Source organism: Jeotgalibacillus sp. S-D1, from assembly GCF_004358665.1.
In the GTDB taxonomy this organism is placed as follows: Bacteria; Bacillota; Bacilli; order Bacillales; family Jeotgalibacillaceae; genus Jeotgalibacillus.
Map to the genome: position 1 here is coordinate 115343 of NZ_SMZR01000004.1, position 115343 is coordinate 230685.

Annotated in this window: 116 protein-coding genes, 1 pseudogene and 1 riboswitch (2 of these 118 running past the window's edge); of the genes and pseudogenes, 87 read left to right on the forward strand and 30 right to left on the reverse strand. The window is 41.8% G+C overall.

What is annotated here, in order from left to right:
* Together E2R51_RS13355 and E2R51_RS13360 are read left to right on the forward strand one after the other, a co-directional pair.
* Positions 1 to 504 carry the 3' portion of a DMT family transporter gene (locus tag E2R51_RS13355; protein WP_133377584.1) on the forward strand. It extends 471 nt beyond the left edge of the window, so 504 of the gene's 975 nt are visible here — the last part of the coding sequence; the start codon falls outside the window, past its left edge; its stop codon occupies positions 502 to 504.
* Positions 505 to 871: 367 nt separating this feature from the next.
* Positions 872 to 1660: an alpha/beta hydrolase gene (locus E2R51_RS13360; protein WP_133377585.1), complete on the forward strand. Its 789-nt coding sequence runs from the start codon at positions 872 to 874 to the stop codon at positions 1658 to 1660.
* A 122-nt stretch (positions 1661 to 1782) separates the two neighbouring features.
* On the opposite strand, the gene E2R51_RS13365 is transcribed toward E2R51_RS13360, so the two are convergent.
* Together E2R51_RS13365 and E2R51_RS13370 are read right to left on the reverse strand one after the other, a co-directional pair.
* Positions 1783 to 2256 (reverse strand): hypothetical protein, encoded by a 474-nt coding sequence (locus E2R51_RS13365; protein ID WP_133377586.1) that lies wholly within the window; start codon positions 2254 to 2256, stop codon positions 1783 to 1785.
* Positions 2246 to 2461, reverse strand: a complete 216-nt coding sequence (locus tag E2R51_RS13370; protein ID WP_133377587.1) for a helix-turn-helix transcriptional regulator — start codon at positions 2459 to 2461, stop codon at positions 2246 to 2248. Before E2R51_RS13370 ends, E2R51_RS13365 begins: the two co-directional genes overlap by 11 nt.
* Positions 2462 to 2625: 164 nt before the next feature.
* Between E2R51_RS13370 and E2R51_RS13375 the strand changes: the two genes are divergently transcribed.
* From E2R51_RS13375 to E2R51_RS13410, 9 genes are all read left to right on the forward strand, one after another.
* Positions 2626 to 3369 (forward strand): MerR family transcriptional regulator, encoded by a 744-nt coding sequence (locus E2R51_RS13375; protein WP_133377778.1) that lies wholly within the window; start codon positions 2626 to 2628, stop codon positions 3367 to 3369.
* 150 nt (positions 3370 to 3519) lie between these two features.
* Complete coding sequence (locus E2R51_RS13380) at positions 3520 to 4005, forward strand: SRPBCC family protein (RefSeq protein ID WP_133377588.1); 486 nt, start codon at positions 3520 to 3522, stop codon at positions 4003 to 4005.
* A gap of 171 nt (positions 4006 to 4176) precedes the next feature.
* Complete coding sequence (locus E2R51_RS13385; RefSeq protein ID WP_133377589.1) at positions 4177 to 6027, forward strand: LTA synthase family protein; 1851 nt, start codon at positions 4177 to 4179, stop codon at positions 6025 to 6027.
* 26 nt (positions 6028 to 6053) lie between these two features.
* On the forward strand, positions 6054 to 6902 hold the full coding sequence (locus E2R51_RS13390; protein WP_133377590.1) for a DUF1206 domain-containing protein: 849 nt from the start codon (positions 6054 to 6056) through the stop codon (positions 6900 to 6902).
* 423 nt (positions 6903 to 7325) lie between these two features.
* A complete protein-coding gene (locus E2R51_RS19855) occupies positions 7326 to 7502 on the forward strand; it encodes a hypothetical protein (RefSeq protein WP_165967227.1) in 177 nt (58 codons plus the stop codon).
* Positions 7503 to 7628: 126 nt separating this feature from the next.
* The gene (locus E2R51_RS13395) at positions 7629 to 8312 is read left to right on the forward strand and encodes a Na-translocating system protein MpsC family protein (protein WP_133377591.1); all 684 of its coding nucleotides are present in this window, start codon (positions 7629 to 7631) and stop codon (positions 8310 to 8312) included.
* 113 nt (positions 8313 to 8425) lie between these two features.
* Positions 8426 to 9217, forward strand: a complete 792-nt coding sequence (locus E2R51_RS13400; RefSeq protein ID WP_133377592.1) for a phosphotransferase family protein — start codon at positions 8426 to 8428, stop codon at positions 9215 to 9217.
* Between the two features lie 134 nt (positions 9218 to 9351).
* A complete protein-coding gene (locus tag E2R51_RS13405) occupies positions 9352 to 10191 on the forward strand; it encodes a nucleotidyltransferase domain-containing protein (protein ID WP_133377593.1) in 840 nt (279 codons plus the stop codon).
* 137 nt (positions 10192 to 10328) lie between these two features.
* Positions 10329 to 11708 carry a Glu/Leu/Phe/Val family dehydrogenase gene (locus tag E2R51_RS13410; RefSeq protein WP_133377594.1) on the forward strand — a complete coding sequence of 460 codons (1380 nt, stop codon included), beginning with the start codon at positions 10329 to 10331 and terminating at the stop codon, positions 11706 to 11708.
* 125 nt (positions 11709 to 11833) lie between these two features.
* Here E2R51_RS13410 and E2R51_RS13415 read toward each other — a convergent pair whose 3' ends face one another.
* Entirely contained in the window at positions 11834 to 13099 is a 1266-nt protein-coding gene (locus E2R51_RS13415; RefSeq protein WP_240733081.1) for a S8 family peptidase, read from the reverse strand.
* Positions 13100 to 13642: 543 nt separating this feature from the next.
* On the opposite strand from E2R51_RS13415, the gene E2R51_RS13420 reads away from it, so the two are divergent.
* Positions 13643 to 14656, forward strand: coding sequence for a S66 family peptidase (locus E2R51_RS13420; protein ID WP_133377595.1), 1014 nt, complete (start codon positions 13643 to 13645; stop codon positions 14654 to 14656).
* A gap of 241 nt (positions 14657 to 14897) precedes the next feature.
* Here the strand turns inward: E2R51_RS13420 and E2R51_RS13425 are convergent, their stop codons facing one another.
* Positions 14898 to 15527, reverse strand: coding sequence for an NUDIX hydrolase (locus tag E2R51_RS13425; RefSeq protein WP_133377596.1), 630 nt, complete (start codon positions 15525 to 15527; stop codon positions 14898 to 14900).
* 235 nt (positions 15528 to 15762) lie between these two features.
* Here E2R51_RS13425 and E2R51_RS13430 point away from each other — a divergent pair, with 235 nt between their 5' ends.
* Positions 15763 to 16032 (forward strand): hypothetical protein, encoded by a 270-nt coding sequence (locus E2R51_RS13430; protein WP_133377597.1) that lies wholly within the window; start codon positions 15763 to 15765, stop codon positions 16030 to 16032.
* 33 nt (positions 16033 to 16065) lie between these two features.
* On the opposite strand, the gene E2R51_RS13435 is transcribed toward E2R51_RS13430, so the two are convergent.
* The gene (locus E2R51_RS13435) at positions 16066 to 16500 is read right to left on the reverse strand and encodes a peptidylprolyl isomerase (protein WP_133377598.1); all 435 of its coding nucleotides are present in this window, start codon (positions 16498 to 16500) and stop codon (positions 16066 to 16068) included.
* Positions 16501 to 16771: 271 nt separating this feature from the next.
* Between E2R51_RS13435 and E2R51_RS13440 the strand changes: the two genes are divergently transcribed.
* The 16 genes from E2R51_RS13440 (at position 16772) to E2R51_RS13515 (ending at position 34526) form a co-directional block, all read left to right on the forward strand.
* Positions 16772 to 17692, forward strand: a complete 921-nt coding sequence (locus E2R51_RS13440) for a proline dehydrogenase family protein (RefSeq protein WP_133377599.1) — start codon at positions 16772 to 16774, stop codon at positions 17690 to 17692.
* 44 nt (positions 17693 to 17736) lie between these two features.
* On the forward strand, positions 17737 to 18018 hold the full coding sequence (locus tag E2R51_RS13445) for a hypothetical protein (RefSeq protein WP_133377600.1): 282 nt from the start codon (positions 17737 to 17739) through the stop codon (positions 18016 to 18018).
* A gap of 27 nt (positions 18019 to 18045) precedes the next feature.
* Positions 18046 to 18612: a superoxide dismutase family protein gene (locus tag E2R51_RS13450; RefSeq protein WP_133377601.1), complete on the forward strand. Its 567-nt coding sequence runs from the start codon at positions 18046 to 18048 to the stop codon at positions 18610 to 18612.
* Positions 18613 to 19058: 446 nt separating this feature from the next.
* Positions 19059 to 19352: a WXG100 family type VII secretion target gene (locus tag E2R51_RS13455; RefSeq protein WP_133377602.1), complete on the forward strand. Its 294-nt coding sequence runs from the start codon at positions 19059 to 19061 to the stop codon at positions 19350 to 19352.
* A gap of 136 nt (positions 19353 to 19488) precedes the next feature.
* Entirely contained in the window at positions 19489 to 19728 is a 240-nt protein-coding gene (gene yukD, locus E2R51_RS13460; protein ID WP_133377603.1) for an ESX secretion system protein YukD, read from the forward strand.
* A 15-nt stretch (positions 19729 to 19743) separates the two neighbouring features.
* Positions 19744 to 21078 (forward strand): type VII secretion protein EssB, encoded by a 1335-nt coding sequence (gene essB / locus E2R51_RS13465; protein ID WP_133377604.1) that lies wholly within the window; start codon positions 19744 to 19746, stop codon positions 21076 to 21078.
* Positions 21078 to 25535: a type VII secretion protein EssC gene (gene essC / locus E2R51_RS13470; RefSeq protein WP_133377605.1), complete on the forward strand. Its 4458-nt coding sequence runs from the start codon at positions 21078 to 21080 to the stop codon at positions 25533 to 25535. The genes essB and essC overlap by 1 nt, the downstream gene beginning before the upstream one ends.
* A complete protein-coding gene (gene esaA, locus E2R51_RS13475; protein ID WP_133377606.1) occupies positions 25532 to 28300 on the forward strand; it encodes a type VII secretion protein EsaA in 2769 nt (922 codons plus the stop codon). The genes essC and esaA overlap by 4 nt, the downstream gene beginning before the upstream one ends.
* Positions 28287 to 28775 carry a type VII secretion protein EssA gene (essA, locus tag E2R51_RS13480; protein ID WP_133377607.1) on the forward strand — a complete coding sequence of 163 codons (489 nt, stop codon included), beginning with the start codon at positions 28287 to 28289 and terminating at the stop codon, positions 28773 to 28775. Before esaA ends, essA begins: the two co-directional genes overlap by 14 nt.
* 150 nt (positions 28776 to 28925) lie before the next feature.
* Complete coding sequence (locus tag E2R51_RS13485) at positions 28926 to 29729, forward strand: ABC transporter permease (RefSeq protein WP_133377608.1); 804 nt, start codon at positions 28926 to 28928, stop codon at positions 29727 to 29729.
* A 4-nt stretch (positions 29730 to 29733) separates the two neighbouring features.
* Complete coding sequence (locus E2R51_RS13490) at positions 29734 to 30513, forward strand: ABC transporter ATP-binding protein (protein WP_133377609.1); 780 nt, start codon at positions 29734 to 29736, stop codon at positions 30511 to 30513.
* Between the two features lie 14 nt (positions 30514 to 30527).
* Positions 30528 to 31595: an ABC transporter substrate-binding protein gene (locus tag E2R51_RS13495; RefSeq protein ID WP_133377610.1), complete on the forward strand. Its 1068-nt coding sequence runs from the start codon at positions 30528 to 30530 to the stop codon at positions 31593 to 31595.
* A 102-nt stretch (positions 31596 to 31697) separates the two neighbouring features.
* Positions 31698 to 32144, forward strand: coding sequence for a DUF4385 domain-containing protein (locus tag E2R51_RS13500; protein WP_133377611.1), 447 nt, complete (start codon positions 31698 to 31700; stop codon positions 32142 to 32144).
* A 128-nt stretch (positions 32145 to 32272) separates the two neighbouring features.
* Positions 32273 to 32425, forward strand: a complete 153-nt coding sequence (locus E2R51_RS13505) for a YpzG family protein (RefSeq protein WP_133377612.1) — start codon at positions 32273 to 32275, stop codon at positions 32423 to 32425.
* A gap of 144 nt (positions 32426 to 32569) precedes the next feature.
* Entirely contained in the window at positions 32570 to 33157 is a 588-nt protein-coding gene (locus E2R51_RS13510) for a YdhK family protein (protein WP_133377613.1), read from the forward strand.
* 415 nt (positions 33158 to 33572) lie between these two features.
* A complete protein-coding gene (locus E2R51_RS13515) occupies positions 33573 to 34526 on the forward strand; it encodes an acetamidase/formamidase family protein (RefSeq protein WP_133377614.1) in 954 nt (317 codons plus the stop codon).
* Positions 34527 to 34727: 201 nt separating this feature from the next.
* Here E2R51_RS13515 and E2R51_RS13520 read toward each other — a convergent pair whose 3' ends face one another.
* Positions 34728 to 35168: a DUF6376 family protein gene (locus E2R51_RS13520; protein ID WP_133377615.1), complete on the reverse strand. Its 441-nt coding sequence runs from the start codon at positions 35166 to 35168 to the stop codon at positions 34728 to 34730.
* Between the two features lie 75 nt (positions 35169 to 35243).
* On the opposite strand from E2R51_RS13520, the gene E2R51_RS13525 reads away from it, so the two are divergent.
* The 4 genes from E2R51_RS13525 (at position 35244) to E2R51_RS13540 (ending at position 38223) form a co-directional block, all read left to right on the forward strand.
* Entirely contained in the window at positions 35244 to 35972 is a 729-nt protein-coding gene (locus E2R51_RS13525) for an MOSC domain-containing protein (protein ID WP_133377616.1), read from the forward strand.
* Positions 35973 to 35997: 25 nt separating this feature from the next.
* Complete coding sequence (locus E2R51_RS13530) at positions 35998 to 36636, forward strand: pyridoxamine 5'-phosphate oxidase family protein (protein WP_133377617.1); 639 nt, start codon at positions 35998 to 36000, stop codon at positions 36634 to 36636.
* A gap of 21 nt (positions 36637 to 36657) precedes the next feature.
* Positions 36658 to 37170 carry a GNAT family N-acetyltransferase gene (locus E2R51_RS13535; RefSeq protein WP_133377618.1) on the forward strand — a complete coding sequence of 171 codons (513 nt, stop codon included), beginning with the start codon at positions 36658 to 36660 and terminating at the stop codon, positions 37168 to 37170.
* A 63-nt stretch (positions 37171 to 37233) separates the two neighbouring features.
* A complete protein-coding gene (locus E2R51_RS13540; protein ID WP_133377619.1) occupies positions 37234 to 38223 on the forward strand; it encodes a Gfo/Idh/MocA family protein in 990 nt (329 codons plus the stop codon).
* A 47-nt stretch (positions 38224 to 38270) separates the two neighbouring features.
* Here E2R51_RS13540 and E2R51_RS13545 read toward each other — a convergent pair whose 3' ends face one another.
* Both E2R51_RS13545 and E2R51_RS13550 read right to left on the reverse strand, forming a co-directional pair.
* A complete protein-coding gene (locus E2R51_RS13545; protein ID WP_133377620.1) occupies positions 38271 to 39155 on the reverse strand; it encodes an EamA family transporter in 885 nt (294 codons plus the stop codon).
* A 207-nt stretch (positions 39156 to 39362) separates the two neighbouring features.
* A complete protein-coding gene (locus E2R51_RS13550; protein WP_133377621.1) occupies positions 39363 to 39989 on the reverse strand; it encodes a hypothetical protein in 627 nt (208 codons plus the stop codon).
* Positions 39990 to 40121: 132 nt separating this feature from the next.
* On the opposite strand from E2R51_RS13550, the gene E2R51_RS13555 reads away from it, so the two are divergent.
* Positions 40122 to 41111, forward strand: coding sequence for a nucleotidyltransferase domain-containing protein (locus E2R51_RS13555; protein WP_133377622.1), 990 nt, complete (start codon positions 40122 to 40124; stop codon positions 41109 to 41111).
* Positions 41112 to 41504: 393 nt separating this feature from the next.
* Here the strand turns inward: E2R51_RS13555 and E2R51_RS13560 are convergent, their stop codons facing one another.
* Together E2R51_RS13560 and E2R51_RS13565 are read right to left on the reverse strand one after the other, a co-directional pair.
* The gene (locus tag E2R51_RS13560) at positions 41505 to 42464 is read right to left on the reverse strand and encodes a D-2-hydroxyacid dehydrogenase (protein ID WP_133377623.1); all 960 of its coding nucleotides are present in this window, start codon (positions 42462 to 42464) and stop codon (positions 41505 to 41507) included.
* Between the two features lie 157 nt (positions 42465 to 42621).
* Positions 42622 to 43122, reverse strand: coding sequence for a metallophosphoesterase family protein (locus E2R51_RS13565; RefSeq protein WP_133377624.1), 501 nt, complete (start codon positions 43120 to 43122; stop codon positions 42622 to 42624).
* A gap of 79 nt (positions 43123 to 43201) precedes the next feature.
* On the opposite strand from E2R51_RS13565, the gene E2R51_RS13570 reads away from it, so the two are divergent.
* Together E2R51_RS13570 and E2R51_RS13575 are read left to right on the forward strand one after the other, a co-directional pair.
* Positions 43202 to 43918, forward strand: a complete 717-nt coding sequence (locus E2R51_RS13570) for a GNAT family N-acetyltransferase (RefSeq protein ID WP_133377625.1) — start codon at positions 43202 to 43204, stop codon at positions 43916 to 43918.
* A 75-nt stretch (positions 43919 to 43993) separates the two neighbouring features.
* Positions 43994 to 44575, forward strand: a complete 582-nt coding sequence (locus E2R51_RS13575; protein WP_133377626.1) for a YtxH domain-containing protein — start codon at positions 43994 to 43996, stop codon at positions 44573 to 44575.
* 100 nt (positions 44576 to 44675) lie between these two features.
* Here the strand turns inward: E2R51_RS13575 and E2R51_RS13580 are convergent, their stop codons facing one another.
* From E2R51_RS13580 to E2R51_RS13590, 3 genes are all read right to left on the reverse strand, one after another.
* Positions 44676 to 45860 (reverse strand): chromate transporter, encoded by a 1185-nt coding sequence (locus E2R51_RS13580; protein ID WP_133377627.1) that lies wholly within the window; start codon positions 45858 to 45860, stop codon positions 44676 to 44678.
* A gap of 19 nt (positions 45861 to 45879) precedes the next feature.
* Positions 45880 to 46191 (reverse strand): PadR family transcriptional regulator, encoded by a 312-nt coding sequence (locus E2R51_RS13585; protein WP_133377628.1) that lies wholly within the window; start codon positions 46189 to 46191, stop codon positions 45880 to 45882.
* A 179-nt stretch (positions 46192 to 46370) separates the two neighbouring features.
* Positions 46371 to 46682 (reverse strand): DUF3243 domain-containing protein, encoded by a 312-nt coding sequence (locus tag E2R51_RS13590; RefSeq protein WP_133377629.1) that lies wholly within the window; start codon positions 46680 to 46682, stop codon positions 46371 to 46373.
* A gap of 201 nt (positions 46683 to 46883) precedes the next feature.
* Between E2R51_RS13590 and E2R51_RS13595 the strand changes: the two genes are divergently transcribed.
* The 4 genes from E2R51_RS13595 (at position 46884) to modB (ending at position 49963) form a co-directional block, all read left to right on the forward strand.
* The gene (locus E2R51_RS13595; protein ID WP_133377630.1) at positions 46884 to 47384 is read left to right on the forward strand and encodes a GNAT family N-acetyltransferase; all 501 of its coding nucleotides are present in this window, start codon (positions 46884 to 46886) and stop codon (positions 47382 to 47384) included.
* 87 nt (positions 47385 to 47471) lie between these two features.
* The gene (locus E2R51_RS13600) at positions 47472 to 48494 is read left to right on the forward strand and encodes a ThiF family adenylyltransferase (RefSeq protein ID WP_133377631.1); all 1023 of its coding nucleotides are present in this window, start codon (positions 47472 to 47474) and stop codon (positions 48492 to 48494) included.
* Positions 48495 to 49280, forward strand: a complete 786-nt coding sequence (gene modA / locus E2R51_RS13605) for a molybdate ABC transporter substrate-binding protein (protein ID WP_133377632.1) — start codon at positions 48495 to 48497, stop codon at positions 49278 to 49280.
* A 17-nt stretch (positions 49281 to 49297) separates the two neighbouring features.
* On the forward strand, positions 49298 to 49963 hold the full coding sequence (gene modB, locus E2R51_RS13610; protein WP_133377633.1) for a molybdate ABC transporter permease subunit: 666 nt from the start codon (positions 49298 to 49300) through the stop codon (positions 49961 to 49963).
* 7 nt (positions 49964 to 49970) lie between these two features.
* On the opposite strand, the gene moaC is transcribed toward modB, so the two are convergent.
* Entirely contained in the window at positions 49971 to 50477 is a 507-nt protein-coding gene (moaC, locus tag E2R51_RS13615; RefSeq protein ID WP_133377634.1) for a cyclic pyranopterin monophosphate synthase MoaC, read from the reverse strand.
* Positions 50478 to 50580: 103 nt separating this feature from the next.
* Between moaC and E2R51_RS13620 the strand changes: the two genes are divergently transcribed.
* The 11 genes and pseudogenes from E2R51_RS13620 (at position 50581) to fdhD (ending at position 61415) form a co-directional block, all read left to right on the forward strand.
* Positions 50581 to 51846 carry a molybdopterin molybdotransferase MoeA gene (locus E2R51_RS13620; protein WP_133377635.1) on the forward strand — a complete coding sequence of 422 codons (1266 nt, stop codon included), beginning with the start codon at positions 50581 to 50583 and terminating at the stop codon, positions 51844 to 51846.
* Positions 51840 to 52361 (forward strand): molybdopterin-guanine dinucleotide biosynthesis protein B, encoded by a 522-nt coding sequence (gene mobB, locus E2R51_RS13625; RefSeq protein ID WP_165967228.1) that lies wholly within the window; start codon positions 51840 to 51842, stop codon positions 52359 to 52361. The genes E2R51_RS13620 and mobB overlap by 7 nt, the downstream gene beginning before the upstream one ends.
* Positions 52358 to 52819: a molybdenum cofactor biosynthesis protein MoaE gene (locus tag E2R51_RS13630; protein ID WP_133377637.1), complete on the forward strand. Its 462-nt coding sequence runs from the start codon at positions 52358 to 52360 to the stop codon at positions 52817 to 52819. The genes mobB and E2R51_RS13630 overlap by 4 nt, the downstream gene beginning before the upstream one ends.
* The gene (gene moaD, locus E2R51_RS13635) at positions 52816 to 53046 is read left to right on the forward strand and encodes a molybdopterin converting factor subunit 1 (RefSeq protein WP_133377638.1); all 231 of its coding nucleotides are present in this window, start codon (positions 52816 to 52818) and stop codon (positions 53044 to 53046) included. The genes E2R51_RS13630 and moaD overlap by 4 nt, the downstream gene beginning before the upstream one ends.
* A 5-nt stretch (positions 53047 to 53051) precedes the next feature.
* Positions 53052 to 53633, forward strand: a complete 582-nt coding sequence (gene mobA, locus E2R51_RS13640; RefSeq protein ID WP_133377639.1) for a molybdenum cofactor guanylyltransferase — start codon at positions 53052 to 53054, stop codon at positions 53631 to 53633.
* Positions 53634 to 53703: 70 nt separating this feature from the next.
* Positions 53704 to 54714, forward strand: coding sequence for a GTP 3',8-cyclase MoaA (gene moaA / locus E2R51_RS13645; protein ID WP_240733082.1), 1011 nt, complete (start codon positions 53704 to 53706; stop codon positions 54712 to 54714).
* 179 nt (positions 54715 to 54893) lie between these two features.
* Entirely contained in the window at positions 54894 to 55397 is a 504-nt protein-coding gene (locus tag E2R51_RS13650) for a MogA/MoaB family molybdenum cofactor biosynthesis protein (protein ID WP_133377641.1), read from the forward strand.
* 132 nt (positions 55398 to 55529) lie between these two features.
* Entirely contained in the window at positions 55530 to 58499 is a 2970-nt protein-coding gene (fdhF, locus tag E2R51_RS13655; RefSeq protein ID WP_483299938.1) for a formate dehydrogenase subunit alpha, read from the forward strand.
* Positions 58492 to 59046 (forward strand): annotated as a pseudogene (locus E2R51_RS13660) (helical membrane plugin domain-containing protein); the annotation flags it as partial. The gene fdhF and the pseudogene E2R51_RS13660, both read left to right, overlap by 8 nt.
* A 228-nt stretch (positions 59047 to 59274) precedes the next feature.
* Entirely contained in the window at positions 59275 to 60543 is a 1269-nt protein-coding gene (locus tag E2R51_RS13665; RefSeq protein ID WP_133377644.1) for an L-lactate MFS transporter, read from the forward strand.
* A gap of 59 nt (positions 60544 to 60602) precedes the next feature.
* Positions 60603 to 61415: a formate dehydrogenase accessory sulfurtransferase FdhD gene (fdhD, locus tag E2R51_RS13670; protein ID WP_483299939.1), complete on the forward strand. Its 813-nt coding sequence runs from the start codon at positions 60603 to 60605 to the stop codon at positions 61413 to 61415.
* A 58-nt stretch (positions 61416 to 61473) separates the two neighbouring features.
* Here fdhD and E2R51_RS13675 read toward each other — a convergent pair whose 3' ends face one another.
* Together E2R51_RS13675 and E2R51_RS13680 are read right to left on the reverse strand one after the other, a co-directional pair.
* Positions 61474 to 61854, reverse strand: a complete 381-nt coding sequence (locus tag E2R51_RS13675; protein WP_165967229.1) for a sporulation protein — start codon at positions 61852 to 61854, stop codon at positions 61474 to 61476.
* Between the two features lie 109 nt (positions 61855 to 61963).
* Positions 61964 to 63184 carry an MFS transporter gene (locus E2R51_RS13680; RefSeq protein WP_133377646.1) on the reverse strand — a complete coding sequence of 407 codons (1221 nt, stop codon included), beginning with the start codon at positions 63182 to 63184 and terminating at the stop codon, positions 61964 to 61966.
* 244 nt (positions 63185 to 63428) lie between these two features.
* On the opposite strand from E2R51_RS13680, the gene E2R51_RS13685 reads away from it, so the two are divergent.
* The 17 genes from E2R51_RS13685 (at position 63429) to asnB (ending at position 82439) form a co-directional block, all read left to right on the forward strand.
* Complete coding sequence (locus tag E2R51_RS13685) at positions 63429 to 64280, forward strand: STAS domain-containing protein (RefSeq protein WP_133377647.1); 852 nt, start codon at positions 63429 to 63431, stop codon at positions 64278 to 64280.
* Positions 64281 to 64307: 27 nt separating this feature from the next.
* A complete protein-coding gene (locus E2R51_RS13690; RefSeq protein ID WP_133377648.1) occupies positions 64308 to 65144 on the forward strand; it encodes an STAS domain-containing protein in 837 nt (278 codons plus the stop codon).
* A 186-nt stretch (positions 65145 to 65330) separates the two neighbouring features.
* Positions 65331 to 66350, forward strand: a complete 1020-nt coding sequence (locus tag E2R51_RS13695) for a GTPase (protein WP_306462122.1) — start codon at positions 65331 to 65333, stop codon at positions 66348 to 66350.
* 324 nt (positions 66351 to 66674) lie between these two features.
* On the forward strand, positions 66675 to 67238 hold the full coding sequence (locus E2R51_RS13700) for a GNAT family N-acetyltransferase (RefSeq protein ID WP_240733083.1): 564 nt from the start codon (positions 66675 to 66677) through the stop codon (positions 67236 to 67238).
* Positions 67239 to 67343: 105 nt separating this feature from the next.
* A complete protein-coding gene (locus E2R51_RS13705; protein ID WP_133377649.1) occupies positions 67344 to 67769 on the forward strand; it encodes a MarR family transcriptional regulator in 426 nt (141 codons plus the stop codon).
* 87 nt (positions 67770 to 67856) lie between these two features.
* Complete coding sequence (locus E2R51_RS13710) at positions 67857 to 69452, forward strand: MDR family MFS transporter (RefSeq protein ID WP_483299940.1); 1596 nt, start codon at positions 67857 to 67859, stop codon at positions 69450 to 69452.
* Positions 69453 to 69614: 162 nt separating this feature from the next.
* Positions 69615 to 70064 (forward strand): Lrp/AsnC family transcriptional regulator, encoded by a 450-nt coding sequence (locus tag E2R51_RS13715; RefSeq protein ID WP_133377651.1) that lies wholly within the window; start codon positions 69615 to 69617, stop codon positions 70062 to 70064.
* 292 nt (positions 70065 to 70356) lie between these two features.
* The gene (gene nikB / locus E2R51_RS13720; protein ID WP_133377652.1) at positions 70357 to 71298 is read left to right on the forward strand and encodes a nickel ABC transporter permease; all 942 of its coding nucleotides are present in this window, start codon (positions 70357 to 70359) and stop codon (positions 71296 to 71298) included.
* 15 nt (positions 71299 to 71313) lie between these two features.
* On the forward strand, positions 71314 to 72195 hold the full coding sequence (locus E2R51_RS13725) for an ABC transporter permease (protein WP_133377653.1): 882 nt from the start codon (positions 71314 to 71316) through the stop codon (positions 72193 to 72195).
* 19 nt (positions 72196 to 72214) lie between these two features.
* Complete coding sequence (locus tag E2R51_RS13730) at positions 72215 to 73768, forward strand: glutathione ABC transporter substrate-binding protein (RefSeq protein WP_133377654.1); 1554 nt, start codon at positions 72215 to 72217, stop codon at positions 73766 to 73768.
* A 7-nt stretch (positions 73769 to 73775) separates the two neighbouring features.
* Positions 73776 to 74789 carry an ABC transporter ATP-binding protein gene (locus E2R51_RS13735; RefSeq protein ID WP_133377655.1) on the forward strand — a complete coding sequence of 338 codons (1014 nt, stop codon included), beginning with the start codon at positions 73776 to 73778 and terminating at the stop codon, positions 74787 to 74789.
* Positions 74755 to 75750 (forward strand): ABC transporter ATP-binding protein, encoded by a 996-nt coding sequence (locus E2R51_RS13740; RefSeq protein WP_133377656.1) that lies wholly within the window; start codon positions 74755 to 74757, stop codon positions 75748 to 75750. The genes E2R51_RS13735 and E2R51_RS13740 overlap by 35 nt, the downstream gene beginning before the upstream one ends.
* 66 nt (positions 75751 to 75816) lie before the next feature.
* Positions 75817 to 77421: a gamma-glutamyltransferase family protein gene (locus E2R51_RS13745; protein ID WP_133377657.1), complete on the forward strand. Its 1605-nt coding sequence runs from the start codon at positions 75817 to 75819 to the stop codon at positions 77419 to 77421.
* A complete protein-coding gene (locus E2R51_RS13750) occupies positions 77415 to 78008 on the forward strand; it encodes a chromate transporter (protein ID WP_240733084.1) in 594 nt (197 codons plus the stop codon). The genes E2R51_RS13745 and E2R51_RS13750 overlap by 7 nt, the downstream gene beginning before the upstream one ends.
* Positions 78005 to 78538 (forward strand): chromate transporter, encoded by a 534-nt coding sequence (locus E2R51_RS13755; protein ID WP_133377658.1) that lies wholly within the window; start codon positions 78005 to 78007, stop codon positions 78536 to 78538. Before E2R51_RS13750 ends, E2R51_RS13755 begins: the two co-directional genes overlap by 4 nt.
* 346 nt (positions 78539 to 78884) lie before the next feature.
* Positions 78885 to 80444, forward strand: coding sequence for a Vga family ABC-F type ribosomal protection protein (locus E2R51_RS13760; RefSeq protein WP_133377659.1), 1560 nt, complete (start codon positions 78885 to 78887; stop codon positions 80442 to 80444).
* 150 nt (positions 80445 to 80594) lie between these two features.
* Positions 80595 to 82439, forward strand: a complete 1845-nt coding sequence (gene asnB / locus E2R51_RS13765; protein WP_133377660.1) for an asparagine synthase (glutamine-hydrolyzing) — start codon at positions 80595 to 80597, stop codon at positions 82437 to 82439.
* 45 nt (positions 82440 to 82484) lie between these two features.
* Here asnB and E2R51_RS13770 read toward each other — a convergent pair whose 3' ends face one another.
* On the reverse strand, positions 82485 to 82979 hold the full coding sequence (locus tag E2R51_RS13770; RefSeq protein WP_133377661.1) for a GNAT family N-acetyltransferase: 495 nt from the start codon (positions 82977 to 82979) through the stop codon (positions 82485 to 82487).
* Positions 82980 to 83272: 293 nt separating this feature from the next.
* Between E2R51_RS13770 and E2R51_RS13775 the strand changes: the two genes are divergently transcribed.
* The gene (locus E2R51_RS13775) at positions 83273 to 84796 is read left to right on the forward strand and encodes a UDP-N-acetylmuramoyl-L-alanyl-D-glutamate--2,6-diaminopimelate ligase (RefSeq protein ID WP_133377662.1); all 1524 of its coding nucleotides are present in this window, start codon (positions 83273 to 83275) and stop codon (positions 84794 to 84796) included.
* Positions 84797 to 84839: 43 nt separating this feature from the next.
* On the opposite strand, the gene E2R51_RS13780 is transcribed toward E2R51_RS13775, so the two are convergent.
* The gene (locus E2R51_RS13780; RefSeq protein WP_133377663.1) at positions 84840 to 85847 is read right to left on the reverse strand and encodes an LLM class flavin-dependent oxidoreductase; all 1008 of its coding nucleotides are present in this window, start codon (positions 85845 to 85847) and stop codon (positions 84840 to 84842) included.
* 216 nt (positions 85848 to 86063) lie between these two features.
* On the opposite strand from E2R51_RS13780, the gene E2R51_RS13785 reads away from it, so the two are divergent.
* On the forward strand, positions 86064 to 86696 hold the full coding sequence (locus tag E2R51_RS13785) for an HAD family hydrolase (protein ID WP_133377664.1): 633 nt from the start codon (positions 86064 to 86066) through the stop codon (positions 86694 to 86696).
* 12 nt (positions 86697 to 86708) lie between these two features.
* Complete coding sequence (locus E2R51_RS13790; RefSeq protein WP_240733085.1) at positions 86709 to 87371, forward strand: Dph6-related ATP pyrophosphatase; 663 nt, start codon at positions 86709 to 86711, stop codon at positions 87369 to 87371.
* Positions 87372 to 87450: 79 nt separating this feature from the next.
* Here the strand turns inward: E2R51_RS13790 and E2R51_RS13795 are convergent, their stop codons facing one another.
* Together E2R51_RS13795 and E2R51_RS13800 are read right to left on the reverse strand one after the other, a co-directional pair.
* Positions 87451 to 87990: a M15 family metallopeptidase gene (locus E2R51_RS13795; protein WP_133377665.1), complete on the reverse strand. Its 540-nt coding sequence runs from the start codon at positions 87988 to 87990 to the stop codon at positions 87451 to 87453.
* Between the two features lie 113 nt (positions 87991 to 88103).
* Complete coding sequence (locus E2R51_RS13800; RefSeq protein WP_133377666.1) at positions 88104 to 88583, reverse strand: hypothetical protein; 480 nt, start codon at positions 88581 to 88583, stop codon at positions 88104 to 88106.
* A 220-nt stretch (positions 88584 to 88803) separates the two neighbouring features.
* Here E2R51_RS13800 and E2R51_RS13805 point away from each other — a divergent pair, with 220 nt between their 5' ends.
* Entirely contained in the window at positions 88804 to 89730 is a 927-nt protein-coding gene (locus tag E2R51_RS13805) for an AEC family transporter (protein WP_133377667.1), read from the forward strand.
* A 73-nt stretch (positions 89731 to 89803) separates the two neighbouring features.
* Complete coding sequence (locus E2R51_RS13810; RefSeq protein WP_133377668.1) at positions 89804 to 90844, forward strand: lactonase family protein; 1041 nt, start codon at positions 89804 to 89806, stop codon at positions 90842 to 90844.
* 85 nt (positions 90845 to 90929) lie between these two features.
* On the opposite strand, the gene E2R51_RS13815 is transcribed toward E2R51_RS13810, so the two are convergent.
* Positions 90930 to 92132 carry an MFS transporter gene (locus tag E2R51_RS13815; RefSeq protein WP_133377669.1) on the reverse strand — a complete coding sequence of 401 codons (1203 nt, stop codon included), beginning with the start codon at positions 92130 to 92132 and terminating at the stop codon, positions 90930 to 90932.
* Positions 92133 to 93003: 871 nt separating this feature from the next.
* Here E2R51_RS13815 and E2R51_RS13820 point away from each other — a divergent pair.
* Positions 93004 to 93384 carry a hypothetical protein gene (locus E2R51_RS13820; RefSeq protein ID WP_133377670.1) on the forward strand — a complete coding sequence of 127 codons (381 nt, stop codon included), beginning with the start codon at positions 93004 to 93006 and terminating at the stop codon, positions 93382 to 93384.
* Positions 93385 to 93440: 56 nt separating this feature from the next.
* On the opposite strand, the gene E2R51_RS13825 is transcribed toward E2R51_RS13820, so the two are convergent.
* Complete coding sequence (locus E2R51_RS13825; RefSeq protein ID WP_133377671.1) at positions 93441 to 94829, reverse strand: L-cystine transporter; 1389 nt, start codon at positions 94827 to 94829, stop codon at positions 93441 to 93443.
* A 369-nt stretch (positions 94830 to 95198) separates the two neighbouring features.
* Here E2R51_RS13825 and E2R51_RS13830 point away from each other — a divergent pair, with 369 nt between their 5' ends.
* The 3 genes from E2R51_RS13830 to E2R51_RS13840 all read left to right on the forward strand — a co-directional run bounded on the left by E2R51_RS13830 (position 95199) and on the right by E2R51_RS13840 (position 97397).
* On the forward strand, positions 95199 to 96131 hold the full coding sequence (locus tag E2R51_RS13830; protein ID WP_133377672.1) for a manganese-dependent inorganic pyrophosphatase: 933 nt from the start codon (positions 95199 to 95201) through the stop codon (positions 96129 to 96131).
* Between the two features lie 130 nt (positions 96132 to 96261).
* Positions 96262 to 96921, forward strand: a complete 660-nt coding sequence (locus tag E2R51_RS13835) for a uracil-DNA glycosylase (RefSeq protein WP_133377673.1) — start codon at positions 96262 to 96264, stop codon at positions 96919 to 96921.
* A gap of 23 nt (positions 96922 to 96944) precedes the next feature.
* The gene (locus E2R51_RS13840; RefSeq protein ID WP_133377674.1) at positions 96945 to 97397 is read left to right on the forward strand and encodes a hypothetical protein; all 453 of its coding nucleotides are present in this window, start codon (positions 96945 to 96947) and stop codon (positions 97395 to 97397) included.
* 93 nt (positions 97398 to 97490) lie between these two features.
* On the opposite strand, the gene E2R51_RS13845 is transcribed toward E2R51_RS13840, so the two are convergent.
* The 5 genes from E2R51_RS13845 to E2R51_RS13865 form a co-directional block, all read right to left on the reverse strand.
* Positions 97491 to 98282: a class I SAM-dependent methyltransferase gene (locus tag E2R51_RS13845; RefSeq protein ID WP_133377675.1), complete on the reverse strand. Its 792-nt coding sequence runs from the start codon at positions 98280 to 98282 to the stop codon at positions 97491 to 97493.
* Between the two features lie 116 nt (positions 98283 to 98398).
* Positions 98399 to 99586, reverse strand: coding sequence for a CapA family protein (locus E2R51_RS13850; RefSeq protein ID WP_133377676.1), 1188 nt, complete (start codon positions 99584 to 99586; stop codon positions 98399 to 98401).
* 369 nt (positions 99587 to 99955) lie between these two features.
* Complete coding sequence (locus E2R51_RS13855) at positions 99956 to 101029, reverse strand: hypothetical protein (protein ID WP_133377677.1); 1074 nt, start codon at positions 101027 to 101029, stop codon at positions 99956 to 99958.
* The gene (locus tag E2R51_RS13860; protein ID WP_133377678.1) at positions 101026 to 101475 is read right to left on the reverse strand and encodes a hypothetical protein; all 450 of its coding nucleotides are present in this window, start codon (positions 101473 to 101475) and stop codon (positions 101026 to 101028) included. Before E2R51_RS13860 ends, E2R51_RS13855 begins: the two co-directional genes overlap by 4 nt.
* On the reverse strand, positions 101472 to 102017 hold the full coding sequence (locus E2R51_RS13865; RefSeq protein WP_133377679.1) for a sigma-70 family RNA polymerase sigma factor: 546 nt from the start codon (positions 102015 to 102017) through the stop codon (positions 101472 to 101474). The genes E2R51_RS13860 and E2R51_RS13865 overlap by 4 nt, the downstream gene beginning before the upstream one ends.
* Positions 102018 to 102494: 477 nt before the next feature.
* On the opposite strand from E2R51_RS13865, the gene E2R51_RS13870 reads away from it, so the two are divergent.
* From E2R51_RS13870 to E2R51_RS13880, 3 genes are all read left to right on the forward strand, one after another.
* Entirely contained in the window at positions 102495 to 103490 is a 996-nt protein-coding gene (locus E2R51_RS13870) for a sodium:calcium antiporter (protein WP_133377680.1), read from the forward strand.
* Between the two features lie 180 nt (positions 103491 to 103670).
* On the forward strand, positions 103671 to 104336 hold the full coding sequence (ytaF, locus tag E2R51_RS13875) for a sporulation membrane protein YtaF (RefSeq protein WP_165967230.1): 666 nt from the start codon (positions 103671 to 103673) through the stop codon (positions 104334 to 104336).
* 125 nt (positions 104337 to 104461) lie between these two features.
* On the forward strand, positions 104462 to 105460 hold the full coding sequence (locus E2R51_RS13880) for a sodium:calcium antiporter (RefSeq protein WP_133377682.1): 999 nt from the start codon (positions 104462 to 104464) through the stop codon (positions 105458 to 105460).
* A 38-nt stretch (positions 105461 to 105498) separates the two neighbouring features.
* Here the strand turns inward: E2R51_RS13880 and E2R51_RS13885 are convergent, their stop codons facing one another.
* The 3 genes from E2R51_RS13885 to E2R51_RS13895 form a co-directional block, all read right to left on the reverse strand.
* A complete protein-coding gene (locus E2R51_RS13885) occupies positions 105499 to 106176 on the reverse strand; it encodes an amino acid ABC transporter permease (RefSeq protein ID WP_133377683.1) in 678 nt (225 codons plus the stop codon).
* 33 nt (positions 106177 to 106209) lie between these two features.
* Positions 106210 to 107064, reverse strand: a complete 855-nt coding sequence (locus E2R51_RS13890) for a transporter substrate-binding domain-containing protein (RefSeq protein WP_483299943.1) — start codon at positions 107062 to 107064, stop codon at positions 106210 to 106212.
* Between the two features lie 465 nt (positions 107065 to 107529).
* Positions 107530 to 108516 carry a Gfo/Idh/MocA family protein gene (locus E2R51_RS13895; RefSeq protein WP_133377684.1) on the reverse strand — a complete coding sequence of 329 codons (987 nt, stop codon included), beginning with the start codon at positions 108514 to 108516 and terminating at the stop codon, positions 107530 to 107532.
* 174 nt (positions 108517 to 108690) lie between these two features.
* On the opposite strand from E2R51_RS13895, the gene E2R51_RS13900 reads away from it, so the two are divergent.
* The 7 genes from E2R51_RS13900 to metC all read left to right on the forward strand — a co-directional run.
* Positions 108691 to 109617, forward strand: coding sequence for a bile acid:sodium symporter family protein (locus E2R51_RS13900; protein WP_133377685.1), 927 nt, complete (start codon positions 108691 to 108693; stop codon positions 109615 to 109617).
* Between the two features lie 163 nt (positions 109618 to 109780).
* Positions 109781 to 110203: a GNAT family N-acetyltransferase gene (locus E2R51_RS13905; RefSeq protein WP_306462123.1), complete on the forward strand. Its 423-nt coding sequence runs from the start codon at positions 109781 to 109783 to the stop codon at positions 110201 to 110203.
* A 22-nt stretch (positions 110204 to 110225) separates the two neighbouring features.
* Complete coding sequence (locus E2R51_RS13910; protein ID WP_133377687.1) at positions 110226 to 110864, forward strand: FusB/FusC family EF-G-binding protein; 639 nt, start codon at positions 110226 to 110228, stop codon at positions 110862 to 110864.
* 68 nt (positions 110865 to 110932) lie between these two features.
* On the forward strand, positions 110933 to 111910 hold the full coding sequence (locus E2R51_RS13915) for a DUF4003 family protein (protein WP_133377688.1): 978 nt from the start codon (positions 110933 to 110935) through the stop codon (positions 111908 to 111910).
* 32 nt (positions 111911 to 111942) lie between these two features.
* Positions 111943 to 112497 (forward strand): GNAT family N-acetyltransferase, encoded by a 555-nt coding sequence (locus E2R51_RS13920; RefSeq protein WP_133377689.1) that lies wholly within the window; start codon positions 111943 to 111945, stop codon positions 112495 to 112497.
* A gap of 417 nt (positions 112498 to 112914) precedes the next feature.
* Positions 112915 to 113023: riboswitch (SAM riboswitch) on the forward strand.
* A gap of 102 nt (positions 113024 to 113125) precedes the next feature.
* The gene (locus E2R51_RS13925) at positions 113126 to 114244 is read left to right on the forward strand and encodes a methionine biosynthesis PLP-dependent protein (protein ID WP_133377690.1); all 1119 of its coding nucleotides are present in this window, start codon (positions 113126 to 113128) and stop codon (positions 114242 to 114244) included.
* Positions 114241 to 115343: the 5' portion of a cystathionine beta-lyase gene (gene metC, locus E2R51_RS13930; RefSeq protein WP_133377691.1), read on the forward strand. The gene runs 76 nt beyond the window's last position; the window shows 1103 of its 1179 coding nt (coding positions 1–1103); it begins with the start codon at positions 114241 to 114243; the stop codon falls past the right edge of the window. Before E2R51_RS13925 ends, metC begins: the two co-directional genes overlap by 4 nt.

Consider the following 115343-nt stretch of genomic DNA (forward strand, 5'->3'; position numbering starts at 1 on the left):
GCAGGTCTGACCCAGGCTATTAGCTTTGTATTGATAAAAAAAACGTCTGCACCTATGGATGTTTTACTTTTGACAGGCTGGATGATGATTGTCGGCAGTCTTATACTCATGATGATCAGCCTGGCAACCGAACCTTCGGGATTTACCACACTGCTGAACGGAGAAGGTTATCAGTACGCTCTCTTTTTCGCCTCTGCTTTATTAGCCACATGCCTGGGACATATGATTTACAATAGTGCCATTCGTTTAATTGGTCCCAGTGAATCGGCAGTATTTACGAATCTAAACCTGCTGTTCTCAATAACGGGGGCAGCTATCCTGTTAAATGAAGATCTTTACGTTGAGCAGCTTCTTGGTTTTATTTTTATCGTGTTCGGCGTTATATCAGGCAGCGGAGCGGTAGATCACTGGATCCAGAAGAGAAAAACCGGCAGAACAGCTTTATTGGAACAAGCATACCAAGCAGAAAAAGTACCGCAACAAAAAAGGAAGACAAACTCGTAGTTATTTGACAGGTTTGAAAAAGTAATGGAATAGATGCTCATTTTAAAAACTTTTTCATTGGTTTCGGCTATTTTGCTTTCTTTTTTGTTGAACTTTTTTAAAATATAAATTCGACTGTTACATTTGTACACCGTTGATTGGAGCTGATAGTGCGAGACTCCTGCGGGATGTAGCGGGAGAGGTGAGACCTCTGAAACTCAGGAGCGCTTGAAGATGGCTCACCCCCGCCCCGCGGAAAGCGAGTGCATTCAGCGGAAATCAACAACTCCGTTTAAAAAACCCTTATATAAATATTAACCGAATTCCTCTCACAGTAAGAACTTATTCATGTAAAATAAAGGTGTTGAATAAGAAGGGAGTTATAATCATGGCTTTGATTAAATGTAATTTCTTTTCTGAAATACTTGGAATTAATACCAGCATGACAGTCATCTTGCCTGAGCAAACCACAAATCAAATCGGGATGCAGTCTGTGAAAGGGAGAGATTTGCATCCTGTCCTTTTTCTGCTGCATGGTTTATCGGACGATGATTCAATCTGGCTTCGCCGGACTTCAATCGAGCGATATGTATCTGAACTCGGGCTTGCTGTTGTTATGCCGGATGTCCACAGAAGCTTTTATACCGATATGGAGCATGGGCAGCGCTATTGGACGTTTATAAGTGAAGAACTGCCAGCTGCAGCCCGGTCATTTTTCCCGTTATCTGATAAAAGAGAGGATAACTTTGTGGCGGGACTTTCAATGGGCGGTTACGGGGCTTTTAAGCTGGCTTTGCGGAAACCTGAAAGCTTCTCTGCTGCTGCAAGCCTATCAGGCGTAATGAAAGTTAAGAATTTTTCCGAACGTTCAAGTGAACCATATCGCGATTACAGCCTGATATTTGGAAATCGGCAGGTGGAAGGAACAGAAGATGATGTAATCTGGCTGGCTGATAAAATCGATAAAAGCCATGTGCCGAAACCGATGCTGTTTCAATGCTGTGGAACAGAGGATCATTTAATAAAAGAAAATAAAGAGTTTAATGAACTATGTAAAAAAACATCATTTGACCATACATACATAGAAGATCCGGGGCGGACACACTCCTGGGATTACTGGGATGAAAAAATCCAGGAAGTGCTGGAATGGCTGCCGTTGGAACGAGGGAATAATTGAAGAAACAAGAATATTTGGTCATTATTGATGACCAAATGTAACAAAAAGGCATCTTCTCTGACAGAAGATGCCTTTCGTTTATTATTTTCCGGGAAATAATTGACGGATTTTGAAAGCCAAAGCTAATTTTGAAGTTTTCGAATGGTGATATAATAGCTGATCCATTGAATAAAGGGTATTAATAGAACGATCCATAGAAAAAAGTATGGAGTGACAGGATTCACCAATGGCTGGAGCGTCATTAAAACAATTACTACCGGCAGAGTGTAGGTCAGTGAAATATAAGCGTTTCGGCATGCGTTTGCTGTGATGGAGCGTTCTCTTTCATCTTGTTCGGAAAATTCTGGTGGAAGCATAATCTTTTTAAACGTTAAGGAGTCTTTTGAAGAACGTTTTACAAGATAAAAGCTTATAGCGGCCAAAAGAAACATGATAAAAAATGGAGCTAACGGAATGGTAATGTCGAACCCTTCAGTCTTGCGGTAAACCATGTTTGCAAAGGCTTGATTCGCATCAAGAAAAATAGCAGCAGCCCATCCAATACAGATCAGAGACAATACATTGACAGCGATAAACCATGTTGTTCTACTTCCCATCTTTTTCTCCTCCCAGCCAAAATAATTCTTCCATCTTCACATTAAATACCTGACAAATTGTTAAGCCTAATAACAACGATGGAACGTAATCCTGCTTTTCGATGGCTGCAATGGTCTGGCGTGTAACGGTTACTTTTGTCGCCAGCTCCTCCTGAGTCATCTGGTGCACAGCCCGCAGCTCCCGCACCCGGTTTCGTATAACCATAGCTAACAGCTCCATTTGTTAAGTTTATTTAACATATTATTCTGTTTAATTGTAAAGGTGACTTAACAAAAAGTAAAGTGTATTTAACATTTAATTTTTAAAATTCCTATTGACCCTCACGTAACGTGATGCCTTATAGTCAGTATTGAAAGGAGGATTTAATGATGCCGTTTAAAGTAAAAGAGGTAGCAGAAATAGTTGGGATCAGTGTGCGTACACTGCATCATTACGACGATATTGGATTATTGATGCCTGATGAGATCAGTGAATCAGGCTACCGTCTTTATTCAGACGAAAATCTTGAGACGCTGCAACAGATCCTTTTTTTCAGAGAGCTTGACTTTCCTTTAAAAAGGATTAAGGAAATTCTTACAAGCCCTTCTTTTGATCGTGAAGAAGCGTTGCAATTGCATCGTCAAATGCTGCTAAATAAGAGAAATAAATTAGATCAATTGCTCGTTTCAATCGACAAAACGATTCAGCACATGAAAGGAGAAATTATGATGAGCAATGAAGAGAAGTTTGATGGATTTGATTTTAGTCATAACCCTTACGAACAAGAAGCGAGAGATCGCTGGGGGGATCAGGCAGTGGATCAGTCCAAAGAGAAGATTGGCAATCTGTCGAAGGTTCAACAGCAAAATATGAAAGATGAGATGGAGGATTTATATAATCGAATGGCAGCGATTCGGCATTTACCACCAAATTCTAAAGAAGCACAGAGCTTAACACATGAATGGTTCACTTGGCTAAACACAATTGGAAGCTATTCGTTAGAAGCATTTAAAGGTCTTGGTGAAATGTATGTAAACGACGAGCGTTTTACCAGTAACATTGATAAATTTGGTGATGGATTGGCGGCGTTTTTAAATGAGTCAATGACAGTCTACGCTAATAAAAGAAAATAATTAGAATAAGTATGCCTTATCATGTAAACCCTCAATGGTAATAGGGAACTTCCCTCACCATGAGGGTTATTAAAATTCCACTATACAATAAAGGGAAGCAGCCGTATCATCACGAATATCTATTATTACTCCAGTGAAAGAGGTGAAGATATGAGGAAATGGATAAAAGGGATAGAGATTAATGCTCCTATTGAGCAGGTATGGAAATTACTTGATGGGTCGCTTGAAGATATGCAGAAAATCATGCCCGAGGTGATGGAAAATGAGCCTGTAAAAGTAACGGAAGAGGTAATTGGCAGCGTTCATCGTCAAAAATATAAAGAAGGAAAACGCATTATGGAGTACGATGTAGAAGTGCTGGAATATGAAAATGGTATTGAAAAGAAAAAATTGAAGATTGAATTTGTATTAGCGGATATGTTTAGAATTACTGCATTATATGAAGTACTTAAGCTTGAGGAAAACAAGACGTTTCTGCGCTATACTGTCACCAACACACCGTTGAAATGGTATGTTCAATTATTTTTGTTATTTTCTACTGAAAAAACTGTGAATAAATTTTTAGAGCGAGTAAAAGATGTGGCGGAAGCAGAAAGTAATAAAGAAGAAAAAAACCCATTGAGTCCCCTTGAATAATTGGGGTTTCAATGGTTTTTATTTTTATCCCAGTAATTTCCTTCAAACGCATCGGTTTTTAGCGGTATTGGGAAGTGATTCAATAGATTTTGATTGGTGTGCAGGCAGTTGTTTCTCCTCATTTACTAATGGGTAAAGTAGAAAGCATGCCATATAAAGGAGAGAAAATGAATGAAGCGATTTGCTGGAAAATATGGAGATTATATTCTTTATGTGGCCCTTTTGCTGGCAAAGCTATATGCGTTCAGCATTGCCACCCGAACGAATTTTGATTTTATATTGCTAATCGTCAGTCTGGGGAGTATTTTTTTGCTGTCCTTTTGGATACTTTCGATTGCCCCCCGTAAAAGAAGGTGGATGCTGGTAGGATTTAGCATTCTAATCACATTCCTGTTTGTTTCAAATATCTGGTATTATCGATATTTTACTGATTTTTTATCTGTTTCCCTTATTGTTCAACTACCTCAAATGGGCGATGTGGGTGGCGGTATGCAGGATTTGGTATACTGGTCTGATTTTTTATTTTTTCTCGACACGATCATTTTAATGGTTTTCTTGTGGTTTGACCGGAAACGAACCTTTGGTCAGTATCCCGCTGCAAGCCGGATAAAAGCTGTTGCAGCAGCAGGAACCGCAGGTGTTCTTCTTTTTATAACTCCTCTTGTACTAAATGCTTCTGATCGTAATGAATGGCTGGGCCAGGATTCTTTATCCAATATTCGAAGCTATTATAAGATGGGTTTGATTGGGTACCATGGACTTGATTTGGTGAAAGAGATCGATGAAAGATGGATAGAGCCCGCAAGCTTGTCGAATGCAGAACGAAAGAGAGTTACAGAATATTTTCAAGGGAAAGAATCCCCGACCGTCAAAGCTTTGGAAGAAAAACCGAATATTATTGTGATTCAACTGGAGTCTTTTCAGTCTTCTCTTATTGGCAAAGAGATCGATGGCCAGGAACTAACCCCTAATTTAAATAAATTCAAGGATCAAACGATGTACTTCCCGAACTTTTATCATCAGGCACATCAAGGGCGTACCTCAGATGCGGAATTTATTGTCAACACCTCTTTCTACCCTTTAAAATCGGGATCTGTCTATACAAGATATCCAGATCATTCATTTGACTCGCTGCCAGAGCAGGTGAAAAAAGCGGGTTATGAAACAGCTGCTTTTCATGCTTTTCGACCGGATTTTTGGAATCGGGACCAGATGTACGAAAACTTTGGGTTCGATCATTTTTATAGTATTGAAGATTTTCCGCCTGGAGAGGAAATAGGAATGACACTTAATGACCGGGATTTCTTCTTAAGTGGAGCCGATAAGTTAAGTGAGATGGACAAACCATTTTATGGGTTTATGGTCGCACTGACCAGCCACACTCCCTATGAGTATCCAGAGGACAAGCAGGAACTGGATTTAAGCAGCTTTGATGAAGGAATAATTAGAAGCTATTATCATACTATTCATTATGTCGATAGCGCATTTGGTGACATGGTAACAAAACTTAAAGAAGAAGATCTTTGGGATAATTCACTTATTGTTGTATATGGCGATCATGATAGCGGATTGTATCAGCCTGGACGTGACATGGCAATCGATGAAAATGCTGAAACGTCTGTTGATTATTTAAATCTCGGAAAAAAAGTGCCCTTGTTTATAAAAAAACCTAATCAGCAGGAAGGAGAAACAGTTGAAAAAAGTGGAGGCCAGATTGATATCGCTCCGACTGTGCTGTCATTGCTTGGAATCGAACCAGAATATATGATGGGGAATTCGTTAGTAAATGATAAGGAGAGTACTACTGTTTTTCGCGATGGATCATTCGTGACTGATGATGTCTATTATCAGGAGGATCTATCAGGAGTAAGGGGCGCTGGTCAATGTTATTCCCTCGAGACAGAAGAAAAAATCTCTTCTGCTGAATGCGAGCCTTGGATGGAAAAGACGGCACTGGAATTAAGACTGTCAGATCTTGTGATAAGAAAAAACGCCATTTATCAGTTGAAAAACAAACAATGAAATTTAAAAAAGAGGGATGATGGCATATGAGTCGAAAGACTGTTAATGGGAGTCGATCAGGAGGCACCGGGGAAGAAGTCAAACCCTGGATTCGCAGGCTGGGCCGTTTTGGTTATATGGCTAAAGGATCTGTCTATGGGCTGGTGGGTATTCTTGCGCTAATGTCAGCTGCGGGAGCAGGCGGTGAAGCAACTGGCACAAGCGGGGCTTTAACATCACTGGCAAGTAAACCCTATGGAGAAGGCCTGCTTTGGTTAATTGGATTAGGTCTTATTGGGTATGTCATATGGGAAACAATTCGTGCAGTCTTTGATCCGGAACATAAAGGAAAAACGGCTAAAGCAATTGCTATTCGCATTGGTTACTTTATAAGTGCTGTAATCTATGGCGGACTTGCGATTAGCGCTATCCGGCTTGCTATGCATACTGGCGGCGGAGGTGGAAATTCAGAACAGACAATTTCTGCAAAGCTTCTTGCGCAGCCATTTGGCCAGTGGATTATTGGCATAATAGGGCTTGTTATTATCGGGTACGGGGGTTATGAATTATACAATGGTTATAAAGAGAAATTCATGACTAAATTTATTCTCAATGATATGAATCGTCATGAAAAAAAAGTTGCCCGCAAGTCAGGGAAAATTGGATTGATTGCTCGTGGAATTGTTTTAGGCATGATTGGTTTCTTCTTCATCCAAACAGCTTATACAGCAAATCCTGCGGAGTCAAAAGGACTTGATGGAGCTTTATCAGAGTTAGCCGGGCAGCCTTACGGACAAATTCTTTTAGGAATTGTTGCAATTGGACTGATATTATATGGTGTTTTTGAAATTATTCGCGGCAGATACGCACGAATGAACTTTGGAAAAGATGAATAAATGGAAAAATAGTGGTACTTTCGTCAGATTTAATGTTAATAATTATAAAAAAATCGCATTTTATAACATTTCAGCCGATCTGCTTCTTTACTCATTCTTCCGTATTTAGTAGAATAAGATTAATAGGAAAACAATAGTGTTTCCGGTTCATTTAGTAATTCATGTTTATACTTGGCTGTTAAAACATTAAGATTATAATTATTTAACTTAATACGATTGTAGGTAAAATGAGTCGGACAATAGAGTCGAACATAAGCCGAAAAGGATCTGTTACAGGTCCTTTTCGGCTTTTTTAAATTTTGATCAGTCTTTTGCGTTCTTTATGGGAAAACGAGATAGCTGCAGTTTATGGCCTCCAATGTATCTGCATAAAAAAGCGTATGTGTAATGTGGTTACAAATTGAAAAAAAGGAGAGCTGAGAAATGAACTATTTGATTGATCATGAAACAGAATCGATTCACCGAACTACATTTGCGGGAGATCAGTGCGGGTTTCATAACAGTTCAATGGATAAGAGAGAATTTACCCAAAGTTTGTCTTATGTTGAAAAATTACTGACGGAGCATCACTATAAAAAGTGTGTTTTTTGTGGATCGTAATTCAGTAAGAGGGAATAATGATCGTGTGAGATCTTTTTTGGGATTTATATACATATCTTTTTCGTCTGATTTTTCGTAAGATAAGGTAAGAGAGAAGAGCACGTCACTGCTCGAAAGGAGACTTTAGTGAGAATAGAAACAGAAACCTATTCCGAGATGGTCAGCTACGTTGGTAAGCTGCTGAGAGATCATTTTGGAAAGGGACCAACCTCCATTTATATTACCCTGAAAAAACCGTTTATCACAATTTATCTGCGTGAATTTGTAGCCCCCATGGAACGGGTCCTGATAGAAAGAAATGAAATAAAACGTGTAGAAGAAACCAGAGATTTAATGATGGAGGAATTGCTGCCTAACATGAGGAGCAGCTTATGCAAAATAGCACAGGTGAAAATCGATAAACTGTATTACAATTGGTCTCTCGAAAATCAGTCAGGCATCATCTTTGGCATTATGAATGAGGAAGATCAGACTGAGCCGCCATGGCCCGATCATATTGATAAAGAAGCGTTCAGAAAAGAAGTTGATCTGCTGACCAAAAAGGGTCAGAAAACGCCCGAAGGAACTACACTTTATTGGTTAAGCGAGCGGACGATTTTAGCTAAAAGAAAAGGGATTTTTGTCCGGATCGAAAAAGAGCTGATCAAAAGTGGATATACAGAGGAACTCAAATTAACAAAACGCCCGATGGAGAAGCAGTTAGTTCGTGAAGCCAATTTGGAGCCGATTATTGGCAAGCATATTCAAGATGTTTTTGTAGATTGGGACTTTGATGAAGACATCGGCTACATTGTATTTGTTACGGAATAATAGTTGGCAAACTTATGCTGTCCGCTTTTATCTTGAAAACTCCTAGCACAGAAAAGACCTGTTAGGAGTTTTTCTATTTAGAGCTGGAGATTGATCCGGAAAGGCGGTTGTTAATGATACCTTTACAATTATTAGATGTTCCAGCAAAAATCATTAGTCAGATGGGTGAGATCATGAACATTTCTTATCCCAAGCAGGGCTATACTTCCCATGTAACTTTTGTAGAAAGTACAAAGGGAAGGTATGTGATTAAGCATTCAAAAGGAAAGCAGTTTCGCGAGTGGCTGACTAAAGAAACATTCGTGTTAAAATGCCTGGAGAATGTTGATCTGCCGGTTCCCCAAGTGTATGATTTTGTTCTGGAGAATGAGACAGATCAGGCATGGCTGCTTATGGAATACATAGAAGGCCAGACATTAAGAAGTTTTTTACTTAGAGAAACGTGCGAAGTAAAGCGCCATAAAGCGATTTATCACTTTGGCCAGATGATGAGAAAAATTCATCTCGCTAAGTGTCCTGAAGAGTTGAAAGGCGATCATACCTGGATCGATTCTATGCTGATGCAGGCGGAGTATAATTTGCACAGATATAAAGTGGATGGCACAAAAGAATTACTGGATGACTTAGAACGAAATCGTCCCGATCACGTTGATCAAACGTTAATTCATGGCGATTTAACAGTGGATAACGTATTAGTTAAGGACGGTAAAATCAATGCCATTATTGATTGGAGCGGAGGAGCATTTGGTGATCCGCGCTATGATGCGGCGCTGGCAATACGTCCAAAACCGAACGCATTTCAGGCCCGGGAAGAAGTAGACATTTTTTTCAAAGGGTATGGAAAACAAGCTGTAAACCGCAAAGAGTTTCTCTATTTTGAAGAAGGGCTGTACGAATTTTTCTAAAGGTCCTTTTTCGCATAGAAATGTCTGAATAATCAATTTATGGTATGATTAAAGCCTGATGTTTATAACATGATAGTAGCGGCGTCTATAACCTTTGGCGGACAAGTGTGTGAGAGGGAGGCGATTATATATCTGTGGAATTTGACTCTAATCATCTGTACCGGGATCAGCAGCTGCCGTTTCATCGGGAGAAATTATTGGCGAATGCTTTAGCTGATTTGAAAAATGATCAACATGTACTGGGTATCTATTTAAGTGGTTCTCTTGCAAAGGGAAATGTTGATCCTTATTCAGACATTGATCTTCATACTATAGTCACACCGCAAAGCTTCAATCAATTCAAGCAGTTAAAAAAAGATCGGGCGTCAGGATGGGGAGATGTTCTGTACCATGAAGGCGGCTCAAAAGCATCCCCTCTAGTGGTAACGCATTATGAGGAGTTTGTAAAAATTGATAGCTGGTATCACTATCCTGAAGAACTTGAGCCTTCCATTTGGCTGCGGGACATTGAGCCCCAATATGACCCTCAAGGAATAATTGCAAAAATAAAAGAAGCTTCATCCCAATTTACTTACGGGGTAACAGCAGAAGAAGTCGAAAGCTGGCGGGGCAAAATTTTCGCGTTTGCCCATGAAACTTACAGGGCTGTTATGAGAAATGAAAACTATTACGCTTTAGCAAATGTGGATAAAGTGCGGTGGTATATGGCTATGGGCTGGTACATGGAAATGGATCTGCGTCTGGATGCAAGCTGCGGTGTCTGGTCAAAGCTTGAGGGAAGGAGAGGTCATTTAAGTAATTTGCAGCTTGATCTTCTGGAGCACTGGGACTGTAACAGAACCCCTGGTGAGGTAATGAATACAATTAAAAAAATTAAGCACGAATTCTTGAGATTAAATAAAGAGCTGAGTCGAAAAACCGGCCTGCCGGAACGGGAAGCACTTTGTAAAAAGGTTTTTAGAATGATTGTGTAAAAAGGTTAAAGTTTCTTCAGAAGTTCTGCCTGAGACGGCAGGACTTTTTTTGCTGGAAGCTGGTGATTTTTGAAAGCGCTTTATTTATGCTACACTTTAAACAGTTGATTATGAGTGAATTTTTAGGAGGAAGCGATATGCAAGGACAAACAAGAGCAATTGTAGAACAATCATTGCAGGCATTAATGAAAGATCCATTATTTATTCCTGATCTTCAAGACAACATTCGTGAACAGGCATTTACCTCTTTGGCTGCGATTTTATCCACCCCAAATAAAATCCATAAGTCATTTCTCCGAATGCCTTTAGAGAATGGACAGGTTGTGCGAATACCCGCCTATCGGGTACATCATAATGATGCACTTGGACCTTACAAAGGGGGAATACGGTTTCACGAATCCGTAAATGAAGAAGAAGTGATTAATTTAGCTTTTTTAATGACTTTAAAAAATTCTTTGCATGATGTTCCCTTCGGCGGCGGGAAAGGGGGCATCGTCCTTAATCCACGTGAGAGAACCGACAAGGAATTGAATGTAATCTCAAAAAAATACGTTCAATATTTTGCAGATGTACTTGGGCCGGATAAAGATATTCCTGCTCCGGACGTAGGTTCGGGAGAACGGGAAATGGACTGGATGATGGCAGAATATAAAAGCATTAAGCCAGGAAAGCCGTATAGAGGAAGCTTCACTGGGAAAAGTGTCATAAACGGAGGTTCTTTAGGGAGAAGAGAAGCTACAGGGAAAGGCGTTTACTATACTTTTCGTTATATGCTGCATGATTTTTTACTGAAGCAGGAGGACTGGCTTAATAAAACAGACAACCCATTTGCCAAAACAGCTCTTTCACTAGCAAAACGGCCGCTTAGAATATCTGTTCAGGGTTTTGGAAATGTAGGGTCCGTAACGGCTTTGGAAGCGTATCAATGCCAGGAGCTTCATAATAAAGTCGTTGCAGTCAGCGATCGGAATTGTACACTATATAACCCGGATGGACTGGACATTCCCGCATTAATCAGCTATACAGCAGTTCATCAGGGCGATCTTCCGACTACTGCTGAACAGCTGAAAAAAAGCGGCGTTAAGGCAGAAATATTAAACCGGGAAGAAGTGTTGACAATAGAAGCTGATGTCCTGATGCTTGCTGCACTTGAGGATCAGGTTCATAAGGGTAATATGGCTAAAGTTCCCGCAAGGATAATCGTGGAGGGTGCCAATGCACCAGTTACCGCTGAAGCGGATGCTTTTTTTAATAACAAAGGGGTCATTATTATTCCTGATATTCTTGCTAATGCGGGCGGGGTAATCGTTTCTTACCTTGAATGGCTGCAGGGCCGTGAAACACAGTTTTTAAGTGAGGAAGAAGTATTTTCTATGCTCTTTAATAAAATGAAGCAGACACTCGACACCATTCTGCCCAAATTTTTTGGCGATCCTCATCCGCTAAGACAGAATTGTTATATCCATTCGGTCATGAAGCTGTCCACCGTTTTATACAGACAGGGGAAACTTTACTAAACGAAACGGCCAGTTCAGCAAGCAGATGCTTGGTAAACTGGCCGTCTTTTATAGGAGGGGGAAGTCCTAAAAAAAGAATCGTAATGTACCTTGTCCTAATTGCATTCCTAACGGTGAAGACTGTCTTAGTTTACGCGTGCAAAACCAAATCCTGAAGCGTAGTCATCGCCTGCAGCGGCGCCATATCCGCCTTTAATATCAACCGCTTTTGCACGGTTTTGCAAATTCGTGCGAAGCTGAGTATGTGACCAGCCCGGATTTTGCGACCAAATTTTTGCTGCAAGTCCGGCAACATGAGGTGTTGCCATTGATGTACCGCTAAGCGTAGTGTATCCGCCGTTATTTGCAGTAGAATAAACGGATGCACCAGGTGCTGAAATTTCTACATCACCCTGCTGGATGACATAGTCACCATCAGTAGATGCGTATCCTCGGGAAGAAAAGTCGGCTACACGATAACTGCCGTTTTCCTGACGATTCTCAAGAGCTGCTACGGCCACTGCATTTGTCAAAGCACCAGGATAACCAATTGAACCTTGGTTTGGCCCTGAGTTGCCTGAAGCGGCTACAATCAGAACACCTTTACTGTAAGCATAATCAACAGCACTGGAAATCAGTGTATCTTTACCTGCTGAGCCTAAAGACATGTTAATGACTGTCTTAGTGCCAGTACTTGAGGCCTGATCGGCTGCGTGGCGAATTGCCGCAGCGATGTCATCTGAATAGCCTGAACCATTGTTGCCCAGTACCTTATATGCCCAAAGGTCTGCCTGTGGAGCAACGCCGTAAATGCCTCGTTTATCACTTCCGGCATCAGCCAGCACTGTACCTGCTACATGAGTACCATGTCCATTGGCATCCGTACATGTTCCGTTTACTAATGGGGAAGCCTGAGTGAAATCCTTACATTGTTCAACATTGTTGACAAGATCGTAATGAGAAGTGGTAACGCCTGTGTCAAGTACTGCCACATTGATTCCTGCTCCGCCAGTGGTGGATGTCAGATTAGCATTGTTATAGATTGCTTTCATGCCCCACGTAATCTGCTGGTTAGGCAAAGCGGCTGTTTTTACATTTCCGCTTTTAGAAGCTCTGGTCTCCGTATCCAGGGTAACCTCCTGGACTCTTGTCAGCTTAACCTTCTTGCTTTTTTTCAAAACGTCAAACTGTCTTTTAGTCATTTCTGTAGAAAATCCATTTTCAGTTAAATGCCATCTTGCTTCATATTGGCCTTCAACGGATGCTTTTGAGGATTTGTTTGCTGCCTCGACATAAACGCGGAACTTTTCAGCTCCATTACTATTGTCTTGAGCGGCGCCAGCTGACATTGTAGGTATTGCAAGACTAGCAGTTACTAACAGACTCATAAACACTCTCTTCGATCTTCTCAAACTTTCCACTCCTTCTTTTAATGATATTTTGTTCCTGCTTTTATCCTAGCAGAGGAACACTCATTTGTTTATTGGGAAAAATACAGAAAATTCAGTTGTTTAGTAGAATTATGTTTTAAAAAGAAGAATGCTTGTGTGGCTGGGGAATTTCGATATTTACTTAAATCAATAAGATGAATAAAATGAATAGTTTTCTGCTGAATAGGTCTTAAAGACCTATAAAAAGGGAGGCATAGACGGCTACATGCAATCATCCCATACTTGTTGACAGCTGAATACACTGGTGAAAAGAAACTGTATCTTACTATCAAAAGGGAAAAAATGTTAAAATAATATTGGGAAATTTTAAAGAAAAGGTGAAAAAAGTCTTTGTACTAATTCAAATTTCTCTTATAAAACTTCTTATTACTAGCTATTTATGAAGAAATGTTCTCATTTTACCGCCAAATTTTATCAAAAAGCTTCATATAAAATCACCGTTGCGTTACACTGATTAATATTAATTACTTTATATGGAAAAAATGATAAGAGGAGGCTTTTTCTATGATTCACTACCCGCAGTTAAAAAAGGGAGATACGATCGGAGTAACGGCGCCATCATCAGGGGTTGATAAAAATCTTCATCATCTGGTGAATGAATCGATTTTCAGAATGGAGCAAAGGGGTTATCAAACCATTTGCGGTGATACCGTTTGGCAGCAGAAAAAAGCTTCTGCAGCTCCTGCAAGTATAAGAGGTCAGGAGTTTAATAATATGATGAAGGATCCAGCTGTGGATATTATTATTCCTCCTTGGGGAGGAGAGCTGTTGATTGAAATGCTGGAATACGTCGATTTTAAAAAAATGAATCGAAAATGGATACTAGGTTATTCCGATACGAGTCTTTTGCTTTTAGCTATTACTCTTAGAAATGGCCTTGCAACTGCTCATGGGACAAATTTTATTGATCTGCGGGGGGAATCAATGGATCAGACGACAGCAAGGTGGATCGATGTCCTTTCTACCCGCAAAGGGGATTCAGTCATCCAGGCTTCTTCTATTAAATATCAAAAAGAATGGGACTTTGAGAACCCTTCTTCTGAAGTGTTCCATTTAACTGAACCGACGGAATGGAAAACAGTATCCGGTAGGAAAGAACAATTCAAAGGAAGATTTCTTGGAGGTTGTATTGACGTTATCCGCCACTTAGTCGGTACTCCATATGGAGACGTTGTGCAGTTCAGAGAAGCTTATACGACAGGAGAGCCCATCATCTGGTACCTTGAAAACTGTGAAATGAACACTGTCGACTTGAGGAGAACATTGGTTCAGATGAAGCTTGCAGGCTGGTTTGATCATTGTGCGGGTCTCGTATTTGGCAGGAGCAGTGCAAATGCTCCAGTGGAAGATTATGTTATAGAAGATGTTTATGAAGCACTTTCCCGAGAGCTGGAGGTACCGGTTGTCTATGATGTGGACTGCGGACATGTCCCCCCGCAGATCACATTTATTAATGGAGCAGTTGGGGAGGTAACCGTGGAGAATGGCAAGGGGACGATCGAACAGTGGTTTATGTAAGCAGTTATATACTGGCAGGTTATCCACATGTGCATAACTAATTAAAGGAGCTGCTGCGCAGCGGTGCCATTGAAAAAGTCATCTTATAAAGGCGGTTCAGTACCGCTGCAATTAACTTGGGATATCAAGTTATATAAAGTAATAGCAGGAAAGTACTCTGCGCAAATAGTAATGCCTTCACGAACAAATGTCCTGTTCGAGAAGGCATTCTCTTCGTATTTAATGAATTGGGCAAGCGCCATTACTGTGGACAGTTCATATTTATCTTTAATTTACTGATGATTTCTGCAAAATAATGTTTCTCATGCGGCACAAAATCATGCTTATGCACATTTCTATCCACATTATACCGGCGTCCATCTTTATCTTCCTGAAAACCGCTGATCATCGCCTTCCCGATTTTACCGCTGATAAGATCTTCAAATACATCGAGCCGGATACGGAACATTCCTGAAACCTCAGACTGTTGAAGTACAAACCCATTGAAAGAAGGGTCAATCTCGTAATAAAAGGTATGACAGATTTCATTATCGAGGACATTCCCATGAGTAAGACGTTCTTTAATTATTCCAAGCGGGCGAAGGTCTGAATAGCAGACGGATAAACCAATTTCTTCTTCTGCTTCACGTACGCCATCTGCTGCGGTTTCATGTGACAGAATATGGCCTGCCGCTGTAATATCAAGCATAAGCGGGTAATCTTTTTTTAGGGGGCTTCTCAATTGAAAATACAGATGCAAATCACTGCCTTCTTTATGTACGAGCCAGCAATGAAATGTTTCATGCCAATAGCCTTTTCGGTGAACTTCGTTCCGGTCAGCTTCACCAAGTCTCCTATGACTCTCATCAAAAATTGAAAGTATTTCCTTCATGTCAATTCCTCCAGCCGCGCTTTTAGTTTGCAATATAGTGTAGAAAGAGCTTGGTTTCTATTGTTTCTGCAGTCGTTTACACTTGAATATAGAAGAATGTGAAGAGGGGTGACTTTATTGTTGTTCGGAGGGGAGTATGTACCTGACTGGTTTTACATTGTCGCAGGCGTTGCAATCATCAGTTTTATTATTTTGGTATATTTAAAAACCGATACTAAATAGGGGGGATAAAAATATGAATCCGGTTATTTTGATTTGTATATATATTGTTATTTTATCAATCAGCATTGTCTATGTGTTTCAAAAAAGAAAGAAGAGTAAGGGGGAAAGGGATATAAAAAGTTTTATAACGCCTATTTCATTTTTTGTAATCTCCATTCTTGCTTTTTTTAGTGCATTAACTGGAAAAGGAGGCATTGGCATCTGGCTGTCAGTCACAGCACTCCTGCTCATTGGTGCGTTTTTCACCAAATATTTACCCCTTTCGAGTGAGAAAAGCAGTTAAAAAAAAAGAGCATTTCTGCTCTTCTTTTAAAGGTTATTCAGATACGCGGATTGAGTTGATGCCTGCGCCTTGATCCATTTTTAATGCATGCTCCAAGCCTTCAGTCACTTTACCAAAAACAGTGTGAACGCCATTTAGATGCGGCTGAGACTCATGAACGATGAAAAATTGGCTGCCGCCAGTATCTTTGCCCGCATGTGCCATTGAAAGAGATCCTGCTACATGTGTATGAGGATTTCCTTCTGTTTCACATTTGATAGTATAGCCAGGACCACCTGTACCATTTTTATTTGGACATCCTCCTTGGCTTACAAAACCAGGGATAACGCGGTGGAAATTCAGGCCGTCATAAAAGCCTTCGTTAGCCAGTTTTTCAAAGTTTGCAACTGTACCAGGGGCTTCCTCCGGATAAAGTTCAATAGCTAGTTTGCTGCCATCTGTTAATTCAATTGTACCTGTTTTAGTCATGTGTAAGTCACTCCTTTAAATGTATCATTCTCGGTTTCCATCTTACCACGTTTCAGCGCAGATAGAAAAGAAAGAACCCCGGCCGTCTAAATGATTGACAGGGGTTCTTTTCATCTTCAGTTTTATTGCGAATTGCTGCTTGATTAGCAGCATCAATATGTATATTTAACGGATGCGCGTTAACTAAACAACAGATTAGCTAGTTTTTTGTTTAGTCAGGTGGGGAAAAGGTAGTTAACGAGTTCAATATGTACTTTAGAGGAGGATCTTCATGGTAGAAGAAACGATGCGTACGTTTTTCACCTTTCTGGCCAAAAACAAACCGTTGATCAAAGTAGCCAGAAGCACTGGATTAACCCTTGGCGGTTCTCATTTCGTAGGCGGTCAGACAGTCGACGGAGTAGTAGATCAGGTTAAAGCTTTTAATGAAAAAGGAATTGGTGTTACGATCGATTGTCTGGGAGAATTTATTAATAATGAGGAAGACGCTAAAGAAACGGTCGACCTCTGCCGCAATGCGATTGCTGCTATCCAAAGCCACGGTCTTAACGGGCAAATTTCATTAAAGCTTTTTTCAGTCGGACTGGAATTGGGGGAAGAAGTCACTCTTTCCAATATGCGTGAGATATTAGAAGAAGCTAAAAAGCATAATGTTTTTGTCACATTAAACATGGAAGAGTATGTGAACTGCGGGAAAATCATCGAAATATTTACCAAGCTTCGGAAAGAATATGACAATATAGGAATTGCCCTTCAAGCAAATCTTTTCCGCACAGAAACCGATGTGGAGAAACTGGAGGAACTGTCTCCAGCCATACGTTTTGTAAAAGGTGCATATAAAGAATCACGTGATGTAGACATTAATGAAAAAAAATTAGTAGACGAAAATTATAAAATGCTTGTGAAAAATCATATGTTAAAGGGTCATTACGTACAAGTGGCAACTCATGACAATGATATGATTGATTTCGTAAAAGAGCTGGTCTCAGAGCACAACATCCCTTACGACCAATTTGAGTTTCAAATGCTTCAGGGAATGCGGGATGAAAAGCAAAAAGAACTCGCTGAAGAAGGTTATAAAATGGTGGTCTACGTACCGTATGGACCAGACTGGTACACTTACTTTATGAAACGATTAGCCGAAAGACCCGCAAATGTAGGCTTTACGCTTATGTCGGTGTTTAGAAGATAACAATAATTGTTTGGTTAGTGCCATTTTCGCTGTGGAAAGCGGAAGTGGCTTTTTTTGCTAACTTTTTTAAGAATGCTGCTGGAGCTGTGACCGATATCTGCGGCATCTTGATCGATATTTCTGAAAAAATGTTAGATAAAATGCCAAAGTTGATTAATATCTGCCGCATTCTAATGATTTTGATCGAAATATTGATAGGATCGATCGATATAATGGAAAGGGTGATTGATAAACAAAGCAGAATGATCGATAAGTCCACAAACGTGTTCGATAAAAATAGCAGCGCTGCACGGTATTACTTTACCAATTCATGGCTATCCTTCTAATGAATGATTTTTTAGGAGGGTTTAGTAATGAAACTGCGTTTAATAGGAATAATGTTTATGGCAGGTGTAATAATAGGCGGCTGCAATGCGATGAATAATTTATCTTCGGATGAGCAGGTCGTTAAGGTTAGTGAAGAGACGGCACCTTCGATTATGGTTGATATGATTAATACAGAAGGAAAGTCCGTTGGAAAAGCGACATTGAATGAAACTGAAAAAGGCGTAACAATCGGTTTGCAGGCAGAAGGGCTGGAGCCGGGAGTAAAAGCCATCCATATTCATGAGACCGGGTCTTGTAAAATTCCGGATTTCACCTCTGCAGGTGATCATTTCAATCCTGATCACAAAAAGCATGGGATTGATAATCCTGAGGGCTTTCATGCAGGTGACCTGCCTAATTTAACGGTAGATCCAGATGGATCGGTTAACCTGGAGTTGACCGTAGAAGCTGTAACATTAAAACAAGGAGCTAAAAACTCCCTGCTTGATGATGATGGTAGTTCATTGGTTATACACGAAGGAAAAGATGACTATAAAACAGACCCATCCGGTAAGAGCGGTAAACGAATCATTTGCGGAGAAATTTTAAATTAATCAAATAACATAGCCCCTCTCTTATGTCTATCATAGGACTGGGGCTTTTTTATGGTTGCCATTGGATCAGAATGAGTGTACTGAGTCACTTATTTACCCTTTAGATTTGCATTGCTTGTACCTTCAAAGTTTTCCAACCGCATTTTGCTTCAGATTGGTTCTTGAACAAAAATATTATAGTAAAATGGTCTGTTCTCATAGAAAGAAGGATTGTGTGCGAAGGGGGTGATTTGTCACGATATAAAATGAGTTTATACAAATTTATTTGATTATAACGTGATTAAAAAGGAATTATGCACTGTATATTCGACAAAAAATGATAAGATGCGCCTTTTGTGTCAGTCTATTTACATATTTTAATAAAATTTTAGTTTAAAGTTTGATATTCCATCGTTCCTTGCTACAATAGATACAGGTAAAAAAAGTTAATAAAAGGAGAGATTGAGATGTCAGGAAATATTCGCGTTACTCCAGCAGAACTGGAACAGGTTGCAAGTCGTTATCTTCAAGAAAGCAGCATGGCAAATGAACAGGTAACCCGCTTGGACAATATGATCGACCAGCTTGTATCAATGTGGGAAGGACAAGCAAGCCAGGCGTTTGCTGATCAATACGCTGAGTTGCGCCCTTCTTATGTGAGAATGTCTCAATTGCTAGAAGAAGTTTCCCGTCAACTTCAAAGTGCTTCTAATGCGCTGCAAGAAGCCGATTCAAATGTCGCGAACCAAATTCGCGGCTAATTGGAAAATGATAATTTGATAAGAAATAAGAGCGCTGATTCTGCAAAGAGGATAGCGCTTTTTCTTGGTTTGAACGCTGCTGTTAAAAGTGTGCCCCGCTAGCATGGGTTAATAAGATGCGCCAGAGGTGAACGTGATGTACATAGATGTAACAATTGATTTAAAGCATTATACAGGTGAAATATTTGATTTGCGTCTATCAGACTATTATTCTGCGAAAAAATTAGTAGATATTGTATGGCAGGCAAAAGGAATTGCTATTCAACCAAAAGAAGGAAGCTGGCTTCGTGTGGCAAACAAGGATATTCTTCTATACGGCACACACCAACTCTCATCCAAAGGTGTTACTAAAGGGGATCGTATAGAAATTTTATAGAGGAGCTGCCGGCTAATGAAGGAACATAAACTTACATATTTAGAAGAACGGCTGGATGCTAAGGCAGACCATACAAACGGTCATGTTTTTACATTCCAGCAAACAAAAATTAAATTGGTGGATGAAGTGGAAATTCATCTATTAAAAACAGTCCATCCTGAACTGAAAAAAGAAATTCATACCACAGAGGATGAGGTGGTCATCTCAGTCATTCCTCCAGAATCATTTCAGCCATTCACAGCAATGCATAAAAAATCACGATTAGCCCGATGGACATTTGCTTTAAAGCTTGTTCATTTTTCAGAGCGAAAGCTTTCAAAGCGGCTGCATCCCATTTATTCTCCGGACAATATCATCATCGACCGATCCAACTCACCCTATTTGCTGCACTATGGAGTAGAGGAAAGTCTGCCTCCTTATGAGAGAGAGGAAGAATTGTCTTTTAATGAGTTAAAAGCAAGTATTTTATACGCAATAGATTCTTCCAAGCCATTTAAAGATTATCTGCATGTGCATCACACGCTTCAGCTTACCCCTGCAATGCAGGAAATTCGTGAGGCGGCTGATGCTGAGGTATTAAAAAACCTGCTTATCGCACAAATTGACGAAGAAGAAAAGCGTCAAAAAACTTTTACAAATGTGCCGAATAAGGCATGGAAAGTAAGAAAATACATTCTCATTGGTCTGACCGCCTTACTAATCCCGTTACTTATACTCAGTTTTTATTCTTATTTTTTTATTCAGCCAAGGCAGGAAGCCTATATAAACAGCAATGAGCACTTCCTGAAGAACCAGTATAGCAATGTAGTGAATGAATTATCAGATCATAACCCCGACCGTATGCCATATGTCGTGCAATATCAGCTGGCACGGGCCTATATCGTGGTAATGGATGTATTAAAAGATGAACAGCGTGCCGCGGTAGAAGACCGGATTACACTCCAAACCGATCCTCAGTACTTTTTATTCTGGATCAATCTCGGCAGGGGGGAAAACGAGGACGCCATCAATATAGCCAGATCCCTGCAGGAACGCGATCTCATTATGATGGGTTTATTGCAATATTCAGAAGAGATAAAAGCAGATGATGATTTGACCGGGGAAGAAAAACAGCAGGAACTCGATAAAATTAATCAGGAATTAGAAGAGTATGACCGTGAACAAAAAGAACAGCAGGAGCTGGAAGAAGCTGAAGAAGCCGAAGATGGCGAAGGAAATACCCAGGATGCAGAAACAGAGGCTGAATCGAAAGCTAAGCCAAAAGAAGAAACAAAAAAACCGGCGGACAAAAAAGATGAACAGGCTTCGAGTGAAACGAGTGCTGATAAGACGCAAAATGGGGTGGCGTGATGGAGCAATTAACCGTTTTTTATGATGACACCCTTCAACGGCACGAATTTGATCCACTGTCATTTGATACCCTTACAATTGGTCCGTCTATTAAAGATACGATTGCGATTCGTTCGTTGAATGATTCCATTCAGTTTAAAAAAGCGGATGAGCAAATTGATATTATGTTCAAGGATCATCTTGAAGCAAAATTAAATATTGGAACTGCACTGACCCTTCAGATTCAGGGTAAGACATTGACTTTCCACTGGATTGAAATTCCCCAAATGGAGCAGTTGTTTTATATAGGAGGCGAAGAGGAAGTGTTTTTTTCCTCTCTCGAACAGGCGGATGCTCATGTTTACTGTCATGACCCTGCTGTTATGGCCAGCTCTACCTCTGAATGGTCAATAGCACGGCAGTCAGCAGGCTGGACCCTTATTCCATCAGGACGGGATCTCTATGTCAATGGGGAACGTAAAACCACGCGAACATCTATTCAAAATGGAGATTTAATAGAGTGGGCTTCGAGCCGATTGATGATCATGGATGAAGATCTGCTGTCCATCAGGAGTGAAACAGAAACTTTCAGCAATCTTCCAAGAACGATGGAACCAACAACTGAAATGAAGAAAAACTATCCTGTATACAGAAGAACGCCCCGCATGGTGTATGAGCTTCCTGAAGAACGTGTGCAGATGACATTTCCAAGCCAGGAAAGTGAAAACAACAACCGCGGATTGTGGCTGATTATTCTGCCGCCGCTCATGATGCTGATGGTTATGGTAATTATTGCCCTGATTCAGCCAAGAGGACTTTTTATTATTATTTCTGCAGTTATGTTTATGACAACAATCATGACCTCAACCGTTCAGTTTTTCAGAGAACGCAAGAATCATAAAAAGCGCAAGGAAAAAAGATTGAAAGTATATACAGCTTATCTGCAGCAAAAGCGGCAGGAACTCCATGAGCTGGCAGCAAAACAAAAAGAAGTGCTTCAATTTCATTATCCTGATTTTGAAGATATGAAATATCTTACCTCCCATATCAGCGATCGAATTTGGGAGCGGACACTGACGAGCAGCGATTTTCTGCATGTAAGATTAGGGACAGGGGAAGTCCCGTCAAGCTACGATGTGTCGCTCAGCAATGCAGACCTCTCTAACCGGGAAATTGATGATTTGCTTGAGCAGGCTCAGCAGCTTGAAATGCATTATAAACAAGTAAAGCAGGCACCGGTGGTCATGAATATTGCTCAAGGGGCGGTCGGACTTATTGGAAAGCAGTCAATTGTAAAAAACGAACTGCATCAGCTGGTTGGACAGCTGGCTTTTTCTCACAGCTACCACGATCTGCGATTTGTGTTTATCACACACGAAAATGAGTATAAATCATGGGAATGGATGAAATGGCTTCCTCATTTTGGTCTGCCAAACTCCTATGCAAAAGGTTTTATTTACAATGAGCAGTCCAGGGACCAGCTTTTGTCCACCATTTATGAATGGATACGGGAAAGGGAGCTTGAAGAGGAAAAAGACGCTTTATTTGTTCCCCATTTTGTGTTTGTGATAACCAATCAATTACTGATAGCAGATCATGTCATCATGGAATATTTGGAGGGGGAATACGCCCACCTTGGTTTGTCGGTTATATTCGCTGCTGAATCCAAGGAAAGTCTGTCTGATAATATTCATACCCTGGTTCGTTATATTAATGAGCAGGAAGGCGATATTTTAATTCAGGAGAAAAAGGCGGTTCGGATTCCATTCCAGCTGGATGAAATGAAAAAAGAAACAAATGAACATTTTGCCAGACGTCTTCGATCACTTGACCATCAGGTCGGAATGACAAATTCAATCCCCAATTCCGTATCATACATGGATTTATTTAAAGCAGGTGATGTAGCTGATCTTCAGATTGATCAGCGCTGGAGAACGTCAGAATCCGCTAAATCGTTATCTGTACCCATTGGATTAAAGGGAAAAGAAGATTTAGTGGAATTAAACCTTCATGAAAAAGCCCATGGTCCCCACGGATTGTTAGCTGGAACCACAGGCTCCGGTAAAAGTGAATTTTTACAGACCTATATCTTGTCGCTTGCGGTGCATTTCCATCCACATGAGGTCGCATTCTTACTGATTGACTATAAAGGCGGCGGAATGGCTCAGCCGTTCAAGAATATGCCCCATTTATTAGGGACAATCACCAATATCGAGGGCAGCAAGAACTTTAGTGCCCGTGCATTAGCTTCTATTAAAAGTGAGCTGAAGCGCCGCCAGCGATTATTTGATCAATATACGGTTAACCACATCAACGAATATACCAAGCTGTATAAGCAGGGAGAAGCGGAAGTACCTATGCCGCATTTATTTCTGATTTCAGATGAGTTTGCCGAGCTAAAAACAGAAGAACCGGAATTTATCCGGGAACTGGTGAGTGCTGCAAGGATTGGACGAAGCTTGGGGGTTCATTTGATTCTGGCAACCCAAAAACCAGGTGGCATTATAGACGATCAAATCTGGAGCAATGCACGGTTTCGAATTGCCCTGAAGGTTCAGGATGCAAGCGACAGCAGGGAAATTCTGAAAAATGCTGATGCTTCTCATATTACGGTAACCGGAAGAGGATATTTACAGGTTGGAAATAACGAAGTATACGAGCTGTTTCAATCGGCATGGAGCGGGGCGGCGTACCAGCAGGAAACGATGGCGAATGAAGATGAAGTTGCTTTGGTAACGGATTTGGGACTTATTCCTTTATCTTCAATTTCTACGGAAGAAGAAAGAAAATCCTCCGGCATAACAGAGATCGAAGCGATTGTTGATGAAATAGAACGCATTCAGCATGCGCTTAATATAGAACAGCTTCCAAGCCCTTGGCTTCCGCCGCTTCCTTCAAGAATCGTTATGTCCTCTGAGGAGTCTGGTTCCCTCGAGTTTGCCTTAATTGATGAACCTGAAATGCAACTGCAGACACCTTATGCCTACAAGCTCATGGACGATGGCAATATTGGCATCTTTGGTTCCTCGGGTTACGGGAAATCAACCACCATCCTTACCCTTTTAATGGGATTTGCCCGTCAAATGAATCCGGACGAATTGCATTATTATGTATTTGATTTTGGAAACGGAGCGCTGCTGCCGATTAAGCAGCTGGGACATACAGCAGATTATTTTCAGGTCGATGAGCCGAAGAAAATCGATAAATTTATGCGGTTGATGAAGCAGGAGCTGGGCCGGCGCAAACAGCTGTTACAGCAAAAAGAAGTCAGTCACATCAAGCTCTATAATGAATTAAGTGAGGAAAAACTTCCGCTGGTCTTCATTGTCGTTGATAATTTCGATCTGGTTAAAGAAGAGCTGCAGGAAATTGAGATGCAGTTTACTCAAATTGCCCGGGATGGACAATCTTTAGGTGTTTATATGATTTTAACAGCTACACGTGTGAATGCAGTCCGCCAGGCGCTTCTTAATTCTTTAAAAACCAAAGTGATCCATTACCTGATGGATACCAGTGAGGCATACACCCTGGCAGGCAGACTGCCATTTGAAATAGAATCCATTCCTGGCCGTGCTGTTATTAAAAAAGAGCAAGCTGTGTTCACTCAGATATCGCTGCCGGTTGAAGGTGAAACGGATTTGGAGCTGTTTGAAAATATCCGGGAAGAGATTCAGGAGCTTAACAGGAAGTATGAGTTTTCTCAAAAACCAGAAGGCGTGCCGATGCTGCCGTCCGAACTTCCGCTGCCAGTGTTTACGCAGCAGTATGCGGGTGATCGGAAAAATGGGCTGGTTCCGATTGGACTGGATGAAGAAACCGTCCAGCCTGTTCATATAGAACTGGCAAAAGGGAATCACTGGCTTATTGTCGGGTCCTCTCAAAAAGGGAAAACCAATGTTTTGAAAATATTGCTCCGTGATCTGCTTGAAGAGGAACAGCAGTCAATTGGTTTGTTCGACTCTATTGACAGGGGATTATCGAGCTATTCAAATGAAGAAGGCATTGATTATCTGCAGTCAAAGGAACAAATTGAAGAGTGGCTTGCGGGGGTTCAAGTAATCGTTGGCAACCGGTCTGACCAATATACAGCTGCTCTTGAAGGGCATGCCCCGGTACCTGTTTTCAAGCCGATTGTTCTTATAATCGATGGTGTTGGACGTTTCCAGCAAACCATTACACCTGCATTGCAGGATAAAATCGCATCGTTTATGAAGCAGTACAGCTACCTTGGCTTCTCCGTTATTGTTGCAGGAAACAGCAATGAGCTATCAAAAGGGTTTGATTCCTTAACAACAGAATTAAAGCAAATTCGTCAAGCCATTCTATTAATGAAAAAATCCGATCAGAACCTGTTCACTCTGTCATTTACCCGAAATGAAGAAGAGGTCCTTCCTGGCTACGGCTATTTCATTAAAAATGGAAGAGAAAAAAGGATTCAAATTCCATTATATGTAGCAGAAAGGAATGTACCTGAATGACAGAACAACGAAAACATCTACTGAAAATGGTCGGTATCATGATTTATATCATGGTACTCCCGATTTTATTTTTCACCTACATTGGAGATAATCCAAACCGGGTGACAGAGCAAATGACAAGAGAGATTGCCATAGTCAATGAAGACACGGGAGCAGAGCAAGATGGTCTTTCGTTTAAATTTGGGCAGGAGGTATCTGCCCTGATAAACGAAAATTCGAATTATAACTGGACCGTTGTTGGCCGCAGCGCAGCAGAAAGTGGATTGGAAGAGCGTGCTTATGATGCAGTACTCTATGTTCCATCGGATTTTTCAGAGCATGTGTTAAAGTTCAGAGACCGCTCTCCATCAAAAGCATCGATCGAATTTGAATTGCAGCCTCAGCTGAATGCGAAAAATAGCGAACGTGTTCAGCGTGAATTAGAAATGGCTCGCAATGAAATTAATGGAGAAATGTCGACGATTTATTGGAGCTATATCGGCCAGGAAATTGATCATGTGAAAGTGGCTTTCACAGAAATTCTAAACAAGGAAATCGCGTTCCAAAATGCCATGAACTCATTCTACAGCAGCGGCTCCCAAACACTGGCTGAAGATATTGAAGACCAGAGCGGTTTATTAGCCCAGCTGAAATCCTCAATTGAAGAGGGGAGTGATGGTGCAGAAGAGCGGGTTCAAACGGTGGAAGAAGCAGATCAATATCTTGAGGGATTTCTTGAGGATGTTGATGCTTACCGCGAATACCAGCAGGAACAGCAAGCTTTATTAAATGAGACATATGCAGAAAGCAAGCGTTTAATTGAGGATAGCAGTGCAGCCCTTGCTGCAGAGCAAAATCAGGCTATGCTGTCATATGGAGAGCAGCAGGAAGCTGTATTGAATAACGTTAACGGAATACAAGAACAAATTGACGTGACCAGCGAACTGGCGAATCAGCTAAGTGATCAGCGTGAAGGTGCGATGGGTCAGCAGATACAAGAGCTGTATGAGCTGCAGGAAGTTCTGCTGGAAACGTACAAGCAGGACTTGTATGTTACGAGCCTGGATCAAATTCAAAATGTATTAATCCCTCTGCGCAACGGACTGGTGGCAGGTGGAGCGCCTGTTGAAGAAGTTCCGGGCGGAGGAGAAGAAATAGTCGAAGAAGCCATTTTAGACAGCATTGAAGAAGAACGGGCTGGCCTTTTGGAAACTGTAACGAAAGTAGGAGAAGTGCAGGAAACAATTTCAGCGGTGCCCGTTGAACAGCTCCCTGAAGGTGAAGGCATCGTGGCAGCGCTCGGCGAAGTAACGTCATCTCTGCAGGCTATTGACGCCGGTTTGGAAGAGAAACAGCAGTCCGACTTGGAATGGCAGACTCTTTATAATCAATTGGTTGAGCAGCTTCAATCGACTGAACCTGAGATTCCGCAGGAGGATGAGTCCTTCAAGGAAACGCTGCAGGCAATTGAAGCAGAGATCGTTGGATCAGACGTACTGTCGAGCTCCCGCAAGTCAGCACTGGGTGCTGCCTTTAACCAGGAGTTGAATGAAAAAGAAGGCAGTGCACTCATCACCTATGCCCGTGTGCTTGGTGAATACGGGCAGCTTGTGAAGGAACTGGAGAAAACAGATGATCCGGTTGCTGACGAATTGCTGGCAAATGAAGAGCTGTTACTAAACTACCAGCGTATTCTTGCCGTTGATTCACGTGAGCAGCAGGCGTGGGACCAGCTAAGCGGTTCGATGGCTGTGGCAGAGGATGAAGTAAACAATTTCTCTGCTCAGACAGAGGGGTTAATGGATAATTACGACTCCATTATCAATGAGCAGCAAGGAATTATTTTAACTGAACTGGATACGATTATCGCTAGCACAGAAAACCTGGCTTCAACCCTTACTCAGACAAATTCAAATGAAGCAGAGGAAAGCAGTGCACTTGTGAACGGTTCGCAGGCTGCACAACTTCAGCAGCAGGTTGGCGGCGAGCTGACCGCTTTAAACGGACTGATGAAGTCTTTATCAGAACGTCAGGATGGAGTCATTAACTACACTGCTGAACTACAGACGGAAGTGGACCGGGTTCAGCAGGAATCCAATGCACTCAATCAAAATTGGGGAGAAAACATTCTGTTTACCGAAAATGTTGCGGCGGATTTAAACGAAATCTTTGATAATGCCAGAGTGGATGGGCAGGCCAATGGCTATATTTATGATTTTCTGTCGAATCCAGTGAATATTTCAGGAGAGGTACTGGAAGAAGAGACGGTGAATCTGCCACCTGTTGTGATGCTGGTCATCCTATTGGCAAGTGCTTTGCTAATCGGATTTTTTACAAACCACTTTGCTTTATCACCTTGGTTTGTCCAATTATCCCTGTTCGGATTGCTTAACTTGGTAGTAGGGCTGATGATCAGTATATTTGGCCTTACCATTTACCCGCTTGCTAACGACCAGGCAATTATGTGGTCAGTCTATACAGTTTTGCTGTTAATGGCGGCATCTGGACTGGTGTTTGCTGCATTTAGCTTTGGTTCAAGTGTGGGTTGGATTGTCACAGTGATATTAATGCTTTTATTTATCGCACCTTTGCTGGATTTGATCCTTCCAAACTTCAGCTTCGATGATCCGATTACCCGGGTTTACTTGTCCATCCAATACGGAACACAGAGTCTGTTCCCTATGGCGGTCATTACATTAAGTTCAATCATTGTAGTTCTTTCACTTGTGTTACTTGCAAAAAACTGGTTTAAAACGAAAGAGACAGCTGAAGATGAAGCAGCTTAAGCGTGCTGCAGTGGCATGTTTCCTGTTTTCTCTGTCTCTGGGGATTGTTTTACCTGCGCTTGCGGCCTCAGCCTCCGTTGTACAGCCGAATCTATACGAGGAGAAAAAAGTTGATTTAAATACAGACTATTTTCATGAGGATTCGCTGCTCGACCGGAGAGAAGGCCTGTCAGATCAAATCCAGTCGCTCACATTCGATGGAAGCAAGATTACGTCATTTGATCAGCTCAGGGAGGAACTGTTTCTTTCTCCAGTAAAAGAAACAAACACCATCACTTCCCGTGCACAGGAGCTGGGGCTATTTACAGATGAAAATAAAACATCAGTGCCTTACAGCTACTCAGGCCAGGAAACGAAGTCAGAATGGAATGTCATGATTGTGGTTTTTGCGATAATAGTGGCAGCCGCTGCAGGGGCGATGTTGTTTTTACTGGTAAAGTACTCAGCAAACGGGGCTAAAAAGACTTCCGCATAAGACGTATATGTAAAAAGAAAAAGAGCAGGGCCGCCTTTCGAAACGAAGGCGGCCCTGCTCTTTTTTGCATGGTAAGGACTTTTAGGTGATGGTGTCATCTGCACACATTTTCCCTTCATTACATATTATTTTGTTGAAGGGGTGGTGAAGATGCACAACAAAAATCCAATTGAAACAGAACAACAGGAATGGCGCAAATTACAGCTCCAAAAGCGTTTAAAAACATGGCTGACAATTAGTTCACCTGTTTTTCTTCTGCTTATCTGGCAGCTTTCCTCTATGAGCGGCCTGATTGACGCCAGATTTTTCCCGCCACCGACAGCCATATTGTCAACTTTTTATGAATTACTTACTAATGGTGAATTATTCCAACATATAAATATTTCTCTGTTCCGAATTTTTGCCGGTTTTCTGCTAGGCGTGATTCCCGGCATCATTGTCGGATTATGCATGGGCTTGTACGCGCCAATAAGGCATTTTATTTCTCCTGTCATTATGGCTTTAATGCCGATTCCAACACTAGCCTTGCTGCCGATTATTTTAATCATCTTTGGCATTGGGGAAGTATCTAAGATTGTTACGATTGCTGGGAGCGTCTTTTTTCCCGTGGTAATCAACACAGTAGCTGGTGTGATATCTATCGAATCCATTTACTTGGATGTAGCGAAAAACTATGGAGCGAACAAAAAGGATTTCTTTTTAAAAATAGCGCTGCCGGGCTCTCTGCCGGTGATGCTTGAAGGTATACAAATGGGGCAGGCGATTGCTCTTCTAACCATCGTTGCAGCTGAAATGATGGGAGCTCAATCAGGAATTGGCTATTTAATCTGGACGTCCTACAGTGCATTTCTACTAAAGGAAATGTTTGTCGGGCTGATTTTAATTTCATTTTTTGGTTATATCTTTTCGCTGTTATTAAGAGCGCTGCAACGGAAATTACTGCCGTGGAGGTGATGATGTGAGCCAAAATCCTAAAATTTCGATCCAGCAATTAACAAAAGTGTTTTACAAAAGGCAAAACAGTGTGACAGCGATTGAAAATATTTCTTTAGATATTGAAGAGGGAGAATTTGTGTGCATCGTCGGTCCAAGCGGCTGCGGGAAAACAACCCTGCTGCGCATTTTGGCGGGGCTTGAAACGCAAAGCTCTGGTCATTTTTCTATTCAGCAAAGCAAAAAAGACCGTCCAAGCCAATCAATGGTTTTCCAGGAAAAAGGAATCCTTCCATGGTTAACGGTAGAAGAAAACGTAGCCTTTGGCCTGAAAATGCGGCATTTGCCAAAAGCACAGGTGAAAGAGCGGACGGATTATTTTTTAAAGAAAGTTGGACTGGGAAAGTTTTCAAAAATGTATCCGAAAGAGCTTTCCGGCGGAATGAAGCAGCGGGTCAGTATCGCCAGGGCTTTTGCGAATGATCCTGAAATATTGCTGATGGATGAACCGTTTGGCGCTTTAGATGAACAGAATAAATATATTTTGCAGGAAGAACTGCTATCGATCTGGTCTGAAACCAAAAAAACGGTTATTTTCATCACGCACAGCATTGATGAAGCACTGTACTTAAGTGACCGGGTCATACTTATGAGTGCACAGCCCGGCAAAATCACAGCTGAAATGAAAGTTGACCTTCCGCGCCCGAGAAAACAGGAAGACATCCGCTCCAATCCGGAAATGGCGGCTAAATTTTTAGAGATTTGGAAACATCTGCAGGAGGAAGTACAAGGATCAAGAAGGTGAAGGAGTGAGCACGGATGAAAAAATGGCTCGGCATTTTAGGAGTTCTCGTTTTGCTTTGCGGCTGTGCAGATAAAGAGGATGTAAAAGTCAACGATAGTGTCAGCAAGGATAACCCATCAGGGGATTTAGCTCCTCTAAGCAAAAAAACAAAGGTAGTCATCGCTGAGGATGGATCGGCTTCTGGAGCTGGATTTTATATTGCTGATAAAAAAGGATACTTTGAGGACTATAACATTGAAGTGGAATTTGCTACTTTTGCCAATAGTGATGATATGCTGCCCGCACTTGCATCCGGAGAAGTGGATATCGCAGGAGGCATTTCGTCCGCTTCCTTCTTCAATGCCATAGCCCAGGGGATCGATGTGAAAATCATTGCGGATAAAGGTCATAATGTAAAAGGAAAATCCTATTTCTCTTTTGTGATCGCTGCAGATAAACAAAACGAAATTAAAGAATACAGTGATTTAAAAGGCAAGAAGATTGCCGTATCAACCAAGCATGCCCTGGATGATTACATTTACCATCAAATGCTTGAGCACGCAGGACTCAAGGAAGATGAAGCTGAATTTGTTCTCATGTCTGACTTTGGCAATATGCTTGCAGCCATCCAAACAGGCTCGATCGATGCAGCACTGCAAATAGAACCGCTTATTACCCAGGGCATTTCGCAGGGAATTCATGTGCGTCTGGGTGATGCGACTGATTTTGCTCCGGAAGCCCAAATTGCCATGGTTCTTGGTTCGCCAAAATTCATGGAAGAAGAACAGGATGTATCACTGCGCTTTATGACTGCCTACTTAAAGGGTGTTCGGGATTATAACGATGCCTTCAAAAAGGATATAGGCAAAGATGAAATTATTGATATTATGACTCAGTACACCGCATTAAAGGATGCGGCTGTGTGGGATGATGTTTTTGTAACAGGACTTGATCCTGACGGCAAAATGTTTATAGATAATATTCAGGAACAATACGATATGTACAAGAAAAATGGTGCCATTAAAGGCGAAATTAATTTTAAGGACGCAATTAATACGGAAATAACGGAGAAAGCAGTAAAAATCATCGGGGAATATGAATAATCCAGCACTGTCCAAAATTTCTTTTGGACAGTGTTTTTTTGTGAACGACGGGCGTTTGTGAACATTCAAAAGGGTATACAGCAAAAAAAGGAGGGTTTTAGCATGCCATTTGATTATGACCTGGATTTTGATCATATTGATTTTAGAGAAAAACCTGAACTTTACCGTGTCGGACGCGGCGAGCAGGGTGTGTTAATGGTCGAGCCCTATAAAAGTGAAATTCTTCCCCATTGGCGATTTAAAACGCCTGATATCGCAAAAACATCCTCGGAAAAAATTTACAAGATGTTTCTTGAGTACAAGAAAAAAGATGATTTTGTCGGAATGGACATGGCCCGAAAGTTTATCCAAATGGGCTATACCAGAGCAAGACGATACGCTAATTACAAAGGAGGGAAAAAATACGATAAAAGTGGAGAGTTAAATGAGCGGGACATTAATGATGAAAAAGCAGAGTCTGCCGCTATTTTTGAAAAAAAGTGGATTATAGTACGGGAAGATGAAGAATACTTGAAGGCTAAAAAAGAACATCAGAAAAAGTACGGCTAACCAATAAAATTCATCATTTGAGCTTATTTTGCATTTATTGATTATAATTTGTCTCTAATTACACACCCTAAAACAGATATTCCACAGTGAGTGTCATGTTTTATAATCCTGCTGACGAGGTGATTCAAATGAGCTCAAAAGATCAACTGGATCCGCAATCTCAAAAATTTCACCACAATTGGACACGGCCTAAGCATGCATCTTCGCAGGTGAATGGCCACACCGAAATGTCCCAGCATAATATCAAGCTGAGAAGCGTGGCAAAAGCAGGGCGCCGGTAAGGATTAAGAGAAGACTCGTATTGGTCGGGTCTTCTCTTTTATGAATAATAAGGGTATTCATCATTTATTACAAAATGTTGTACATAAGTAGGATACACTACTCTTATAGAGGAATTACATAGATGGGAAAAGGGAGGCAAAAAAATGTATACGAACAAAATCTTATTCAGTTTGGCAGCGGCATCCGTTTTGCTGGTGGCAGCAGGCTGTTCAGACCAATCAGAAGAAGGGTCAAATAATAACGAGCACGATCAGCATGTAGAGATGAGTGAAAATGAGTCTATAGAAATGGATCACAGCATGCATTCCGGTTCAGGAGAACTACCTGAAGGGCTGCAAGAAGCAGCTGACCCAGCCTATGAAGTGGGCAGCAAAGCGTTGATCAATACAGACCATATGCCCGGTATGAACGGTGCTGAGGCTGAAATCAGCGGTGCTTTTGACACCATCGCCTATGCCGTTACCTATACCCCGGCTGACGGAGGAGAGCCTGTTGAAAATCATAAATGGGTGATTCAGGAAGAATTAGAAGGTCTCGGAGATGAACTGCTTGAACCGGGAACCGAGGTAACTCTTGAGGCTGATCATATGGAGGGTATGGATGGCGCTGCCGCTGAAATCGTATCAGCTGAAAAAACTACAGTATACATGGTTGATTTTGTGCCAACTGACAGCGAGGAAAAAGTAGAAAACCATAAATGGGTCACTGAAAACGAATTATCCCTTGAATAGTATAATAATATTTATGATTTCTTTATGTGGATGGGACAAAACTCATTGAATTACAAAAAGAATGTCCAAATTTAAGGACATTCTTTTTGTTGTGCAGAATCCTTTTTGGATTTCCCGTAACATTTTAACGCCTAGGTTCATTGGAGCGGAAGGCGGCGACTCCTGCGTGACACAGCGGGAAGGGTGAGACTGTTTGATGCGGCAGCATCAAGGAGGCTCACCTCCCGCCACGCGGAAAGCGACCGCCTGTAGCGGAAATGAACCGGTCCCTTTTTGGAGAAACAGTCAGTGTCTCTATAATGTCCCAGCCTCATATTTAAATTAAATTGACGAAATAGTATGTAAATTATTTTGGTAAACAACTGTTATAGAGTACAATGGAAGAAAATAGTATTTCGGAGAAAGGATGAGCATAATGTCTGCGACACACAGCTTAAAAGCTCAAAATGATTATTTGCACGGTTCGTTTAGCAGAGAGTATCAGCCCATTATTACCATTAACTCCGGTGACTCAATTAAAATGAACACGATCGGTCTTGAATGGGGCTATTCCCATGCCGACGGAAGGAAGGAAAAGTTTGAATCGCGGGAAGATGAACAGGGTCTGGGCCATCCCCTGATCGGCCCGATTGAAGTTAAAGGAGCCAGGCCGGGAATGACGCTTGAAGTAAAAATAAATGAACTGATTCCAAGCTGGTACGGCTGGAATGTGGCGGGAGGAAGCAACGGCTGGCACAATATAAGTCTCGGGCTTTCTGAAGTGCCTCAAATTAAGTTAGACTGGGAACTCGACCGGGAGGCAATGACAGGATCAACACAAATTGGAGACCGGACCTTTACTGTTCCGCTCACTCCATTTATGGGTGTAATGTCAACCGCGCCTTCTGAAGAAGGATGCCATTCAACTATTCCGCCACGTTATTGCGGGGGCAATATAGACTGTAAAGAACTGGTTAAAGGAAGCGTGCTGTATCTTCCTGTAGCGGTTGAGGGTGCTATGTTTTCAGTAGGGGATGGTCACGCTGCCCAGGGAGACGGGGAGGTCTCCGGGACGGCTATTGAATGTCCAATGGACGAAGTCAATCTCACCTTAACCATCCATGAAGATCTTACGTTGGAAATGCCGCGTGCCAATACCCCGTCAGGATGGATTACATTCGGATTTAACGATGATTTGAATAAAGCGACGGTTATGGCACTTGATGGGATGCTTCATTTTATGCAGGAAACCTTTGGGCTTGATAAAACGGAGGCGATGGCGATCGCCAGTGTTTCAGTTGATTTAAGAATCACCCAGATTGTTAACGGTGTAAAAGGTGTTCATGCTGTCCTGCCTCATGGGGTGATACAACAGATTTCCAACAAGTAGAGTAATAATTAAGCTAAGCGTTTACAGGAAACATAATAGAAAAATAATTGTGTAAAAAACATACTAAGATTAATGGGCACCATCATCGACGGATGATGGTGCCCATTAATCTTAGTATGTTTATGCTGAGTTTTGTCTTGAAAAATAGAGGAAAATCTTTCAATATGTCGAAATGTAGAATAGTGGTTAACCAGGAGCTCTTTATAATTCAAGCTGCTGAATCTGATCTAAAAGCTGGGTCATCTCATTAATCACAGAAAAAATTTCTGTGTTTTGCAGCTTTTCTACGGACAGTTCACCGCTTTCCATGGCTGTATCAATCCCGTTAAGCAGCTGTTCGTTTTTTTCAACGACTGAATTGTGAAGATCTGCTGCAATAGAGGGTTCTTCAAGGTCATTGAACTCATTTATATTAGCTTTAAGTGTGGTTATTTGTGCCTCTAATTCCGCCTTTGCGTCGGGATTCGTTGCGGCATCCTGAAGCAGCGAAGGGGCATTTTCCCCAAAGTCTTGAAGTTCATTTATATATTCTGTAGATTCATTCGCATAATTTAATGAACTGTTTACTTCTTCTAAAATTGAGCAGCCGCCCAAAACAAAAAGTGAAATTGCAAATAGTGTGGTGCAGAGAATTTTTTTCATTTTGCAGTTCTCCTTTACGTAGTATATAGCTATCATAACATTAGAATGTATTAAAACAGAAAAAGGATGATGACAATGTTAATTGGGTATGTACAGGAAATCACCCGTCACCCTGTTAAATCCTTTCAAGGGGAAACTGTTCATCAATCATATGTTATGAACTATGGCTTATACGGAGACAGAAGTCATGCATTTAAAGATGATTCCAGAGTGAATAAATATCTAACCATTACGCAGTGCCCTCAAATGGCTCAGTACGAGGCGCGTTTTCATCAAAGAGATTCTCTTGGTTCCTATCCTGATATACAAATTACAACACCTGACAAACGGCTGTTAAATTGGAAAGATCCTGAACTGAAAAAGGAAATGGAACAACTCTCAAACCGTCCGCTTACTCCTGTCGCATATACTCCTCAGCATGTTCCGATCGGGGCACTTGAAGAAGCGCATCTTTTGCTGATTACCGATGCTTCACTTGATAAACTTTCGCAAATGAGAGGAAGTCAAGTTGATGGAAGAAGGTTCCGTCCGAACATCTTAATAAACTTAATTGATAAAAAGCCCTTTGATGAAGAGAAGTGGATTGGGAAATATTTGTTGATAGGGAAAAAGGTCAAGATAAGCCTGTCCTCCTTATGCAGCAGATGTATGATTATCACAGTGGATCCGAAAGATGGAACAAAGGATCCTGCACTGCTTAAAACGATTGCCAAGGAAAAGAACAATGAATTTGGTGTCTATGCTTCTGTTGTTCATACAGGGGAAATAAGTGTGGGAGACGAAATTTATCTTTTGGATGAATAAGTTTTCCGTGTAAGGAGCAGAAGGAATGTGCGATAAAAAACGATTTCAAAAGGTGATTCATTCACAGATTGAACTCGAGTCCATTGTGGGAAAACCAAGTGAGCTGGTCAAAAGAAAGGTCATTCATTCGATTGATCAGCACTGCAAAGATTTTATTAATAAATCACCATTCGTAATTTTATCTACAGCAGATGACGCGGGGTTTTGTGATGGATCTCCCCGCGGGGATATGCCGGGGTTTGTAAAAATTATCAATGAAAACTGCCTCGTTATTCCAGATAGACCGGGTAATAAACGGATGGATTCAATGAGAAATATTATAGCCAATCCTAAAATCGGCCTTCTTTTTATCATTCCGGGTTTGGGAGAAACGCTTAGGATAAACGGAAGTGCCCAGCTGATTCAGGATGAAGAGATCCTACAAGAGATGGCGGTTAAAGGGAAAATACCTAAGATCGCCATTGCAGTAGAGGTTGAGGAATGTTTTATACATTGTGCAAAAGCATTTAAACGTTCCGGTCTATGGCAGCCGGATACGTGGCTGGATTCTGGTGATGTGCCCTCTGCAGCGAAAATATTGAATGAACATGCGAGGCTTCCGGATTACACGGTCGAAAAAATGGAAGCAAGATTAGAAAAAGGCTATATGGAACGGCTGTATTAAAAAAAGATGGAGGTGACACTCGTGTATCAAGTGAGAAAATTAGAATTGCATGAACATCCGTTTTTACTGGAAATGCTATATGAATCTATTCATATACCTGAAAACAAGCCTGAAATAAATGAATTGCTAAATAGCAACGGACTGAAAAAGTACAGTGAGAACTGGGGCAGACCAGGAGATAATGCTCTGGCTGCTGTCGATGAGGAGGGTCATATGCTTGGAGCTGTCTGGTATCGATTGTTTTCACAAGACGAGCCTGGGTATGGCTTTGTGGATCAGCACACACCTGAGCTGGGAATGGCCATCAGGGAATCTGAACGGGGAAAAGGCGTTGGTTCACTGTTAATGAGTGAGATTATTAGACTTGCTAAAGAGCAGCAATACGATGCCTTATCCCTGAGTGTAGATCCGGAAAACACATATGCGGTCAGATTGTATAAGAAATTCGGCTTTGTGAAAACGGGAGTGTCAGGAACCTCTGACACAATGGTGTGCAATGTTCATGAAGTCTATGAATTAGTGAAGAAGAACTAATTTCTAGAAACGTTTTTTTACATAATCGATTATCTGGAACATAATGAACTGGAGGGATTTATCATGATCAACACAGCGCTTTTAAGCAGATGGCATGTGCATGCAGACGACTATGAAAAAGAAGCGAATGACAACCCGGCTATCTCTATACAGGCGGTATGGGATGATGATACAGAGAGAGGCAAGGGGTGGGCGAAGGAGCTTGGTGTTCCGTTTCATGCGGATCTGGATGCTCTTTTAGCGGATCGATCCATACATGCGGTAATCGTCGATACACCAACTGCTGATCACAAAGAAATCATTTTGAAAGCAGTTGCCCACGGCAAGCATATTTTCAGTGAAAAGGTTTTAGGGCTTACTGTGGAGGAGTGCCAAGAGATTTTTGAAGCGGTCGATCGAAATAATGTGTCACTAATGCTTTCACTTCCAAGGTTATGTGAGGGTTATTATCTTCTTGCTCAGGATATGCTTGATAAGGGATTGCTTGGGAAACTTGCCTCGATTCGATGCCGTGTAGCCCATAATGGAGCAGTTCCATCCCAAAAAAATCCGGCAGGATGGCTGCCTGATCATTTTTTGAAAAAAGCTGGAACAGGCGGCGGGGCATTGATTGATCTCGGTGCTCACCCTATTTATCTGACAAACAGGCTTGCTGGAAAAGCAAGAAGTGTCTCAGCAAGATTGCATCACTTTCTTGGACATGAAGTAGACGACCAGGCTGCAGTGATGGTTGAGTATCAGTCCGGGGCACTCGGAATAATCGAAGCTGGGTTTGTTTCGGAAGGTTCATTTTACCTTGAGCTTCACGGCACAGAGGGCATATATATTACAGATGGCAATCATGTGCGATATAAAAGCATTCACGTCAACAACGGAGATTGGGTTGAGGCACCGGAACTTCCGGATAATCTGCCGAGTGCGATGCAGCAGTGGGTAAACCAAATTGAGCATGGTACGGAAGCTCCGATTACAAGAGAAGACATGCTGAATCTTACATTAATGAATGTTTTAGCTAAAAGCTCAGATCAAGAAGGAAAAAGAATTGAGCTGTAAAAGGATAAAAACACCATTCACGCTTCGGCGGATGGTGTTTTTTGTGGTTATCCTTTATTAATGCTGACTGCTGCCGGCCTCTTAACTGAGGAAAGAACCAAAATGGCACAAAACACAAACCCAATGCCAATCCAGGATAAAAGCGATAGCGATTCTCCGATAAGGAAAACTCCTAAGAGGGCAGCGGTTAAGGGTTCCGCAAGTGCGAGCGTTACGGCGGTAGAAGCCGGAACTCTTTTAAGGCCGGTCGCAAACAATAAATAAGCTGCAGCTGTTGCAATCATGCCAATATACAGACTGATTATTAGACCCCTTAATTCAACTAGCCAGCTCAGATCAAAAAAGATAAGAAGCGGTGCTAAAAAAATACCACTCAGTGTAAACACCACTCCAACCACAGTATCGGGTGGATGCGTCATTAGAAGTTGCTTGCTCATTATGGTATAGCATGCAAAAGATAATCCTGCACCAAGAGCTAATAGAATGCCAGATGGGTTGATAACAACCGTTCCCTGACTGGAAAATAATAAGATGCAGCCGAGGATAGCCAAAGCGGTAGCCGCCCACCAGCTTTGGGAAGGAATTCTTTTATAAAAAGACCATTCCAGAATGCCGGCAATAATTGGTGCGCTCCCAATGGCGACCACAGTGCCAACAGCAATCCCGGTCATGCTAACTGCCGAAAAAAAGAAGGGCTGATAAAAAGCCATGCTAAGTGCGGCAATGAAAACAGACTTCAAGGGCCAATTATGAACGGAAAACTTGCCCTGTAAAGAAATGAGCATCAACAAGCTAAGACCGCCAATTGCCAGTCGCATTGCACCAAAGGCAATTGGGTGAGTGGAATCGGGTGCATATGCCTGCGCAGTGCCTGTCGTCCCCCATAATACCGCTGCAAATAATACATACAAAATAGAAGATCTCCCAGTCATTAGCCCCGCTCCCAACCCATTTAAATATAAATTATTTGCCTGTCTTTAGAATTTCCTATATATAAATGCAGAACGTTACATTTAAGATGCCATGATAGATGAATCTTTTTCCGGCGTTTTGCTTTAATTTGAAGAAAAGTGACCGATAATGCAGAAGGGTCCACACTTTCACACAAAAATCCCCTCTCAAATGAAAGGGGAGGCATTTTATAAATTTGTATAGTCTTCCTTAATTATTTTCATAACTGCCCCCATCGTTTGCCCTTTAAATGAATCGGGGACAGATTTATTAATGGGATTTTTATAGTATAGAATATCTTTTTCTTTAATGTAAGTGTAGCCGAGGGTTCCGAGCGAATGCTGCATGGATTCGGAAATGTTTTTCGATTCGGTGTACTCGTAAAAGTAGGGTGTAGGTAAAATCGTAACATCAACGTCACCCAGCTCGGTCTGGACAATAAACAGATCATTTGGCGATTGGCAAATCCATTGTCCCTTAGAATAAATCGAGATTCCTGAATTTTCAAGCGAAGAAATGCCACCCAGGTTTACTCCAAACACATCATTAATAAGAGTGCGTACCAGCGGACCATTTTTATGTACTTCATTTTCTTCTATTTTTCGATCAAGCAGCTGAATTTTTGGAAGAGAAGGGGTCGGAGATTCATCGGCCAACGGATTATACTCCTCGTAACGATGTGAAATTTCCACTAGATTAATATTAAAGACTTGGTTTACAATCGAATAAATACGAGATGGAGTAACTTTAGTTTCATTTGTGATAAGAGAATCCATTTTTTCTGCTTTTGTTAATGTTTCAAATAATGTATTCATGCTAACCTCCATTAGGCAGTTGATAAAAAGATTGTAGCATGAAAGCAATGAGGAAAAAAATAACTTTACTTAATCAGAAGGGTTCCAAAGATCTGAAATTATACTGAATATAGTGGCATAGGAGTGGTGAGGATGAATAAGCGCAGTAAAATGTTAAGAAATCTGGCTATCCGATTTATCCATTATTTAAGTGATGATCTTGCCTATGCAACAATAGGAGGCTCCGTCGCAAGAGGAACGGCAGACTCATACAGTGATATTGATATTACTCTATATACTTATAATCAATCTTTGACATCTGCCAATATCTTTTTTGAAAATGAATATATTCAGATTGAAGTAAAATCGGTGGAGCAGCTTCCGGACCTGGAGGCCGTTTTGCATGATCCCTGGAAAAACCGTTATATAAAAGAAGCTACTATTATTTTTGATCATGACCAGCGTTTTATAAAAGAAAAACAAAAAATAGATTTGTATTATCATACTAATGATTGTAAAGAAAAAATGATTCACACGGTTTCGGATCTCTGTGCCGATCGAATGAACATTGCCCGTGACTGCATAAGAGATGGCAAAGAATATTCGGCCATGATAGCAGCTAAAGGGGCGTGGGCGGAAGCGGCACTTCTTTATCAGTTTGTGAGCTCAGGGCTGCTTTCCACAGATACTGTTATATCTACTATTGAACGTGACTTCCGCGATACAGACCAGCTGAGAAAAATATTTTCTTATACTCCAATGCTCAACATGAGTGAGCTTTCTGGTGTAATGGGTTTTGTAAGAAAAGAATTAAGAGAGAAAGGAAATGGTTTCTCCTTTGGTCTCTCTCCTGTACAGGATGAGTTGACCACACGAAAGTCAGAACGTTTACTTAAGGCGGGGGATTATTTTAATCTGCTATGGCAAACCTACGGAGAAGCTTTGTGGCTTTATTTTGAAACTGCCGAGGGGCTGTCTTTTGAAAAATATCGAGAAGAACTTTCTGAAGAGGGAAGACTGGCGATGGAGAAACTCGGTTTCTTGAAGGTGAAAAACAATGAGGTAGATGAACTGGAGAGAATGACGAACGAATTGCTGGAGTTTTCCTGCAGGAAGTTTAAAACGAAAAGTGACCTTAAATAAATGCTTAAGGCCACTAAAATGGGACTATGTTCTCATGCAACTATGCACACAATTTATCCAGGAAGCTGTTCCCGGAGTAAGACCTAATAAATAACATCTGCTTCTGCACAATTGAAATTTAGGATCTCTTGGGTCGTAATAAGGGAAAAATTGCGCATAAAGCGGGATAAAAGACTGATACTGCTGAGAGTATGGGTCAAACTGATAATATGGATTTTGCGATGGGTTCCATTGGTTTTGCGGAGGGGAAATGCGTTCTTCATTATAATGACTATACCAGTTTTCAGGGTTATGAAACATAGCCGGACCTCCTGTTCATGATGTATTAGTATATGGCTCAGGCTTCACATGGTTCCTGGCATTAAAAAGAGGCATCCAGACGGATGCCTCTTTTTAATATCCTTTCTCGTAATCAATCAGATTAACAGTTGGTGTTTCTCCGTTTACATAATTCAGGAGATTTGGAATCAGAATATTTTCAACAACCCGCTGATTATAATGCTCTGTTGCCCCTGCCGTATGGGGTGTGATAATTACGTTTTCCATCTCCCATAAAGGGTTATGATTTTCTAGAGGCTCCTGCTCGAAAACATCCAGTCCTGCACCTGCGATCTTCTGATCCTGTAGTGCTTGAATCAAGTCTTTTTCGACAACAATTTCTCCTCTTCCGATATTGATGAGAAAGGCACTTTCTTTCATGTCATTAAATTGCTTTTCACCAAACAGTTTATTGGTTTCTTTTGTATGCGGAAGGGTGATCACCACGTAATCCAACTCAGGGAGAACGTCCGATAAGGAAGATAGAGTGTAGATTTCGTCAAAGTGTTCCTCCTGTTTATTACTTCGACGGACACCGATTACTTTCATGCCAAATGCTTTCGCTATTTTAGCAGTTTCTTTTCCAATTGCTCCAGTACCAATCAAACCCAGGGTTTTGCCATGAATCTCTAATTTTAGTCCGGCATGATGCCATGTTTTATGTTGCTGCTGACGGCTGTACGTATGAACTTTACGTGTAAGGCCAAGCATTAGGGCGAAAATAGTTTCTGAGATTGGGTTCGCATGAACTCCGGTTGCACTGGTGAGATGATAGTGCCGTTCCTTAAATACTTCCAGGGGCAGATTATCAATACCTGCACTCCATGACTGAATCCATTTAACCTTTGATTGTGAATCAAGTAATTCATGCATTTCCTTTTTCCAGCCGGCAATGATTTCAGCTTCTTTTAATTGAGGCTCCCAGACCGATTGATCTCTTCCAACAATGATGTTCCAATCTGGAATGGCTTTTTGTAATTGGTCGATCAATGATTCCTCTAAGTTTTGTGTCACAATAAGTGTTTGTTTCGACATACAATCTCCTCCAGTACCACATATTGATATTATTCTATCAGAAAAGCAACGCAATTCGATTAAAAGTGATTTTCTAAAAGGAGATCATTCGACGAATGGAGAAGTAGAAGGGGAAGTGTGATTCTGTTGAATTTATAATAGCCACAAAATAAAAAAGCTATTTTTTTGAGTCAAAAAAAAGATGACTAATCGTGTAGGATTTATCGTTAATTTCTAGAAGCCCAAAAGAATACTGCTGCTGTCTTCGTTTGTCTGTAGGAGAGCCCGGGTTAAAAAGAATCATTCCGTCCTTATCTTTTTTCAGGGGGATGTGGGAATGCCCGAATATCAGGATATCAATCGCTTCCTGTGAAAACAGATCCATAGCGCGCTGCTCAGTTGTCTTACCCTTTCCATCTCCATGGGTAACCCCAATTCTGACATTGTCAATTTTCAGCAGGATTTTTTTTGTGAACCTGCGATGCAGCCATTCCTCGTCAACATTGCCGGTTACTCCATAGACAGGGGCGTACTGAACTAGTTTTTCGTATACGGACTTATCCTGCCAATCGCCTGCATGGATGATGGCATCTGCATTTGAAAGATGGGGAGTAAGAGCCATGGGCAGCTGTTTGGCCATTCTTGGCATATGGGTATCGGAAACAATTACTATTTTCATTTAGTTCACCCCTAACAAATATTCATGTTAAACTATTGTATCAAATAGATTTGGCACGATCTAAAGGAGATTCGAAAATATGCACATATTTGAAGGAGAAGTTACCTTTCAGCCAACTAAAACAATTCAGTCTTTTACCGTTAGAAAATTAGAAAGCCAGGATGAAAAATCGTATCTTCAATTGCAGGATGAAATAGTGAACGGCCTTGGGGATCCAGAGACGCTGCAGCCGCTGACAACAGAGGAACTGCGTTACATATTTGAAGGCGGCGGGATTATCCTTGGGGTATTTGTTGAAGAAGTGCTTATTGCCGCCCGCGCACTACTTTATCCTGGAGATGATCCTGAAAATGTGGGACATGATCTTGAATTGTCATTTGAAGAGCAAATGAAGGTCGTGCATCAGGAAATTACGCTTGTAAAAGAAGAGTACAGAGGAAACGGCTTGCAGAAAACACTGTCTAAAATAATTATGCAGCAGCTTCGCCACTCGTCTAATTATTTTGTGCATTTGTGCAGTACAGTTTCACCGAAGAATATTCCATCTTTAAAAGACAAGTTCAACCAGGGACTTGTTATAGTAGACGTCAAAGAAAAATATGAAGGTTCTCTTCGCTATATATTTTATCAGCATTTGGTGCAAAATATAAAAATTGAATCCTCTTCATTGGTTTATATTCGCATAGATAAAGTGGACCGGCACAAGGACTTCCTGGATAGCGGCTATGTAGGGGTTGGTATTGATCAAACAAAACTTGGCGTTTGGATTGCCTTTGGCAGAGTAGTAGAAAAATAATGAAAAAGTTTATTTCTTGCAGGAGTGGGAATTACTACATTAACACTTAATAAAATATGTAGGAGGCTTACTCACATGACACAAACAAGAAGCTATAACACCACAAATAGCAATCAAACTGACAAGAAGAATAGTAAATTATTAAAAGGTGTATTGGTAGGAGCGGTAGTCGGGGGAGCGGTTACATTATTTGATTCCGGCACGCGTAAACAATTAACCTCAAGCAGCCGAAACGTAAAAAATTCAACAGCAGGACTGGTTTCGAAAGTAAAAGACAATCCTTCTGAATTGAAGAATGATGTGCAGGACCGGTTAAAATCAGCTGCAGATGTATTGAAAAATGCAATTAAAGATGCACAAAACCTTTATGAAAGAGTAAATGAAGACGTAGTGCCTCAAGTTGAAGAAATTCGTGAAAATGCATCAGATATTTTATCCACTGCCAACGACACAAAGGACAGTATTAAAAATATCGGAAGCCAGGTTGCTGAAGCTGGAAGCGAAGTAACTGGAGACAGCCAGTCTTCATCAAACAGCAATCAACAAAATGAATCAAACCAAAGCGGATCCGCTTCAGGGACGAGCGGTTTAAGCAAAGAAAGTGCACAGACCGTGTCAGCGTCACCTCAAGGAAGCATTCCTGGAAAAAGAGGATAATGATATAAGAACCCATCCTCCGGCAAATGAGCCGGAGGGTTTTTACTATTTAAACAGATAAAACGCACAAGGGCAGCCTTGTGCGTTTTAACTTTAAAATTTAAATATAAGCGATGATGGTTCCTCCAATTGCACCAGTCAGAACGACAAGCCAAGGAGGGAGCTTCCAATAAACCAGCATGCTGAATAAAATGGCTGCAAATGCAAAATCAATTGGTTCGCCAATGGAGCTTGTCCAAATGGGGTAATAAAATGCTGAAATAAGAATGCCGACGACAGCTGCATTCACACCCAGCAGAGCGCTCTTCATAGCAGGATTTTTACGAAGCTGATTCCAAAAAGGCAGCGTACCCAAAATTAACAGGAATGCTGGCAGGAAAATAGCGAATGTTGCCAGCAATCCTCCCTGCCAGCCATTCATTACAGCTCCAATATAAGCGGCAAATGTAAACAGCGGACCCGGTACAGCCTGCGCAGCACCGTAGCCGGCAAGAAACGCCTCCTCGCTGATCCAGCCAGTTGGAACAAACTCTCTTTCAAGAAGCGGTAAAACCACATGTCCGCCTCCGAAAACCAGAGAACCGGAACGGTAAAAGCTGTCAAACATTGCAATCCAGCTGACTGAGGTGATTTCTCTGAGTATTGGGAGCACTGCCAGCAAGCCAAAAAACAAAACGAGGCAGACAGTTCCTAATCGTTTGGAAATCGGGAACGAAAAACTTTTTTCCTCTTCCGCAGGCTGCTTTTTAAATAGAAGAAATCCTGCAATTGCAGCCAATAAAATAACGGCTATTTGTGAAATGGCTGATTGCCATAACAGGGTAATGGTTAAAGCGAAGAGAGCAATTGCCTTCCGCTGCAAATCTGGAGCAAGGTTTTTAGCCATGCCGATGATCGCGTGTGCAACCACCGCTACTGCTACAATCTTCAGACCATTTAGCCAGCCTGCGTTTCCAACATCAAAGCTTTGGACAACCAGAGCAAAAATAATTAATGCCAGTACCGAAGGAAGCGTAAAGCCAAGAAATGAAATAACGCCTCCTAATGTACCAGCACGCAGCACACCAATCCCGATGCCTACCTGACTGCTGGCTGGTCCAGGGAGAAATTGGCAAAGGGCGACAAGGTCTGCATAGCTTTTCTCATCCAGCCATCTTCTTTTGCGTACATACTCATCATGGAAATAACCCAGGTGCGCAACGGGTCCGCCAAAGGAAGTAAAGCCCAATCGGGTTGAAATCATAAAAAGCTGTAAATAAGTCTGAAGGGTAATCCTATCTTTCATAAAATAATAACTCCTTTCATTATTCGTTTATTTCTTTAAAAAGTTCACTTGCTTTTTTTCTTGCTTCAATTAATACGGCAATGCCTTTTTGTGTCACGGTATAGTATTTACGTATTTTGCCATCCACATTTTGATTTTCTTTATGCAATAGGCCGTCTTTTTCCATTGAATGCAGGATTGGATAGAGGGTACCGGCAGAAATGTTATAGCCATGTTCCCTAAGTTCTTCAAGCATCCATGTTCCATAAATAGGTTCTTCGTTCGCATGGTGAAGGATGTGGATATGAATAAATCCTAGAAAAAGCTTCCGTAATACCTTATCTTCTTCCATGTGTGCACCTCCTGATCTTCAATATAGAAAACCGATATCGAAAAGGTATAATGAGAGTATAACGAGTTCGTGAGGGAAAGTGAATAATTTCATGAAAGTCTTTACACAATCTTTACATTGCTGTTTAATATAAAAAAACCGCCCGTTATCTTCCTGAACGGGCGGTTGGATGCATTCAATTAGTCATTTGTTTGTTGTGCGATGCGAACGAGCATATGAGCCAGATGGTGACGCTGATCTTTGTCTCCAACCTTCCATAGTTCCTGAAGAAGTTTTTCCTCTGCATTACGGGGCTGTTCATTTTTGGAAAGGTAGTCGCCTACTTTCTCAGCCCCTTTGGCTAATGACTCCTCACCTAAACCAAGCTTTTCTCCTTTGGAGACCTGGTCACCGAGGTAATCTTTAAACCGGCCAAAACTCTGTAAAATATCGTCCTTTTTTTGCTCATCAGTTTGTTGAATCTCTCGTTCTACTTTATTTTCGACACTCATGATAAAACCTCCTGATAATTTTTTAGGTACAGTAGCTAATTTACCCGGTATTTTCCAGGTGAAACAATCGAATGTGCTGCCGATGTAACTGAAGAATCTATAATTTTCATCTATTAATAAGTATGTTTTCAGGAAGCGTTTTGGTAAAGAGGAGTTAATGTCATTAACTGCCCATCGCACCTTAAAGAGGAGGAACAATCTATGCAGGTTAAGCAGCTAAAATCCATCCATGCAGAAAAGTATAGAACGTTAAGGTTTGAAGCACTTCAGCAAAACCCGGAGGCCTTTGCTTCAAGCTACGAGGAAGAAAGAGAGAGACCAATAAGTAATTTTCAGGAAAGACTTGAAACAGCTGCATCGTTTACCTTCGGGGCATTTAATGAAGGAGAACTTATTGGAGTTGTCACACTCGTTCCTCAAACATTGATAAAAATGAGACATAAGGGATCTATATTTGCCATGTACGTGACTCCTGACAGCAGAGGGTCCGGAGCCGGACGGAAATTAATGGAGGCAGCGATTGAAAAAGCAAAGGAAATCGATGGACTCAGTCATTTGCTTCTTACAGTGGTTCAATCCAACCAGCAAGCCAAAAAACTGTATTCCTCATTAGGATTTGTTTCATTCGGGATAGAGAAAAAGGCATTAAAATTGAATGGCGAGTATATAGATGAAGAATATATGCAATTGGAACTGGATTGAATGCCAAAATCTTGAATGCCGTTCTATTTATTGCTATGTTTATTTTAATTATTTTTTCTGAATTTTAAACTAAAGGTGGGGGCGCAGGTGCATAAGGATCGTTATTCAAGACAGGAATTATTTCGCCCGATTGGTAAAGATGGACAGCAGATGATTCGCAGTAAACATGTCCTGCTGATCGGTGCCGGAGCACTTGGCACAGGAAATGCAGAAGCCCTGGTTCGGGCAGGGATTGGAAAGCTGACGATTGTAGACCGTGACTACGTTGAAGCAAGCAATCTTCAAAGGCAGCAGCTGTACTGCGAATCAGATGCGCGGAAACGGCTTCCAAAGGCGATAGCAGCAAAATATCGCTTAGAGCAGTTAAATAGTTTCGTTGAGATAGATACGAAGATTACGGATATATCATACTCTGAGCTGCTTTCCCTTGCCGAAAAAGCTCATTTAATTATTGATGCAACTGACAATTATGATACACGTCTTATGATTAATGATGCCGCTCAAAAACTTGGCATCCCCTGGATCTACGGTGCTTGTGTCGGCAGCTACGGGATGACGTTTACAGTTGTGCCCGGCCGGACGCCTTGTTTTAACTGTTTATGGGAAAGTGTTCCCATGACAGGGGAAACATGTGATACAGCGGGAATCATCAGTTCCGCAGCAGGGATGGTGGTTGCGTATCAAACAGCTGATGCGCTTAAATTATTGGTCGAGGATTTTGATTCCTTAAGCGGCAGGCTCATCACATTTGATTTGTGGCAGAACACTCATAACAGCATTAAAGTGGACAAGTTGAAAAAGCCTGGCTGTCCTTCCTGCGGGGAGTCTCCAACCTATCCATACCTGTCTTCAAAGAACAGGATGAAAACGGCCGTTTTATGCGGAAGAAACACTGTTCAGATTCGACCGGCTGAAAGGAAACGGGTAAATCTAAACGACTTGCATGCTGTCTTCTCAACCCAGGGGCTCCCCGTTCAATTTAACAATTTCCTGCTTAGTGTGGAACTTGATTCCAAACGCATGGTGATTTTTGAGGATGGTCGGGTTCTTGTTCATGGCACGAGTAATCTGGTGGAAGCCAAAAAAACATACCATCTTGTTTTTAATTAGATGAGTTTCTTTGTCAAACGAAGCAGGGGGCTGTTATTCCTCCTGCTTGTGCTATTGACTGGATGCTCTCCTCCCCAGCAGGATGGAACGGTAATTTCAACCGCAGCCAGCTTAAAGGAAAGCATGGAAGAAATTAAAGTTATATATGAAAATGAGTATCCGAACCAGCGGCTGATATTTAATTATGGCGGGTCAGGGAGCCTGCGAAGGCAAATTGAGCAGGGGGCGCCTGCAGATGTTTTTTTATCTGCATCAAAGGAGCATGCACAATCATTAGCAAAGGAAGATCTTATCGAACTGCATTCTGATAAGGTTTTTCTTCGCAATTCTCTGGTGGTAATTGGCAGTAAAGATCACACCTATAAAAGTCTTGAGCACATGATACGGGAAGGCGGGCGAATTGCCATTGCGATCCCTGAGACAACACCTGCCGGACGCTATGCCAAACAGGCGTTAGAACATGAAGGCATGTGGGATGAAGCTGAAGATCGATTGGTTTATGGCAAAGATGTAAGCCATGTGCTTACGCTCGTTGAACAGCAAAATGTGGCTGCGGGATTTGTTTATCAATCGGATGCAATAAAGTCATCCCGGGTGAAAATTATTGAACAATTGGATGCATCGCTGCATGATCCAATTGAATACTATGCTGGTATTGTAAAAAAAAGCAGTACGTCTCGAGAAGCAGAACAATTTATACAATTTTTATATAGAGATGATATCCAGTCCATAATGGAAGAGCATGGTTTTCTTAAAGGGGAGCGTTATCCAGCTGGTTCTGGTTAAATAAGCGGGTGAGAAAAATGGATCAGGAGTTTTGGTTTCCGGTACAGCTGTCGCTTTGGGTTTCAAGTGTAACGGCTGTTATTGTTTTAATTACAGGAATTATGGCGGGAAGACTTTTTGCTAAGAGGGAATTTAAAGGGAAGATTATTTGGGAAACCATATTTATTTTGCCCCTTGTACTTCCGCCATCCGTGATAGGATTTTTTCTTATTCTTCTTTTTGGTACCAATAGCACAGTTGGCAGAGGGATTGAAACATTAATCGGAAGCTCAGTCATGTTTACTCCATTGGCAGCTGTATTAGCTGCAACTGTTGTAGCCTTCCCGCTTATGTTTCAATCCGCCAAGGCCGGTTTTTCTTCGATTGATGCTGATATTGAAGGCGCAGCAAAAATCGACGGCGCAAATGAAGGAAGCCTTCTGTTTTATATCTCTATTCCTTTGGCCGGCCGGGCTCTCGTTACCGGCGGGATTCTCAGCTTTACGAGAGCGCTGGGGGAATTTGGCGCAACGCTTATGTTTGCAGGGAATATTCCAGGGAAAACTCAAACTATTCCAACTGCTATCTATGTAGCAATTGAATCTGGAGATATGACCCTGGCATATACATACGTTTTGATTAGCGTGGCTGCCGCTTTTATTCTATTGAGTGTGACGAACAGTTTTGCACGGAAGATTAATTGACTCCGGCTCAGTCGATTGTGGTGACGGGCTTATCTGATCGATGAAAATCGCCGTTTTTACCGCCAGTTTTCTGTTTTAAAAAGGTAGCCCCTATTACCATTCCTTTATCTGCCGCTTTGCACATATCGTAAATCGTCAGAGCACATACGGATGCAGCGGTTAATGCTTCCATCTCCACACCGGTGCTGCCTTTGGTTTTAACCACAGCAATAATCATGAGTTCATAGCCAGTTTTGACCTTATCCCATTCAAATTTAATGTCAATTCCGCTTATTGCTATGGGGTGACACATTGGAATGATGCCAGACGTTTGCTTTGCTGCCATGATTCCAGCCACCTGAGCGACAGCAAGCACGTCACCTTTTTTCATTGTCTGGTTTGTAATGCCGGAATATATTTCTTCATTTACAAGAATACTTGATTGAGCAGCAGCAGATCGGCTGGTTTCCTTTTTCAATGTAATATCAACCATCTTCGCTCTTCCCTGTTCATTAAAATGTGTAAATTCAGCCAAGTAATTCACCTCATCTATCTGATTTCTATCATCTTCCCAATTGTACCATGATGCCACAAAACGATTAAAGCAACTAATAGATTAGCAGAAAGGAGCGGTGACAATGGTTGAAAGAAGAAAACCAATTCCTGTAGCCGAAGCGGTTGAACGGGTTATGAAGCTGGCAGCTCAAGGAGAAAAAGAAAAAATACATATTAACGAAGCATTTGGAAGGATATTGGCAGAGGATATTGTGGCCTCTCATCCCGTCCCGCCCTTTGACCGGTCACCTTATGACGGTTTTGCCATAAGGGCTGCAGATTCAAAGAAAGCGGGCAGGGATTGCCCTGTAACTTTTGAGGTGACGGAAACGATAGGCGCAGGGTTTGTAGCCTCAAAGGAAGTAAATGCATTTCAAGCAGCAAGAATTATGACCGGTGCTAAGATTCCGGACGAGTGTGATGCGGTGGTGATGCTTGAGCTGACCGGCCAGCATAGTGAGAACGGAAAAGATTATATGACGATTAAACGGCCATTTAGTGCAGGGGACAATATTTCCTTTACAGGTGAAGATACAGAAGAAGGGGCTGTCCTTGTAAAAAAAGGGGCCAGCATCAATCCCGGTGTAATAGCTGTTTTAGCGACTTTTGGTTATGAATATGTGGATGCTGCCAAACAGCCTGTTATCGGTATATTCGCAACTGGATCGGAACTGCTCGATGTCGATCAGGAGCTTGAACCGGGGAAAATCCGCAACAGCAATGCGCACATGGCAGCAGCTCAAATCATGCGGGCAGGTGCCAAATACAGGATGTTTGGTAAACTGCCTGATGAACTTGACAGCTGTTATGATGCAATTAAGCAGGCTTTGGGTGAGGTGGATATGCTGATTACAACAGGCGGTGTATCGGTTGGGGATTTTGATTACTTACCCGCTGTTTATGAAAAGCTGGGTGCAGACGTATTATTTAATAAAATTGCCATGCGTCCGGGGAGCGTCACAACCGTTGCCCATTTAAACGGAAAATTTCTCTTCGGTTTATCTGGTAATCCTTCAGCCTGCTTTGTCGGGTTTGAGTTGCTTGTGCGCCCGGTTTGCAATGTGAGAATGTTTGTGGAAAAACCGCATCTGTTAAACGTAACAGCAGCTTTGTCAGAAGATTTTACAAAGCCCAACCCTTTTACACGCTTTGTAAGAAGCAGGCTGATTTTTAAGGAGGCCGGACTTTTTGTAGCCCCGAACGGATTTAATAAGTCCAGCGCAGTCACCTCGCTGGCAGGAACTGACTGCCTGATCGTTTTGCCGGGCGGCACAAGGGGATTTAAGCAGGGAGATAAGGTGGATGTACTGCTTTTGGAATCTACTGAAGGAAGTAAATGGCCATGGTAGCAGACACGCCGGTTCTGCAAATAACAGGTTACCAGAATAGCGGAAAAACAACCGTTGCAGAAGAGTTGATCGCCTATGCCGCCTGCCATAATCTGAAGATCGGCTCTATTAAGCATCACGGGCATGGCGGTGTTCCGTATGGTAGTATAGACAGCAAAGACAGCGGCCGGCATCTGAAAGCCGGTGCAGCCATTGCATCTGCAGAGGGTGAAGGACTTTTGCAGCTGATCAATCAGGATAACAGGTGGGACTTGGAGCAGCTGGTTCACTTGTACAGCGGTTTGTCCCTGGATGGTATTCTGGTAGAAGGATATAAAAAAGAAAATTTTCCAAAAATAGTCATGATACGGCAAGAAAGTGATCGTAAACTAGTGAATGAGCTTACTAATATCGCGGCAGTTATTAGTGATCATTCAGGCATCCCTGCAAAAGAGCCTTCGTATCAACTGTTTCGATCAACAGAAAAAGAACGTTACTGTCAATGGTTCATTGATTTCTTAAGGGGGAGAGCATGATGTTTGTAATCACTTCAGAGCCGATTTTGATAGAGGAAGTAACCAATAAAGTCGTTCGTCCAGAAGCAGGCGCAGTCGTAAACTTTATTGGGACGGTCAGGGAGTTTACGAAAGGAAAAAGAACTCTTTCTCTTCAGTACGAAGCTTATCCGGCGATGGCTGAAAAGCAGCTTGAAAAAATAGGTGCTGAAATAAAAGAAAAATGGCCTGAGGCTGTTACAGCTATTACGCATCGGACAGGAAAACTGGCAATTTCAGATATAGCAGTTGTGATTGCTGTATCCACTCCACACAGAAAAGATGCATATCTGGCCAATGAGTATGCAATCGAGCGAATTAAGCAAATTGTTCCAATATGGAAGAAGGAACACTGGGAAGACGGGGAAGAATGGATCGGAGACCAGCTGGAAAAAACGGTGTACCCAACAGGCAAGCCGGAGGAGATGAATTCATTATGATAAACGTTCAGTGCTTTGCCCACATACGTGAACAGATTGGCAAAGACCAGCTCATTCTTGATGAGACAAAGATCACCGTCAAAGATTTAATGGATAAACTATCAGCACTTTACTCTATTCAAACTGAATCGATTATGGTTGCTGTAAATGAAGAGTATGCTGAACCCGGCGATATCGTTAATGAAGGAGATACAGTGGCGTTGATCCCTCCTGTAAGCGGGGGATAACCATCATGACAGACAAAACGAACATTCTCGGAGTGATATTATCCGGAGGGGAATCTCAAAGATTTGGTGAACCAAAAGCATTTGCGCTTTACGATGGAGAACCGTTTTACCAGCATGCTGTAAATGCTTTGACTCCTCATGTTAATGAATTAGTCATCGTAAGTCATGATGCACTGAAAGATAGGTTCAGCAAACAAACCAGTGTTCAATTGATCGGTGATGTGGAGCCGTACATTGGAAAAGGACCTTTATCCGGTCTTTACGCGTCGATGAAACAATTTGAGTACGAATGGTATTTTGTTTTGGCCTGCGATATGCCTTACTTTGATGCAGTGACTGCCGGACGGATTGCTCAAAGGATAAAAGGTGGAGTAATGGGAATTACCCCAAGAGCAGAAGGTCGTATCCATCCGCTTTCTGCAATCTATCATCATACAACCTTTCCCCATTTGGTCCGGCAATTAGAATCAGGTTCCTATCGGATGAGAGAATGGATTGGCCGTTTCCCTGCTCAGACGGTGGAGGGACTGGATGAGAAGTGCTTTAAAAATGTAAATGATCAACAGGAATATCAAAAGCTGCAGTAAGAATCTTATATTAAAATGTACGGGATATGCCGCAATACCGGGTTTAATAAATGATGAAAGGAGTCAGACGATGGATCCGATAAAAGATCAATTCGCTCGTCCTCTACGGGACATAAGAATTTCAGTGACGGATCAATGCAATTTCCGATGCTCCTATTGCATGCCAGCAGAGATATTTGGTCCTGATTTTACTTTTTTGCCACAGGAAGAATATTTAACATTTGAAGAAATCTATCAGCTGATAAAAGCCATGGGAGATTTGGGTGTAGAAAAAGTCCGCCTTACTGGAGGCGAGCCGCTGCTCCGAAAAGACCTGCATTTGCTGATTGAAAAACTGATGTCCATACCAGCAATCAAGGATATTGCACTTACAACAAACGCCATGATGCTTCCAAAATATGCTGAAAAGCTAAAAGAAGCAGGGCTTCAGCGTGTAAATGTCAGCATGGATGCTATAGATGAAGCGGTATTTAAGAAGATGAACGGGAGAAATGTGAGCACTAAACCAGTATTAAAAGGAATTCAAGCAGCTCTCGACGCCGGGCTCGAAGTGAAAATTAATATGGTGGTTCAAAAAGGGGTAAATGATGATCAGATTATTCCTATGGCAGCTTATTTTAAAGAGCGTGGAATTACGCTGCGGTTTATAGAATTTATGGATGTAGGAAGTACAAATGGCTGGAAACTGTCATCTGTTGTAACCAAGGAAGAAATAATTCGCATGCTGAATGAACATTTTACCGTTGAACCGCTTGATGGAGCTTATTATGGTGAAGTGGCGAGCAGATATCTTTATACCGGTACTTCAGCAGAGGTAGGCGTCATTTCTTCTGTATCAGATTCGTTTTGCTCTACTTGCACACGTGCCCGCATTTCAGCAGATGGAAAGTTGTATACCTGTTTATTTGCTGCAGAGGGATTTGACTTAAAATCATTTATGAGGGCCTCATCTTCCATCGATGAAGTGCGGGATAAAATGGCTGTCCTGTGGAATAAAAGGCGTGATCGGTACTCGGACGAAAGAACGGAAGAAACTGCAAAAAACAGGAAAAAGATAGAGATGTCTTATATTGGCGGATAACATTCAATTGTTACGCTTTTCAGGAATCTAAAGATGCAACCCGTCTTGTGCAAAGGAAACGAATTCTCCTGCTGTACAGGGCGGTTTTTCTTTTTAAAAAAGCTTTGTTAGTTGTTCATAGCTAGCCCCGGTTCAACAAAGCCTGCAAGAAACATAATTGGGAAAAGGAGTGCTTTCTAATGCTGGAAGACCATAGAAAAAAATCGGCTCACACAGTCCGCTGCAAGGTGCTTACGGTTAGTGACACAAGGAATGAAGATACAGATAAGAGCGGGAAATTAATAAAGGATTTATTAACAGGAGAAGGTCATGTGGTTGAGCACTATGAGATCGTGCCGGATGAAAATCTTATCATTAAACGTGCGGTTCAATCCGGGCTGCAGGATCCGGATATTGATGCAGTTCTGATAAATGGAGGCACGGGATTTTCAAAAAGAGATGTGACGATTGAAGCCGTGCAGACCTTATTTGAAAAAGAAATTGTTGGATTTGGCGAGCTATTCCGTTATCTGAGTTTTACAGAAGATATCGGTTCAGCAGCCATTCTCTCCAGAGCAGCTGCAGGGACTGCCGGAGAAACGGTCATTTTTGCGATGCCGGGATCAACGGGAGCTGTGAAGCTTGCGATGAGGAAATTAATCCTCCCTGAGATTGGTCATATTGTTTCCGAGATCAATAAATAAATCCGCAAGTGTTGACTTAAAAAATGTCGAATTGTACAAGTAATTGGAAGCGCTGTGTTTTGAAGGAAAAAGAAAAGGGTAGCGTGAAACAATAGAGGTAATTTTCATACTATTGACAAAATACGAGGAGAGATGGCCGTGCAAGATAGAATACGGATAAACATAAATGGCAACGAGTTAAATGTAGACGGGTCTCAAACGGTCTTACAGGCGCTAACTGACCACTCCATTGAAGTGCCTCAGGTTTGTTATCACCCAAGTCTTGGGCCAATTGAGACCTGTGATACATGTATTGTTCAGGTGAATGGAGAATTTGTGCGATCCTGTTCTACCAACCTCAGCCCGGGAGATGTAGTGGATACCCTTCACCAGGATGTGAAAGAAGCCCAGATTATCGGGATGGACAGGCTCTTAAAAAATCATGAATTATATTGTACAGTATGTGATTACAATAACGGCAGCTGTGAAATACATAACACTGTAAAAGAGATGAAAATCAACCATCAAAGCATGCCGTTTGAAGACAAGCCCTATGAGGTCGACGATTCCAATCCCTTCTATCGCTATGATCCCGATCAGTGCATTCTTTGCGGCCGCTGCGTAGAAGCATGTCAGGACGTGCAGGTAACCGAAACACTGACGATCGATTGGAGCCTGCAGAAACCCCGTGTTATTTGGGATAAAAATTCAAAAATCAATGAATCCTCCTGCGTATCCTGCGGTCACTGTTCTACCGTTTGTCCCTGCAATGCCATGATGGAAAAAGGCATGGAAGGGGAAGCGGGCTTTTTAACTGGAATCGCCAAAAAGACCCTCCGTCCAATGATTGAAATAACAAAAAATGTGGAAACGGGCTACGGTTCAATTCTGGCAATCTCTGATATGGAATCTGCTATGAGGGATGAACGGATTAAAAAAACAAAAACCGTTTGTACATATTGCGGTGTTGGATGCAGCTTTGATATCTGGACGAAGGACCGGAAAATCCTCAAGGTTGAACCGCAGGCAGAAGCACCGGCCAACGGCATTTCAACCTGTGTAAAAGGAAAATTCGGATGGGACTTTGTCAACAGTGAGGAGCGTATTACAAAACCGCTTATCCGTGAAGGGGATGCGTTCCGTGAAGCTGAGTGGGAAGAGGCACTTGAGCTTATTACATCAAAATTCTCCCATGCTAAAAAGCAATACGGACCTGATTCGATGGCATTTATCAGCTCTTCCAAGTGTACAAACGAAGAATCCTATGTAATGCAGAAGCTGGCACGTGCCGTAATTGGCACCAACAATGTCGATAATTGCTCCCGTTATTGCCAAACGCCTGCTACAGTAGGTCTTTTTCGAACAGTCGGACATGGCGGAGATTCAGGCTCCATAACGGATATTGAAAAAGCTGAGCTGGTATTGATTGTGGGGTCAAACACCTCAGAGTCACATCCTGTTTTAGCGACCCGTGTGAAACGGAGTCATAAGCTGAAAGGCCAAAAGCTCATTGTTGCCGATTTGCGTAAACATGAAATGGCAGACCGTGCAGACTTGTTTATACAGCCAAAACCAGGAACGGATATTGTCTGGCTGTCCGCAATTACAAAATACATTGTTGACCAGGGATGGGCTGACAAAACATTTCTTGAAAACCGTGTAAATGGTTTTCAGGAATACACAGCAAGCCTTGAAAAATACACGATTGATTACGCGTCTCAGGTGACTGGGATTGAAAAAGATATTTTAGTTTCCATGGCGGAACAAATCGTAAATGTTAATACAGTATCCGTACTATGGGCAATGGGAGTTACACAGCATGTGGGTGGAAGTGATACAAGTACAGCCATATCAAATTTATTGCTGATAACTGGGAACTATGGCAAGCCCGGCGCTGGAAGCTATCCTCTTCGCGGTCATAACAATGTACAGGGAGCGAGTGATTTTGGGAGTATGCCGGATCGATTCCCTGGCTATGAAAAAGTTGATAATGATGCTGTTCGTTCTAAATATGAGAAAAAGTGGGGTGTCGACCTGCCGGCAGAAGCAGGACTGAATAACCACGAAATGATCGCTGCCATCCATGATGGAAATCTTAAAATGATGTATTTAAAAGGGGAAGACATGGGTCTTGTGGATTCAAACCTTAACTATGTACATGAAGCATTTGAGAAGCTTGAGTTTTTCGTTGTACAGGATATTTTCTTATCCAAAACCGCTGAATTTGCAGATGTAGTTCTTCCAGCGAGTCCAAGCTTAGAAAAAGAAGGAACGTTTACGAATACAGAACGCCGCATTCAGCGTCTTTACCAGGCGCTTGAACCGAAGGGTGATTCGAAGCCTGACTGGAAAATCATTCAGGAAATTGCCAACCGTCTAGGTGCAAACTGGAATTATGCTCACCCAAGTGAAATTATGGAAGAGGCGGCATCGCTCTCACCTATTTACTCCGGCGTAACCTACGAGCGGTTAGAAGGTTACAACAGTCTGCAATGGCCTGTGGCGCCGGATGGAAAGGACTCACCGCTGCTGTTTGTCGATGAATTTCCATTCCCTGACGGCAGGGCACGACTTTTCCCTGTTGATTGGACAGAACCGCTTCAATATGAAAAAGAATACGATCTTCATGTAAACAACGGCCGTCTGCTGGAGCATTTTCATGAGGGGAATATGACATACAGGTCAAAGGGCATCACTTCCAAAACACCTAAAAACTTTTTAGAGGTCTCTCCTCAGCTTGCAAAAGAAAGAGGTCTGGAGGATGGCACCCTTGTTCGTTTAACCTCTCCTTATGGCCAGGTGAAGGTGGAGTGTCTGGTGACAGACCGGGTGAAAGGGAAGGAAGTTTACCTTCCGATGAACGACTCGGGAGAAGGCGCGATTAACTATCTCACAAGCAGCTATGCCGATAAGGATACGGATACGCCTGCATATAAAGAAATTAATGCAAAGCTTGAAATCCTGCGCCAAAAAGGCGACAGTCCACTGCCCAGAACCAACCATCGAAACGGCAATCCTCAGCCACAGATTGGTGTTCAGGTTCAGGAAAAGTGGAAGCGTGAAGACTACATCTTCCCCGGTGACCTGGTGAAGATCAAGAAGGAGTCGAGCTATCGTGGCTAAAGCGACTAAAGTAATTCATCGGCTTGAACGAAGTGAAGAAGACATTCGGAGAGAGGAGTTAGAAAGCATTGAAAACATGCTTCTGGCTAACAAAGAGATAGTAAAAGAAGTATTTGAAATTCTTCAGCATATGAAAGACCGCGGAGTCCTGGACATCGTCTCCGCATTATTTGCCCGAGGCGATAAGGTAATGGATATCCTCGTTAAAACGGCTGATACTCCTGAAACAGCGAACACATTAAAAAATCTTCTGCTGATGCTCGGAACACTCGGTACGATTAATGTTCAGCAGCTCGAACCGATCATCCTCAAAATAAATACCGGGATTGCCCGTGTAGCCGAGCTGGAGGAACATGAGGAGAAGGGCGGATACTTTACCCTTCTTCGTTCTCTGAATGATCCGGATGTAAAACGGGCCATGGCAGTGGGAGTTACCTTCTTAAAAGGAATCGGTGAAAAACAGGATGAACTTGAGCGGACAACCAAAACACCGGAAGAACAAAAGCATGAAGAGAACGAACGTAAACGTGAAGGAAAAGTGCGCGAATTTAAAGGTGAAGAATCAACCGGAATTCCTGAAGAAGACAGCAGCAAGAAAAAGAGAAGGCGTAACAAAAAAGCTGAATCTGGCGGCAAAGGCTGGATGCTTGCAGCAGCAGGTGTTTCCCTTCTTTCCATTCCTCTTTCAATGGCAGTTAAAAACAAAGAGATTGTGAAAAAATAAGAAATTTTTAAAAAAGATCCAGCTTCTTAGAAAGGGGAAAGGGGAAAGAGAATGGCTAAAACAAAAAACCGTTGGCTTATTGCTGCAGCTGCAGTAGGAATTCATATTTCCATTGGTTCGGTTTATTCATGGAGTGTTTTTTCTAATCCATTGTCAGAAAAGCATGGTTGGTCATCGAGTGAAGTAGCCCTTACATTTAGTATTGCAATTTTATTCTTAGGGCTGTCTGCTGCATTCATGGGGCATTTCGTCGAAAAGCACGGACCAAAAAAATCAGGGATAGTAGCAAGTATTTGTTTTGGAGCAGGGATGATTGGGGCAGGCTTCGCGGATAGTATAGGAAGCTTGTACTTGCTTTATTTTTTCTATGGGGCCCTGGGTGGAATGGGGCTGGGTATTGGCTACATAACTCCCGTTTCTTCGCTCGTAAAATGGTTTCCCGATCGAAGAGGACTTGCAACCGGACTGGCTATAATGGGGTTTGGTTTTGCATCGTTAATTGCCAGCCCTGTCATAGAATCGTTAATTAACGGCACGGGAATTGCGAACACTTTCTTATTATTGGGAGCTATTTATTTTGTCCTAATGATCAGCTCTTCGTTCTATCTTTCGGCTCCGCCAAAGGATTTTGTTCCTAAAGGAATGACACAGAAGGAATTAGACGAAAAAACAAAGAATAAGAAAACAGGCGATTTGTCTCAGCTTACTGCAAATGAAGCGGTCAAAACGGTACGGTTTTGGGCATTATGGGTTATGCTTTTTATAAATGTTACCTGTGGTATTGCTGTAATTGCCGTAGCCTCCCCGATGGCCCAGGATGTGGCGGGCATGACGGCTGGAGGAGCTGCTTTGATGGTGGGAATCATGGGATTGTTTAATGGTTTTGGCCGGATAGGCTGGGCTTCAATTTCTGATTACATTGGCCGTCCTAATGTGTATACAACATTTTTTGCACTGCAGGCAGCAGCATTTGTTCTGCTGCCAAGCGTTTCCAATGCGATTATATTTCAACTTCTAATTTTTATTATCCTATCTTGTTATGGAGGAGGCTTTGCATCGATTCCTGCTTATATTGGGGATTTGTTTGGAACGAAGCAGCTTGGTGCAATACATGGATATATTTTAACAGCCTGGGCAGCCGCCGGGCTCGTAGGTCCAACAGTTGTGACCAGAATAGAAGAAGCGACAAACAGCTATCAGCTTACAATGTATATTTTTACGGGTGCTTTTGTCGTAGCTTTGGCAGTGTCATTGCTAATTCGTATTAACATCAAAAAAATACGCAACAATAATGCTAGTTCAGCAAAGGCAGCAAGTTAAGGAGCAAAGCTCAAGTGGTTCATTTCACTTGGGCTGTTTGCTTGAAAAGGAGAATGGCCGTGGAGCAGTTAACAACTACAACAAGAAAAGTACTTCGAATTGGAAATGGGGAAGCTGAGTGGTTCGATGATCGGATCGCGACGGAACAAGCCATTACCATAAAATTAAACGGCGAAGAATTTGTTACAATGGTGTGCACGCCAGAGTATATAGAAGATATGGCAATCGGCTATTTGGCCTCAGAAGGAATCATTCGAAGATTTGGGGATATAAATGGCATTCGAGTCGATGGAAAACAAGGCTTTGTACACATTGAAACCTCTCATATCAATCCTCTTTATGAAGGGCTCCAAAATAAACGATATCTCACCTCCTGCTGCGGGGGAAGCAGACAGGGCTTTGTTTTCGCCAGTGATGCAATGTCTGCTAAACAGATGACCGGTAGAAATGTCCGTTTGACTCCAGAAGATTGCACCCGCTTAATGAGCGAAATGCAAAATGGCGCCAGCACCTTTAAAGAGACCGGTGGTGTTCATAATGCAGCATTATGCTCGACAAGAGGGTCTGTACTGAGCAGAATGGATATTGGCAGGCATAATGCCCTGGATAAAATTTATGGGCATTGCTTGAAAAATAACATAACAGTGAAAGACAAAATAATCGTTTTTAGCGGCAGGCTCTCTTCTGAAATCCTTCTTAAAGTTGCAAAAATCGGATGCGAAGTTGTTCTTTCCAAGTCAGCCCCAACTGAACGTGCGCTCGAACTCGCACAAGAACTTGAAATTACCGCAGTCGGATTTATCCGGGATACATCCATGAACGTATATACCTGTCCGGAACGGATCATCATTGAAAACAGGGCACTGAGTTGAGCATACTGCAATATTAAAAAACGGGACAAGCACCAATTGGGCCTTGTCCCGTTTTCATTTATTCTTTTACAATTTCTATTTCATCATGGTCTGTGCATTGCACATTTTTGTCAAAAACCAAACGCGTTCGAAAACGATATTTCGTTTGCGGCAAGCTTTCAGGTAATGAATAGGAAAATGGGATTTTTGTGTAACTCTCATGATCAATTACTTTTGACATATAGATAGTGGCTGCTACCTCAACCATCGTTTCCGACTCATTATCCTCATTAACCTGCATTAAATCACATTCTAATCGTGAGACCTTCTTTTTGCTTTTAGGACCTTTTAATTGAAACTCACCCTTAATTCTTTCGCCGGGCTCCAATTGATTATTATCCAAAATAAGGTCGACTTTCCCTACATCCCGGTAAATCATTCTTTTAATTTTTGCAATCATTACTTTCCAGCTCCTTATGCTGTAAACATTAGCCAGCATTACTGCTCAATGTTTTATCTTATCCATTAATACGTTTTTGAACACTAAAAGTTCCATGAGAATAAATATTTTAGCCGACTTGGCCTCCGGGTGTATTCTCCAGCACATCGCCATTACGCAATTGACGAAACTTAAAGTAAAATACAGCTGTCATGATAAAGGACAAAAATCCAAATACGACCACCATTAGCTGCAGCCCGATCATATCAAGCAAAAATCCAGTTAATAAAAGTACAATCTGAAAGATCAGGCGGTCAAGCATGTTACGGAACGAAAAGAATCGGCCGTGAAACTCTTTTGGCACCCGGGTCTGAAATATTGTTGCCGCTGTTGGGAAAAAACACCCGACCGAAAAACCAAAAACGATAAATGCGACAATCGTCATAAACGGTATATCAGCAAAATAAAGCAGAAACTGTGATATGCCTATAATAAGCGAGAATGTAAATAGAATTGAATAGGGAGAAAATCGATCACCAAGTTTTTTTATATAAAATGCGCCGGCCATAAAGGACAGTCCTTCTGCTGTGTATATCCAGCCTTTAATGGCAGAACTGTCTTGAATTTCACTTATATTAATTACCATCAAATTGAAACCGCCTATAAATAATAGAGGGATAAACGTTAAAACCAGTGTCATCAGAACAATTGGCAGATCTTTAATGATCGGAAAAACATCCTTAAAGCCTTTATTTAATTTTTTTGCAGAATTGGACAGTGGCTCTGCCGTCTGTTCGTCAATTTGCAAAAGCCAGGTTACGCCAAACAGAATGGCATAAGCGATGAGTGACATGACATACATCATAGACAGCGGCATGATCGTCAGCAATATTCCTGCAACGGCAGTTCCGAGAACGCGTGAAAGAGTAGAGACATTCATATGAATTCCATTTAATTGAAGTAGCTCTTTTTCTTTCACCACTAGCGGTATGGCTGCCTGGAGGGCTGGAAAGTAGAAAGCTGCTGACATCTGAATGAATATAAGAAAAATAATCATCCACCATACAGAGCCGGTTTGAATGGCGATTAACATGAAAACAACACTAAAAGCCCGGACAAAACCGGAAGCAAGCATGACTGACTTTTTCTTTAGCTGATCTGTAATACGGCCAGCCAGCGGTCCAATTGCGACGCCTGCAAGAAGCCCGGCTGCCAGTATAACGGCTTTTAAAAAGTCAGAGGGCACTTTTTCCTGCATGAATTCCAGGTTTCCAATTATTCCTAGCCACAAACCAACGCCGGCAACAAATTCGCCAACTAATAATATCCAAACATTTCGATTATGCAACATACTGGAATCCTCTTTCCTGATCGTTTCGTATTACGGAATAGTATGATTCAAATGCCCAAATTTGTCTATGTAAAATTGTAAAACATAGATTAGGAACTTCATTAATTGAGGAAGAAATCATCACAGGTCTATCTTCAAAAATATTATTTATACAGCTAATACTAATTTATTCATTTCGTGATAAAATTTACATTAGAAGTGCAAACAATTATTGCAAATACAGCATTTTTAGGAGGAGACCGAAATGGATAAGGATCAATCACTATACCATTTCCTGCAAGAGAATTCAGAAAAAATAAGTCAAGAGTGGTATGATACGATAGAAGAAACGGATGGAAATTCAGTTTATGCTGCAGTCGATCCTTCTGTGGTGGAGGCCCTGAAAAAACAAAACCTCACATTTAACTATTTATTAAACCGCATTTTTAATCATGAAGAAGATTTCTTTTATAAAGAAGTTAAAGTCTGGGCTATATCAATTGCGGAAGATAAAGAACACCAGCGGACTCCTATTTATAAAATAATCCGGGAGTTTATGAGAGTTCGAAATATTTACCTCTCATATATAAAGAAATATTCGTGTATTTACAAGGAACAAGTCAATGTGGATAAAATGGACCAATGGAGAGACCGGTTAATAAAAGCAATGGACTATTCCGTTAACCTATTTGTTGAAGAATCGTTTCGAACATCCGAACGTCAAATCGATGCTCAAAAAGAGATGATTTATGAATTGAGCTCTCCTGTTATTTTATTGCATAAAGGTGCCGCACTTCTTCCCTTAATTGGAGATATCGACACTGAGAGAGCAAGGATTATTATGGACAGCACCCTCCAGCAGTGCACCGAAAAGCATGTGACCCATTTGTTTTTGGATTTGTCAGGAGTATTGATTATTGATACGATGGTTGCTTTTCAATTATCTCAGCTTATGACCGCGTTAAAGTTAATAGGCGTACAAACAACGATTTCAGGTATAAGGCCTGAGATAGCTCAAACCTCGATTCAGCTGGGTATTTCTTTTGATGAAGGAAATATTACTTCCACCCTGGCACAGGCAGTAGCACGGACGCTTGTATCAATAAAAGAAAACTAGTTTTACTTAGATCGGGAGGAAATTACAGTGGATGTTAAAGAATTAATTGGATCAGCTATAATAGAAAGCAGCTTTTCTCTCGCAGAAAAAATGAATGAAGGAATTGATAAAGGTTTTGTGAAGTCAATTTTTTCAGAAGAGGACGTTATTGAATTAAATCAGTGGCGGGCTGAGTTTATTAATTACTTAGGGGAAGCAATTAAAGCCGGGTCGAATGAAGGTGTATGGGAAAAAGCGGCTCAATGGGCTAAAACATCCGGCGAAACAGCAGTAGCAAGGGACGTTGCCCTAAATGATGCAATAACGACATTAACCTCCTGGAGAGTCGTTACATGGGAAGCAGTAGCAGAAAAAATTGATGAGCTCGAGTTGTCTGCACGTAATATGCTCGATATTTCATTTATTATTGATCCTTTAATTGATCATGCTGCTCAAATATTCTGTGTTGAATACGTCGAAAACTACCGCCAGCATATCAGCAAAGCACAAAATACTGTAATCGAATATTCCGTGCCGGTAGTAGGACTGTCAGATGATGTGGCAATATTACCTTTGATTGGCGAACTTGACGATGAACGTGCAAAAATACTAAAAGAAGTGGCGCTTCATAAATGTCTGGAGCTCAGAATTTCAACGTTAATATTTGATTTATCCGGTGTGCCAATGGTGGACACCATGGTCGCCAATGAATTATCACAAGTTATTGATTCACTGAAGCTAATTGGCGTAAAAACGGTATTAACCGGTCTGCGTCCGGAAATTGCCCAGGCAGTTGTTGAAATTGGCATTAAGTTTGAAGGCATGACCATTAAAAAGAACCTGAAAAGCGCTATTGAAGAATTGCAAAATACATCGAACTTGTAAAATATATACCAAAAGCCTGCTGCCGAAACGGTTCAGCGGGCTTTTTTAATAAGAAAATAATAGAGTTAAACGACCGGGCCAACACTTCCTGCAGAGTAAATGGACATCATTTTACCTTAAGTTAAATAAAGGATATAGTGGGAATAAGTTATTAAATAAATAACAGTAGAAACGGGGCTGATTCTTTTGACAGAAAATAATCATGGAAACTATAAAGAATTTGATCACTGGTATGAAGAGGAAATGAAAAAAGTTAATCAGCAGCTTGATCAGGAAATATTGATTGCGATGATCGGGGATGTCAATGCAGGAAAGTCCTCCACAATCAACAAACTCATTGGAGATACCGTAGCCGAGGTTGGAGCAAAGCCTGGGGAAACAAAAGATGTTAAACGATATCAATATAACGGCAAGATATTTTTTGTGGATACACCGGGACTGGATGATATTATTAAGGAGCATTCTGGGGAGACCTTAAAATTTTATAAACAGGCCGATGTGGTGTTATTTTTCTTAAATGCTGCAGGTACGGTTTTATCAGATGGAGAATTAAAATCACTGAAGGAACTGGAAGGCATCAATAAAAATATCGTCATCGTGTTAAATAAGATTGATGCTGCTGAAGACATTCCGGCGCTGGTAGATTATATAAAGAAACATACAAAAAATAAGCATCAGATTGTTCCCATTTCCTCAAAAACAGGGGAAAACATGGATCAGCTTCGCAACAAATTACTTGACCTGTTAAAAAAGAAAAAAAAAGATATCCTCTTCGCAAAAAATATAAAAGCAAAATCGTCGACAGCAAAAAAATGGATTTTTGCTGCGAGCGGTTCAGCAGCAACGGTGGGCGCGTCTCCGCTGCCTGGTTCTGACATCATTCCAATCACTGCCATTCAGGTGGGATTAATGGTTAAGCTCGCTACATTATATGATAAACCGCTCTCCAAAGAGCGAGCGAAGGAGCTTGCGATTGCTACTGTGGCTGGAAATGTAGGCAAGAGTGTTTTCCGCCAAATTGTCAAAACATTTCCCGGTGTAGGTTCTGTTGCAGGAGCAGGAGTAGCAGGCGCCATGACTTTTTCTTTAGGGCAGGCCATGAAATACGCCTATGAAAATAATATTGATCTGGACGTTGAAGCTCTGCGTTCAATTTATGATCTTTTCATGAAAAGATATCCTTCTCTTGTTGGGAAAAATGATTAACTAACTGATGTTCTCATGACAAACCGTCGTGAGAGCATTCTTTCTATCTATGCAGGATCATTGTTTTTTATCAACAAAGCCTCTAAAAACGAAGGTTCATTGGAGCGGAAGGTGGCGACTCCTGCGGGATGCAGCGGGAAAGGTGAGACGTTGAAGATGCGAAGCATCAAAGTGGCTCACCCCCGCCCCGCGGAAAGCGCCGCCTGAAGCGGAAATGAACCGGTCTTATTTAATGCTTTCGTTATGACCCACCCTCACTTTTTAGGGTACAAGTCATTTTGAGAGAATTGAGCAGAGTAAAAGAGTAGATAGGGGGCACGGAAGATGATGGAAAGCAATAAAGGTCCTATTTGGAAACACGACCAGCTGGCTGTGCGTTATTTAACAAAAAAAGACGTACCGCTTCTTGCAAAATGGCTTTCTGATCCTAAAGTGCTGTCGTATTACGAGGGACGGGACAATCCTTTTGATGAAAAGAGAGTTCTGGAGAAATTCTTCAGAGAACTAAACAATGAAGCAAAATGTATTATTGAATATGATCATGAGCCTATCGGTTATCTTCAATATTATGAAGTGGATAATGGTACGAAATTTATGTACGGTGTAAATGATAAAAAATGTGTATTTGGGATGGATCAATTTGTCGGGGAAACGGCTTACTGGAACAAGGGGATTGGCACACGTCTTATCGGGGAAATGACCGAGTATTTATTTGTGGAATATAAGGCAGACAGTATTGTAATGGATCCGCAGGTCCGAAATAAAAGAGCGCTCCATGTTTATGAAAAATGCGGATTTAAAAAGGTGAAATGTATGCCAAACCATGAGTGGCATGAAGGGAAATATCATGACTGCTGGTTAATACGCAAGGACAGCAGCTGGAAATAATTTAACCGGCCATGGGCCTGAAAGAACGAAAGACAATTGATTGACAAAGCAGGATACGCGGAATATATTTAAACAGGTTAACTAAAATAAGTGTGGTGGTTATTTTTGGATTCAAATGAAATGGACAGCTATTTAGAACGGCTCCAAAATGCGTATGAAACGACTGTGAGGAAATTGGGCAATGATCTTCTAAGCCGCAGTGAATTAGGAGTTACAAGGTCTCAATATTATATTTTATACCTGCTCTCAAAACAGGGGTTTTTTACGGTTTCCGATTTAGCTGAAAAGCTTGAGGTCAAGCCAAGTGCTGTGACGGTAATGATCGACCGCCTGTACAAAATCAATTTGGTGAAAAGGGACAGGGATGAAAGTGATCGCAGAATTGTGAAAATCGGCATAACATCTGAAGGCATCCAGTTTTTAGAACGGGCAAAACTAAAGAGAAATGCTGTGCTGAAAGACCACTTGTCCCGTTTGGATGATGAGGAATTACAGTCTTTTGTTGCTATATTTGAAAAGATCGCAAAATAAAATGGCAGGGAACATTTTTGTAATATACTTAAATACTTTAAATATTAACCAAGTTAAATAGTTAACTTTTAGCATAATAAAGGAGAGATGGTTATGAATCAAGCGCAATCAATTAACACAAAAATGGTGTTAACTGGTTTAATTATCGGGATGTTTTTTAGTTCTCTGGAGCAAACCATTGTTGGTACAGCGATGCCTACCATTATAGGGGATTTAAATGGATTTTCTATTTTTGCATGGGTGACAACGGCATATTTAATTACATCAACAGCGGTTACGCCAATTGTAGGGAAACTGTCTGACCAGTATGGAAGAAGGTTTTTATATTTAACAGGCGTTATCATTTTTATTATAGGCTCAGGGCTGTGTGCAACGGCTGAAACCATGGAGCAGCTGATTTTTTACCGGGCTCTGCAGGGTGTCGGCGGAGGGATGATGATGCCGCTGTCACAAACGATTATAGGGGATATTTTTACTGCTGAGCAGCGTGCAAAATGGCAGGGAGTCTTTGGTGCAATATTTGGGTTGAGCTCCGTTATCGGACCGTTTATCGGTGGATTTATCGTTGATACAATAAGCTGGCATTGGATCTTTTTAATTAATGTTCCATTTGGTCTCTTGTCGGCAGGATTAATATTTGCAGGACTTAAACAGGAAGTAGTCCACCGTAATGAGAAAGTAAATATTGATTATTTAGGCATTTTTACGCTCATACCGGCGCTTGTATTATTATTGCTTGGTTTAACTTTTGCGGGAGACTCCTTCGAATGGCTTTCTGCAGAAAGCTTTGGTTATTTTGGAGGGGCAATCATCTTAGGAGTTTTGTTTATCTTTATTGAACGAAAAGCAAAAGAGCCAATTTTGGATCCTTCCTTGTTTAAAAATCGTGTATTTGCCGCTACAAATGGCCTGGGGTTTTTACTTGGACTTGGAATGTTTGGCGCGATCATGTTTGTACCAATGTTTATGCAGGGAATTTTGGGTGTCAGCCCCACTCAGGCTGGCTCAACAATGACACCAATGATGATTTCACTGATTGCAGCCAGCATCATCGGAGGAAGATTGCTTTTAATTGTCCGCTACCGGACAGTGCTGACAGCAGGAATGATTATAACGATGATAGGTTTTCTGTTAATGAGCACGATGGGGTTGGATTCAACTGTACTGACAGCCTATGCTTTTATGGTGGTTCTTGGATTCGGAATGGGTCTGGTTATGCCGACTCTTATGATTGCCGTTCAAAATGAGTTTCCGAAGCATAAGCTTGGGGCAGTAACTTCAGCCTCTACGTTCTTCCGTTCAATGGGGGGAACGATCGGGATTACCATCCTGAATGCTGTCATGAATAAATCATTGCAGTCAAATATGGCAAGTGTTACCACTGACCAGGCCGATCCAGCAGCAGGAGAAGTACTGCAGGAGGTTGGAAAAGAGTCAGATGCTTTATTCAGCCTTCTCGTGAATCCGGAGCTATTAGAGCTTCCCGGGGAATTAAAAACAGCTGTTCTAACTTCCATTCAAACGGCATGGGCAAATTCTTTTACGACAGTATTTTTGACAGGACTTATTTTTATTACGGTTGGGATTTTCGTTGCACTTTCAGTCGGGAACGGCAAAATAAAACGTGATAAAAAAACAAAACAGGAAGTAAGTGTGGAAAAAACCACAGTTCAGCAGCACTAATCTCATGTTCCTGATAAGCAGGTAACACCTAGCAATCGATGAAAAGTTGTTCGTTAAATGGACAATATTCTTCCGAAATGAAAGTTTTCACCAGTTTATTCTTCCAATGTGGAAATGGACGTCGTATAATCAAACTCCATCCTACATTATTGAGGTGAATAAATGAAAATTGATGAAATTGACAAAAAAATCCTTGAATTACTGACGGCAAATGGCCGATTATCCTATGTGGATATCGGAAAAGAATTGAATCTATCCAGAGTTGCTGTGAGAGAACGTGTCTCCCAGTTAACAGAAAAAGGAATCATTGAACGGTTTACTGTTGTCATCAACAGTGAGAAGGTTGGAAAAAAAGTATCAGGATTTTTTGAAGTGGATTGCGAACCATCATCACTCGTAGAAGTAGCGCAGGCATTAGCGGATAATCCCCGGGTAGCAAGCTGTTATCAGATGACTGGTCCTTCAACGCTCCATATGCATGTGCTGGTTGAAGATTTTACTGATCTGGAACAGTTTATAAACAATGAATTATATGCACTTGAAGGAATTACGCGGGTGGAAAGTCATATCCTTTTAAGAAGATTTAAAAGCAGGAATGGACTAAAACTATAAAAGTCTGCAGCAGATCATTGCTGCAGGCTTTTTCATTTTGTTATTCGAAATAAAAATGAAAACGCTTTTATTTTTGGCTAAAAGTGCAGAATGAATAAAAATAGAAAACATAATGTAAGTATTATGTTGAAATAATTGCCGTTTCGTAAATAAAAATGACGAAATATAAAATTATTTGAAAATTCGTATAGATTTTTATATTCTAATACTTTATAATCAGTTTTATTAATTATATATCTTTTGTTAAGTGAAAACTGAAAAGAGATTAACAATTGGTTGTGGAGGTGTTGTGTTGATTGCTTTAATTATTCGTCGATTCCTGCAATTGGTATTTTTGCTGTTTGGAATTTCATTTCTTGTTTTTTCATCCATGTACATCGCACCGGGAGATCCGGCCGCAGTCATTGGTGGTCCGACAGCCACTGAATCTGATATTTCTGCTATACGTGCAAACCTAGGGCTTGATGATCCTTTTCTGGTACAGTATGCCCGGTACGTTGGAAATGCTGTGCAAGGAGATTTTGGGTACTCCTATCAAACGACCCAGCCGGTTGCAGATGCCATTACCGTACGCTTTCCAAATACGCTAAAGCTTGCTATTGCAAGTATGGTAGTTGCAGTGATCATAGGAATTATTACAGGCCTCATTTCAGCTTTAAGACAAAATTCCTGGCTGGACGTATCTGCCACAACGTTTGCGCTAGCAGGAATATCGATCCCAAATTTCTGGCTTGGCGCTATTCTCATTCTTATTTTTTCCGTCAATCTTCAATGGCTTCCGGTTGGAGGCATGTCCAATCCATTTTATACAGTTGAGGGGTTGAAGGAACTGGTTCTGCCGGCCATCACGCTTGGAACAGGATCAGCGGCAATGATTGCGCGCATGGCAAGATCCTCGATGCTAGAAGTGATACGGGCTGATTATGTCCGAACTGCCCGTGCTAAAGGGGTAAGGGAGAAAAATATTATTTGGATCCACACGCTGAAAAATGCGATGATCCCCATTATTACGGTGATTGGACTTAACTTTGGATTTCTTCTCGGAGGTACGATTATTACAGAAAAAGTGTTTGCCATAAATGGTGTCGGCCGTTTAATGATTGATGCGATTGCTGCAAGAGATTTCCCGATGGTTCAGGGATCAGTACTTTTAGTGGCCACATTATTTGTACTCGTCAATTTACTCGTCGACATCGTCTATACATACATTGATCCAAGAATTAAATACGACTAAAAAAGGAGGGTTAAAGTGACAGCGGCAGAGACAGTAAAGCTAAAAGAGAAAAAGAAAGAGAAGTATTGGGTAGCAACCGTTAAAAAGCTGTTTCGGAATAAATTAGCCATCATTGGACTTGTTATTGTGATGATTCAAATTGTAATGGCTGTTTTTGCACCGCTTATGACGAGTTATGATCCGGTCAAGCAAGATCTGGTTAATAGTGAAATGCCCCTTTTTAGTGAGGGTCATTGGCTGGGAACTGATAATTACGGGAGGGACGTGTGGACCCGGATCGTATTTGGTGCCAGGATCTCACTCGTGGTGGGGATTACCGCCGTCTCTCTCGGTCTGTTAGGTGGAATTGTTCTTGGATTACTAGCCGGTTATTATCGCAGGTTGGATGCTGTCATCATGCGCATTGTGGACTTGTTGTTTTCATTCCCAGGTATTTTACTGGCGATGCTGATTATCGCAATCCTTGGAACAAGCCTGGTGAATGTAGCGATTGCGATAAGTATATGGTCCGTTCCGACATGTGCAAGAATTGTCAGGGGATCTGTATTATCCATTAAAGAAAAAGAATACATAATGGCCATGCGTTCAATGGGAGCATCCGACTTAAGGATTATGGTGCGGCATATTCTGCCCAATGCTTCAGCTCCCATTATCGTGTTTGCAACGATGCGTATGGCTACTGCGATTTTATCCACTGCTTCTTTAAGTTATTTAGGACTCGGAGCACAGCCCCCGACACCTGAATGGGGGGCGATGATTTCACAGGGTCAGGACTTTATGTGGTCGTCTCCGCATCTGACGATTGTCCCGGGTATCGCAATTATGCTGACTGTATTTGCGTTTAATGTACTCGGAGACGGGCTGCGGGATGCGCTTGATCCTAATATGGATATTTAATAGAAATGGAGGAGTATAAATGAAAAATCGATTGCTTATGGTGTTCACATTAACCTTTGTCTTACTTTTAGGAGCTTGTTCTGAGAGTACAATCCCTGAAGGAGCGGAAGGCGGGGGACAGGGAAATGGTTCAGGCGATGTTGACCAGGAAATTATTTACGCTGCCACTTCTGATGTTGTAGGTCTTTCTCCAACATTAACCAATGATTCGGTTTCATCGAATGTGATCGAGCAAGTTTATGAAAAACTATTTGTACGCAACCCTGAGACAATGGAAATTGAGCCTAAGCTGGCAGAATCCTATGAAACACCGGATGATTTAACATGGGTTATTAAACTGAAAGAAGATATTTCATTTCATGATGGAACCCCGTTTAACGCGGAAGCAGTGAAATATTCATTTGATAAGCTGCGTGATCCGGAAACTGCAGCACCCCGCGCCTCTTTATTGGAACCGGTTGATGAAGTGAATGTTTTAGATGATTATACCGTTGAAATTAAAACAAAATATCCTTACGGGCCGTTATTGTCTGCCCTGTCACATGCAAATGCTGCAATCATCAGCCCAGAGGCTGACGAAAAACAGGACTTAATGCAAGACCCGGTAGGAACCGGACCTTTTAAGTTTGTCAGCTGGACCACAGGTGACGAGGTAGTACTTGAAAAAAATGAAGACTATTGGGAGGGAGCACCTGACCTGGATAAAGTAACATTAAAGGTTGTACCTGAAATTTCCACCGCTATTTCGATGCTTCAAACGGGAGAAGTATCCTTTATTGATGGACTGCCTTCAGAGCAGATTTCCCGGATTGAAGCTCTTGAAAATGTGGATATCATTAGAAAAGAAGGGACACCTGTTTATTATTTAACATTTAATCATTCACTGGAGCGCAACCAGGATCCGGAATTCCGTAAAGCAGTTGCAAGTGCACTCGATCGTGATGCGTTTGTTGAAAAACTGAACGGGTTAGGTATCAGAAATGACAGTATTCTCGGTCCGCAAGTGTTTGGTTATGATGAGGAAGCTTCAGACGCCGGTACTGATTACAATGTCGAAGAGGCTAAAAAGCTCGTTGAAGAAAATGGCTATGACAGTGAACCTATCAAACTATTAACTGCTAATCGGGACAATTTTGTTTTAATGGCGGAAATTGTTCAAGCCCAGTTAACTGAAGCTGGTTTTACAGTGGAGATCGAAACGATGGAATGGGCTACTTTCCTTGATACTGCCCGAACAGGTGCCTATGATATGACATTCTTAAGCTGGTCAAATGTGACAGGCGACGGTTCGGAAATGTTTTATCCTAACTTTCACTCTGATAATGTAGGCAACTCGAATCGTGCGCAGTACAGCAATCCCGAGTTTGATAAGCTTGTGGAGGAATCCCGTACTACGATTGACGAAAATAAACGTAAGGAAATCCTGAATGAAGCCAATCATGCAATGCTTGAAGATAATGCAGCGATCGTTATGTACCATGGTATTGTAACTGCAGCTACTGACAAGTCAATAAAAGGACTTCAATTAGATCCTAACGGACAATGGAATCTTTATAACGTATCCAGAGAGTAGGGGAATTATGGCAGAGACATTACTTGAAGTGAAAAATTTAGTGACAGCGTTTCGCACATCAAAGGGTTCAGTTCAAGCAGTTAGAGATGTCTCTTTTCATGTAGATAAAGGGGAGACACTTTGTATTGTAGGGGAATCGGGCTGTGGAAAAAGCATTACATCGCTGTCAGTGATGAGACTGCTTCCCCAAAACGGCAAGATCGAATCGGGAGATGTTCTATTAAACAATCAATCTCTTAAAACACTTTCCAATGAAAAAATGAGGAGACTTCGCGGGAATGATATTTCCATGATTTTTCAGGAGCCCATGACTGCCCTCAATCCTGTCCTAACCATTGGATACCAGTTAAGAGAACCGCTTATGCTGCATCATAAAATTGCGAAAAAAGAGGCAACTAAGCAAAGTATTGATCTTCTTACACAGGTGGGAATCCCGGATCCTGCCAAAAGGTTAAATCAATACCCTCACGAATTGAGCGGAGGGATGAGGCAAAGAGTCATGATTGCCATGGCGCTTGCATGCCATCCTGCTCTGTTGATCGCTGATGAACCGACAACTGCTTTGGATGTAACGATTCAGGCCCAGATATTAGATCTGATCAATGATTTAAAGGAAAAACTGAATATGGGCGTTTTGATGATCACTCACGATATGGGAGTAGTGGCTGAAGTCGCAAATCGTGTTATGGTCATGTACGCAGGGAAAAAAATTGAAGAAGGTCCAGTAAAAGAGATCTTTGAAAATCCCAGGCATCCTTATACAATCGGTCTCCTGAATTCAGTTCCTAATGTAGACGATCCTGAATTTGAACTTGAGCCGATTCCGGGGAATATGCCGGGCCTGGATGAACAAATAAACGGGTGCCGTTTTCATCCCCGCTGTAAATTTGCCATGGATAAATGCAAAACAGCCATCCCTCCTGAATTTAATGTCTCGAGCGGACACCATGCCAGCTGCTGGCTTGAGGAAGAGGAGGTGGATGTGAATGAAGAAAGTTCAAGAGTCACCGTTACAACCTGACGTATTATTAGAATTAGACAGTGTAAAAAAATACTTTCCGATAAAAGGGGGGGTATTAAAGCGCACTCAAGGGAATGTCAAAGCCGTAGAATCTGTTTCTCTGAAGCTGTATAAAGGAGAAAGTCTCGGAGTAGTTGGGGAGTCTGGCTGCGGAAAATCCACACTTGGCCGCACCATTCTTGGACTGGAGGATTTGACTGACGGAAAAATCCGATTTGATAATCAGGAAATTCAAGATTTAAAACGAAAAGAAAAAAAGAAATTCGTCAAAGAAATGCAGATGATTTTTCAGGATCCATTCGCTTCCTTAAACCCCCGGCAGCGGGTGGGACATGCCTTGGATGAAGTCTTCACGATGCACACGAATATGCCGGCAAAGGAACGAAAACAAGCTGTGATCGCGCTTTTAACCGAGGTAGGACTCAAGGCAGAGCATTATGACCGGTATCCGCATGAATTCAGCGGCGGTCAGCGTCAGAGAATTGGCATAGCGCGGGCAATTGCGCTTAATCCATCTTTTATTATTTGTGATGAAGCGGTTTCCGCTTTGGATGTCTCGGTACAGGCGCAGGTATTAAAGCTGCTAAAAACCCTGCAGCAAAAGTATAATCTTTCATACCTTTTTATTTCACACGATTTAGGAGTGGTCCGGTATTTCTGTGACCGGGTGCTGGTCATGTACTTGGGAAACACGGTGGAGATGAGCGATGCAGCAAATATTTTCAGCAGCCCGCTTCACCCCTACACCAAAGCGCTTCTTTCCGCAATTCCAAGACCGAATATGAATGCCGGAAGAGAGCGGATTCGCCTGACAGGAGAAATGCCTAATCCCGCCAACCCTCCTTCAGGATGTGCTTTCCATACAAGATGTCCCATAGCACAGGACGTTTGTAAAGCTGCCAAACCTGAGTGGATTGAACATAAAAAAGGTCACTTCGCAGCATGCCATTTCGCAGGGTAAAGGAAAAGCCGGGTGCAGGAGACATTTCCATGCATCTGGTTTTTATCATGAATAGGAGGAATTAGAGTGGATTTTCTTAAGAGCCCTTTTGAATCAAAACGATATACGACATTCTCGAAAAAAGGAATGGTGGCAACTTCTCAGCCATTAGCAGCACAAGCAGGTATTGAAATCATGCAGAATGGGGGAAATGCCATTGATGCGGCAATTGCAACAGCGGCTGCGCTGACAGTAGTGGAACCTACTTCTAACGGTATCGGTGGTGATGCCTTTGCTCTTGTTTGGGTAAAGGATAAACTTCATGGGCTGAACAGCTCCGGTCCTGCTCCGGAATCAATCAGCCCGAAAGCAGTAAAGGATCTAGGGTTTGAGAAAATGCCCGTTCATGGAGTGGTTCCGGTAACCGTTCCAGGAGCTCCTGCAGCATGGGCGGAGCTGTCCCGCAGGTTTGGAAAGCTGCCGTTAGCCGAAACCTTAAAGCCTGCTATCCGATATGCAGAAGAAGGGTATCCATTAACCCCGATCCTGGGTAAGTTTTGGGCATCTGCCTTTGCGAAATTCAAGGAGTCTTTTACAACAGATGAATTCAATGCATGGTTTGACACCTTCGCTCCTGATGGAAGGGCACCTGAGATTGGGGAAATCTGGCGTTCAAAGGGACATGCGGCGACTTTAAAAGCAATTGGTGAAACAAATGCTGAAGCCTTCTATGACGGGTCCATTGCTGAAAAAATTGAATCATTTATGAAGGAACACAGTGGATTTTTAACAAAAAGAGATTTAGCTTCTTTTAAGCCGGAGTGGGTTGAGCCGATCTCAACAACGTATCGAGGGTATGATGTATGGGAAATCCCTCCTAACGGCCAGGGAATGATTGCCCTGATGGCATTAAATATTTTTAAAGAGTTAAATCCGCCAAGCTGGCAATCGGCTGATACATATCATGATCAAATTGAAGCAATGAAAGCAGCCTTTACGGATGGCAAAAAATTTATTACGGAGCCTGATGAAATGCCTGTTAGCGTGGAGCATTTATTGTCTGAAGAATATGCCCAAAAAAGAGCCGAAAACATTAGGGAAACAGCTTCAGCACCAGAGCCGTATGAACTTCCAAAAGGAGGAACTGTTTATCTTGCGGCAGCTGATGAAGAAGGTAACATGATTTCTTATATTCAAAGCAACTATATGGGATTTGGCTCCGGAGTGGTAATTCCGGGAACGGGTATCAGTCTGCAAAATCGCGGTGCAGACTTTTCTCTTGAGGAAAATCATCCGAATGTACTGGCCGGCGGGAAAAGGACCTACCACACGATTATTCCCGGATTTTTAACGAAAGATGGAGAAGCAGTTGGACCTTTTGGGGTCATGGGAGGATATATGCAGCCTCAGGGTCATTTCCAGGTAGTAACCAATACCGTTGATTACCTTTTAAACCCTCAGGCTGCACTGGACATGCCAAGATGGCAGTGGCTGGAGGGTAAAAGAATTCTGGTAGAGCCGGCATTTCCAAATTATCTTGTTCAGGAGCTGCTGAGGAAAGGTCATACCATCGAAGTAGCGATAGACGGAGGAAGTTTTGGACGGGGTCAGATTATCTGGAGAGACCCAAAAAGCGGGGTTCTTTCTGGCGGCACTGAATCTCGTACGGATGGATCTGTAGCTGTTTGGTAGGAAATAAAGAAAGAAAAAGCGCTGAAGCATCTTCCCTGAAAGTAAACGCCAATATTTTTGCCGCTTTTTTTCGTATTGGCTTGTTAGGTTTCGGAGGAGGACCTTCGGCTATTCCGCTTTTTCATATTGAAGCTGTGAAGAAATATAAATGGATGACTGACGATGAATTCGGTGACACGCTTGCTTTGGCTAATACCATGCCGGGACCCATTGCTACAAAAATGGCAGGTTACATTGGCTATCGGATTAATGGTGTAATTGGATGTCTTGTAGCTCTATTTGCTTCTGTAATGCCAACCGTTCTGATGATGATTCTGCTGCTTGGCATTTTACAAAAATATAAAGGGGTAGAATGGGTGAACAGTATGTCACAGGCAGTCGTTCCGGTGGTTGGAGTCATGCTGGCTGTTTTAACATGGGACTTCTTAAAAAAGTCCGGCCAATCTCTTGGCTGGCTCCGTGCAATTATTTTGACTGTCCTTGCTGTCATTCTTATGGAGGTATTATCCATTCACCCGGCTTTTCTTATTGTGGCTCTTCTTATTTTTGTATTTATTCCATCTAAAAAAGGGGGAGAGGCGCCATGATCTACTGGTCTATTTTCCTTGCATTTTTTATTCCGGGCATTTTAGGATATGGCGGGGGCCCTGCTTCGATCCCTCTTGTAGAAAAAGAAGTAGTTGACCGCTACGGATGGATGACGACACAGGAATTTGGAGAAGTGCTGGCAATAGGAAATGCATTGCCCGGGCCGATTGCCACAAAAATGGCGGGTTATATTGGATACATGGAGGGCGGTGTGTTGGGAAGTGCAGTGGCTTTATTTGCAACCATTGCGCCATCATTGCTGCTGATGCTTGTTTTAATGGTTACTCTGTTGAAATATAAGGATTCTCCACAAGTGAAGAATATTACAAAGCTCATCCGTCCGGTCATTGCAGTGCTGCTGGGAGCGATGACCGTCCAGTTTTTTATCACATCAACTGAGTCATCCGGCGCCGTTCAAACCATTATTCTTACCATCATCAGTTTCTGGATGCTTGAAGTGAAAAAGGTGCACCCTGCATTTGTTATTCTTCTTGCGATAGTCTACGGCGGTGTTGCGGGCCTTATTTAAAGTGCTCCCGAGACGAGGCTTGTGGAAATCCTCTTGACAGGATATACCTCTGTCAAATATGCTTAACTTAACAAAAAACGGAAAGGGTGACCCGGGCAGATGAAGTATTAATCCTATTTTTAGAAAAACAGTCGGATAAAAGTGTGTTTGGCAAACGGAACAGCTCTGTTCTGTTGCAGCCAAAAGACTTTTTAACGTTTGTTTTCTGAATAGGATTGGTCTGAATCTGAACTGGAGGCAAAAAAGGGGGTAGACTCTTTTTTGTCCTGTTCATCCATGCCTCCTATTCGGAAATCGAATAGGGGGCTTTTTTGGTCCCTGCCAATAAAAAAATGGGGATGATGACATGCTGCTTTTGGAAGGGAATCAAGTGAAAAAATCCGTGCGGGACAGGCTGCTGTTTCAGGCGGAACAATTACGAATTTACCGCGGAGACCGGATAGGGCTTGTTGGGAAAAATGGTACGGGAAAAACGACCTTACTATCGATATTAGCAGGTAATCTCAAGCCTGATGAAGGAATGATTAATACTCATTCAAGCAGGCATCTGCTGCCTCAGCTTAAAAGAACTGACACCACACGAAGCGGGGGAGAAGTCACACAGGACTATATTAATAAAGCGCTGGCTTTAAAAGCAGAAATTCTATTTGCTGATGAACCGACAACGAACCTGGATACTCAGAAAATGGATGCGCTTGAACAGCAATTTAAAAGATTTCAGGGAGCGATTGTACTAGTCTCGCATGATCGTGCTTTTTTAGATCAAATTTGCACGAAAATATGGGAGATTGAAGAAAGTAAAGTTAAAGAATATAAAGGAAATTATTCTTCTTATGCACAACAAAAGGAACTTGAAAAACGCCAGCACGAGGAGGCCTATGATCAGTTTGTTAAGAAGAAAAGGCAATTAGAAGAAGCGGTCAGATTAAAGGAACAAAAAGCAGAACGTGCTACAAAAGCACCGAAAAACGGCAGTGAGTTATCTAAGTTTTCCAGCCCATACTTTGCAAAAAAGCAAAAAAAGCTTCAAAAAACTGCAAGTGCCATGGAAACCAAGATCGAACAGCTCGAAGAAGTGGAAAAACCTAAAAATCTCTCTGTCGTAAAAATGAGTCTTCCCAATGAAGATGCCATTATGAATAGAACGGTCGTAACCATTGAGCAGCAAGTGTTAAAAACCGGTAATAAGGAACTGTTTAAGACGCCTTATTTTAAAATAAGGGGTGGAGAGAAAATAGCCCTAATCGGTCATAATGGTTCAGGAAAAACCACTTTTTTAAGAGAAATAATGAACGGGTCACCTAAATCAACCGTTTCTCCCAGCTGTAAAATCGGCTATTTCAGCCAAAACTTAGATATTCTTCACCCGGAAAAATCAATTTATGATAATGTGCAGGAAACCTCCTATCATAAAGAAGAACTTATAAGAACGGTGCTGGCGCGATTACATTTTTACAAGGACGATGTTTATAAGAAGGTTAACATTTTAAGCGGCGGGGAACGTGTAAAGGTTGCTTTCGCCAAAGTGTTTTTGAGCGAGTTAAATATGCTTGTGATGGATGAACCAACGAACTTTCTAGACATTGAAGCAGTTGAGGCTCTGGAGCAACTATTAATTGATTTTAAAGGAACTGTTCTTTTTGTCTCTCACGATCGCAGATTAATTGAGCATGTGGCAGGCCGGATTATTGAAATCAAAGATAAATCCATGAAAGTCTTCGATGGGAATTGGAAGGAGTTTCGTGAGTATGAGCCGAAAAAGGAGCGGGATGGAAAAGAGGACGAACTTCTTCTGCTCAATACAAAAATCACTGAGGTGCTAAGCAAGCTCAGCTTTGAACCCAGCGCAGCGCTGGATGAAGAATTTCAGCAGCTGCTTGAACAGAAAAAACGAATTCAACGGTAATAAAAAACAATGGATTAGTCAATAACATTCTTTTTAAAACCACTTAGGTTCATTGCAGCGGGAATGGCCCCCTTCGTATCGACCTGCTTGCATATCTGTTCTTCTCTTGCATATACATGGAGGATGATCAAAAAGAAAGGGTGATCCCTCATGTGTGGTATAACGGGTTGGGTTGATTGGAAACGGGATCTCATGAAGGAAGAAACCATTATGACTGCAATGGCGCAAACACTCAGCAAAAGAGGGCCGGATGCGTCTGCTATAGAAAAATTTCCCCGTGCACTGCTGGGGCATACAAGACTTGTAGTGGTTGATCCTGCAGGCGGCGCACAGCCGATGACTAAAAAAAAGGATCTCCATGAATACACGCTTGTATATAATGGGGAACTTTACAATACAGAGGATGTCAGGGCGGAGCTATTAAAAAGGGGACATACCTTTACCTCCCATTCGGATACGGAAGTGCTTCTGACGGCGTATATAGAATGGAAAGAAAAATGTCTGGATTATTTTAATGGCATTTTTGCATTTGCTATTTGGAACCATTCAAAAGAAGAGCTGTTTGCAGCAAGGGACCGCTTGGGGGTAAAGCCATTTTTTTACCGTCACCAGGACGCCTCTCTCCTTTTTGGTTCAGAGCTGAAAGCAATTTTGGCGCATCCTGATGTAAAAGCCGAGATTGATCAGGAAGGTCTTCAGGAAATATTCGGCTTAGGTCCTGCAAGAACACCGGGACATGGTGTATTCAAGGGTATAAGTGAGCTGAGACCTGCTCATGCGATGATGTTTAACCGGGATGGCTTGAAGAAATGGCGCTATTGGAATGTCAAAAGTATGGATCATCCATATACAACGGAAGAAACGGCCATGCATGTCCGGGATTTGTTGAAGGATGCAGTGGAGCGCCAGCTGGTTGCGGATGTACCGGTGTGCACCTTTTTGTCAGGCGGAGTCGATTCCAGTGCAATTAGTGCGTTTGCGACAGATTTTATGCAAAAAGAAGGAAGAGGCGCGTTAAATACGTACTCGATTGATTATGAACAAAACAGCCATTATTTTAAAGCCAGTGATTTTCAGCCAAACGAAGATGGTCCAGCCATACAATTAATGCAGCATTTTTTAGGATCAACTCATCACACATCAACAATGGACAATACAGAATTAGCTGAGCGGCTGGAAGATGCCATGCTCATGCGCGATCTGCCGGGGATGGCCGATGTAGATTCTTCCCTCCTGTGGTTTTGTGAACAAATAAAACAAAATTTTACCGTCGGGTTGTCAGGAGAATGCGCAGATGAGATATTTGGCGGCTACCCGTGGTTTTATAAAAAAGAACTGCTGAATGCAGGTCAATTCCCATGGATGAGATCCCAGGCTGAAAGAGAGGGCCTGCTGCTTCCAGGCTGGAAAAACAAACTCAATCTTAGTGAATATGTGCAGCAGCGATATGTGGAAATGGTCGCTGAAACGCCTTATCTGGATGGCGAATCGGAGCTGGAATCACGCCGCCGCGAGATGTCCTATATCAATATGATCAGCTTTATGACAACCCTGCTTGATCGAAAAGACCGGATGAGTATGGGAGCAAGCTTAGAAGTACGTGTGCCTTTTGCTGATCATCGTCTCGTTGAGTACGCGTGGAATATTCCCTGGGATATGAAAATGTTAAATGGACAGGAAAAAGGCATTTTAAGAAAAGCACTGGAAGGAACTTTGCCGCTGCAAATTTTATATCGCAAAAAAAGTCCATATCCAAAAACGCATCACCCGGCCTATACACGTGCTGTAACAGCCATGCTTCAAAAGGCAATTAACGATTCCTCTGCTCCTATTCTTGAATTCATGGCTAAGGAAAAACTGCAGGAGCTCATTGATACGGAAGGCACATCCTTTAAAGGCCCATGGTTTGGTCAGCTTATGTCGGGTCCGCAGCTAATTGCCCATGTCGTTCAAATGAACAGCTGGTTTAATCGTTTTCAAGTGAAAGTTGTATAAGTCAGTTTTAAAAAAGCGCCTGGGAAATTCCCAGAGCGCTTTTTTCTATTTCGGAATAAGCAGCTGATAAAAATCAACATCCTGCCACTGATCAAATTTGTAACCGACCTCTTTAAAGCACCCGATAAATTCAAATCCGAACTTTTCATGAAGACGAATGCTTGCGGCGTTGCCTCCGGTTATTCCTCCAATGACAGCATGATGGCCGAGGGCTTTTGCGCGGTCAATGATTTCCTGCATTAACTGATTTCCTATGCCGTTACCTTGATAGGAAGGGGATATATAAATGGAAAGCTCTGTTGTTCTTTCATAAGCTTCTTTATCTCTGAACGGGCTTAGCGTGCTGTACCCTGCTACTTCCCCGTCAATTTCGGCCACAATTAAAGGGTATCTCCCGCCATATTTTTCAAACCATTTCATACGATCCTCCACTGATTGCGGAGCTAAATCAAAAGTTGCGACTGTTTCAAGAATTGCCTGATTATAAATGCGCGCCATTGCTGGCACGTCTGAAATAAGTGCTTCTCTAATTTGAACCATATGATCCCCTCTGCTTGCGTTTTCTTATTTATTCTACGTTAAAAATCAACAGGTGAAAACTTTTTTATATGGCTTTGATTTTCATTATATTGCTACATAAAGGAATAAATAAAATAATTCTTTTTGCCAAACCTAATATGACGGGATTTAATTTTTGAAAGGATGCGCTAAAAACATATTAAAATGCATTTTTTGTCGAATAAATGGGTATATGCAAATATACATGAAAACGATCAGAAGAGGTTTGCACTTTTCTCAGCGTGAAAAATTGACATGATGAACGGGGAGAAGCGATGAACATACAAGACAGGCATAAACGAGAACTGGGATTGCTGCAGCAATTTGGACCGGACAATCCCTCCATTACCTCAATCGCCTTCGATTCAAGAAACGTAACAACGGGAACTGCTTTTTTCTGTATTAAAGGAGAAAATGCAGATGGCCACGATTATATCGTCGAGGCCATTGAAAAAGGAGCTAATGTCGTTATAGGCAAAGATATCGTGCAGTTTAAAAAACTGAGTGCCGAATATCCGCAATGCACCTTTATGGCAGTTCAGGACGTCCGATACGCGATGGCTCATTGTTCGATTTTCTTATATGATCATGCAGATGAAAAAATTCAAACAATAGGAGTAACCGGAACAAATGGAAAAACAACTGTTGCTGCTTTTGTAAGATCATTACTTACACAGCTGCAGATTCCAACCGGTTCCATTGGGACAAACGGCATCTGGGCAGCTGAGGAGAAAATTAATTTTGCGAAAAGCACACCAACCACACCGGAAGCTCCTGATCTTCATTTGATTTTTAGGATGTTGCGTGAAAAAAACAACCAGGCAGCTGTAATGGAAGTTTCTTCTATTGCCGTGGATCAAAAAAGGGTCGAGGGCATTCATTTTGATATTGCCATTCATACCAACTTATCGCCGGAGCATTTAGAGTATCATCATACGTTCGAACGCTACAAAACAGCAAAAATGAATCTTTTTAAACAAGCAAAAAACGCCGTTATTAATATTGACGATAATGGAATGGGCAGTGACTTGTTAGAGATTTATAAGGGAAATGTACTGACATACAGCCTGAATCCTGCCTCGGGTGCTGACGTTATTGCCGCCAATTGCATCTCCATCCCAGAGGGAACGGCATTTGAACTGATATTTAAGAACCGAACCTATATTGTTCAAGCCTCGGTATATGGCGACTACAATGTGGCAAATCTTTTAGCTGCTGTGTGTACAGGACTTCATAATGGATTTACCGTAGAAGAGATCATTCCTGTTCTTCCTCACATTGAAAACCCAAGCGGCCGCTTCCAGATGATTGACGCGTATGGAGACAGGAAAATCATTCTGGATTATGCCCATACCCCTGTTGCGCTGGAGAATTTAATTGAAGCGGCAAAAAAAATCGATCACCAGAAAATGATTGTTATGATTGCCGGTATTGGAATCAGGGATTTTGAGAAAATGCCTAAAATGGCCCAAGCGGTTGAAGGGAAAGCAGATGAAATCATCGTAACCGTTGACCATCCGGGTTATTCAAATCCAAAAGATATCGTTAATCAGGTGATGACTGGTTTTTCAAATCAAAATGCTCCAAATATATCGACCTCATTAACCAGAGAAGAAGGTGTTGTCGCTTCTTTAAAACGTTCAAATGATCGTGATCTTATTATCCTTACAAGCGGATGCATCAATGGAGCCCAGTTAGTAAAAGGAGAAGCCATTCCACATTCTGATGAAGACATCATCCATCATTATTTTAATGATGAAAATGAGCATACTGCCAAGCAAATATATGAATTGTTTTGAATCTGCTCCCTTAATGACAAGTACCCTTGTCGTAAGGGTTTTTTTATGTCTCAGGTGTATTCGACAGGTCCATTGTTTGTGCAATTAATTCATAGGAATGCAGCCTGGCTTCTGCATCATGAATATTGGTTATCAGTAAAAAGTCGTCTGTTTTATACCGGATGCTTAGTTCTTCGAGTTTATCCTTAATAAAGGAGGGAGTTCCGATGATGCTTCTTCTTCGATTATGCGCTATCTTTTTCCTTTCCTCCTCTGTGATTCTTCGATTTAGCAGTTCTTCAGGAGGTGGAATTTGTGAATCGCCTTTTTCAATTCCCAAGAGCCAGAGATCCTGGCTGATCGCTAATTCCTCCGCTTTTTCCATGGTTTCTGCACACACCACAAATACACATATATTTACTTTAGGTTCATGTCCTAAGCCTGAATTAAAATTTTCCCGGTATGTTTTTAAGGTGAGCTCCCATTTATCCGGATTTATAAAATGGCCAAATGTCAGACCAAGTCCCTTTTCAGCTGCCAGTTTTGCGCTGGTGGGCGACAAGCTGAGAATCCATACAGGAGGAGGAGTCCCTGGACGGGGAGTCACTTTTACCATGCGATACGGATGATTTTTAGGAAGTTCATTATGGAGGAATCCTATCAAGTCATCTATCTGTCTTGGGAACTCATCCAGACTGCTGGGACTGCCATCAGTCAGCGCCTTTCTGGTTCGTTCAGTGCCCCCTGGAGAACGTCCAACGCCAAGATCAATCCTGTCCGGAAAAAGAGCTTCCATCGTTTTAAACGTTTCGGCTACCTTTAGTGGACTATACTGGGAAAGCAAAATGCCGCCGGACCCGAGACGGATGCCTGTGGTGGCTGCTCCGATCCGTGTCATGAGTATTTCGGGAGAGGCACTTAGCAGTCCATTTGTATTGTGATGCTCTGCCAGCCAGTATCTGCTGTAACCCATTTGTTCAGCTGCAGCTGCCAGCTTGATGGTTTGATCGAACACTGCTTGAACAGACGCACCCTTAGGCAGGGGCACCTGATCTAAAATTCCAAGCTTCATAAACGGTTCCTCCTCATATAATCGAATAGATAAATTTATTATTTATTATTGCATGTGGGTTTATTGACCGCATCTATTCAGCTTATACAGCTTCAGCACACCAGAACATAAAAAGAATTTAATGAGATTGGTAAATAGGGATTTTTAGGATGCGTTAATGTATGTCATAATACTAGATAAGCAATAACAGCAATAGATGGAAGAGGAGGAGTTAGGATGGCGCTAGTAATATTTGATATAGACGGCACATTAGTGGATTCAACCGACTACATGACACAGGCAATTCATTTATCCGTAGAGGATTTGCCGAACGTGGAGGAGCCATCACGGGAGCTGGTGCGATCTGCTTACGGGCTTTCGGGAGTAGATTTCTGGGCTCGTGTAGTACCTGAAGCTACACCGCAGGAAGTGAGTATGATTCGTTCTAGAAGAAGTACATTTTTAGATCAGCTTGTGAAGGGGAACGATCTATTATTTCCGAAGGTGCGTGATACGCTTGCTTCATTAAAAGAGCAGGGCCATACACTATCCACTGCTTCCAACTGCGGTACTCACTACCTGGATATGATTTTGGATACACAGGACATTCGGCAGTATTTTTCCAGCCCGATTTGTCTGGGCAGTATCAATGGCCAGCGAAAAGCAGAAATTTTAGCTGCACATTTCGAGCGATTTCCAAAAAAGGATGTCTATATGGTAGGTGACCGATTATCCGATATTGAAGCGGCAGTCGAGCATCAGGTACCGGCCGTTGTCTGTACATATGGTTTTGGGAACGAAGAAGAATGGGCAAGAGCCGATTACAAAATTTCTTCAATTGAAGAGATTATCCCAATTGTAAATAAGTAAGGATGGTGTCAGGTGATTACGAATCATGCATTTTTCAGTTCATGGAGTGGAGGAAAAGATTCCACTTTGGCTTATTTTAAAGCGTGTAAAGAAGGCGGCATACCTAAGAAGCTCCTTACCATGTTTGAGGAAAATGAAGAACGTTCAAGATCGCACGCACTTCCTCTTGATATCCTGAAAGCTCAGGCTGAATCGGTCAATGTACCGCTCATTATAAAAGGCGCTTCATGGGGCAACTATGAAGAAAAATTTCTAGAGGCACTGGCTGAATTTAAGGAAGAGGGCATTTCACATGGAGTTTTCGGTGATATTGACCTTGAGGACCATTTGAAATGGGTTGAGGATACATGTGAAAAAGAGGCCGTCACACCTCACCATCCCTTGTGGAAAATGGACAGACGTTATGTGCTGGAAGAGCTTCTTCGTGAGGGGTTTGAATGTGTCATTATTGTTGTAAAAGATGAAAAATTACCTCAATCTTTTTTAGGGAAAACACTTACAAAGACAGTAATAAATGAGATTGAAGAATATGAAGTAGACGCATGTGGAGAAGAAGGGGAGTTTCACACCGTCGTGGTAGATGGACCCAATTTCACAAAACGTATTGAATTGGATTTCAAGGGGATTCATCAAGATAGCGGATATTCATTTTTGAATGTCTCGCTTAAGCAGTAAAAGCAGTTAGTTAGCTAAAATTGGTCAGCTGGTCACCCCTGTAGGCACGTTCCCCAGGGGTGAATTTCAATTAACATGGTTAATCCGGACGCTCGCCACGCTGGAGTTCGCGTATTGATAACCCAAATCGCATTTCCAGGTGTGGATAATCTTTAAAGCCCTGCCAGTCACCGCCCCATGCAAATCCTAGTTCTTTGGCGATATCTACAACCTCCATCCAATCTGATTCTCCATTTTGATTTCCATCGTATTCCATATCCCAAACAACATTGTCTTCATTTGTGCGAATGGCAAAGTCAACTGCAAGTCCGTAATTATGATAAGATTCACCGCCCTTTGCATGTGAAACGATGCTGCCTTCCACGCTTCTTCCTCTTTCATAAATTTCATCCTGATCTTCAACGGAACGGAATCCATCGGTAATTACTATATCAATGCCGGCAGAAGCTGCTTTGGCGATTAATTGATTCGTTTTGTCATTCACAACAGGGTGCAGTTCAGTAGGCATTGGCACGTTGGCCAGCTCCTCTTTACGCTCCTGCTCCTGTACGATCCACCAGCCAATACATCCAATAATGATCACGTACAATATAAATTTAAATCCTGTTTTCATTGTCATCTCCTTTTAAAATGATTCAGTCCTAATTGTAGCACGGGCTTCCTTTGACATTTTATGAAAATGTGTTGAAAAATAAACAACCTGTATCCACCTTTTTGCGGATACAGGCTGTATTAATTCGTTAGTTGGATGGACTCGCCATATTTAAGAATTCGGTAAAATGCTAAGCCGTCGCTGTATCGCGCGCCGCCAAAGCTGACCGGTAGCAGTGAAAATGCAGCGAAGTAAATGGAAAAGTACGCGTATTGATAGAAAAACATATGCGGGCCAATCAGATCTGTTACAATAAGAAGATTTATGAACAAAATGGAACCCACGTTGAAAATAACGCCTCCCAGATGAACAACTGAGTGGGTAAAACGATTATTCCATTTTAAAGGAGAATATTCACAAAAAGAGTCGAGAAAATAGATAGAGTGAACACTTATCGATCCTATACAAAATAATTTTCTGCCTCTGCCAAGAGAGAAACTTGCTCTTCCGCCAAAAACGACTGCAAAGAACGAATGGCCAATTTGATGTATAAAGGACACTGTAGGAAATACGATCAGAAAAGACCAGAAAAAAGTCCACATATCCTGTAATTGAAACATTTGATCACCTGCTTACTTTATTTATAAATTTTATAGACTGAACGGTATAGAAAGTAAGATATTTAAGAATCTTACATGGGGTGTATTCCCACTTTAATTCACCAAAAACATATTTCCATTTATTTTTTCGTAAAAATTATCAAATCATGTCGTAAACTGGACAACCGCGGAGAAAATGAAGTACGATTGAAAAAATCAATGGAAGAAAGGATCCTGCTTTATGGACATACAAGTCGTCATAACGACAATCTGCGTGATGGGAATTATGATCGCGATTGGTGCTTTATTTGCAACGCGTGTGAACGTGACGCAGGAAGTAAAATATGTCCTCATTTTACTCATCTTAAATATTGCGGTTCCTGCCGTAATATTAAATGGCATTTTCAGTGTCGAGATGACCGGTGAGACGCTTTCTTTGGCTGCTAAGGTGTTTGGGATCTCAATTGCTTATCACCTGGGAGCTTTGGCGTTGGTGGCAGCCTTTGCTAAGATAGCCAGGTTTAAATCCACCTTTGCGATTAAAATGACGATTTTAGGAGCCTTGGGCAATACCGGTTTTATAGGGATTCCGCTTGCAGCGACAATTTTTGGTGCGCCAGGAGGCTTTTTGGCGGCTATTTTTGATGCAGGGTTAAGCTTTATTGTCTATACAGTAGTCATTTATCTTCTGCAGGCAGAGGGAAGATTTCATTTAAGACAATTAAAAGCGGTTATCAACGTTCCGGTCATGGCGATCATCATAGGGATTTTAGTTGCGGTAACCGGCTTTAAACCGCCTCAAATGGTTATTCAATTAACAAACATTCTGGCTGGAATAGCTGCTCCTATGGCGATGCTCTATGTAGGAATGCTCCTTCCGCCGCTATTAAAGAAAAAGCGACAGGTATTCTTCCCCGAAATATGGTTCCCTCTATCCTTTCGTTTGCTGGCAATACCGCTCTCCATGATGGCGATATTTGCCCTCGTATCATTTGAAGGATGGATAGCCAATATGATTGTGCTGCAAACGGCCATGCCGACAGCTATGGTGGTAGCGGTGCTGTTTTCCCGTTTTACTGATGAAGAAGATACGGCTGTCGTCACGATTTTTGCTTCAACTCTTTTAAGTTTGGCGACCATTCCTTTTCTCGCCTATTTAATGCTGTAAATGAATTTCTTTGTTTTGCTAATGTCCGGTTGTGGTAAGTAAGAAGTAGAGAATATTGGAGAGGTGTGTGTAAATGATGGGCAGAAATTATAAAGGCTACATAGGCACGTATACAAAAAAAGAAAGCAAAGGGATTTATGCTTTCGAACTGGATACTGAAAAGGGCGAACTGCTTCCGGCAACGGTAGCAGCAGAAATGACTAACCCAACGTATGTAAACATCAGCGACGACCAGCGCTTTTTGTACGCCGTTGCGCCAGGTGGATTGGCGGCATTCGAAATTGACGCGACAACCGCTGAACTGACCCCGCTGAACACCAGTTCAGAAAGAGAAGGGACGCCTTGTCATGTGAGTGTCAATGCTACAAATGATTTTGCTGCAGCGGCGAATTACCATGACGGCACCGCTGTGCTCTTTAAAGTAGATCCGCAGACGGGGAAATTGATGGAGCAATTGTCTGTTGAACAACAGGAAGGCGGCGGCCCCCATGAGCGTCAGGATGCTCCTCACGTTCACTTCAGCGGTTTTACACCGGAAGGCAAGTACCTTGTATGCGTTGACTTAGGTACGGATGAAGTTGTTACATATGAATATTTGAGCGGGGAATTAAAAGATATCCAGCGTTTTGCTGCTTCGCCGGGAGCAGGTCCAAGACATTTGGCTTTCCATCCCAATGGCGTAACAGCTTATGTCATGACTGAGCTGAGTAATGAGGTGCTGGTATTATCTTATAATGAAGAAGACGGATCGTTTGAGCATGTTCAGACGATTGCTGCGATTCCGGGCGATTTTACAGAAAACAGCCAGGGCAGTGCAATCCACGTTTCTTCAGACGGCCGTTTTGTTTATGCCGGAAACAGAGGACATGATTCGATTGCGGTATTCAAAGTCGATGAAACCAATAACCAGCTTGAACTAGTTGAATATGCGGGTACAGGAGGCAATTGGCCACGCGATTTTGTGCTTGATCCAAGTGAGAGGTTTATCATCACGACGAATGAAGAGAGCCATAATGCAGTTTTATATAGCAGAGATCCTGAAACAGGCAAACTGACCGATACTGGGACCAGCATTCATGTTCCGGAACCGGTTTGTGTGAAATTTTTAAAATAATAGTCTGTTAAAATCGATTTAACGGTGTCAATATAAAAAAGACTGTGCAGAAATAAACTGCACAGTCTTTTTCTATGTGTTGATATCAGATACGGTCTGCTTCGATTTGCATTAGTTTTTTTGACTGGCTGCGCTGCCAGGTAATTGAAATAAAGATCGTTACTCCCAATATGACAAACCCCAGCATAAATGGATAGACAATATTTACATCATACAGAATTCCTGCAAGTGTCGGTCCCAAGACGTTTCCGATGCTCATATAAGCATTGTTCATACCCATTGCGAATCCCTGCTCATTGCCGGCAAGTTTTGAAACCAGGGTAGTTAACACAGGCCGGAGAATTGAAGTGGCTAAGAAAATGAGTAAGGTAATGCCGAAAAACAGCACATAGTTTGTAGCAAACAGTGAGAGTAAAAAGCCCAAAGCGGCAATCCCCAGGAAAATGGTCAGGACGCTTCCTTCCCCGAACTTCCGTACGATTCTTTCCACAACAAACAGCTGCACGACCACACTGATGATTCCGGTGGAAGTAATCATAATAGCAATTTCCTGTGGTGAAGCCCCAAACTGATTGTCTACAAATAACCCAATAACAGACTCATAAGCCATCAGCCCAAAACTCATAATCATTGTGATAACAAGTGGGATAAAATATGGCTTTTGTACGGATAATCCCAGTTTTTTTATGAGCGGAACCTGGTCCGCTTGTGTCATGGTATTGTTTTCTTTCAAACTGCTTTCCTTTAATAAAATAACAGAAAATATTACAGCCACAAGTGAAACCAGCGCAGAAACCAACAGTGGGATTTTTAAGCCAAACTCAGCTAAAAAGCCACCAACGCCGGGTCCGATAACAATACCCAGGGACATCGCAGCAGAAATATAGCTGTTTCCTTTTGCGCGCTGTTCCATAGAGGTAATGTCAGCAACATAAGCGAAAATGGCAGGAATAAGTAGAGCCGCGCCTATTCCCCCGATAATCCGGGATGCATATAAAATCCATATAGAATCTGACAGATAGAATACAAACATTGATAAAGTCAAGCCGCTTAGGCCTGCAATGATCATCAATCGGCGTCCGTATTGATCCGCCCATCTCCCGGTTATTGGTGACATTATTAATTGGGCACCGGCAAAAATAGCAATCATAAGACCAGCGGCCGTTCCGCCTTCACCAATTGAATTCAAATAGGCAGGCAATATGGGAATGATAATCCCAAAGCTTCCTATCGCTATAAACATATTGATCATTAAGATCAGCATTTTCTTTCTTTGATCAGCTGACACGTTCATTCCTTCTTTCGTTCTTCATTCGTCGGGCAAAATTTATTAGGAAAGTGCATTTAAAAGATAATCAAACGCAGAGTTGTAATAACAGAGGGTAAATAATCAGGCATTCAAACAATGTTATACTGATCCGGTTAGAGTGTCAATAATCAAGCTTTAGAGAAACTATTTAGCATGAGCGAAGGTGGGGGCTTTGAATGGTGCAGTGGTGAGTGGCACTGGGCATTGCTGGGGGAGCCATATCGATCATCTTTCTTAATTTATCAGACTGCTTTCCTCGTTTAGCGCTCAATAGACACCATTGACGCTGTTTTATCTAACTGATTTGCTTCTTTATCAATCATCTACCTGCTTTTATCGCACTCTTTTCCATGTATATCGTTCCGTCCCAGACTTGAAAGGCCGGAGATGAAATATGTAAACTCAACGGTGCGTTTCGAAAATGGTTCTTTTATCTTATTTTTAACAGACTGCAGCTTCCAAGCTCATGTACGGGTCATTTCTTATCTTATCCATAAATAAGTTAATACTTAATTTTATCAAAAAAGTCCAATAATTGGTACATTACAAAGTTACGATTTCGTTGCATAATCATTGCATAAATATTACACAAAAGTTGTATGTGAAGGGTTTATTATGAATAGCAGTAAATAATATGAAAGTTCAAAAAAAATTCGCATTTGGAAACGTACTTATATCAAGCTTTTCATATAGACTTCCGTTTATTGTAAAATATTCCTAATTGACAAATGTATAGCTACATACATTATACTGAAAAAGTCCTTTTAACTGATAAATTTAACAAGCTATTCTTTTGGCTGACAAAGCAATACATAATGTAGGTACCACTGCAAGAAAGGGGATAATTAGTTTGAGAATTACGATAGATTTAGAAGTAGTACATGTGAAGCCTCGAGTAAAGTCTCATCTGTCAAATGTAATTCATTTTTTGGATTCAAACAATAATAGATTTATTTGGACAACGGCTGTGGATAAAAAACTTGAAGTCGGACAGAAAATACAAGCACAGATCAGCGTTAATGAAGAGTTGCATGATGATGATGGCAAATACGTCAGAATTAGCCATGTAACATTAAAAAAACCAATCGATCAGCTTGGAACCTCTACTTATACTAAAAAGCCATTTAGTATTATGGATCGGCCAGAAGAAAAAAAGGCGAAGCGCATTGTACCTGATGAAGATTTGCTTAATGACATTCAAAAAACATTGTCATTGCTACAGAAGAAATAAGATGCCTCAATATAAAGGAGCAGCCGTCTATAGACGGCTGCTCCTTTACCATTTATTTATGCTTCGATGCTCACTCGTGAGGATTGATCATTGTATGCTTCCAAATCCAACTCTTTTGTAACCTTGCTTGTTAAAACCCCGGCTGTCATACTGCCGCTTACATTAACGGCTGTTCTTCCCATATCAATTAATGGTTCAATTGATATTAACAATCCGGCTAATCCAATTGGAAGGTTAAGAGCAGAGAGAACAAGAATTGCTGCAAAAGTTGCCCCGCCGCCAACACCGGCAACCCCAAAGGAACTGATCGCAACAACCGCAATAATGGTTAAAATAAACGATGGCGTTAAAGGGTTGATTCCAACTGTTGGTGCGATCATTACTGCAAGCATAGCAGGGTAGACGCCAGCACAACCGTTTTGGCCAATCGAAAGCCCAAAGGAGCCAGCGAAATTGGCTGTGCCATCATTTACACCTAAATGCTGCTGTGTTCGAATATTCATTGGCAGTGCGCCGGCACTTGTACGGGTAGTAAAGGCAAAAGCTAATACCGGAAAGGATTTTTTTACATAAGTTAACGGATTTAAACCTGCAAAAGCAAGTAATATTAAATGAATAAGGAAAACAGCTGCCAATGCAACATAGGATGCCACAACAAACTTGCCGAGCGTAAAAATGGCATCGAGATTTGTGGTCGCGACTGTTCTTGTCATCACGGCTAGTACCCCGTATGGTGTTAAGCGCAAAATTAATGTTACTACACGCATGACGATGGCATAAAACGTGTCGACTATTTTAGCAAAAGATTCAGCTTGTTCCGGCTGTTTTCTCTGAACTCCTAAATAAGCAATTCCAAGGAAAACCGCAAAGATAACGACCGAAATAGTAGACGTTGGTCTGGCTCCAGTAAAATCCAAAAACGGATTAGAAGGCACTAAAGACAACAGCTGCTGAGGAAAAGTTACATCCTCTACGGTTCCATATGTTTCTTCGAGTGAAGCTGCCCGTTCGGATTCTGCATCACCCTGATCAATTTGAATCGCTTCAAGATTAAACCCGGCAGTCGTGGCAATTCCTACTGCTGCAGCGATTGCGGTGGTGGCAATCAACAGCCCAATGACCAGTGCACTAATTTTACCGATATTCTTTGTAATGGTTAATTTTGTGAAAGCGCCAAGAATCGAAATGAAAATTAATGGGATAGCAATCATTTGGAGCAATTTAACATAGGAGCCCCCAATTAAATTAAACCAGTCAGCCGAAGTAGTGATGACATTTGATTCAGAGGGATAAATAAACTGGAGGGCAAATCCGAATACAATCCCAAATGCCAACCCAAGTAATACCCGTTTTGAAAAAGAAACATGTTTTTTCTTTAATGAATAGAGAAAAAGTATAAGAGCGATGAGGATGAGCAAGTTCAAACTTACTAATACAATGTCCACTATATAACCCCCTTTTTATCATTTAATTAGTCAAAGTGACAGTGTAGAACATAATTCTTCATTGAGCAGAAAAAATCCAAAATATTAATTATTCCGACAAGACTAATAGGTTTTATAATAATAAAGGATCTTCAGGGTGTCAATTACTTTTTGGAAATATATATGCGATACTGTAATTTATTACTAAAGCTGTTTTAGCTGGAATGATATTATAGGAGATTAGAACTGTAATTAAGAGGGAGTGACTCTTAAGTAATTAGAGGTTTTGGGTTCAAGTCGGTCTGAATTATTGGTAAGATAGAAACAGGAAAGACGTAGGGGCAGAATTGTTCGGACGTTTTCAAATTCACTTATGCAAGGAGTAGAACTATGGAAAAAATATTGGTATTTGGACATAAAAATCCTGACACAGATACGATTACCTCTGCAATTGTTTATGCTTATTTAAAGAAAGAATTAGGTGTAAATGCAGAGCCTGTCAGATTGGGTGAACTGAATGGCGAAACTCAATTTGCTCTTGATCATTTTAATGTAGAAGTTCCCCGTCTGGTTGAAACTGTTGCAAATGAAGTGGATAACGTGATCTTAGTTGATCATAATGAACGCCAACAAAGCGCCAGCGATATAGATGAGGTTCGTGTACTTGAAGTAATCGATCATCATCGTATTTCTAATTTTGAAACAAGCGAGCCTTTATATTTCAGAGCAGAGCCGGTAGGCTGCACTGCAACAATCCTGCTGAAACTATTTAAAGAAAATAATGTTGAAGTTCCGAAGAATATGGCAGGTTTGATGCTGTCAGCCATTATCTCCGATTCTTTACTGTTTAAATCACCTACATGCACACAGGAAGATATTGATGCAGCTCATGTCCTGGCAGAGCTTGCTGAGGTAACTCCGGAGGACTATGGACTGCAAATGCTTAAAGCTGGTGCAGATCTTAGTGGAAAATCAATCGAACAATTGATTTCCCTTGATGCGAAAGTATTTGAAATGGCTGATCATAAAGTGGAAATTGCTCAAATCAATGCCATTGACCCGAATGATGTTTTGGCTCTTCAACAGGATATTGAAGAAATGCTTGATCTCGTTATTGTCGAAAAGAATTTATCACTGTTTGTTTTAGCAGTGACTGATATTTTAAATAGCAATTCTACGGTTATTGTTCGTGGAGCACATGCCAGTGTTATTGAAAAAGCATATGATTTATCACTCGAAAACAATACTGCGTTGCTTGAAGGGGTTGTATCCCGCAAAAAACAAATTGTTCCGGTACTGACGGAGACATTTAAAGCACTTTAGTCTGTTATATTTACCGATCCGGCCTCTCTTATTTTAAGAGAGGTTTTTTGTCGCAACGGCACATTTCCTGGGAAATACCACGATGAATATTAGGCATTTACAAGAGAAATGTCGGAAGGTGAGGAAGTCAATGAAAATTCCTGATTCTTTAGCGGATATTGGAAAAAAAAGAATAGAACCCTATCCTGTAGAAGGATTTGTATTTGGCGGAGGTCCTGAAAAACCAAAGCTCATGTTAGTGGGAGAGGCTCCGGGAGAGACAGAAATTAATAATGGCATCCCTTTTAGCGGAAGAGCAGGAGAACAGCTGATGGGGTTTTTGGACAGAATTGGCTTGAGCCGTGAGGAAGTATATATCACTAGTGCAGTCCGGAGCCGTCCGTATAAATGGGGAGAGAAAAAGGAAAGATCAGGTGAAATTATCAAACGCAAATACAATCGGACGCCAAATCAAAGAGAGATTTTAGCTCATGCACCCATTCTTGATTACGAAATTGAACATGTAAAAGCGCCGATTATTGTGACACTTGGCAACATTGGTTTAAAGAGGCTGGCAGGAAGGGAAAAGAAAATAACAGATGTACGTGGAACCGTTCTGCATCAGCCCGTGCAGCGGCTGAAAAGCCTTGAAGACTCAACGTTCTCCTGGACGGAGAAATCGTACTATTTATTTCCGACGTATCATCCGGCTTCCATCTTTTATAATCGAAGTCTGCTGGAGCATATTCATAATGATCTTGATAAATTGAATATGTATCTCAACGAATTAAAGCAGGGTAAAGAGCATTAAATGAATGAAGGGAGAGAATAAATATGACATTATCAAAAGAACAGCAGCGGAGTGAAGCAATAGAGTTGTTTAATAAAACCTGGGAGCTGGTTGATTTACAAGTACGAACGGGTGAACAAGAAGAGGAAATGATTCATTTAGCCCACGCCTCCCGTTATTATTGGAGCAAGGCTGGGGACTATGTAAATTGGTCAAGAGGAGACTGGCTGCTTTCCAAGGTATATTCAATCGTAGGGGAAGGACAAAATGCCTTAAAATATGCTTTGGCTAATGAAAAATTACATACAGAATACAACCTGGCGGATTTTGATGCAGCATTTGTTCATGAGGCATTAGCAAGATCGTATGCTGTGCTTGAGAAACAGGACCTTAAAGAATTTCATCTAGGAAAGGCACGCGGTCTGGTCGAGGGCATAAGTAAAAAAGAAGACCGGGAGTATTTTGTTGGAGAACTTGAAAAAATCAGTGATATTTAAATTTACACTTCAGAGGATGTCTGCAGATTGGATTTTAAACGAAAAAGGGAAAATGACGCTGCTCAAAAACCCAGCGTCATTTTCCTTTTTTAATTAGTTTTCGACTGGCGTTGGTAAAAGTTTTGAACACATTACCATCCATTGATCAAGAGAAAACGATTCGACAGCATTCTGCTCAATCACAATTTCAAAATAGTCTCTTGCTGCAGGAGAAGCGGCATTGAAATACTTTACCACAGCTTCAATTTGGGAGGAGTCTTCGAGTGTTCGGTTCACCCATGGTGAAAATGATAGTGTCTTTTTATTTACTTCTTCTTTAACCGGAGCAAGACCATTTCTTGTTAATAATTCCTTCCATTGTTCAATGGAGAGGGCATTTGCATGGCTCGGATCTCTCATTTCTTCAAACGTGTTCATAAATTGTGCCAGCATTTTGTCATCCGGGGATACATTATCAATCAACAGGAATCTGCCTCCAGGCTTAAGCACCCGAACAGCCTCCTGGATGAATTTCTCCGGATTGGGAAAATGATGGGCTGCTATTCTGCAAGTGACGATCGTGAAGGTGTCGTTTAAAAATGGAATGTTTTCTGCGTCCGCTACAACAAATTGTACATTAGGAAATTGTGTCAAATACGTTGAAGTGTTTTGCAGCATCTCTCTTGTGAGATCAGTTGCGTAAAGTAAAGAAAGATGCGGGGCCAGGGACTTTACTACGTGTCCGCCGCCAGTTGCAAGATCCAAACCGACATCGTTTGGATCTGGATTTAACCAGTTTACAAGCGTTGTCAGATCGTTTCCGGTTGCATGTGTCTGACTGGTTGCATATGCATCGGCATACTTTGAAAAAGTTGATTTAACCTGATCCTTTTTCTCTTCACTCATGACTAGGCACCTCCCATGATATAGGTCCAGTGTAGCGGTTTGTTTGGCTGATGAACAGGAGCGAATTACGCACCACAGCCATAAGTATTACTTATCGCGAATGGGAGTATCTGCTCTTATTTGGGTTCCATATCCATGCGGATTTCTATATTGTTCATCCGTTCGGTCAGGGTCTCATTTACATATTGCTTATGCTCAGAAAGATCACACCATCTGAAGTCTTGTTGATCAAATTCGTCTAAAGGAAGTACCGTAAACGAAGAAAATTCCTCAGAGAAGGAAGTGAAAGTAGGGATGGCATAAACGGAACGCATGTCGACTGAATCATTTTCTTTGGATAGATCAAAACCTAATATAGCCCCGGTTAATCGGGGACAGTCCAGCTCGGGAACGCGATCATCAAACGGACCTGAAATAAAATTACCCAATGAATAGGCTACTAGTGTCTTACTCCCGTTTTTGCCTTCAATCCATTCAATCGGCTGCAGGACATGGGGATGATGCCCGATGATAATATCCGCACCCTGACTGGCTAATTTATCGGCGAGTTCCTCCTGCTCTATCGTGGGCTGCTGATACTCTTTCCCCCAATGAATACCCACGGCAACAAGGTCAGCCATTTCATTTGCCCTCGCTACGTCCTGGAGAAGTTTATCTTCATTTTCTGTGAAAATATTGATTGAGTATTCAAGCTCTACAGGTTTATTTGAACTGTATGTAGAGGAAATAAGTGCAATAGAGATCCCGTTTCGTTCGATAATGGGAATGGCATTTTGTTCTTCAATGGATGTATAGACTCCGCTCAGCAATACATCAGGGTAGTTTGTGCGCCAGAAATCTACATTTCTATCTAACCCTGATACTTCCATATCAAGCGTATGATTGTTGGCAAGCTGAAGCATATTAAAACCAGCACGGTAAAAGGAGTGACCGAGCTCATAAGGGTTATTAAACACAAAATCCCCGTCACCAAGACCAAACTCCGCTCCGGTAATAGGTGTTTCCTGGTTGGCGTATGAAAAATCGCCTTTTTTTATTAAATAATCAACATTGCCCAGCAACTGATCAAACATAAAACTGCCATCTTCTTGCCGGGCATCATATAAAATAGGCCGCTCCACTAATAAATCGCCAACCGCTGTGAAGTGTGCGCTTGTCACTTCAGAGGGCGGGGGTGGAAGGTCGTCGGTAACCTGGGCAGCAGCATTCGATTCTTCTTTTTCATTTTGAGGGTTGGTTTTGTAAGGCTCTGAGGCACAACCGGCTAAAGTGATTGAAATTAACAGTAAAATCAGATATTTCAATAGACATGTCTCCCAGCTGGTAGAATAATGTAAACCCGTTCAGTTCACTAGTATTCTATCATGCACTATTGGCTAATTAAATATGAAAAATGAAAAAAAAGTAAAAAATAGAAATAATGTTCTCCTTGACCAAAAGTTGAAGTTGCCGCACCCTGTAATAAGCATACCTTTTGAAACAGGATGCGAAAAACTCAATAAATGACAAAAAGAATGCCTTCATGAATGTATTCATGAAGGCATTCTTAGTTAAGGCGGAATCATTTTTTACTCTATAATAAGTTGAACGCTTAGGTTCATTGGAGCGGAAGAAAGCTGACCAACCATGAACAATAGTTTTAGTATCGATTCACGCCTTAGAAAGTAAGGCGGCTATTGGACTGGCTCTTTCTTTTTAAATAATTTCACTCCTATAACTACAAGTACGATGCTCAGGAGAATGGTTTGGAAATATCGGTCAAACCAGTACCACAGATCAATTTGAATCCACTCTCTGAAGGTGGGGGCAAGGGCTGGAATAAGCCCGTTAAAAAGCAGGTAGTATACGCCAATAAAAATCAACCCAGCTCCAAGCCATCGCTGGTATTGGTGGAAGAAGCCAAATACCGGCTCGTCGTAAAGTTCCTCTTTTCCGTAGCGGGAAGCTTTTTGAAGACCGTCAAAAAAGCTGTAGAACCAAATTAACGGGATGATAAATAAAAACAGTCCCAATCGTAAAGCATCTAGAATATAGATGGTAAATAAAAAAGCTGCCATAAGCTGAATGCCCCGATGCTGCAAGCCCAGATAAAGATGGCCTGCACCAGGAAAAATGGAGAGGACCGTTGCAATTGCAGCGCTCTTTTTCCCTCCCTTTCTGTGAGCTTCAAGGTCTTCAAGAACCGATTGGTCCTTTAAATCTTCCCCTTTTTGCTTTCGGGAAAGCATCTGCATGGCATCAACGAAGCTGTAGATCCAGATAACCGGAAGTAAAATAGCAAATAATAAAAAGGCATTTAGTTGAAGCAGTATAGTGACGAAAAAGATCATCGCTGCCATTCCGAAGAATGTCACCATAAAAGTCAGACCTCTGTTCATTAACCCCAGCTGGAAATGCCCCAAACCTGGGAAGAAGGAGAGAATGATGGTAAAAAAGCGTTCTGAATCCCCCTGGTAGCTTGTAAAATACCTTCTTGAGCGGGAAAGCTCTCCGTCATTTGTTTTGGTCTTTAGTTTATTTAGACTCAGAATAATATCCAAAAAGCTGACGCCATAGAGGATAAGCCCGCCTAAAACCAGGATTAAAAAGAAGTAATCATTGCTCATAAATAGCAAGACAAATCCGCTTGCCAAAAGCCCCATGACAAGAAAGAAATATAAAAAACCTCTGATAACATTACCTATATAAACATGTCCCCAGCCTGGCATAATGGATAATAAAAAAGCAATAACTGGTGATTTGGTCATTCTGATTCCTCCTTGGGTGATGGATCCATCTGGATAAATAGACGCTCAGTTTGTTCCAAAAGGGAAGAGGTGATCGATGGAGCTTCCTTAAATTCCTCTTCTTCCTGCAAGGATGTTTCATCCATAAAAGAGGAGAAAACACCGGTACTTGCAAGCATGAGGGCTGCTGCTGCTGAGATGAAAAAATGTGTAACGGTTTTACGCTGAGCGCTTCCAGCGGATTTTTTTACAGGCTTGTGACCTGATAACTGTTCAGAAAGAATGGCTGTCATTACTTGTTTTTCCACTGAAAAATCCATTGAGGGGCTAAAACGTTCAGTTGTTTCTTCGTAGCTGGATAAACAATGCATGCAAGTTGTAATATGATCCTCCATTTTTCTTTCCGTTAATGAATCGAGTTCTCCCTGCACGTAATCTTTCCATTGTTGTTTTGTGTAATGTGTCATCTGAACTCCTCCTCCCGCCAATGCTTTTTCATCCATTGCCGGCCGCGATATAATCTCATTTTTACAGCTGATAATTCCAGATCATGTTCTTGCGCAATTTCTTCATAGGATTTTTCCTCTATATAAAATGCGTGGATAACAACACGGTAATTATCCGGCAATTCCTCTAAACGTTTGAATAGATGCTCGTTCCTGCTTTGTTTAATGAGCTTGGAATCAATTGAATCCATCCCATCATCAAGGTAAGGAGCCACTTTATCCAAATCATCATCACGGTCAGATCGCCTGCTTCTTTTTCTCTTCATATCAATTGCATGCCGTACTGATATTTGCCTTATCCACGTCTTAAGCCCTTCCTGACGATAGTTAGGGAGCGCATGGTATATTTTCATTAATATTTCCTGAACGGCATCCTCTGCATCTTTTTCATGACGGAGGACACCATAGGCAAGTTGATAAATATAACGCTGGTAGGAACGGATAAACAGTCTGAACACTGAGGCATCCTGCATAACCAGCTTCTTAATATCAATCTCCTGCACCCGTTCCACCTCCCTTGCAAACAAGCTGCTTAATAATTGACGTTCAAACTGTGTGTAAGTACTACATTTTTATGAATGAATTAATTTCATAAATATCTATTATAAAGCAATTTGAAATCTAAACATACAATACTGGTCAGAAAGGTATTATGTATTTAAAAAGAATGAAGGGGCAGCATAATAACAGGTCGAGGCGGCAGTGATGGCAGACTCACACGGCTGGAAAGATTTCAAAAAGTTTAAAGGAATGGCACTTTGGGTAAAGTATGATATAGTTTAAAAAACGAATAGAAATTCCCTAAAAAGGGGAGTAGCGACCGTCACCGGTTAATGAGCCGTCATTACAGTGGATTTCCACTCGGTTCATTAAGCTTTAGAAGGAAAGTGAACTAAAGTACGCAAGACCTTTTTATGAGTTCTTACTTTTTGGTAAGCATTCATAAAAGGGTCTTTTTTCGTCTAAAAGGAGGAATAATAATGGTTTTTGTTTGGTTTATTTTAGCGGCTGCTGTTACAGTTTTTGCAGCAATTAAACTGTCGCGTTATGCAGATGTGATAAGCAGCAAGACATCGATGGGCGGCTTGCTGGTAGGTACGCTCCTGCTGGCTGGAGCCACTTCACTCCCGGAGGTAACGACCAGCATTTCGGCGGTTGTGATTGGAAATGTGGACATCGCTGTTGGAAATGTACTAGGGTCAAATTTGTTTAATCTGTTTATCATTGCCTGTTTTGATTTGTATTTTAGAAAAAAACGGTTGTATCAATGGGCTAGCAAGGATCATTTATATACTGCAGGCCTGGGGATTCTTCTGACTCTACTGGCTCTGACCGCTCTTCTGCTTCAAATTGACTATCAAGTATTGGGTATCGGTATTGATTCATTTGTTATAGCGATTGCTTATATAGTGGGAATATTTATTATTAGCAGACTTCCGAAACCAACGCAGGTGGAGCAGCCCTCGGAGGTTGAGAAAGCAGATAACCATGCAGTTGCTTCATCCCTGACACCAAAGCAGGCAATCATCCGCTTTATTATTGCTGCGATTGTCATTATGGGGGCAGGTACTGCTCTATCAGTTACTGGTGACCAGATTGCTGTTATAACTGGATTAGGCTCTAGTTTTGTAGGAAGTTTTCTAATTGCAGCTACGACGTCGCTGCCGGAAGCCATAGCAGTTTTTGTAGCACTTAGATTGAAAAATGTAAATCTGGCTTTGGGCTCTATTTTAGGAAGCAACATTTTCAATATGCTGATCTTAGCAGGCTCTGATATTGCCTATCGCAGCGGTTCCATTATAGCTGATGTTTCAGATTCTCATATCGTAACAGCCAGTGGAGTATTGATATTATCGATTGTTCTTTTGTATTCAGTCGTGCAAAAAAAACCAAGATCAACCTTTGTTTATATCATTCCTTCACTGCTTATCGTAATTGGCTATTTTATATCCAGCTATCTGATATTTATGGGGTAGCCTGCTTTAAATTGAGTGAAGCAGAAGGATATACTGCAACGTTTATAAATAGGGACAGGAGAAAGAAACAGACTCTTTTATGGGTCTGTTTTTTTTGTATTCCACAACCTTAAAGCAAAATCACAGATTTAAGCGCGAGTCATACAATGGCTATATCCTTTTATCGAAGGAGATGATGGTTTGCTCATTTTAGCCGGAAAGCTTCTGTTGATTCTGGCTGTAAGTCTGGACAGCTTTGGGGTAGGGGTTTCCTATGGCCTAAGGAGAATAACCATTCCTTTTACCGGGCTATGTACCATTATGCTTTGTTCGGGATTTATGGTTATGACCTCGATGTCGATAGGTAAGCTTTTAACAGCTGTTATATCCGTCGAGATCATTGAAATTTTTGGAGGCCTGATTCTTATAGCGATTGGACTCATTAGTCTTAAGGCTGCACTGACCTCAAGGGATAAGAAAAAATCTGACTCGCAAAAGCATGTCATGCCTGTCAAAACAATTGAGGAAGAGGTCCGCGGCAGTTTTTTTCAAAAGTTAAAGCTTGTCATTAAGGTATTAAAGAACTCCCAGGCAGCGGATGTCGATCGCAACGGCAGAATTTCATTTAATGAGGGGCTTTTGCTGGGGATTGTCCTTGGTCTTGATGCATTTGGAGCGGGAATGGGTGCCGCGCTGCTTGGATATTCCCCTGTCATCACTTCTTGTTTCATTGCTTTTCTAAGTGCAGCATTCGTATACTTTGGAATGAAATCAGGATTTTACCTTACGAAATGGAATTGGGCTCAAAAGATGTCTTTACTTCCTCCAATTCTGTTAATTGCAATAGGGGTTTACTACATGATCTAAACGATTCTCACAATCGCATTCGTTTAAAATGCGATTTTTCTTTTTTTGTAATGAGATAGTACAGGCTTTAATACACTCAGTAGACGAGCAGTAACTCGACTGTTTGAATTAGAAAGGGGGAAGGGATGGTCTATCTTATATTTGGACTGGCAGCTGTAGTGACGGTCTTAGCGGCGATTGAATTATCCAACCATGCTGATGCTTTAAGTGAAAAAACATCGCTTGGAGGATTATTAGTCGGAACCCTGCTTCTTGGAGGAGCAACATCTTTGCCTGAGGTGACAACGAGTTTATCTTCTGTATTTCTGTCAAACCCGGATATAGCCGTTGGAAACATGCTTGGGTCAAATTTATTTAATCTGTTTATTATTGCCGGATTTGATCTTTTGCTGAGAAAGTACCGGATTTACAAACTGGTCAACAGGGGGCATTTATATACAGCGGGACTTGGACTGGCTCTTTCTTCCATGATGGTTATAGCGCTGGAAAGAAAAACAGAGTACATATTTTTAGGAGTGGGGATTGATTCCTTTCTAATTGCTTTTGTTTACGGGACAGGCATGTTTGCGATCAGTAAAATCTCAAAAATGGAAAGTGCTCTTCAGGCAGCTGACGAACAAATAGGGGTAAACCATACTAACAGCGCAAAATATCCCACGATCAAAAGGACCGTAATCGGATTTGTACTTGCAGCTGTGGCTATTATGGGGGCGGGAACTCTTCTTTCCATCTCAGGTGACAGAATTGCAGAGATTACGGGTCTTGGTTCAACGTTTGTCGGAAGTTTTTTAATGGCTGCAACAACTTCATTGCCTGAAGCGGTAGCCGTTTTAATTGCTTTGAAGTTAAGAAATGTGAATTTAGCAATAGGGTCTATTTTGGGCAGCAATATCTTTAACATGCTTATTCTCGTTATTACTGATATCGCCTATAGAAAAGGTCCCATATTGTCTGATGTATCACGATCCCATGAGGTAACGGCCGTTATGATTTCCATTATGTCTCTGTTGCTGATGTATTCAATTGCAAGAAAAAATGCCCCATCCAGAATGATGTATTCTGTCCCGTCTCTTTTCATCGTAATAGGTTATTTCATTGCTACTTATCTGCTGTTTAATGGGTAAATAAAAAAACTGCCAGTATGAACCGGCAGCTTGTGGTATTAAAGATATTCTTCGTAACGTTTTTCCAGATAGTTCTGCAGCACTGTCATGATTGAGCATAATCCCCAGTAAATAAGGGCGACTAAAATATACATAGTCATAAAATCAAATTCCCGTCCTCCAACAATCCGCGCCTTTTGAAAAATCTCCGGTACGGTAATCATCGCAGCAAGAGAAGATGCTTTGATAATATCAAGCTGTACGTTGGCGAGCGGGGGTGTTGCAATTCTGATGGATTGAGGCAAAATGATGCCAAACATGGTTTGCCAGTACGTTAACCCTAACGCTTTTGAAGATTCCCATTGGCCATTATCCACTGAAGATAGAGCTGAACGAATAATTTCAGCAATATAAGCGGCACTGTTTACACTAAAGGCGATAAGAGCTGCTTCAAGCGGGGAAAGCTGTAATCCGATAATGGGTAAACCAAAATAAAGCATGAACAGGATGACCAATATAGGGACACCGCGCATAAAGGAAATATACGTTCTTGTTGGCCAGCGAAGAATAGCATATTTTGATGTTCTTGCGATTGCCAGGAAAAACCCGATAATCAAACCAGCAAGCATGCTCACCAAGGATATGAGTATGGTATAGCCAACCCCTTCCATAACATAGGGAAGGGAGTCAATGGCAAGCTGAGGGTCAAAAATGTAATTCCATTTAATGTCTGTCATCCTGTTCACCCCCTATTAAAGCAGATCAATGTTTTATTCCTCAAAATCAATATCAGGCTCCTGTGTTACGTCTGCGCCAGCAAAAAACTTGGCTGAAATTTCGGCGATGGTGCCATCTTCCAGCATTTCATCCAGCACGCCATTTACATTTTCGATCAATTCTTTATTGTCTTTATTCATAACCATGCCAGCTTCAGACGGACTGTACTTTAAATCCGGATGGATGGTAATATCCAGCTCTGGAAAGGCTTCGAGTGCAAGTGTTTGAAGGTAATAATCATTTAAAATGACATCTGAATTTCCCACATGAACGTCCCGGAGATATTCTTCATTTGTTGCGTTATCGTAGATTTTTTCCACTGCTCCATATTTTCTTGCGATATCCATATAAACGGATGTAGCGGCACCGGCAGCCATTTTTCCTTCCAGATCCTCAAAGGTTTTAATGCCTGAAAGGTCATCTTTTCGCACAATAGCGGTTCCGTAGGAATATTTGATTGGAGTGGAGAAAGCAAATTTATCCTTGCGGTCTTCCGTAATTTCAATATCATTTGCTGCAATATCAACTTGGCCGGAATTCACAGCAGTCAGCATACCGTCAAATCCTATTTCCTCAAAATCAACTTCCAGATCAAGCCGTTTCGCCATTTCCTTTACTACCTCAACTTCAAAGCCGGTCAATTCTTCCGTCTTTTCATCGTAATACGAAGTAGGGTAAAGGGTTCCGGAAGTTGCTACGTTCAGGACGCCTTCCTCCTGGATGTCGTCCCATGCGGTTGATTCTTCGTTATCATTACTACCGCTATTGCTGCCACAAGCAGCTAAAAGAGCCGCAGACAGCATACACGCAGTCAGTGCCCATTTCTTTTTATCAAAAAATACCTTCACAGCAGTTAAGCCTCCTCTATTTATAATCCTTTAAAAACATAGCATTGAAGTTGGGTATAGGGCAAGTGCCAGATACTGCTGGTTTTTACAGCTGATAAGTCCCTGCGGCAGTCCCTGGTTTCTTCGCTGACTAGAAAATCCGTTGACTTAAATTATCCGGGGCTCATACTATGACAGTGGATGGCACAAGACACCAAAAGAATGCTCTCACGAAAAAAAATTCGTGAGAGCATTCTTAATATTTATACAGAATTATTGAATTCTTTTGGTCACCTACGCAGGTTCATTGCAGCGGAAGGTGGCGACTCCTGCGGGATGCAGCGGGAGAGGTGAGACGCTGAAGATGCGCAGCATCAAAGTGGCTCACCCCCGCCCCGCGGAAAGCGCCGCCTGCAGCGGAAATGAACCGGCTTTTTTATTTGGACATTGTAGTGGTTCACTATTATTCGGTATTCGGTTATGGGTCTATCGCCGCTTATCCAGTGGATAAACAATGCCAATTTGCTGGCGGATGGTCTGCAGAAGAGCGACCACGTTTAGGGACAGTTCATGGGTATTAATAGAAGACTCGATTTGACCGTTTTCATAGGCACGCACAAATTCCTCAAGTTCATAAGCCATTGGCGCTTTTGACTGCTCGACTGTCAAGTCTTCACTGCCGCCTTCTTTGGTTATTCTCCGTACCCCGTCCGGGCTGCCGATATGCGAGATATGAAGTGCAGCTTCTTCACCTGCTATTTCACTTGGCAGATAGCTGTTTGTAATCTTTGAGAAGGTAATGACCGCATTCATTTCGCCATAGCTGAGCAGGACCATTCCCTGTCCGTCAACCCCGGTATGTAAATTCGTGCTGATCGCTTTTACTTCTTCAGGCATTCCAAAAAGTTTAACTAACGGGTACAGGGTATAAACGCCAAGATCCATTAAAGAGCCGTTCGCCATCTCAGGCTTAAATGCGTTCTGGATATCGCCAGCTTTAAATTTGTCGTAGCGGGAAGAATATTGTCCGTAGTGGGCACTGTACTGGCGAATTGCGCCAAGGGAAGGAAGTAATTCCTGCACTCGTTTAAAGTTAGGCATGAGTGTTGATTTCATTGCTTCCATCAGAAGAACGCCATTTTGTCTGGATGCCTGAACCATTTTTTCTGCCAGGTCATAGGTAGCCGTTAATGGTTTCTCGCACAAAACAGGAATTCCGGCTTCTAAGCATTCAATCGTTTGTTCATGATGCACAGCATTAGGCGTGGCGATATATACTCCATCAATCTCGCCGCTATTGCACATTTCTTTCATTGAAGTATAAACGAAGGGAATATTGTGTTTACTGGCAAAAGCCGAGCCTTTTTCATTTGAGCGTGAACATACAGCCTGTATGTCAACAGAATCAACATCTTTTGCTGCCTGGATAAGTGTATCGGTAATCCAATTGGTTCCTACAACACCAAGTCTCATTGTAAGGTCACCATCCTCTCAGTGGTATTTTCAAATGAAGTGTATCTCTAAACCACCTAACTGTACAAGTATTAAAGAAGTTTTAATGAATTAAAACAATTTTACTGAATTAAATTGAATTAACAGATTCTTCGGTCTATAATGGTTGAATTCTATTAAAAAGGTGTGAGAGAAATGGGTCAATTGACGAGAGTTAGTAGATTTGCAGGCAAAACATTTGCCTTTTGGGTGTTATTAATAGGAATTATTGCCTTCATTATACCGGAAAGCTTCACCTGGATTTCTCCTTACATCAATAGTTTACTGGGAGTCATCATGTTTGGAATGGGTATGACGTTAACACCGCAGGATTTTAAGGCAGTGGCCAGGCAGCCAAAAAGCGTCCTGGTGGGTGTGGCCGCTCAGTTTACAGTGATGCCTTTAATCGCTTTTGGCCTGGCAAAACTATTTCAGCTGCCGCCTGAGCTTGCAGTAGGCGTCATTTTAGTAGGGTGCTGCCCCGGGGGTACAGCATCAAATGTCATTACATATTTAGCAAAGGGGAACACTGCGCTATCTGTTGCAGTGACATCTGTCTCCACTTTACTTGCGCCAGTGTTAACGCCAGCCCTTATATTTGTTTTTGCAAGCCAATGGCTTAATGTATCCTTCACCAGCATGTTTATCTCTGTATTGCAGGTCGTGCTTGTTCCTGTTGTACTTGGAATAGCTGTCCGTTCACTACTGAAGGAAAAAGTGGAACAGGCCATTCCGGTAATGCCTCTCGTGTCTGTCGTTGCAATTGTTGCGATTGTAGGGGCTGTTGTTGGAGGGAACAAAGAACAAATTATTTCAACCGGTTTATTGGTTTTCTCTATCGTGATCTTACATAACGGATTGGGACTTCTTATTGGGTTTTTGCTTGCAAAAGGAATGAAGCTCGATTTGTCCAGTCAAAAAGCGGTATCGATTGAAGTTGGCATGCAGAACTCAGGATTGGGTGCTGCACTGGCAATCGCACATTTTAATCCCGCTGCTGCGGTGCCAAGCGCCATCTTCAGCCTTTGGCATAATGTATCCGGGCCAATTTTAGCGACGATCTGGAATCGGAAAAGCAAATAGTTCGCAGTTATCTTTCAGAACATACTTCTCCAGTAAAGGGTCGGTTCATTTCCGCGGAAATGAACCGGCCTTATTTTTTACAACGACATCTCACCGTGGGGGACTTTTTAAAGGAAAAAGGGTGGTTAGAATCGAATAGAAACAGTATGCAGGAGGGATGAAGATGATTAGAGAATGTACAACGCAGGAACAATGGAAAGAGGCTTTTCCGTTAATGAAACAGCTGCGTACGCATCTGAATGAAGAGGAGTTTTTAACACTTGTTGAATTAGCAGTGAACGAGAATCATTACCGCTTGTTTGGGGTATGGACAAATAACATGCTTGCAGGAGTAGTCGGGTTTATGCCTATGACCACCTTGTATTACGGAAGGTACATCTGGATATGTGACCTTGTAACCGATTCATCCCTGCGATCCAGAGGATATGGAATTAAATTGCTGAAATTTGTTGAGAACTACGCCAAAGAACATGATATTTCCAAAGTCGCTTTATCATCCGGGCTCCAAAGAAAAGAAGCCCATCGATTCTATGAAGAAAAGGGACATTATGACCGGGTTAGCTTTGTGTTTAAAAAAGATCTCTGATGCTGAATGAAAGGAGTTTCCCATGGAGCCGTTTATTAAAAATCATCAATTTAACCTTATAAAACATCAGGCAGCACTCCTTCAAAAACAAGTCCATGGCATTATTGACCAGGATGTAGAGACGGCAGTACGAGCAGAGGCAGAATCAAAGGTTTTGTCTGCATTTGATGAATTAACTGATGAACAAAAATCAATTCTCTCAGACATTTTCTTTCTTAATACAGAAGAGGAACGATTTGAATTTTTAAAACGACTGTCACCTTTTCGTCGATCATTTCCTGTTCTCGATCAGCTGGAAGTAAAAAAACTGTTTTCTTATGTTAAAAAGCTGAAGCTGCCGGTGTTAAAAGAGATCGACTTCACTTCTGTCACCTACTTAGGCTGGAAAGATATTGGAGCCAGCAGGCACTATCTTATTTACAATTTAAAGGGGAAGCTGATCGGCGTGGAGGGGAGATATGTAATCTCTACAAAAAAGGGAATTTGTGAAATCTGCAACCGGTACGGTGATGTCGCGTTCATGTCAGTTTCAAGCCGCAAGTCAGGTGCAGAAAAAAATAAATCCTTCGGTAAATATATGTGTTATGACACGAAGGATTGCAATCTTTACATACAAAATCCCGAAAAACTGGAAGCATTCATCCAACAATTAATTCCTTAAACCGATAAAATGAAACAATTTAAGGGCCCATACGTAAACCAAATATAGAGTTGATCGGAGGGAATGCAATGGAACAAAACGAAAAGGTGAAGGAGTTAGTGGATTATTATGAAGCTATGCGCAAAAAATATAAATGGCGGGCGGATAACGGTGCACTCATGATGATCGCCTCTCAGTATGTGGGGAGCAGCCAGGCATTTAACATGGAGAAATATATTGAATTAGTGGAATTCATCAAGCAGGAATCCAGCGCTTTTTCATATATTCAATCAACTCTCCGTTTTACATTAGCAGGACTTTTGCTGAATCAGCCGGCCGATCCAAAAGAAGCATTTAAAGAAATTCAGCAATGCTATGACCTGTTGATCGGGGTGGGATTTCAGCGCAGTCCGCACAGCTATATTGCGGCATACGCTTTATTTATGGGGAAAAATGATGATGAGGACTTTACGGTTCATGTTAAGCGGGCGAAGGAAATGTACAATGGCATGAAAAAACAGCATTTTTTCCTGACTTCCCATGAGGATTACCCGCTTGCTGTTTTACTAGCTGAGGCAGAAGGAGAGAGCAGCCAGCTTCTGGAGGATATGACGTATTATTATGATGAACTTCATCTGGTTCTCTGGAAAGGAAACAACCGTCAATTTCTTTCTCAAATTTTGACATACGGCAAACATGAAAACCGCCAGTTTCTTATTCAGAATACCTTGACCTGGATGGATGATTTAAAGGTGCAGGGCTTTAAGCTCCGCGGACTTCATCTGCCTATCGTCGGTGTTTTGAGCTTAATCAGCACGCCATCTCGATTGCTGCCAAAAATAAAGGACCTTTATGAAGAAATGATCAGCATCAGTAAATTCAAATGGTATAAAGACCATTGCTTCATGATCGCTGTCAGAATGGTCGTTCAAGATGAGATTAATGAAAATCGGATGCTTGATGTAGGGCTCGCAACGACTGTTGAATCCATTCTTCAGGCCCAGCAGGCGGCTGTAATTGCCACCATGAGTGCCGCAACTGCAGCGAGTTCTTCGCAAGGGGGATAAGTAATTTAAAGACAAGTAAAAGGAATGGTCAAATGACGACAAGTGACGTATTGCTTCGGCCTGTAAAAGAGGAAGATCTGAGAGAGCTGTGGAAGCATATTTATCAGGAAAAATCTCCTGAATGGAAAAAGTGGGATGCACCTTATTTCCCGCATGAGCAAATCTCTTTTGAAACATTTCATAAGAAAAGAGAGAGTCTGATTGATTCAGATGATTTTTGGGCCATTGTTGTAAATGGTGAGATTATCGGCAGCGTCAGCTACTATTGGGAACACAAGCCGTCTCAATGGCTTGAAGCCGGGATTGTCATTTATAATCCGGGCTATTGGAACGGCGGTTATGGTACAGAAGCACTTCGCCAGTGGATAACCAGATTGTTTACAATAATGCCTCTTGTACGGGTAGGGTACACCACATGGTCAGGCAATGAACGCATGATTAAGGTAGGCGAAAAACTTGGGATGAAAATGGAGGCACGATTAAGAAAGTGCCGGTATTATAACGGAATCTATTATGATTCGATTCGCATGGGTGTCCTCCGTGAAGAGTGGAAACATTTAGAAGGAAAAAATTCAGTAAATCAGTAGACAAATAAAGAAATTGTGTATACAATAATAATGAAAATCATTCTCATTTAAAGAAACTGAACTAACCAGTTCATTAATCAGGGAATGAATAAATGTCGCTGATTCTGACACAACTAACCTGCCGGTTGATTCGTTCGCGCCGGATTAATCGGAGTGTGACAACACAGGTTATCTGAATAAAAGCGGCACCCCCTCTCTTATCACCTTCCGTTGTGCAGCGGAAGGTGATTTTGTATTTCACGAAATAAAATTGGAAAAAATAATTCGATAACCCTTGATTATTTTTACTAAGTAATGTACTGTATATGAATGTTAGACAATATTCTGACAAAAGAAACGCGACTCATTTACCGCCTTTCTGGCTATTAAAGAATATTTTCTTAAAATCGTGAATACGATAGAAAACTTCATACTGACAACTTATCTAGAGAGGTTGAGGGACTGGCCCTTTGACACCTCAGCAACCAGCCACATTTGGCACGGTGCTAATTCCAGCAGGTTATTCTGAAAACCTGGACGATAAGGAGAAAATCGAATGTTAATTCGGACCTTCTTCTTATAAGAGGGTCCTTTTTGTTTATAAACTAAAATCCACCATAAAGAATGCTGATCGGGGAGGAAATTTAACATGAGCTACCATATAGAAACGCAATTTGCACAACTGGGAAACCGCAGTGAAGATACCACAGGGACCGTGAATCCACCGGTTTATTTTTCAACTGCGTACCGCCACCATGGAGTCGGGGAATCGACAGGCTATGATTACACCCGAACCAAAAACCCGACCCGCGCTGTATTGGAAGAGGGTGTTGCAAAGCTTGAGCAGGGAGATGAAGGCTATGCGACAAGTTCCGGAATGGCAGCCGTTCAGCTTGTCTTATCCCTTTTTAAACAAGGGGAAGTGATCCTTGCATCAGACGATATTTATGGCGGAACGTATCGTCTGCTTAAGCATTATGAAGAAGCATACGGTATTCAGACAAAATATGTGGATACAAATGACCTGGAGCAAATCAGCAGAGCTATTTGTCCAAACACAAGAGCTATTTTTGTCGAAACGCCTACCAATCCTTTAATGCATGTTTCAGATATTGAACAGGTTGCAAAACTTGCAAAGGATCATCAGCTGTTAACGATCGTTGATAACACGTTTTTGACCCCTTACCTGCAAAAGCCTCTTACACTTGGTGCAGATATAGTCATCCACAGTGCGACCAAGTATATTGGGGGACATAATGATGTGCTCGCAGGTCTGGTTGTCGCAAAGGGTGAGCAGATATGTGAACGGCTTTTTGCGATTCATAACGGAGCAGGAGCTGTTTTAGCACCTCTTGATTGTTGGCTTTTAATGAGAGGACTTAAGACACTTTCCCTGAGGATGGACCGCCATCAGGAAAACGCCAGACAGGCTGCCCGATTTTTAGAGAACCAGCCTGGTATAAAGGATGTGCTTTATCCAGGCATTGGAGGAATGGTTTCTTTCCGGTTAGAGAACGAAGAATGGATTGATCCATTTTTACGGTCGTTAAAATTAATTACATTTGCTGAAAGTTTAGGCGGTGTTGAAAGCTTTATCACCTATCCCGCAACGCAGACGCATGCAGATATCCCAGTGGAAGAAAGGCTTGAGAGAGGCATTTGCAACCGCCTGCTTCGGTTTTCAGTAGGAATTGAACATATCGATGATTTAACACAGGACCTTGCCCAGGCAATAGCGATTGTACAAAAGGAGGAAACGAAAATATGACCGATCATAATCAGTTTGATACAAGATTAATCCATCAGCCGCAATTTCGTGATAAGCATACTGGTTCAGTAAATGTTCCGCTGCATTATTCATCCACCTTTCATCAGGAATCCATCGACGAATTTGGCCCATTTGATTACAGCCGTTCGGGCAACCCAACAAGACAGGCGCTCGAAGCAGCGATTGCAGAGCTTGAAAACGGCGCACAGGGATTTGCTTTTGCGTCGGGGATGGCAGCCATTTCTTCGGCATTCATGCTGTTGGAGGCAGGGGATCATGTGCTTGTATCCAAGGATGTATACGGAGGAACTTTCCGCATCATTACACAGGTTCTTACTCAATTTAACATTGATCATACCTTTATTGATATGACAGATCTGGATGAAACGGCTCGAAATGTACGCCCGAATACAAAAGTAATCTATGTAGAAACGCCTTCCAACCCGTGTTTAAATATTACAGATATTGAGGGTGTAGCCAAGGTGGCCAAAGCAAACGGGTGTTTAACATTCGTTGATAACACCTTTATGACACCGCTTCTTCAGAAGCCTTTGGATCTTGGAGCGGACCTTGTCCTGCACAGTGCCACTAAATTCTTATCAGGTCACAGCGATGTCGTTGCAGGTCTTGCCGTAACAAAAAATGAGGAGATCGGAAAACGACTGGGATTCGTTCAAAATTCATTTGGCTCTATTCTGGGGGTGCAGGATTGCTGGCTGCTGCTCAGAGGCATGAAAACATTGAGCGTACGCTTAAAGCAGTCATCTGAATCTGCCAGAGATATTGCACAATTCCTGCATTACCATCCTGCCATTGAGGAAGTTTACTACCCTGGATTTTCGTTCCATGCAGGTTATCCAATCCATCGCAGACAGGCCACAGGTGCGGGTGCTGTGCTGTCATTCCGATTGCCTTCAAAGGATTGTGCACGCGTCTTTGTGGAACATATGAAGATCCCGGTATTTGCAGTCAGTCTGGGAGCGGTAGAATCCATTCTTTCTTATCCTGCTACGATGTCCCATTCTGCTATGCCGCTTGCGGAGCGTGAAAAACGCGGGATTACAGACGGTCTGCTGCGGTTATCAGTCGGACTTGAACA

Bases quoted from the DNA above. Each gene is read 5' to 3' on its own strand.
- E2R51_RS13360 (WP_133377585.1), top strand. From the start codon at position 872: ATGGCTTTGATTAAATGTAATTTCTTTTCTGAAATACTTGGAATTAAT.
- E2R51_RS13365 (WP_133377586.1), bottom strand. From the start codon at position 2,256: ATGGGAAGTAGAACAACATGGTTTATCGCTGTCAATGTATTGTCTCTG.
- E2R51_RS13370 (WP_133377587.1), bottom strand. From the start codon at position 2,461: ATGGTTATACGAAACCGGGTGCGGGAGCTGCGGGCTGTGCACCAGATG.
- E2R51_RS13375 (WP_133377778.1), top strand. From the start codon at position 2,626: ATGCCGTTTAAAGTAAAAGAGGTAGCAGAAATAGTTGGGATCAGTGTG.
- E2R51_RS13380 (WP_133377588.1), top strand. From the start codon at position 3,520: ATGAGGAAATGGATAAAAGGGATAGAGATTAATGCTCCTATTGAGCAG.
- E2R51_RS13385 (WP_133377589.1), top strand. From the start codon at position 4,177: ATGAAGCGATTTGCTGGAAAATATGGAGATTATATTCTTTATGTGGCC.
- E2R51_RS13390 (WP_133377590.1), top strand. From the start codon at position 6,054: ATGAGTCGAAAGACTGTTAATGGGAGTCGATCAGGAGGCACCGGGGAA.
- E2R51_RS19855 (WP_165967227.1), top strand. From the start codon at position 7,326: ATGAACTATTTGATTGATCATGAAACAGAATCGATTCACCGAACTACA.
- E2R51_RS13400 (WP_133377592.1), top strand. From the start codon at position 8,426: ATGATACCTTTACAATTATTAGATGTTCCAGCAAAAATCATTAGTCAG.
- E2R51_RS13410 (WP_133377594.1), top strand. From the start codon at position 10,329: ATGCAAGGACAAACAAGAGCAATTGTAGAACAATCATTGCAGGCATTA.
- E2R51_RS13420 (WP_133377595.1), top strand. From the start codon at position 13,643: ATGATTCACTACCCGCAGTTAAAAAAGGGAGATACGATCGGAGTAACG.
- E2R51_RS13425 (WP_133377596.1), bottom strand. From the start codon at position 15,527: ATGAAGGAAATACTTTCAATTTTTGATGAGAGTCATAGGAGACTTGGT.
- E2R51_RS13430 (WP_133377597.1), top strand. From the start codon at position 15,763: ATGAATCCGGTTATTTTGATTTGTATATATATTGTTATTTTATCAATC.
- E2R51_RS13435 (WP_133377598.1), bottom strand. From the start codon at position 16,500: ATGACTAAAACAGGTACAATTGAATTAACAGATGGCAGCAAACTAGCT.
- E2R51_RS13440 (WP_133377599.1), top strand. From the start codon at position 16,772: ATGGTAGAAGAAACGATGCGTACGTTTTTCACCTTTCTGGCCAAAAAC.
- E2R51_RS13450 (WP_133377601.1), top strand. From the start codon at position 18,046: ATGAAACTGCGTTTAATAGGAATAATGTTTATGGCAGGTGTAATAATA.
- E2R51_RS13455 (WP_133377602.1), top strand. From the start codon at position 19,059: ATGTCAGGAAATATTCGCGTTACTCCAGCAGAACTGGAACAGGTTGCA.
- yukD (WP_133377603.1), top strand. From the start codon at position 19,489: ATGTACATAGATGTAACAATTGATTTAAAGCATTATACAGGTGAAATA.
- essB (WP_133377604.1), top strand. From the start codon at position 19,744: ATGAAGGAACATAAACTTACATATTTAGAAGAACGGCTGGATGCTAAG.
- essC (WP_133377605.1), top strand. From the start codon at position 21,078: ATGGAGCAATTAACCGTTTTTTATGATGACACCCTTCAACGGCACGAA.
- esaA (WP_133377606.1), top strand. From the start codon at position 25,532: ATGACAGAACAACGAAAACATCTACTGAAAATGGTCGGTATCATGATT.
- essA (WP_133377607.1), top strand. From the start codon at position 28,287: ATGAAGCAGCTTAAGCGTGCTGCAGTGGCATGTTTCCTGTTTTCTCTG.
- E2R51_RS13485 (WP_133377608.1), top strand. From the start codon at position 28,926: ATGCACAACAAAAATCCAATTGAAACAGAACAACAGGAATGGCGCAAA.
- E2R51_RS13495 (WP_133377610.1), top strand. From the start codon at position 30,528: ATGAAAAAATGGCTCGGCATTTTAGGAGTTCTCGTTTTGCTTTGCGGC.
- E2R51_RS13500 (WP_133377611.1), top strand. From the start codon at position 31,698: ATGCCATTTGATTATGACCTGGATTTTGATCATATTGATTTTAGAGAA.
- E2R51_RS13505 (WP_133377612.1), top strand. From the start codon at position 32,273: ATGAGCTCAAAAGATCAACTGGATCCGCAATCTCAAAAATTTCACCAC.
- E2R51_RS13510 (WP_133377613.1), top strand. From the start codon at position 32,570: ATGTATACGAACAAAATCTTATTCAGTTTGGCAGCGGCATCCGTTTTG.
- E2R51_RS13515 (WP_133377614.1), top strand. From the start codon at position 33,573: ATGTCTGCGACACACAGCTTAAAAGCTCAAAATGATTATTTGCACGGT.
- E2R51_RS13520 (WP_133377615.1), bottom strand. From the start codon at position 35,168: ATGAAAAAAATTCTCTGCACCACACTATTTGCAATTTCACTTTTTGTT.
- E2R51_RS13525 (WP_133377616.1), top strand. From the start codon at position 35,244: ATGTTAATTGGGTATGTACAGGAAATCACCCGTCACCCTGTTAAATCC.
- E2R51_RS13530 (WP_133377617.1), top strand. From the start codon at position 35,998: ATGTGCGATAAAAAACGATTTCAAAAGGTGATTCATTCACAGATTGAA.
- E2R51_RS13540 (WP_133377619.1), top strand. From the start codon at position 37,234: ATGATCAACACAGCGCTTTTAAGCAGATGGCATGTGCATGCAGACGAC.
- E2R51_RS13545 (WP_133377620.1), bottom strand. From the start codon at position 39,155: ATGACTGGGAGATCTTCTATTTTGTATGTATTATTTGCAGCGGTATTA.
- E2R51_RS13550 (WP_133377621.1), bottom strand. From the start codon at position 39,989: ATGAATACATTATTTGAAACATTAACAAAAGCAGAAAAAATGGATTCT.
- E2R51_RS13555 (WP_133377622.1), top strand. From the start codon at position 40,122: ATGAATAAGCGCAGTAAAATGTTAAGAAATCTGGCTATCCGATTTATC.
- E2R51_RS13560 (WP_133377623.1), bottom strand. From the start codon at position 42,464: ATGTCGAAACAAACACTTATTGTGACACAAAACTTAGAGGAATCATTG.
- E2R51_RS13565 (WP_133377624.1), bottom strand. From the start codon at position 43,122: ATGAAAATAGTAATTGTTTCCGATACCCATATGCCAAGAATGGCCAAA.
- E2R51_RS13570 (WP_133377625.1), top strand. From the start codon at position 43,202: ATGCACATATTTGAAGGAGAAGTTACCTTTCAGCCAACTAAAACAATT.
- E2R51_RS13575 (WP_133377626.1), top strand. From the start codon at position 43,994: ATGACACAAACAAGAAGCTATAACACCACAAATAGCAATCAAACTGAC.
- E2R51_RS13580 (WP_133377627.1), bottom strand. From the start codon at position 45,860: ATGAAAGATAGGATTACCCTTCAGACTTATTTACAGCTTTTTATGATT.
- E2R51_RS13585 (WP_133377628.1), bottom strand. From the start codon at position 46,191: ATGGAAGAAGATAAGGTATTACGGAAGCTTTTTCTAGGATTTATTCAT.
- E2R51_RS13590 (WP_133377629.1), bottom strand. From the start codon at position 46,682: ATGAGTGTCGAAAATAAAGTAGAACGAGAGATTCAACAAACTGATGAG.
- E2R51_RS13595 (WP_133377630.1), top strand. From the start codon at position 46,884: ATGCAGGTTAAGCAGCTAAAATCCATCCATGCAGAAAAGTATAGAACG.
- modA (WP_133377632.1), top strand. From the start codon at position 48,495: ATGAGTTTCTTTGTCAAACGAAGCAGGGGGCTGTTATTCCTCCTGCTT.
- modB (WP_133377633.1), top strand. From the start codon at position 49,298: ATGGATCAGGAGTTTTGGTTTCCGGTACAGCTGTCGCTTTGGGTTTCA.
- E2R51_RS13620 (WP_133377635.1), top strand. From the start codon at position 50,581: ATGGTTGAAAGAAGAAAACCAATTCCTGTAGCCGAAGCGGTTGAACGG.
- mobB (WP_165967228.1), top strand. From the start codon at position 51,840: ATGGTAGCAGACACGCCGGTTCTGCAAATAACAGGTTACCAGAATAGC.
- E2R51_RS13630 (WP_133377637.1), top strand. From the start codon at position 52,358: ATGATGTTTGTAATCACTTCAGAGCCGATTTTGATAGAGGAAGTAACC.
- moaD (WP_133377638.1), top strand. From the start codon at position 52,816: ATGATAAACGTTCAGTGCTTTGCCCACATACGTGAACAGATTGGCAAA.
- mobA (WP_133377639.1), top strand. From the start codon at position 53,052: ATGACAGACAAAACGAACATTCTCGGAGTGATATTATCCGGAGGGGAA.
- moaA (WP_240733082.1), top strand. From the start codon at position 53,704: ATGGATCCGATAAAAGATCAATTCGCTCGTCCTCTACGGGACATAAGA.
- E2R51_RS13650 (WP_133377641.1), top strand. From the start codon at position 54,894: ATGCTGGAAGACCATAGAAAAAAATCGGCTCACACAGTCCGCTGCAAG.
- fdhF (WP_483299938.1), top strand. From the start codon at position 55,530: ATGGCCGTGCAAGATAGAATACGGATAAACATAAATGGCAACGAGTTA.
- E2R51_RS13665 (WP_133377644.1), top strand. From the start codon at position 59,275: ATGGCTAAAACAAAAAACCGTTGGCTTATTGCTGCAGCTGCAGTAGGA.
- E2R51_RS13675 (WP_165967229.1), bottom strand. From the start codon at position 61,854: ATGATTGCAAAAATTAAAAGAATGATTTACCGGGATGTAGGGAAAGTC.
- E2R51_RS13680 (WP_133377646.1), bottom strand. From the start codon at position 63,184: ATGTTGCATAATCGAAATGTTTGGATATTATTAGTTGGCGAATTTGTT.
- E2R51_RS13685 (WP_133377647.1), top strand. From the start codon at position 63,429: ATGGATAAGGATCAATCACTATACCATTTCCTGCAAGAGAATTCAGAA.
- E2R51_RS13700 (WP_240733083.1), top strand. From the start codon at position 66,675: ATGATGGAAAGCAATAAAGGTCCTATTTGGAAACACGACCAGCTGGCT.
- E2R51_RS13710 (WP_483299940.1), top strand. From the start codon at position 67,857: ATGGTTATGAATCAAGCGCAATCAATTAACACAAAAATGGTGTTAACT.
- E2R51_RS13715 (WP_133377651.1), top strand. From the start codon at position 69,615: ATGAAAATTGATGAAATTGACAAAAAAATCCTTGAATTACTGACGGCA.
- E2R51_RS13730 (WP_133377654.1), top strand. From the start codon at position 72,215: ATGAAAAATCGATTGCTTATGGTGTTCACATTAACCTTTGTCTTACTT.
- E2R51_RS13735 (WP_133377655.1), top strand. From the start codon at position 73,776: ATGGCAGAGACATTACTTGAAGTGAAAAATTTAGTGACAGCGTTTCGC.
- E2R51_RS13740 (WP_133377656.1), top strand. From the start codon at position 74,755: ATGAAGAAAGTTCAAGAGTCACCGTTACAACCTGACGTATTATTAGAA.
- E2R51_RS13755 (WP_133377658.1), top strand. From the start codon at position 78,005: ATGATCTACTGGTCTATTTTCCTTGCATTTTTTATTCCGGGCATTTTA.
- E2R51_RS13760 (WP_133377659.1), top strand. From the start codon at position 78,885: ATGCTGCTTTTGGAAGGGAATCAAGTGAAAAAATCCGTGCGGGACAGG.
- asnB (WP_133377660.1), top strand. From the start codon at position 80,595: ATGTGTGGTATAACGGGTTGGGTTGATTGGAAACGGGATCTCATGAAG.
- E2R51_RS13770 (WP_133377661.1), bottom strand. From the start codon at position 82,979: ATGGTTCAAATTAGAGAAGCACTTATTTCAGACGTGCCAGCAATGGCG.
- E2R51_RS13775 (WP_133377662.1), top strand. From the start codon at position 83,273: ATGAACATACAAGACAGGCATAAACGAGAACTGGGATTGCTGCAGCAA.
- E2R51_RS13780 (WP_133377663.1), bottom strand. From the start codon at position 85,847: ATGAAGCTTGGAATTTTAGATCAGGTGCCCCTGCCTAAGGGTGCGTCT.
- E2R51_RS13785 (WP_133377664.1), top strand. From the start codon at position 86,064: ATGGCGCTAGTAATATTTGATATAGACGGCACATTAGTGGATTCAACC.
- E2R51_RS13795 (WP_133377665.1), bottom strand. From the start codon at position 87,990: ATGACAATGAAAACAGGATTTAAATTTATATTGTACGTGATCATTATT.
- E2R51_RS13800 (WP_133377666.1), bottom strand. From the start codon at position 88,583: ATGTTTCAATTACAGGATATGTGGACTTTTTTCTGGTCTTTTCTGATC.
- E2R51_RS13805 (WP_133377667.1), top strand. From the start codon at position 88,804: ATGGACATACAAGTCGTCATAACGACAATCTGCGTGATGGGAATTATG.
- E2R51_RS13810 (WP_133377668.1), top strand. From the start codon at position 89,804: ATGATGGGCAGAAATTATAAAGGCTACATAGGCACGTATACAAAAAAA.
- E2R51_RS13830 (WP_133377672.1), top strand. From the start codon at position 95,199: ATGGAAAAAATATTGGTATTTGGACATAAAAATCCTGACACAGATACG.
- E2R51_RS13835 (WP_133377673.1), top strand. From the start codon at position 96,262: ATGAAAATTCCTGATTCTTTAGCGGATATTGGAAAAAAAAGAATAGAA.
- E2R51_RS13840 (WP_133377674.1), top strand. From the start codon at position 96,945: ATGACATTATCAAAAGAACAGCAGCGGAGTGAAGCAATAGAGTTGTTT.
- E2R51_RS13845 (WP_133377675.1), bottom strand. From the start codon at position 98,282: ATGAGTGAAGAGAAAAAGGATCAGGTTAAATCAACTTTTTCAAAGTAT.
- E2R51_RS13855 (WP_133377677.1), bottom strand. From the start codon at position 101,029: ATGACCAAATCACCAGTTATTGCTTTTTTATTATCCATTATGCCAGGC.
- E2R51_RS13860 (WP_133377678.1), bottom strand. From the start codon at position 101,475: ATGACACATTACACAAAACAACAATGGAAAGATTACGTGCAGGGAGAA.
- E2R51_RS13870 (WP_133377680.1), top strand. From the start codon at position 102,495: ATGGTTTTTGTTTGGTTTATTTTAGCGGCTGCTGTTACAGTTTTTGCA.
- E2R51_RS13880 (WP_133377682.1), top strand. From the start codon at position 104,462: ATGGTCTATCTTATATTTGGACTGGCAGCTGTAGTGACGGTCTTAGCG.
- E2R51_RS13885 (WP_133377683.1), bottom strand. From the start codon at position 106,176: ATGACAGACATTAAATGGAATTACATTTTTGACCCTCAGCTTGCCATT.
- E2R51_RS13895 (WP_133377684.1), bottom strand. From the start codon at position 108,516: ATGAGACTTGGTGTTGTAGGAACCAATTGGATTACCGATACACTTATC.
- E2R51_RS13900 (WP_133377685.1), top strand. From the start codon at position 108,691: ATGGGTCAATTGACGAGAGTTAGTAGATTTGCAGGCAAAACATTTGCC.
- E2R51_RS13905 (WP_306462123.1), top strand. From the start codon at position 109,781: ATGATTAGAGAATGTACAACGCAGGAACAATGGAAAGAGGCTTTTCCG.
- E2R51_RS13910 (WP_133377687.1), top strand. From the start codon at position 110,226: ATGGAGCCGTTTATTAAAAATCATCAATTTAACCTTATAAAACATCAG.
- E2R51_RS13915 (WP_133377688.1), top strand. From the start codon at position 110,933: ATGGAACAAAACGAAAAGGTGAAGGAGTTAGTGGATTATTATGAAGCT.
- E2R51_RS13920 (WP_133377689.1), top strand. From the start codon at position 111,943: ATGACGACAAGTGACGTATTGCTTCGGCCTGTAAAAGAGGAAGATCTG.
- E2R51_RS13925 (WP_133377690.1), top strand. From the start codon at position 113,126: ATGAGCTACCATATAGAAACGCAATTTGCACAACTGGGAAACCGCAGT.